We start from the raw sequence: 115,343 nt of genomic DNA on the forward strand, positions 1-115,343 counted from the left end.
GTGCGAGAATATCTATTTTGCCATGGGCGGTGCCTCTTACCTGAAACAGGCCCGGACCGAAGCCAAGCTGACGGTATCGGCCGATTTGAAGAACAGCAAGTTTACCTTGAAGGAAAATTCGTTGAGCCTCAATGCAATTACTTTGAACCTGGACGGTTGGGTGGCCATGCTCGACAACGGGGCCATGGATATGGACCTGAAGATAAACACGCCCGAAATCAACTTTAAAGAGATATTGTCGTTGATACCGGCCATCTACCAAAACAATTTCGACAAGTTGCGCACCACGGGCAACATGTCGCTCACAGCCTTTGCCAAGGGCCGCATGGTGGGTGATACGGTACCGCAATTCGGCCTTACGCTGGGTGTGAAAGATGCCACTTTCAGCTACGAAGGGATGCCTGCCTCGGTCAACGGTATTCAGATAGCCGCTACCGTGAGCAATCCCGGCGGTGTGTTGGACAAGACAATCATCGATTTGTCGGACTTCCGGCTCAATATGGCCGGCAATCCCTTCCAGGCTACGCTCTATGCCGCCACGCCCATCTCCGATTTGAATTTCAAGGCTACGGCTAAAGGTACGGTACATCTGGGTAAAGTCAAGGATATTTATCCGCTGGGCGACTCAATCAGTCTGAGCGGTATCGTTACCGCCGATTTGCGCCTGGCCGGACGCATGTCGGATATTGAAAAAGAGAACTACGAAAAGATACAGGGCGAAGGTACCTTCTCGATTGCCGACATGGACCTGACCATGAAGGGAATGCCTGCCGTAGCGGTGAAGAAGGCTCAAGCCTCGATTTCGGCCAAGGCCATGTCGCTCTCGCAACTTGATGTGAAGGTAGGGCAGAGCGACCTGCAGGCCCAAGGCTCACTCACCAACTATCTGGCTTATGTATTGAAGGACGAGACGATAAAGGGTACCCTAACGGTTACCTCGTCGCTGCTCGATTTGAACGAACTGATGGGCGAGAGCGAAGCGACCGAAGAGCCGACGGCCGAGGCCGATACGACAGCCCTCTCGGCTATCGAGGTGCCCAAGAATATCGACATGACCCTGAACGCCTCGTTCAACAAGATTCTGTTCCAGAAGATGGTGCTCGAGCAGGTGAAGGGCAAACTGGTCGTAGCCGACGGGGCCGTGCGCATGATTCCGCTCAGCTTGAAAGCCTTCGGCGGTACGATGGTGGCCAACGGTACCTATTCGACGGCCCAGAACGCATTGCAGCCGCAAGTCAACTTCGACCTCGATATACAGAAAGCCTCGTTCGAGAAGACGTTCGATCAACTCGATATGGTGAAGCAGATTGTTCCCATATTTGCCAAAACGGGCGGAACCTATTCGGTTCAATTCGATTTGAAGTCGGCCCTCGACAGCCAGATGTCGCCCGACCTGAATACTTTGACGGCTCAAGGTGTTATCCAGTCGAACGATATACAGTTGCAGAATATCGAGGTGTTCAGCCAGTTGGCAACCCTGTTGAAGAACGACAAGTTGCGCAACATCGAGGCCAAGGATTTGAAAATCTCCTTTGCCATAGCCGACGGCAAGGTGAAGACTTCGCCTTTCGACATCAAGATGGGCAACATCACCATGAACCTCTCGGGTGTCACCGGGCTCGACCAGACTATCGACTACACGGCCAAAATCAATATTCCTGGAGCTGGCGCCTTGAGCAACGTATCGGCTACCATCGGGGGAACCTTTACGAAACCTTCGATCAAGCTGAATACCGAGGAGGTGGTGAAGAATGTGGTGACCAGTACGGTTGCTTCGAAAGTGCTGGGTGTCGATGCTGAGGATGTGGAGGCCCAGAAGGCCGCTATTCGCAAACAGGCCGAGGATGCCGGAAACAAACTGATTGCAACCGCCCAGTCCGAGAGTGAGAAACTGGTGGAAAAAGCCTCGAATCCGTTGGCCAAGATAGCTGCTCAGGCAGCCGGCAAGAAGCTGGTCGAGGAGGCCGAGAAGCAGGCCCAGAACTTGAAGGAAGAGGCCGAGAAGCTAATCGAGAAACAGTACGGAAGCGGCAAGTAATCGATGTTGTAGCAGAGAATACAGAGGTACAATGTACCCGTAGATGATATTCAGAGGAGGGGAACCCGTCGGTATAACCGATCGGGTTCCCCTCTTCGCTGTATCTATACCCGGCCAAGGAGGAGTGAAGCGATTATGAATTAACAATGCTATATAAAATATAAATTGTATTTGCTTTATTCCGATGTGGATTTTACCTTTGTAAGGTTAAATATATAATATTATGAGACATATCTGTAAAAGATTAACATTAGCCTCGCTTGTCATAGGAATGACAAGTATGACTTTTTCTGTGAAATCGCAAGATTTTACGAAGCAAAACCTCCCGAATCCCGATAATATTCCGGCTCCTGTTTTTCCGGTACCTACCGAGAGACAATTAAACTGGATGGAGACCGAGTTTTATGGATTCTCGCATTATGGACCCAATACCTTTATGGGTACCGAGTGGGGAAATGATCGCCGGCCCAATCCTAAAGAGTATGCACCGCAGACGATTCCCGATTGCGACCAATGGGTAGAATCGATGCACGCTGCCGGTATGAAAGGGGCCGTGGTTATCTGCAAGCACCACGATGGTTTCTGTCTGTGGCCTACCGAGAGCACCGATTTCTGTGTGACGAACGGTGGCGGGGTAAGTGCGCAGGTCGATATTCCCAAACTCTTCTCCGAAGCCTGTAAAAAATATGGTATGAAATTCGGTGTATATCTGTCGCCGTGGGATGCCAGCAACGAATACTATGCCTCGAGCACCTATGTGACCGACGTGTTCTTGAAACAGATTACCGAGCTTTGTACCAAATACGGTGAATTGTTCGAAATCTGGTTCGACGGTGCCAACGGCGGTAGCGGTTACTATGGCGGATCTTACCCGACAACCCGTACAATCGACAAAAAGACCTATTACGATTGGGATAACCTCACGCAACGTATTCACGAAATGCAGCCCAATTGTGTCGTGTGGGGCCGTGAGTTCCGCTGGTGCGGTAACGAAGACGGTTATTCGGGCAAGACCTGCTGGTCCAATTTCGACGTAAACGCAGTCAATAGCGAAACCACCAATAATGTAGGTGCCGAAGACGGTCTGCTGTTCATGCCCTCTGAGGTCGATGTAAGAACGACGTCAAAGTGGTTCTGGACCTCGTCGGAACAAGCCAAGTCGGCCGAGCAACTCTTCAAAATCTATCTCGAGAGTGTAGGCCGCAATGCTACGCTGATTATGAACTGTGCCCCCAACAGCGACGGGAAAATGCCCGACAACGTACGCACGAGCCTCAGCGGTCTGGGTACATTGCTCACCGAGCGTTTGAGCAACGACATGGCCTTGCACGCCAATGTAACGGCCGAGCAGACCCGTACCCCGGGTAATTTTGCCGCTTCGAACATGACCGATGGCGACAAGACTACCTACTGGGCTACCAACGACGACGAAACTACGGGTACTTTCGTTATAGATTTGGGCGAGCTGAAAACGATTCACTACGTTACCCTGCAAGAGTATATCGCGCTGGGACAACGCGTAAAGGGCTTTACTATTGAAACCAGCCAGGACAACGGTTCGTGGGATTCGTTTGCTACCGGTACCACAATCGGTTACAAACGCATCATGGCCAAGAACGACGACACTACCTCGTATGGCAGTGGTACGCAGGCCCGTTATATCCGTGTGAAGATAACCGACAGCAAAGCCTGTCCGCTCATCAGTACCGTTTCGGTTTTCTAACAAATCAATCCTATCTAAAATTGTAAAAGATGAAAAGAATATATAAGAACCTCATTGGTGCCGTTTCGTTGCTTTGGGCATTTGGTGGATATGCCGAAACTACTTTGTGCCAGTTTGAGGAAGTTGATTACAGCGCAATCTCCACCTATGATTATTGGGACCAGTCTCCGTTCAATACCGGACTGCTGAACGGCCAGATTGCGGTGGTAGACAACCCGGTATCCGACGATATAAACGGGTCGGCCAAGGTTTTGGCTTTCCAGCGTTCGCGATATGGCAGCCACCTGTATGGTGCCCGCATCGATTTGACTGCGCCTATTGCCCTGTCGCCTACACCGCAATATATCCATGTGCTGATGTATAAACCCGTGGCCGGTCGGGTGGCTCTCGTTGGACTCGGTAAACGCAACGACTGGGCCGATCAGCCGGCTACGACCGTACAGTTTGTGACGGCTGCAACCAAGGAGCTCGACGCCAACAAATGGGTCGATGCCGTATTCAGTGTGTATGGCAACGACGCTGCCGAACTGCACAGCATTGTCATTGTGCCCGATGTAGACTCGCACCTGGCTACCGAAACCGATTACGTGGCCTATTTCGACGAGATTCTCATCAACGACGATTCGCAACAGCGCTTTACATTCGATCCCTATCCCTTGAACTTCGAGGCTACGCAAGAGAAAACCCGTAATGACCGTGCTCTCGAGGGCCTTGCATTCTCGGGTGATATGGGCGCTTCGTATGAGTCGGATATCGCAAGCGAAAGAACCGTATATGTCGATAAGACTTCGGCCGATCCCATCGAATTGAAGGTGGGCGAGACCGTCAATGTAGAATTTACCTACACCGGTAGCTGGATGCACCGATATGTATACATCGATAAAGGCAATGACGGACGTTTCGATGTAGATATTCAGAACAATGTTCCTACCGCCAGCAGCGATTTGGTCGCCTATTCTTATTTGTCGGGCTATAACAGTACCGGTGCATCGGCTTCGAACGATACAAGCCTCGATCCTCCTGCATTTACGCTTGCTTCCGACATGGCGCCGGGCTTCTACCGCATCCGTTGCAAGGTCGACTGGGATAGCTCGGTGGCTGCCGGTAACCCGGCTTCCGACAACTCGGTCGTAGCCAATGGTGGTGGTATTGTCGATTACCTGGCCAATGTACACCGCGACAATGTGGCTTTGAATGTAGTAGCCAGAATGTGCGAAGTGACTGCCGCCGACGGTTCGGCTCTGCCTGCTGAGATTCCCTTTGGCGAAGACTTCTCGTTCAACATTGCCATGGACGACAACTACGACATTACCGGTCTCGAAATCAAGCACGGTTACAACCACGAGGGCGAAGAGTATCTGTTCGGTAACCGCCAGTGGAAAGTCGATAATATGGAGCTTAGCGAAGATGGCTTGATTACAATCCCGGCCGAATATATCGACGGCGATGTTGCCATCACAATCTTGTTCGAAAACAAATCGGTAGGTATCCAGGAGTCGGAGAACGACGGCTTGAGAGTGATTGCCGGTGAAAACCAAATCGAGCTGCTCAGCAACGAGGAGGTTGACTATTCGGTAGTTCATGTCAACGGCGCTTGCTATGCTACGGGCAAATTTGCCGGACGTGAAGTAATCGAGTTGCCGGCCGGTGTCTATTTTGTAAATGGTCAAAAGTGTATTGTACGTTAATCGGGTCGATTCGTACGAACATAGATTAAAGAAGAGGCCGCCTCGGGTTACGGGGTGGCCTCTTTCCGTATCGCCCGGCCGGTTTATATATGGGTGCGGTGTAGATGTCTCTCGGAGGTGAAGCCTGGGAATGATTGTTCCAAAATGCGGTATCGTTTTTCGATAACTCGCATAGCCGATTTTCGTATTGGTTTATTCCTTATCTTGGCACTCTGTTAATAAGAAAGAATGAAAGCAGGTAAAAAGATTTTAGGGATATGGGTAGGTGTGAACCTCCCTTTTTTCGTCTCGTACGTTTCGGCTGCAGAGCCCGATTCGATATATAGGAGAGAGATTATGGAAGTCGGCATGGACAGCTGTATCGTGAACAGAGCCATGTCTTCTCAGCATGCCGTTACAATCGATTCGTCGGGTATGGAGGCCCGAGTCGACAGCAGTCGTGTCGATACCGCTTTTCAGGTACCCCAAGAGATAAGTAATCCCGATTGGGATATAGCAGCCCCTCCTCGCAAACGGCTATGGTTGTCGGGGGTAGAGGTGGTGGGAACCAATGCGCTGTTTCACATTATTACCCGTTATATCATTCACGAAGACTATGCACAGATTACCTGGTCGTCGATTAAAAACAATTTTAAGACGGGGTTCTTGTGGGATAACGACAAGTTCAACACCAACCTCTTTTTTCATCCCTATCAGGGAGGATTGTATTTCAACTGTGCACGCTCCAACGGTTTGAACTTCTGGGAATCGGCTCCCTATGCCTTGTTTGGCAGCTCCATCTGGGAGTTGTTTCTGGAGTTGCAGCCACCTTCGACCAACGATATTATTTCTACTACCCTGGGCGGTATGGCGCTGGGCGAGGTGAGCTATCGCTTGTCGTCGCTTGCGCTCAACGGGCAGGCTCGGGGGTGGAATCGCTTTGCACACGAGGCGGTGGGCTTGATACTCAACCCGGTGCGTGGAGTCAATCGATTGATGACCGGCGAGGCCTGGCGCGTGGGCCCTCGTTATGTCGATCGTATGGCCACCGTGCCCTTCTATTTTCAGTTCGATGCCGGCTATCGGGTGTTCAACTGTTTTGACTCACAGCCCAATCGCAGCCGACATATCGGGTTCATTGGATTTAATATGGTTTATAACGATCCGTTCGAGATCGAGGGGAATGAGCCGTTCGAGCATTTTACGGCACGTATGTTGTTGAATCTCTTTTCTCGTCAGCCGGCTATCGGTGAGGCCAGTATCTGTGCCTCGATATGGGGTAGGGCACACGACTATGCCAATGGCAACGAGCTGTTTGCCGGTATCTTCCAGAATTATAACTATTACGACAGTGAGAGCTTTTCGGATGAATCGTCATACACACCGTTCCGCATAGCCGAGACGGTCTCATACGGCCCCGGTTTGTTGTATCGGGCCCGATTTCAAGGCAACAATAGCCTGTCGCTGAATGGCTTTCTGTCGGGCATTGTGTTAGGTGGTTCGTTGAGTGACTACTTTCAGTTTCACGACCGGGACTACAATATGGGCAGCGGGTATAGCGTGCGGGTCAACGGGCTCTTTTCGCTGCGGCAAAAGCTGGGGCTCTATCTGGCTTTTGAGAATTACCACATTTTCACCTGGAAAGGCTATGAACAGAAAGATTATGAGCATATAGACCAGAACTACCTCAATGCGCAGGGCGATGTGGGCAATGCCCGGTTACAGCGTTTGAACTTCAGAGCCTCGTTTGCCATAGCTCCTCAGCTCTCTATTGCAGCCGAGACGGCCTGGTATCGACGTAAAACCCATTATAAATATTTCCCCGACGTGCGTTCCGATACGTTTGAATTTCGACTGATGCTCTCGTATCATATTTGAGCGCATCGTCGCATCGGGAGTGCAGTCGGGGAAAGATGATGAACCGGTTGCCGTCGGTCAGACGGTAATCAGTTCATATTGCATGGTACCTAATCCTATCTTTTCGGCATGTTCGAGACCGGCTTGCCAGTTGGTGTCGGGGTGCATCAGGTGGAACTTGTCGGCACCTTCGAGATGTTCGTGAGGATGCTTCTCGACCAGACGGCTGCCGTCGATGGCCGGAGCGGCAATCACCAGATCGGCACAAGCCTTGTCGAGAGCTACGGGGTCGAACGAGGCCAGGATACCCAGGTCGGGCACGATGGCAGCATCGTTGTGATTCCAGCAGTCGCACTCGGGCGACACGTTCATGATGAAACTGATGTGGAAGTTGGGTTTATCTTTCAAGATGGCTTGCGTGTATTCGGCAATCTTGTAATTGAGCCGTTCCGAGGTATCGCTTTCGCCCATGACGGCTGCATCGTGTTGGCACAAGGCTACGCACTGTCCGCAACCTACGCATTTGTCGTAGTCGATTACGGCCTTGTGGTCGGCATTGAGGTGTATGGCGTCGTGGGCACAGTGTTTCACGCATACGTTGCACCCCTTGCAGTTGTCAATATCGATGCGAGGTTGCGAGTTGCAGTGCAGCTCCAGTTTGCCGCCCACGCTGGCACCACCCATACCCAGGTTTTTCAAGGCTCCGCCAAATCCGGCCTGCTCGTGCCCCTTGAAATGGGTCATCGAGATAACGATGTCGGCATCGGCCAAGGCAGCCCCGATTTTAGGCGCTTTGCAATATTCGCCATTCAGGGGTATTTCGCGGTATTCGGTCCCTTTCAGACCATCGGCAATGATTACCTGGCATTGGGCCGAGATGGGGTTATAGCCGTTTTCCATGGCGCTTTGCAGGTGGTCTACGGCATTGGCACGTCGGCCCGAGTAGAGCGTATTGCAGTCGGTGAGGAAGGGTTTGGCACCCCACGAACGGAGCAGATTGGCCAGTCGGGCGGCATAGTTGGGCCGCAGGTAGGCCAGGTTGCCCGGCTCCCCGAAGTGGATTTTTATAGCTACAAACTGGTCCTTGAAATCGATGGTCTCGATACCGGCCCGTTTGATTAACCGCTCCATCTTGTCGAGCAGGTTGCTCGAGGGGGTGGTGTGCAGATTGGTGAAAAATACCTTTGACTTTTCCATAACAGTTTGTTTTAGTTGAATGTCGTGTACTGTATAGAAGACCCTCTGATTGGTAGTGGGCCTCCCTCTCTTTTCTGAAACAAATGTACGAAAAAAAATATCGGAATACAACTGCTATTGGTAGAGCAAGAATTGAATAAAATTTATTTCTATATAAATAAAATTGAACTTTTATTTTATTTATGGAAAAGTAATACTATATTTGTAGAAGAAATTTAACCGATAAAAGTATAGCGATGAAACGGAAAAACGTAAAACTGATGATGCTGGCAGCCTTGTTCCCGATGCTCTGCTGGGCTGCCGGGGAGCAACCGATTTCGCTCGGTACTCCTACGGGTGAAATCCAGGGAAGGGTGATGCTGCCCGATGTCGAACGTCCGCCGGTAGTTCTGATTATTGCCGGGTCGGGTCCTACCGATATGGATGGCAATTCGCTGCTGGGAGCCGTCACCCTTAAAAACAATTCGTTGAAACTGCTGGCCGAAGGGTTGGCCCGGCGGGGTATCGCCTCGCTGCGTTACGACAAGCGGGGCATTGCCTCGAGTGCCGCGGCCGGTAAGGAGGAGAAGGATTTGCGATTCGACGATTATGTGGCCGATGCCCGGGGGTGGATAGAGCTGTTGAGTGAGGATAGCCGTTTTTCGGGTATCTTTGTCGTGGGGCATAGCGAGGGGTCGTTGATAGGCATGCTGGCCAGTGAAGGGAATGCGAAAGTAAAAGGTTTCGTCTCCATAGCTGGTGCGGGACATCCGGCTTATGAGATTATCGAGACTCAGATGAGCAACCAGCCGGCCGAGGTGCGCCAGTTGGTGAAGAACATTAACGACTCGTTGCGGGCCGGAAAGGCTGTGAACGACGTACCTGTGGGATTGATGGCGCTGTATCGCCCCTCGGTGCAACCCTATCTGATGTCGTGGTATCGGTACGATCCGCGGGAGGTAGTGGCCCGTTTGGAGCAGCCGGTGCTGTTGGTCCAGGGCGATAAGGATATACAGGTATCGGTAGGGGATGCCGAAGCGTTGAAGGCGGCTCAGTCTCAGGCCGAGTTGCATCTCATCGAGAACATGAATCACGTATTGAAGTCGTGCGACACGGTCGATGCCGGAGTGCAGCAGGCTACCTATACCAATCCCGACCTGCCGGTCGTAGAGGAGTTGTTGAACGTAATCGAAAAATTTATAAAGCCATGAATCAAAACGAAACGAAAAAACGATTGCCGCTGCGCTGCCCGGCGTGTGAGGCTCCGTTGAAGGTCGCCAAGATGGTTTGCGACCAGTGTGGCACCGAAGTGTCGGGCGTGTTTGACCTGCCGGTTCTGACCCGGCTGACCGAAGAGGAGCAACGCTTCATACTCGAGTTTGTAAAAGCGAGCGGAAGCCTGAAGGATATGGCCAAGCAGATGGGGGTGAGCTACCCTACGGTGCGCAACTATCTGGACGATTTGATTGAGAAACTGAATAATATGGAGGCATGATGAAAACGGTTTTGGCATTTTTGAAAAATCCCTTTTACAGGGTAGCCGGTTACACCTCGCTCGTGTGGGGTGTGGCAGGTATCGTGGTGGCTACGGCTATCGCATTTGTGGGCGGAGTTCATTTTCATGGCCTGCTGCACTATGGCGGTACTCCCAACGGGGCGTGGTGGTGCTTTGTGGTCGAGCATTTGGCCGTTTGGCTGGTACCCTCGGTGTTGATTTATCTTTTGGCCTTGTTTTGCAGCCGTTCGCATGTGCGGCCCGTCGATGTGTTGGGAACCGTCGCCTTTGCCCAACTGCCCTTTGTGCTGCTCTCGCTCTTCATGGCATTACCCCCGATGCACGAGATCGTGAAAATACAGTCGTTGCAGGCGGCCGACCGGCTGCTCTCCGACACGACTTGGCTGCTGGCAGTTGTGTGGCTCGGTGCCGTGAGCCTGTTGCTTACGATATGGGTATTGTACTGGATGTTTAGGGCCATATCGGTCGCTTGTAATCTGAAGGGGCGAAACCTGTGGCTGGTCTTTATCATCGGTATCTTTGGCGGTGATATACTCTGCCGCTATTTGATAGGGCTCTGCTATTGAGCGGAGAGATATGACTCAAGAAAAAGTGAAGCGGCTATCGGGGATGAATGCCCGGTAGCCGCTTCGTTCGTATGAGAAAATCGTGTGCTGTTCGTTATTGTATGTTTTTGGTCAGACTCTGGAGCTGACTGATGGAGATATCGCCGGTGAGCTGTATGAGCACAAACTCTTCGCTGCCGTCGTCGACCAGCATCACCAGTTCCTTGATTTTTTTCTGAGGCTTGGGATAGATGTAGATGACAACCGACTCTTCGTCGTCCTTTACCTGCATCAACTCCTCATAGGGGGCTTTCTTGAAGTAGGCCGAGCTGGCCTTGCGAATGCGCTTGATCAGGTTGGCATCCTCTTCACAAGTAAGAATCTGGATGCGGTCGAGGTCGTTGATGACGCTTTTCAGGTCGAGGGCATCGACCTCCAGCTGCCCCGCGGGCATCATGTTCAGCAGTGCTTTGGATATGTTGACATAGGTGACGTTTTTCTCGTTGGAGAATTGGTCGAATATGGAGGAGTTTTGAGCCTGGGCCGAGAACAGCCCGAGAGCCATCCATAACAGCGTATAAATAAGTCGTTTCATAGTTTATTCGTATTTGAAATGTTTGTTGATGATTCGGTTGGTCTTGATAATCTCCTGTTGGGCCTGTTGCCACTGCTGGGTACCTTTGTTCAGTTTCTGAGAGACGAGCAGCAAGGCTCGTTGAGCCTCGGCGCAGGCATACATCTCTTGGGCGTTAGGTTGGGGCGAGGCTGGTTGTCGGGTGAAATAGAGTGCGGCAGCCGAGGCCAGAACCACGATAGCGGCAATACCGCTTACCCATCGCCAGACGGGAGCGATGCGCATCGCTTTTTTGCGGGCCGGCAGCCGGTCTATAAATGACGACAGCCGCTCTTCCAGCCCCTCGGGGATTTCGACCGTGTGGGGCACGAGTGCGAGGACGATGCGCTTCTCGGCGAGAAATTCCTGTGGAACCTCGTGAGTGGCCAAATAGTCTCTCAACGCTTGTTCGTCGGCCTCCGACAGATTGCCTTCAAAGAAGGAGTCTATTTGTTTTCGTAACTCTTGTGTGGTCATATCGTTTGTGTAAATAGTTCTTTAATCGTTTTTCGGGCCCGCGAGAGCAACACCCGTATGTTGGCGTTGCTCAGGCCGGTTTCGCGTTCTATTTCTTCTGTGCTCTTCTCTTCGAAATGCCTCAGCAGTACAACCTGCCGTTGCTGTTCGGGCAACTCGGAGATGATGTGCAGCACTATCTTCATCTCTTCTTTCTGCTCGAGTGCCTGGTCGGGTGGAGGCTCCGGCGAACTCTCGCCAACCAGTCCCGATTCGTCGTCGGTCTGGACGAGCGGAGCCTTCAACTTGTCGAGGCACATGTGCTTCAAGGTGGTGACGGCATAGGCTTCGTCGCTTTCGACATGCTCGAGAAAATCCTGCTTCTCCCACAGCTTCAGGTAGGTGCTCTGTACCATATCCTCGGCGTCGCACGCATTGCCCACGTATCGGTAGGCGATGCGGTAGAGCTTTTGGTAGTAGGGCAGGAATCTCGCTTTAAACTCCGCGTGAGTCATATCGGTCGACTATTCTATCGTTTTGTTCAGGAGCTCTGATTTCAGATTCCCTTTGAATCTTACCAGATTGATTTCATCTTTTTCGAGGTCGATGATGACGACTTCGGTAATTTTCTTCTTATTGCGTTTCATAAGGATTTTCACCACTTCGTCATCGTCATGGGTATCGATGAGCATTTCGTAGGGCTTGTAATCCCCCTTCACAATCGTCTTTCGCAGAGTTTGGTAAGTGCTTTCGTCGATGGCAGCTTCGACGGCTTCCAGGTTCTTGATGCCATCGATTACTCCCTTTTTCTCTGTTTTGCTTATCTTTTCGTGGGTATACTCGGCGTTGGGCAGGTCCTTTACCTGGTCGAACAGTTTGTCTATCTTGTTCCCGGCCAAGACTGTCAAGGCCGAGAGCAGCAAGATGGAGAGTGTAAAGATTCTTGTTTTCATGGCTGGAGGTATTATTTGTTGTTTTCGATAATTTCGTTCAGTTGTTTGGGATCTATTGCGCCTTTGATGCGTATGAGGTTTGCCTCGTCCTCTTCGAGAGAGAGAATGACGATTTCTCTGATCTTGTCTTTCTCCATCTTCATCAGTATGCGGGCTATCTCTCCATCTTCATTCGACGAGATAATCGTCTCGTAGCCTTCGCTCTGGCAATCCTCTATCAGCTTTTTCAGCCGGGTATAGTCGGCAGTCGAAATATCTTCGGCACTGACTATGTTCATCGATTTCACCCCTTTCATTTCGGACGAGAAGGGTTTGATCAAGTTCATGACAAACGGGTTTATGTTGACGGTTTGTGCTTCGGGCAGTCGGGCAATCGAGCGTGACAGGTTGTCGATACAGTTCCCGGCTACGATGGCCGACGAGCAGCCCAGCAGGAGCAATGCGGTGAGGAAGATTCGGGTTTTCATCTTATTCATTTTTTTATTAGGTCCTTCATTCTGATTCCGGGTGATAAGCGCTTTATCTTCGGTTTTCATATAGAGGACGAACAATCCGGGAATATGTTACAAAGAAAATAAAAAAAACGAGAGAAAAGTGTGATTCTTTTCTCTCGTTCTCTATGGTATACTTATTTTCAAGAGCTTATTTAAGCCTTTTGAATAATTTCCATGCCTTTCAAGATGGCTTTCTCGTTCAACGGAATGAGGTTGTGGTGGCGTTCGGGAAGCGATTTCTTAAGTCCCTTCAGCACATTCTCCATGCTTACCATCGGTTTCAACTTGAGCAAACCTCCCAATACAATCATGTTCAGGGCCTTGGTGTTGTTCATTTCGATAGCAGCCTCCATGGCGTTGATGCGATAGACGTTGATGTCGGTACGCGTAGGGGGGTGGTGTATTCCGTAACCGTCGTAGATGAGAATGCCACCCGGTTTTACCTTGTTTTCAAACTTCTCGAGCGAGGGTTGGTTCAGGATGACAGCCACGTCGAACGAGTTCAATACCGGCGAGCTGATGCGCTCGTCGCTGAGGATTACCGTCACGTTGGCCGTACCGCCTCGTTGTTCGGGTCCGTACGAAGGCATCCAGGTAACCTCTTTGCCTTCCATCAGTCCGGAGTAGGCGAGTATCTTACCCATCGAGAGCACGCCTTGTCCGCCGAATCCAGCTATGATAATTTCTTCTTTCATGTCGGTCGTGTTTTTTGATTATACGTTTTTGAGGTCTCCCAGCGGGTATTTGGCAAACATGTGTTCCTCCATCCATTGGTTGGATTTGACGGGAGACATTTTCCAACCCGAGTTACAGGTCGATACGATTTCGACCATCGAGGTGCCTTTGCCGGCCATCGAGTTTTCGAAGGCCAGACGGATGGCTTTCTTGGCTTTGCGTATGGCGGCGGGAGTGTGCACGCTCTGGCGGGTTACATAGCAGGTACCGTCGACGCGTTCCACCAGTTCGGCAATGCGCAGGGGGTATCCGTTCAAGGCTACGTTACGGCCATAGGGGCAGGTCGAGGTCTTCATACCCTCGAGGGTAGTAGGTGCCATCTGACCGCCGGTCATACCATATATACCGTTATTGATGAATATGATGGCAATGTTTTCGCCACGGTTGCAGGCGTGGATGGTCTCGGCCGTACCGATGGCAGCCAGGTCGCCGTCGCCTTGGTAGGTGAATACCATCTTCTTGGGGTTGAGTCGTTTTACGGCAGTAGCGATGGCCGGTGCACGACCGTGAGCGGCTTCGATCCAGTCGACGTCGATATAGTTGTAGGCAAATACGGCACACCCTACGGGGGCTACACCTATTGTCTCTTCTTCAATACCCATTTCGTCGATGACTTCGGCAATGAGTTTATGTACTACGCCATGGCTACAACCCGGGCAGTAGTGCATGGGATTATCGTTCATGAGCCGAGGTTTCGTGTAAACCAGGTTCTCGGGCTTTATAATTTCGTTGATATCCATAATGCGTATGAGTTATGAACCACCTTCAGGTTCGGGTATTTACATTAGTTTTTCTTTCAGTGCGGTCAGAACTTCGTCGGGCGTGGGAACGATACCTCCCAGACGGCCGAAGTGTTCTACCCGTACTTTTCCGTTGACGGCCAGACGAACATCTTCTACCATTTGTCCGGCATTGAGCTCGGCCGAAAGGATGCCTTTCACATGATCGGCCTGGCGGGCGATGGCTTCCGTGGGGAAGGGCCACAGCGTGATGGGTCGCAACAGACCTATCTTGATACCCTCTTCGGCAGCCAGTTCGATGGTCTTCTGGCAGATACGCGACATGGAACCGAAGGCAACTATCAGGTAGTCGGCGTTTTCACAGTTGATCTCTTCGTAGCGGACCTCGTTTTCGGCAATGCGTTTGTAGGTGGCCTGGAAGCGGATGTTGTTCTGCTCCATGATGGCGGGGTCGAGTTCGAGCGAGGTAACTACGTTCCGTTTGCGGTCTTTGGGTTTTCCCAGTGTAGCCCACGGATTTTGCTGGCGTATCTCTTCTTCGGTGCGGCGTTTGCGGAAGGGAGGCAAAACCACCTTTTCCATCATCTGCCCGATAACACCGTCGGCCAGCAGAATAGCAGGGTTACGGTATTTGAAGGCCAGGTCGAAACCCAGTGCCACGAAATCGGCCATCTCCTGTACCGATGCGGGAGCCAGCGTAATGAGGTGGTAGTCGCCGTGACCGCCGCCTTTGGTAGCCTGGAAGTAGTCGGCCTGACTCGGCTGGATGGTACCCAGACCCGGGCCTCCTCGCATGACGTTGACAATCAAGCAGGGCAACTCGGCACCTGCCAGGTAGGAGACACCCTCCTGCATCAAACTTACACCGGGACTCGACGAGGTCGTCATCACGGCCTTGCCGCAACTGGCACCGCCATACACCATGTTGATGGCAGCCACTTCGCTCTCGGCTTGCAATACAACCATACCGGTCGTTTCCCACGGTTGCTCTTCCATGAGCGTTTCCATCACCTCCGACTGGGGAGTAATGGGGTATCCGAAATAACCATCGGCTCCATAGCGTATAGCTGCATGGGCTATGGCTTCGTTACCCTTCATCAGTTTTATCTCTTCTTTCATAATTAACGGATTTATCGGAATGAACCGGTTACAATTTTACTTTATATACGGTGATACACCCGTCGGGACATACGAGTCCGCAACTTGCACACCCGATACATGCGTCGGGATTTTGCATGAAAGCATAATGATAACCTCGATCATTAACTTCGGTAGGCTGTAATGCGAGAACCTGACTGGGACAGGCGACCACGCATAGTTCGCAGCCTTTGCAACGTTCTTTGTTAACGACGACAGCGCCTTTGATTTTAGCCATATGTTATTGTTTTTAGTTTCACAAATATAAAAAATATATTTTTAAATTGATAGCAAAATAGGTAGTTTTTTCTCAAAACTACCTATCTGTATAAAAGGTTGACTTTCAAACTAATGGATTGATACGAAAATCAACTAAAATATAATAAATCGTTATAATTTCTTTGAAATATGTTTTATAACATAGAGTAGATTGCTATATGACTTACGATTTGAAAGTTAGCCTATTTTTATGCCCGAAAATCCCATGAAAGCCATGGCCAACAGTCCGGCGGCTACGAGTGCGATGGGAGTACCCTGCATGGCCTTGGGGATGCTCGAAAGACTCATCTGTTCGCGCATGCCGGCAAAGAGCACGAGGGCCAGCGTGAAGCCCAGCGCCGTCGATATGGCATAGACGGTAGACTCGAGCAGGGTCATGTTTTTTTGAATCACAATCAGGGCCACACCCAATATGGTACAGTTGGTTGTGATAAGCGGCAGGAATACGCCCAGTGCCTGGTAGAGTGCAGGGGCAATTTTCTTGATGATGATTTCGAGCAGTTGCACCAGAGCGGCAATGACCAGGATGAAGACGATGGTCTGCATGTAGTCGAGCCCCAGCGGCATGAGCAGATAGGTTTGCAGCAGGTAGGTGACGATGGTCGACAGCGTCATGACGAAGGTGACGGCCGCACCCATACCCAGCGCCGAGTCGATGCGTTTGGATACGCCCAGGAAGGGGCAGATACCCAGGAACTGCGAGAGCACGATATTGTTGACGAATATCGCAGTAATAAATATAGATATATAGGTGAGCATGATTATCGGGTTTTAATGGAGTGGATAATGGCAATTAAGAATCCCAGAACAATGAAGGCACCAGGGGCCAAAATGAAGATGAGCGAGCCATACTCCTCGGGATAGATGGGCAGCCCGAAGATGTGACCCGTGCCCAAAAATTCGCGCACACAACCCAGCAGGGTAAGGGCTACGGTAAATCCCAGCCCGATGCCCAGTCCGTCGAAGAACGATTCGCCCGGTGTATGCTTGGCGGCAAATGCCTCGGCACGACCCAGCAGGATGCAGTTGACCACGATGAGCGGGATGAAGAGTCCCAGCGTGGCATAGAGCTCGGGCAGGTAGGCCTGCATGCAGAGCTGCAGAATGGTCACGAATGTGGCGATGATGACGATGAAGGCGGGGATGCGCACCTTGTCGGGAATAATGCTCTTGACCATCGAGATGACGACGTTGGAGCAGATGAGCACAAACAGGGTAGAGAGTCCCATGCCCAGGCCGCCCATGGCCGAGGTGGTGGTTCCCAGCGTGGGGCACATGCCCAGCAGCAGTACAAAGGTGGGGTTCTCTTTGATGAGCCCGTTCAAAAGGATTTTCGTCTTATTCATGGTTGCCTCCTTTCAGCGATTCGGTGTAGGCAGCGTATGCCGTACGCACGGCAGCCAGGAACGCCCGCGAGGTGATGGTGGCGGCGGTGATGGCGTCGATGTCGCCCGAGTCTTTCGTTACGTGAAAATTGCACTCTTCGGGCGATTTCCCGATGATGCTCTGGTTGTTTTTGTCGGTGTGGAACCAGTCGCCCATCTTGGCTCCCAAGCCGGGGGTCTCCTGATGTTTCAACACCTGATAGTCTTTGATGGTACCGTCGGCTTCGAACCCTACGATAATGCGAATCTCGCCGCCGTAGCCGGTGTTGTTGCTGCACTCGACGGCAGCCCCTGCGAGCTTGCCGCCCAGTTTGGCGGGATATATGGTGGCGGTGGTTTCGCCGTATTCGTTATGTACGGTGTAGGTCATCTGCTCGTCCAGCGGCGAGTTGTCATAGGTCGGTATCACCTGTTGTATGGCTTTCTCCCGACTGGCTTTGGAGGCCCGGGCTATCGGTTCTTCGGTGAGTTGGTAGGTGTAGCCCAGCAGACCACCGGCAATGGCCGTAATGAGAGTGAGCGACCAAAGCATGTTCCACAATGTAGATTCTTTCTTCTTCATGGTTATGCCCTCCCGAATCGTTTAGGTTTCACATAGTTGTTGATGAGCGGAGTAAACGCGTTCATAATGAGGATAGCGAACGACACCCCCTCGGGGTAGCCGCCCCACTGGCGGATAACGACGGTGAGGATGCCGATACCGATGCCGTAGATGATCATGCCCCGCGAGGTCATGGGCGAGGTCACATAGTCGGTAGCCATGTAGATGGCACCCAGCAGAAGTCCGCCCGAAAGCAGTTGGATGAGGGCAAAGTCGAAGGCATGTTGCCAGGCACCCGAGGCTTGTGCGCTCAACTCTTCGCCCAGGCCCAGGGCAAAGCTGAACACGAATACCGTGGCCAGTATCGACACGGGGATGTGCCAGCTGATGATGCGGCGGTAGAGCAAAAAGGCAAATCCGATGAGCAGGGCGATGGCGCCCACTTCGCCCAGACTTCCGCCCTGGTTGCCTATCCACAGGTCCGAGATATTGACCTGGCTTACCCATTGGCTCCCTTCCTCTTTCAGTTTAGAGAGCAGCGTGGCACCGGTCTCGGCATCGGTATAGCTCCAGCGCGAAGTACTCGGCACGGGCCACTGTGTCATGTAGGTGGGGAAGGAGATAAGCAGGAATACCCGACCGACCAGCGCGGGGTTGAAAAGGTTGTTGCCCAGTCCGCCGAAAGCCATCTTGGTGATGCCTATTGCCGCAATCGAGCCGATGATGACAATCCAGACCGGCAGGTTGGAGGGCAGGTTGAAACCCAGCAGCAACCCGGTGAGAATGGCCGAGCCGTCGCCGATGGTGGGTTTCACTTTCAGCAGAAATTTTTGTATGAGGTATTCGACGACGACACACGAAAGTATCGACGTGAGGGTGACGATTAAGGCTCCGACTCCAAAGAAATAGAGCGATACAGCGAATGCCGGCAACAGGGCAATGATGACGCTGTACATACACTGCGAGGCCGACAGGCGACCGTGTATGTGAGGAGCAGGTGATACGGTTAGTTCCATTTCGAAAAGCGTAGATTAGGATTGTTTTCTGGATCGTATAATTCGGTTTACGGCATTTTTGCCGACTCGTATATAGTCGAGAATCGGGCGGTTCGACGGGCAGCTGTATGAGCAGCAACCACACTCGAGGCACGAGGTGATGAGCTCCCGCTCGGCCCGGTCGAACAGATGGTTCTGTGACAGTTTGGCCAGCAGGAAGGGTTCGAGTCCCATGGGGCAGGCCGATACGCATTTGCCACACCGTATGCAGGGCTCTATGGCTCCGCGGTGTGCATGCTTCTCGTCCAGTATCACAATACCCGAACAGCCTTTGGATATGGGCGAGTCGATGTTCGACACCGCTTTGCCCATCATGGGGCCGCCCAGTATCACTTTGGCACAGTCGTCGGGCAGGCCGCCCGCTATGTCAATCAGTTCGTGCATCGACATGCCGAGCCGCACCCGGTAGTTGCCCGGCTTGGCTATGTGGTCGCCCGTGACGGTTACTATGCGGTCGACGAGCGGTTTGTTCTTCTGCACCGCTTCGTAGACGGCGAAGGCCGTACCCACGTTCTGCACGATGGCACCGGTCGACACGGGCAGGGCACCGTTGGCCACCTGCTTGTGCAGGATAGCGTCGATGAGCTGTTTTTCGCCCCCTTGCGGATAGCGGGTACGCAGCGGTACGATGGTGATGCCGGGATAGCGGGTGGCGTGTTGCTGCAGCAGGGCAATGGCATCGGGCTTGTTGTTTTCGATGCCAATATAGGCCTGCTCCACGTTGATGGCCTTCATCAGAATGCGGCAGCCGACGAGAATCTGGTCGGGTGACTCGAGCATGAGGGCGTGGTCGTCGGTCAGGTAGGGTTCGCACTCGGTGGCGTTGACGATAAGCACTGTGGGTTTGAACTCTTTGGGCGGCATCAGCTTGACGTGGGTGGGGAAGGTGGCGCCTCCCAGCCCCACGATACCAGCCTGGGCTATCTTTTGGATAATCTCTTGCGGGGAAAGCGTAATCTCCTCCTTCAGTTCGGGCGAGCGGTCGATGCTCTCCTCCCACTCGTCGCCCTCGGTGTCGATGACGATGGTGGTGCCATATTGGCCGAAGGCATTGGCCGCCTTGTCTACCTTGGAGACCGTGCCCGATACGGGCGAGTGAATATTGGCCGAAACGAATCCGCCGGCTTCGGCAATGAGTGTACCCACCTTTACGGTGTCGCCCTTCTTCACGATGCAGTTGGCCGGTGCGCCTATGTGCTGGTTGAGCATGATGGCAACTTGCCGGGGTACGGCTACCGGTGTCACGGGGCAGTGGGCCGTCAGTTTGTGTTCATTCGGATGTATGCCTCCTATGCGAAATGTCTTTAACATATAGCAGATTCCTTTTCGTTGGTTGATACTTTCTCTTTTTCAGTTTCACAAACCACATGTATGGCGTGGGTGGGGCACCCTTCGACGCAGGCCTGGCACGAGAGGCAGAGCGTGTCGTCGATGTAGGCCAGGTTGTCGGTAATGGCGATGGCTCCGTTGGGGCAGCTCTTGGCGCATTTGCCGCAGCCGATGCAGGCTACCGAGCAGACTTTGCGGGCGATGATGCCCTTGTCGCGGTTGTTGCAGGCTACGTAGACGCGGGGTTCTTGCCGCTTGCGCAACTCGATGATGTTGCGGGGGCAGGCTTTCACGCACGACCCGCAGGCAATACAGATATTGGGGTCGACGATGGGCAGCCGGGTGACGGGGTCCATGGTGATGCCCCCGAAGTCGCAAGCGGCGGCACAGTCGCCTTCGCCCAGACAGCCGTAGTTGCAGTTGCTCTCGCCCGAGTAGAGGGCGGCTTCTACCGCACAGCTGTGGGCTCCCTCGTAGTGGCTGGTTCGGGGCCGGTTTTCACACGAGCCGTTGCAGCGCACTACCGCAATGCGAGGTGCCTGTTCCACGGCTTCCATTCCCACGATGGGGGCAATCTTTTGCATGACTGCATTGCCTCCCACGGGACACAGCAGATTGTCGAGCGAGGTTGCTTTGGCACATTGTTCCGCAAAGTTGCGACAGCCGGCAAAGCCGCAGCCGCCGCAGTTGGCTCCCGGGAGCACCGCCTCGATTTCGTCGATACGCGGGTCTTCCTCGACGTGGAATTTGCGGGAGATGACATAAAGCAGGGTCGCACTGACCAATCCGATAATACTTAATATGATGATCGATGTTACCATAAGTTATGAGACAAATGTTTTTTTCAAAAAGAATGTAAACTGTTTTTTCAGCCGGTCGCGATAGCCATAGAGTATGGTGTAGTAGACTGCCGGTACAGCCAGCGCACAGAGCCCGGTGACGAGTTCGCTCGCGTGAGCCAGAGTCGTAGCTGCCAATGAGAGGATGATGAGCAGAAGCGGCAGTACGGCCGTGAGCCACAGGGCCTTGTGTCCAGCCTTGGCGGCGAGGGTTACCACCACCTTGTCGCCAATCTGTACCGGGGTACGGTCGCGTTTTACCTCGATGATTTTCTCTTTCTGGTCGGCTGTCGAGCACACGCCGGCGGCATGGCAACCGGCACAGGCCGACTGTTGCAGGATGCGCACCAGTATGTGCGAATCGGTCACTCCCGTCACAATGCCTTCGTGTTCTATATCAGGCTCTTTCATGTTCGCTATCCAATCCTCTTTCTTTGTTTTTCACGGGGTCTCTGTCCGGCGGTCAAGCGGGCAGGGCAGCGGCCTCTTTTCCTTGCGGCTACGGTATTTCGTCAGAAATAGGAGTCGTACAGTTTTTTATATCTATCCTCTTGCTGAATATCGGTAATCCATTTATTCAGGCTGTCGAGTAATGTCGAATCGTTTTTCCGGAGCGCCCACGATTGAAATTGGGTGAAACTGATGTCGGTATTACAGTCGAGTTGGGGATAGTCTTTGCTCATTTGCTGGGCAATTGCCTTGTCGCACACGGCAAATTCGATTTCGCCGGTAGCCACCATCATGATGAGCTGTTCGGCTCCGTAGGTCTTCTCTTCCTGAATGTAGATGGTGTCGCCTATCTCGCGGGCCAGGTTGTTGATGCGCAGCCGGGTGGGAGCATCGCTCACGATGTAGAGCGTCTTGCCGGCCAGGTCGAGCTGGTTGCGAATAAGCTTCTTGCCCTCCTCGGCAGGCTTCCGCTGTACAAGTACCTGCTTGTTGAGCTGGAGGGGAACGGTGAAGGCGAGTTCTTCCTTAATCTCCGAGGTAACGGGCAGCTGCCGGGCGATGATGTCGTATTGCCCCGACTCCAGTCCTTCGATACTTTTGCTCAGGTTTACTTCGGGAGTAATCTCTATCGAGAGTCCACTCCGCTCACCTATCATACGGGCCAGTTCATAGTCGAAGCCCGAGAGGCTGTCGCCTTGCAGATAATAGGAGAGGGGGGTATAGTCGGTTACGATGCGCAGCACACCGTCGGTGCGAATCTCCTCGAAACTGCGGGGATGAACTTCCGAACTTTTTGTCCGCAGCCATGCCATGACTCCTACCACAATCACCAGCAGGGCAATGTATATATACAGGTGATGCTTGAGTTTCATAGGCTAATTGGAAAAATCGATGGAGAGTCCCATTTGGAACATTCTCGGGTTTAACGGATAATGTGGCAGCGAGAAGTAGTTGTTCCCGCCAAACAGGCCCTGGTTTACGTGCGACATCATCACGAAGAAGCGGGTCTGCTTCAGCTTCATGTTGATGTAGGCATTCATAAAGGGATAGTTCCCCACCTCGATTTGGTCTTGGGTGTGGAAGGTGAGTGTGGCCGGCTGGAAGGTCTCGCTCTTGTACTTGGTGTAGTAGCGGCAGTCGACGCCCAGTTGCACGTGCAGTACCTTGGCAATGCGGAAGAGCAGATAGAGGTTGCTGTATACACTCAACTCGGGCAAGGGGATAATCGAGGGTTTGCTGGTCTTTTGATAGACTACCTCGTTTTCCCAGTTGAGAATACCGAGCCGGAAGTTCTGGTCGAGACGGGCTTGAAACACCTGTATGATGGAGCCCTCTTGTTGGGGCAGGCAATTGTTGTCGAAATAGATGTAGTTCTGTATGTTCTCGACCCCTACGTTCAGCTTGGTACCCCATCGCTTCACGCTGAGTTCGCCGCCCACGCGCATGCGCCGGGTCTTCCCGAAACTGTTGTTCCACATGAAGTGGTTCGAAGCATATCGTTTATAAAAATAGGAGGGCTCTATGTTCTTGAAGAATCCGTAGGCTTGGAGCTGCACGGTGTCTTTCCACAGGCGGAATCGGCTGCGTACGTCGGCCGTCACATCGATGTCACCGATGACAGACCCCGCCAGACCGAATTTGCCGTTTACGTTGTAGGTGAGCAGTTCGCCCTTTTGTTTCGACAGTTCTCCGCCTACCCACAACAGGTTCTCGCTGTGGTTGCGCGGTATGGAGAAGTCGGGTCGCGGCGTGAGGCCTTCGATGACGGTTCCTGCCGAGAGGGTATCGCGCGGCATGGAGTAGTGACGGTATTCATAGGTAAGGTAAGCGGCCAGCCCCATCTTGGCGTATTTGTTGAAGCCCTCGAGTAACGATATGCCCACCGTGTTTCGCAGCGACTGGTAGGTGGTCTCTTCGTTGGTACCACCCAGTCCCATGTAGGTATTGGCAAAGAACGTGGTATCTTCGGTGGCCGACTGGTTGACAAACCGGTGCTTGTTTTCGTTATATTCGATAGTATGGATAATGCTGGTTACCGGGACAAAGGTGCGTATGACTGTAGTGTCTTGCTGCTCTTCCTGGTAAAATCCGAATTTGTAGCGTTGGGTGGCATAGTATTCTTTGCCTCGTATGCGGTTGTAGGCATCGCTCAGGTTGGTAGGGATAGTACGGGTATCGACGCTCGCTTGTCCGCCCTGCACCTCTTCGGGATTGAGTATGTAGGTATCGTCGGTAATACCGCCATTCTCTTGATTGACAAAGTTGTAGGTATTGAGGAAGAACTGGATGTCGTACCGGTCGCCCAGATAACTGCCGAAGATGCTGTATGCCAAATCTTTGGTAGCCTGATGCTGGTAATTACCTCGCGACAGGATGTAGTTCACGCTACCGCCCAGAGCCAACCGAGAGTTTATGTTTCCCGAAAATACGGCCTTCAAGTCGTCTTGAGCTGTCTGCTTCGAACCGCCGGTGAGGTAGGAGAGCTGGGTGAAGGGGATATGCGTGTTGTAGAATTTCCAGGTTGATGCCGTTTGTATCCAGTGACTGAAGGGGTCCTTGAAGAAAAACTCCGAGGGAATGCCTCGGTCGAAAAATATCTTGGAGAAGGCGGCACCTCCCAGATTGCCCGTCGTACCGTAGGCAGTCGAGTAGCTCGAGGGGATGTCGGTGCTGTAAAAATTGTGCATGAGCGTATCCATGGGAACATCGTAACGCAACCCTAACGGTTGGGTGATGCTCCAGGCATAAGGTGCAGGTATGTTCTGTTTTTTCTTGCCCTCCGATGCGAGTACGCAGAAAAACACGAGTAATATGAATAGGCCGACCTTTCTCATGGGGTTGCAAAGTTAGGAAAAGGAGAGCGCAAAGGCAAATGAAAAACAGAGTTTTTAAATAGTGCCGAGTCTGCCCGTAATTTCTCTTGATGAAAGTGGATAAATATCAAGCATTCCAAATTGAAGTAGTCGTCGATACGGGACGATGCTCTCTTGCAAAACTCTGAAAACCGACAGTTCCAAACGGTTGTTTGCTTACGTTCGGCCTGCCGGCTTTCAGAGATAGTTTATCTATATCGGTCTGTTAGTTGCTCTGGTAGAGGTAGCGCTTGATGCTGCGTTTGGGAGTCTTCTCAAACTCCTCGTAATAGATTTTCAACCGGCTTATCTGGCTGTAAGCGGGCAGCTCCTTGTTGAGTGAGGTGATGTCCTCCTCCATCTGTGCTTCGAGGGCATGTCCCGTCAGGTTGGAGCGTTGGGCATTCTCGATGTCGGGGTAGACGAGAGCCACCAGTTTTCCCTCCTGCTCGACGATGAGCGACTCGCACACATAGGGCATGTTGTTCAGGCGGTCTTCAATCTCTTCGGGGTAGATGTTTTGTCCCGAGGGGCCCAGAATCATATTCTTGTTGCGTCCTCTCAAGTAGACGAATCCATCGGCATCGATGGTGCATAGGTCGCCGGTTTTCATCCAACCATCGGGAGTGAATATGGCTTGGGTGGCCTCTTCGTTTTTGTAATAGCCGAGCATGGTGTTGGCTCCCTTTACCTGCAGTTCGCCCACGGTGTGCTCGGGGTCGGGTGAGTCGACGCGACCCTCCATGCGGTCGACAATTCGTCCGCAGGAGCCTATGCGGGTCTCGTCCCAGGGCGCATACGAGATGAGCGGGCCGCACTCGGTCATGCCATAGCCTACGGTGAAGGGGAAGCCGATACGACGCAAAAAGAGCTCGACCTCTCGGTTGAGGGCGGCCCCGCCGATAATCATCTGCACCAGATTGCCGCCAAAGGTTTCGTAGAGACGGTCGTTGATTTTGGCCAGCAGCTGGCTGTCGAGGAAGGGCACCTTCAGCATCACCTTCATCAAGGGCTTTTCGAGCAAGGGGAATACCTTGGTTTTGATAATCTTCTCGATAATGAGCGGGACGGCAATAATCAGTTTGGGCTTTACGGTGGCAAAGGCATCCATAATGATCTTGGGCGAGGGCACCCGGGTGAGGAAGTGCAGATGGCACCCCTTGGTAAAGGGGTGTATCATCTCGATGACCATGCCATACATGTGGGCCATGGGCAGCATGCACACGATGCCGTCGCCGGCCGTGAGGAAGGGCAGGTGCTCGAGGCAGAACTCGACATTGGACCACAGGCTGCGGTAGGGGAGCATGACCCCTTTGGAGAAGCCGGTAGAGCCCGAGGTGTAGTTGATGACGGCCAGTTCTTCGGGCGAATCTTCGTAGTAGCTCACCGCTTCGGGAGTGAAGCGCGAAGGATACTTACGGCCGAAGTATTCGTTCAGCCGGTTGCGGGTATCGATGAGCCGCTCGCTCTCCGACTTCAGCAGAGAGAAGTCGTTGAGCAGAAGAATGCCCCGCAGATCCTTCATCAGGTTCTCGTTCAGGTTCTCCCACACCCCGTCGCCCACAAAGAGCAGTTTGGCTTCGGAATGGTTGACGATGTGGTGGATGTTGTCGGCCTTGAACTCGTGCAGGATAGGAACGGGCACAGCCCCGTAGGTGATGGTGGCGAAGAAGGCTACGGCCCAGTGTGCCGAGTTCTTGCCGCAGATGGCCACCTTGTCGCCGTGTTCGATACCCGCGCTCTCGAGCAGCAGGTGTATTTTGGCAATTTTGCGGGCAATGTCTTTGTAGTGGTAAGAGACGCCGTCGAAGTCGCTCAAGGCGATGCGTTCCCAGTTCTCTTTAATGGCTCGTTCGATGTATTTATTAAAGCTCTCGTAATTCATAAAATCAAAAAAATTGTGGAACATAAATACGAAGATAGCGGAAGACGAGAGCAGAAAAACCGAATGTTTTTCAGCCTTTTGCCAAGTCTTATTCTATCTTCCACAAACAAAGATACAAAAAAAAGTGAGATATGAAAATATATAGATTTACTCTTGTTCAAGTGGATTCAAAAAGCATCTCAAATAGGTTCAAGCTTTTTTATGTAATTGATACTTTTTAGGGAATGATATCTTAATAATTAAGTTATCACTTCCACTTTGTTATCTTCTTTAAATAGTAAATTAAGAACTATTTTACGCGAAGTAAAAAAAATATTTTTAGTTTTGATTTATTCACATAAAGAGCTTAATTTTGTAAGCTAACATTTAATTCATAAAAAATGGGGAATTGTATCTTAAGAAGAGCTCTGTGGTGTTTGATTTTATTTGTCTGTTATACACAATTGACTTATGCTTTCTCGGTTAAAGACGAAAGTGGTATTGTTTTTTTTATTCACTCGGAAGAGGATGATACATGTAGTATCGTTATTGTTCCTAATCAGGATCATGTAACTATTGCAAGTTCTTATTCATACAAAGGTAAGTCTTATACTCCAGTTGAAATTGAAGATGGAGCTTGTATGAATAATGATTTAATGACGTCAATTATACTTCCTTCTACTATTAAGAGATTGGGCCAATCGGCTTTTAATGGCTGTATCAAGTTGAGAAACATTTCTCTGCCGAATGGAGTAACCACAATCAATCCATATTGTTTTGCAAATTGTACCAGTCTCACGGGTTTTACAGCTCCGGCAGCATTGACCAGGATTGGTCAATCTGCGTTTTCGAATAGTGGTATAGAACATGTAGAATTGGGAGAACAAATAGAAGAAATTGGTTCATCGGCATTCGCACATTGCGAAAAACTTCAAGGGTTTCGTTTATCTTCATTGGTTATACAAACTATCAGTAGATCCCTTTTTAGGGAATGTAATAGTTTAGTAGGAGTAACATTACCTAATACAATAACTAGTATAGAGTCGAATGCGTTTGAAAATTGCTCAAAGTTAGCAGCCATAGACCTTCCTGATAGTTTGCGTATGTTGGGTGGAGATGCTTTCGAAGGTTGTACGAGTTTGACTCATGTCGAGATGCCGAGTGGTGTGATTTTAGGTGTCTGTTTAAGAAGCTATCCGTTTATAAAGTCCATTCATTTCACGAAAGGTTCCAGACCTGTAATAGATGATGCTTTTTACTTCTCTATGCCTAATTTGAAATCGCTCACTTTTGATGAAGGAATTACTGAAATAACGGGTTCGGCATTCTCGGGTTGCGATAGTTTGGAGTCGGTTATATTTCCTACAAGCATGCGTTATATCAGACATAATGCTTTTCAGAGATGTGAATCGTTGGAGCATGTTGTATTACCCCCAAACCTTATAACCATAGGGGATGAAGTGTTTTCTTATTGCTCGAGTTTAAAGAGAATTGTACTCCCTGTAACACTCGATACGATAGGAAGAAGGGCATTTAATGATTGTATAGCATTGGAAGATGTGGAGTTTCCTCGAAATTTGAAGGTAATAGGAGATGATGCGTTTAACCAATGTTCCAGCTTAAAGTCGGTGAAAACTGGCGGAGAACTGGAAACAATTGGATTCGCTGCTTTCGAACGAGCCGGTGTGCAGCAATTAACCCTCGGAGAATCTTTGAAATCGATTGAAGATAATGCATTTGCTTATTGTAATATAACAGAAGTCTATTCTTGGAATCCACAACCTCCTGTAATAGAATTTAATACGTTCAATACAGTCACGACCCAAAATGCCATTTTAACTGTCCCGGCTGAAGCTGTCGATGCTTATAAAGAGGCCACCTATTGGAAGAATTTCAAAAATATTGTAGGCAAAGATCTGAGTGCTGTAAATCAAATTGATAATAAAGATATTTCTGTTGTGATACAGAATGGACAGATTGTTGTTGGTGGTGTAAAAGATGTTAGAATCGAAGTATATAATATGCAGGGGCATTTGGTCTATTGTGGATTTGATACTATGATTGAGATGCCAACTTCCGGTCTCTATTTGGTAAAAGTGGGAACACAAGTATTCAAAGTGAAAATATAGGTAGTTTGAAATAGATTCTGTGTAAGAGGTTTTATTTATAATATAATAATTAGCAGCATAGGTAAAGAGATAGTTTTACCTATGCTGCTAATTTATGCAGGCAACTTAGTTTTTTCTCAGAGAAAAAAGGATATTCAGACCACCCGAGGGTTCGTTTTTAACCCATATTTCACCTTTGTGGAAGAGAACAGCGTTTTTGACGATGGCCAGTCCCAGACCGGTGCCGCCGAGTTTGCGGGAGCGTCCTTTGTCTACCCGATAGAAACGCTCGAAGAGGCGGTTCAGATGCTCTTCGGGTACCCCCACGCCGTTGTCGGAGAAGGAGAAGTAGTAATACTTGTCGTCTTCGAGATAGCAGTCGATGGTGATTCGGGTACCTTGTCCGGCGTACGCGATGGCGTTGTCGGTGAGATTTCGGAATATCGAGTAGAGCAGCGAGTAGTTGCCGTTCAACGTCATCTTGTCGTGGAGGTTTCGCATCTCTACGGTCATATTACGCTCGGTAAGTGCGGCTTGCGATTCGTTGATGACCTCGGTGATAATCTTCTGCAAGTCGGTGTTGTCGGTGTCGTAGAGGTCTTTCGACTCGTCGAGGCGGTTGAGCATAGAGATGTCGCGCAACAGGTCGGTGAGCCGTTTCGATTGGGCATAGCAACGCTCCATGAACATCTTTTTGCGCGCTTCGTCCATCTGGGTAGAGAGGATGGTCTCCATATATCCCCTGATGCTGCTCACCGGGGTCTTCAGCTCGTGGGCGATATTCTGGGTCAATTGCCGTTTCAACCGGCTCTCCTGCTCCTGTTGGGTGATGTCGTTGATGGCGATTTCGAAGGTGTGGTCCTGGAAGATGATGCACTCGACAAGGAAGGTGCGGCTCCCTTTGTCGAGGGTCATCGACTCGGAGATGAACTCTTCGCGCACATTGGGCTCGTAGAGTTTCTGCGATATGAAATCGTTGATTTTTTTCAGATTTTCCTCTTTGAACAGATAGTCGGCCGGAGACACCGTATTGTCGGTAATGAGGCTGAGATACTGGATAAAGAGGTTGTTGGCCATGATTATCCGTTTGTCTTTGGAGAAGAAGGCCAGGCCCTCTTTGGAGAATTGCAGGTGTTTGAACAGCTTTTCCTGTTCGATCGACAATTTCTCTTTGGTACGCAACAGGTTGTCGTAGATATGGGTAAGACTCTGGGTAATATTGCCGATGTCGTCGACGCCCGATTTGATGGTGATGTGTATGGGCTTCTCTTGTTCGGCTTGTTGGGCCAGTTGGCTAAGGGCGGCAATCGATTTGCCCAGGCTACGGCAGAAATAGTATAGCAACAGGATTGCGAAAATCGATATGCCCACCATGAAGTAGATAAACTCTTTGTTGGGATTGAGTATGGAGAGGCTCTCCCGCTCGAAGGGAATCGACGAGCGTACCACCCAGTCGCCGTACCGTCGGGCCGAATAGAAGTAGTTTTTCTTATGCGTCTGCGAGTATCGAATGGCGTAGCCCTCTTTTCCCTTCAGGGCCTGTTGTATTTCGGGCCGGGTCAGGTGATTGTCGGCAACCGTGTCGCTCTCTTTTCCCGACTGGCTCTCGAGTATCACATCGCCGTTTTGGGCCGAGATGACGGTTACCCTCAAGTCGCGGCTGGTCATGTTGCGGATAATCGAGTCGATAGAGATGTGGTCGATGTCCTGGTTTTTGATTTGGGCATACAAGAGTCCGTTATAGTCTTGCAAAAGGGCATTCAACGACTGTTGCCGGTTCTCCTTTTCGAGCTGGTATTCGAAGAGCAGGATGATGGCAATAAAGACGACAAACAGCGACCCGATGGAAAAGAACAGTTTTCGGTCGAAGGTCATAAACTGAGTACGCTTTTCGATAGTCATAGGTCAAAATCAGGCAGTTTCGAAACAATATCCGTATCCAAGCCGGGTGACGATGTGTTTCCCGTACTCTCCGATTTTTTTCCGCAGGCGGGTGATGTTTACGTCGATTGTGCGGTCGAGCACATATACCTCGTCGGTCCAGATTTTCGAAAGAATCTCTTCACGCGAAAAGACCTGACCCGGGTGGGAGAGCAGGAGCGAAAGGATCTCAAACTCTTTTTTGGTGAGCGGCAACTCGTTCTGGTCGATGAAGGCCCGCTTTTTGGTCGGGTCGATATATAGATTTTCGAATTGCAGGATTTCGGGGGTCTCCTTTTCGGAGCTGCGGCGAAGCACGGCCTTGACACGGGCAATGACCTCACGGATGGAGAAGGGTTTGGATATGTAGTCGTCGGCTCCGATATTGAAGCCCATCAGTTTGTCGTCTTCGGTATCCTTGGCTGTGAGGAAGATGATGGGAATGTGTTTGAGCTTTTCGTTCTTACGCAGCAGCGAGGCCATTTTGAAGCCGTTCATTTCGTCCATCATCACATCGAGCAGCAGCAGGTTGTAATCGCTCAGGTTCATTTGCAGAGCCTCTTCGGCCGAGTTGGCCGTGTCGACTTCATACCCTTCTACTTCGAGGTTGAATTTCAGAATTTCGCACAAATCCTCTTCGTCGTCTACAACTAAAATCTTGTAATTGGTCATAGTTCTCGGTTTTTTTTGATGCTGCAAAATTGAGAAATAGATATTTCAACGGTGTGACAATCGAGCCCTATTTTCAATCTGCATCCGAATCGCGCTTCTGGAAATCGAGCAGCAGGACAAAATCCTTCACATCGTTGCCTTTGCGGTCGCTTCGCATGACGGGAGAGAAGTCGTATTGCCGGCCATATTTCTCCTGTATGTACTGGAAATCGCGTTCGCCCACGAGCAGGTAGCCTGCTTCGGGGTTCTCTTTTTCAAACTCGACTACCCGGTCTTGCGTGTAGAAGTTGATGATGAAGAAGTGAAGCATGGGTACCGATACGTAAGAGTATATCTTCCCCTCGGGTACTTCGGCTACGACTTTATCGGCAAAGGGTTTCATCGACTTGGCATTGAGTATGACCGGCAGCGTAGAGGCGTCGAGCATGAGTTGTATACCGAAGAAGAGCGCCACGACCGAGTAGACATACCGGTTGTTGTAGGTCAGGTAGCGCTTACTCTTGTAGATGTCGTAAATGAGGAAGACGATGAATATGCCCGAGATAATCGACACGATGTTCCACGACTCGGCCAGGGCGGTCATGTAGTAACCAAGGTCGTCGGGCAATATTGCCCGATAGTGGTCGCCGACTCCGCTCTTGACAAGGAGCAGAATAATCAGCAGCAAGGTTCCTACCGAAGCGATGAATATCGAAAATACCCGCCACACCTTGGGCTTCTGTTTGAGCAGATAGAGCATGTACTCGGCCAGGAAGTAGGCGATGAAGGGGTAGATGGGCAGGATGTATACCGACCGTTTGCTCTTGGGTATGCAGTAGAATACAAAGATGATGACGATAGCCAGGAGGCTGAAGAGTCGCATGCGGTCCATGTGGGCGATGTACGCTTTGAACCGTTCCCAGTATGTTTTCACCATACCGTGCGGTCGTTTGTATTTCAGCACAAACAGCGACATGATGACCAGCAACGACCACGGCAGCCAGCCGGCCAGGGTGATGTAGAAGTAGTAGATGACGGGCTGTTCGTGCGACTCGTACGACATCTTGCCCAGGAATCGGCCGAAGTTCTCTTCCAATACCAGTTGCAAGAAGGTGTCGCCTCCCTGCTGATAGGCGGCAAAGTACCACAGCAGGGGCAGAATGCAGGCCAGCAGAGCCAGCGGCAGGACTTTATAGATGGTACGCCAGAGCGATACCTTTTGGAGCAACAGGAATACCCCGATGACGGCGCACGGCAGAATGATGCCCACCGGGCCTTTGGTGAGGGTGGCGATGCTCATAAAGAGAACGGCCCAAACGGGGATACCCCGCAAGTGGTGTTCCCACCACCGGTAGAGTTGCAGCAGGGCCAGCACGATAAAGCAGGTGAGCACCATGTCTACCCGCGAGGCCATGGCCGCCCGGTGTACTTCGAAGCCCGAGAGCAGTAGCAGCGAGGCCAGAAAGGCCAGGTCGTTGCGACTGCGCTTGGCAAAGAAGAGGAAGCACATGGCCGACATGACGATTAAGGCCAGAGCCGACGGCAGCCGCGAGGTAAACTCGGTCACCTCGCCTGTGGGCAGGGAGAGTGCGGCAATGCACCAGTGGAAAAAGGGGGGCTTGTAGGCTATGTCGCTCCCGTTGTTGACGGGCAATATCCAGTTGTCGTTTTGCAGCATGCTCACGGCCACGATGGCTTCGCGGGGTTCGCCCTTGGTGTGGAAGTTGGTCAACCCCAGGTAGGGCACGATGGTGAGTGAGCTGATAATCAGCAATAACAAGAACAATGAGAATCGTGAACTCATCTTAGGCATGTTCATAATCGAGCAGTCTTAAAGCGTTTGTGAGTTGGAGGAGTCGAAATTGATTTTTTTGTCGATGATGTATTCGGGGCGGTTCTTGGTCTCGTCGAAGATATTGCCTATGTATTCGCCCAGAATGCCTATCGTGAACAGTTGTACGCCACCCAGGAATACGATGGTGATGATGGTCGAAGACCACCCGGGCACAATCGACTCTTTGCCCGACAGGTACATGACGAATACCCAGATAGCATAGGCCAGAGCGATGAAAATCGACAGCGTACCCAGCGAAATGGCCAGTTTGAGGGGTTTCTTGGAGAAGCCGAAGATACCGGCCGAGGCGAGGGCAAACATCTTACGCACCGAGTATTTGGTCTTTCCGGCCGCCCGTTCGTTGCGGTCGTAATAGAAGGGGGTCTGTTTGAATCCCATCCAACTGAAGAGCCCCCGCAGGTACTTGTGCTTTTCGGGGAATTGCTTGAAGGCCTCGAGCACCTTGCGGTCGACGAGCCTGAAGTCGCCGGTATCGACGGGAAAGGTATAGTCCGACAGCGAATTGAGCATGCGGTAGTAGAGCTTGGCCGTAAACTTTTTCATGAAGGTTTCGCCTTCGCGCTTGTTGCGCACGGCATAGACTACGTTGCTGCCCTCCCGCAGGTGGGTCTCGATCATTTGGGGTATTACCTCGGGCGGGTCTTGCAGGTCGACGTCGATAATGACGGCCACATCGCCCGTGCAGTTGTGCAGACCGGCACTCACGGCATTCTGGTGGCCAAAGTTGCGCGAGAACGACAGCACCTTGGTGTGCGGGTCGTTCTGGGCAAAGCCCATCAACAGCTCCTCGGTGCGGTCCTTGCTGCCGTCGTTGATGAAAATAAGCTCATAGTCGTAGGGTATACTGCCCATGACCTGGGAGAAGCGCCTGTGCGACAAAGGGAGTACCTCCTCTTCGTTATAGCAGGGAATGATGACAGATACTTTCATGGCCTATCTCTCTTATTTTTTAAACGTAATACACTTGTTCAGAGTAAAGTTGCACAGCGTGTATACCACCATGCTCACCAGTTGGGCCCAGGTGTCGGCCAGGTGCAACACCTCTACCAGAACAAGCAGCGCTACGAACTGTATGCCGTAACAGATCCCGAAGCTGACGAGAAACAGCACGGCTTCGCGCATAAAGTTACTATTTAATTTCTTAAATACCCACAGTTTGCTCCAAAAGAAACTGTTGATGACGCCGGCTATATAGCCAGCCAGATTGGCAATCGTATATTTGATGTGCAGCAACTCTTGCAATACATAGATGACAATCAGGGTAATGAGCGTGTTGATGACCCCGACGATGCCGAACCGGATGAGCTGCCACAGGGTATTTTTATCGTATTTCTTCAGAGAATCCAACATGGGAGCAAGGTTATTCTTTTTTAGTCGGGTTGTCGTTTTCGTCTTTCAAGGCGGGCAGAGACCAGTGGAATTTCACCGCCAGCAGTCTGACCGCTACGACCGAAATACCGCAAATCGACTGATTGGTAATACTGTTGAAACCCATCTTCTGCCCCAGATAGAACATAATGCCACCCGCCACACAGGCCAGGGCATAAATATCCTTGCGGAACAGGAGCGGCTCTTCGTTGATGAGTATGTCGCGTATGATGCTGCCCACCGAGCCGGTAATCGTACCCATGACGATGGCGACCCAGAAGGGGAAGCCGAACATGAGGCTCTTCTCTACGCCCACTACCACAAACAGAGCCAACCCGATGGTGTCGAAAATAAAGAAAGTATTCTCGAGTTTCACCAGATACTGTTTGAAAATAATCACGAATATGAGGGCTATGGCGGTGACAGTGAGGTAGCTGCCGTTGATCATCCAGAAGGGGGTGGCATTGAGCAGTACATCGCGGGTGGTACCGCCGCCGATGGCGGTAACCAATCCTACGGCATAGGCGCCGAACCAGTCGAAACGCTTGGCAGCGGCCAGTCTGATGCCGCTGATGGCAAAGGCCAGTGTTCCTACAATCTCCAGTATGGTGGCAAAGGTCGTATTCATAACATTTTCCCTATAAGAATGCAAAGTTACTATTTTTTGTGAGATTCAATGCTTTTTGTCGGCTCTATGTTTTTGTCGCATGAAATAAGTATTGTGAAGAATTTTTATAAGAATAAAAGTGTACCTTTGTCTCCATAAATCGTTTGGAATGAAAAAGCGGCTGCTACTGTTCTTCTCCGTTTGCTTTGCTGGTCTCACACTTCTGGCTTCGTCTCCCAAATACGAGATGCGAGCCGTGTGGCTCACGACAAACTGGGGGCTGGACTGGCCGTCACGCCCGATACACACGCCGGTCAATGCCCGTCGGCAGCAACAGGAGCTTGTCGAGATACTCGACCGTCTGCAGGCATTGGGTATCAATACTGTCTTTTTCCAGGCACGTATCCGTGGCGAGGTTTTTTATCCCTCGCAGTACGAGCCGTGGGCTGCCGTGTTGAGCGGCGGTCGCAATCCCGGCTACGACCCGTTGGCTCTGATTGTCGACGAGTGTCACAAGCGGGCCATGGAGTGCCACGCGTGGTTGGTCACCTTTCCGGTCGGTTCCAACCGGCAGGTGAAGCGGCAGGGCTGCCGGTCGGTTGTAGCCCGTCACCGGTCGTGGTGCAAGCAGCTTGCGGGCGAATGGTATCTCGACCCGGGGAATCCCGAGGTGCGAGACTATCTGGTCGGGGTGGTCGACGAGATTGTGACGAAATACGATGTCGATGGCATTCACCTCGACTATGTGCGCTACCCCGACGATGCCCGTCGGTTTCCCGATGCCGATTCGTATCGGAAATGGGGGCGGGGGGCCTCCTCGCTGATGAACTGGCGCGAGGACAATATCACGGCTACCGTTTCGGTCATCTACGACAAGGTGAAGCAGTTGAAGCCGTGGGTCAAGGTGAGCAGTTCGCCGCTGGGCCGTTACGCCTCGTTACCGGGATTCCCGGCCTGGTGGAGCTGTCGGGAGGCGGTGCATCAAGACCCTAAACGGTGGTTGCAGGAGGGGAAGCACGATTTTATCGCCCCGATGATGTATTTCAAGGAAGAGAACTATTTCCCGTTTCTGCACGATTGGGCCGAGAGCTGTCCGGCCGGAAGCGTGGCCAGTGGTATCGGCGTCTACCGGCTCGACCGGGAGAATGGAAACTGGAGTCTCGACGAGATAAAACGTCAGATTGAAACGACCCGGCAGGTGGGGGTAGGGCAAGCCTATTTCCGTTACGGCAATCTGCACAGGCACACCGCGTTGGAGCAGTGGCTCACGGCGTGGTTCTACCGCTATCCGGCTTTGACCCCTCGCCCGGTAGGGGCTCCCGCGCAGACGGTTGCAGCACCTGAAGGCCTTCGGGGCGAGATGGTGGTGGGGAGTACGCGGTTGTCGTGGCAGCCGGTCGATGCGGCATTCACTTATGTGGTCTATGCCACCGACGATTCGTTGCAGGTCGAGGCGGGCGAGCAGATAGCCGTTGTGTTACCCCGCACGGCGAGCGAGTGGATATTGCCGGGCTCGTATCGTTGCTATGCCGTAGTGGCTCGTGACCGCTATGGCAACGAGAGTATCCCGGCCGTGTGGCACAGCCCGACGGTCGAGCCGGGAAAGTATGAGATAAAACTGTATTCACATAAAAAATAAAGAAGCTATGTATCCTTTGAAATTTGAAGACATCCTCCGTCCGATCATTTGGGGAGGAGAAGAGATTAGCCGATTCAAACAGCTGCCCGAGATTCATCCTGGGGTGGGTGAGAGTTGGGAGATTTCCCAGGTAGGCGACCGCGTGTCGGTTGTAAGCGAAGGTGCCGACAAGGGCAAGAACCTGACCGAACTGATTAAACGCGACGGTGCCGCTCTGCTGGGCAAACATGTGGCCGAGCGCTATGGCGAGAAATTCCCGTTGCTCATCAAGTTTATCGATGCCCACGACAACCTTTCGATTCAGGTACACCCCAACGACGAGGTGGCCATGGCCCGTCACAATTCGTTCGGTAAAACCGAGATGTGGTATGTTATCGATGCCAAACCGGGAGCCGGTCTCTATTCGGGCTTTTCGCAGCAGATTACTCCCGAGGAGTATGTAGAGCGTATCAAAAACAACACCATCACCGACGTGCTGCAGTTCCATAAGGTAAAGAGCGGCGATGTCTTCTTCTTGCCGGCCGGCCGTATCCACGCCATCTGCAAGGGTATCCTGATTGCCGAGATTCAACAGAGCTCCGACATTACCTACCGCATCTACGACTATGACCGTCGCGATGCTCAGGGCAACCCGCGCGAGCTGCACGTAGAGCAGTCGATTGCCGCTGTCGATTTCAAGATGTACGACAACCTGCGTACTCAGTATGAGGCCCGCAACAACGACGCCGTTACGCTGGTCGAGTGCCCCTTCTTCGAGACCAATCTCATCGAGGTGGACAAGAGCGTGAAACGTCCCGTAGCCGCACACGATTCGTTCGTCATCTATATGTGCATGGGCGGCAAAGTGCGCCTGACCGACAACAACGGTTATACCATCACGCTGCATCAGGGTCAAACCTCGTTGGTTCCCGCCTCGCTCGAGAGTGTGACCATCGAGGCCGAGTCGCCCGCCAAACTGCTCGAATGCTATATCCCGGCTCAGAAATAAGCTGTGGAACTTGAGTATAACAGAAAAGCCGAGGTTTGTGCCTCGGCTTTTTCGTTGTATCATATAAGTTTTTGATTATTATCCTTACTCCTCTTTCTTCTTGCCGGCGCGGGTGTAGAACTTACAATACTCGCGTATGCCGCACTCCAGACAGTTGGGCTTGCGGGCCATGCAGACGTAGCGGCCGTGCAGGATGAGCCAGTGGTGGGCAATGGGCAGCAGGTGGCCCGGAATGTTTTTGACCAGTGTCTTCTCGGTCTCGAGCGGAGTCTTGGAGTTGTTGGTGAGCCCGATGCGGTTCGAAACGCGGAAGACGTGGGTGTCGACGGCCATGGCCTCTTTGTGGAAAACCACCGAAGCTACGACGTTGGCTGTCTTGCGACCTACGCCGGGCAGCTTTTGCAGCTCGTCGACCTCCGAGGGGACTACGCCGTCGAACTCCTCGATGAGTGTGCGGGCCATACCCACCAGATGCTTCGACTTGTTGTTGGGGTACGACACACTCTTGATATAGGTGAACACCTCGTCGGGGGTAGCCTGGGCCATGGCCTGCGGAGTGGGGTAAGCCTCGAAGAGAGCCGGGGTGACCATGTTCACCCGCTTGTCGGTGCATTGGGCCGAAAGGATTACGGCCACGAGCAACTGGAACGGGTCGTGGTAGTGCAACTCGGTCTCGGCTACCGGGCGGTTCTTCTGGAACCACCGGATTACCCCTGCGTATCGTTCCTTGGTTGTCATGGCGTTACCGGCAGTCCGTGTTTAGTGAGCCGACTTGAACTCTTCGAGGAACCGTACGTCGTTCTCCGAGAACATGCGCAGGTCTTTTACCTTGTATTTGAGGTTGGTGATTCGCTCGATACCCATACCCAAGGCATAACCGCTGTATACCTTGCTGTCGATGCCGCAGGCGTCAAGTACGTTGGGGTCGACCATGCCGCAGCCCAGAATCTCTACCCAGCCGGTGTGCTTGCAGAAGGCGCACCCTTTACCCCCGCAGATGTTGCACGAGATGTCCATCTCGGCCGAAGGCTCGGTGAAGGGGAAGTAGGAGGGACGCAACCGTATTTGAGTCTCGCTGCCGAACATCTCTTTGGCAAAGTAGAGCAGGGCCTGTTTCAGGTCGGCAAACGATACGTTCTTGTCGATGTATAGAGCCTCTACCTGGTGGAAGAAGCAGTGAGCCCGATACGAGATGGCCTCGTTACGATACACGCGCCCCGGGCAGATGATACGGATAGGGGGTTGTCCGTGCTCCATCGTGCGAGTCTGTACCGACGAGGTGTGGGTACGCAGCAAGATGTCGGGCGAGCGTTGGATGAAGAAGGTGTCCTGCATGTCGCGGGCGGGGTGGTCTTCGGCAAAGTTCAGGGCCGAGAACACGTGCCAGTCGTCCTCGATTTCGGGACCTTCGGCAATCGAGAAACCCAACCGGGCGAAGATGTCGCAAATTTCGTTCTTCACCAGCGAAAGCGGGTGTCTCGTTCCCATTGGAATGGGGTAGGCCGTGCGGGTGAGGTCGATGTTCTGCTCGTCGCTGTGCGTCTCTTCGAATTCGCTTTTCAGTTCGTTGAGTCTTTCGATAGCCCGCTCTTTCAACTCGTTCAACTGTTTGCCCACCTCGCGCTTTTGCTCGGCGGCTACGCTTCTGAAGTCGTTGAAAAGTTGGGAAATTTCACCTTTTTTACTGAGGTATTTTATACGAATAGCCTCTAAATCTTCTGATTTGGAGACCTTTAATGCTTCGATTTCTTCTCTGATACGTTGGATTTTTTCAATCATACCTGTAACTTCTTAGATTCAAAATGCAAATTTAATAATAAAAGGTGGCTCACCGGGTGGATTTGACCGAAATATTTTTGTCAAGCTGTAAAAAAGAGATTGGCTACGGAAGAAAATCTTTCTTTATTATTACTTTTGTCTCGATATTTCAAGAAGAGTTCCCATGCCTGTACCTCCGTTTTTGCAGCAGATCGAGAAGTTTATTGTCGATAACCGCTTGTTGGACAAGTCGGCCCCTGTTGTGGTGGGGATAAGCGGCGGTGCCGATTCGGTGGCGCTGCTGCATGTGCTTACGCGGTTGGGCTATTCGTGTATCGCCTGTCATTGCAATTTCAATTTGCGAGGCGACGAATCTCTGCGAGACCGCAATTTTACCTGTGAGACGGCTCGGGCATTCGGGGTACCTTTCGATGAAATATCGTTCGATACGCAGCACTATGCCCGCGAACACAGCCTCTCTATCGAGATGGCTTGTCGCCAACTGCGCTACGACTGGTTCGAAACGAAGCGCAGGGAATACGGAGCCCAGGCGATAGCCGTGGCGCATCACCGCGACGACAGTGTGGAGACCCTGTTGTTGAATCTGGTGCGGGGCACGGGCATTGCCGGCCTTACCTCGATGCGTCCCCGCAACGGTTTTGTGGTGCGTCCCTTCCTGCCGGTCTCGAGGCAGGAGATAGAGGCTTATCTCGAGGATCAGCATTTGTCGCATGTGGTCGACCACACCAACCTCGAAACTGTTTTTGTTCGAAATAAAATCCGGCTCGAGGTGCTGCCGTTGCTGCGCACCATCAACCCGTCGGCCGACCGTTCCATCTACACCACCATGCAGAATTTGCGCGAGGTGGAACGGGTCTATCGCGATGCCATCGAGCGCCAACGGAGCGAGGTGTTGACGAGTGAGGCGGGCGAGACCCGTATCTCTATCGAGCGGCTGATGTCGCTTCCGTCGCCGCGGGCTTTCCTCTTTGAACTGCTTTCGCCCTGTGGCTTTGTACCCGACCAGATCGACGAGATACTGGCCGCTTGCAACGGAGAGTCTGGTCGTGTATTTCTGGCTCCCGGTCACCGCGTAGTCAAGGATAGAGATACATTGATATGGGTACGGCAGGAGGTCGACGAATCGCAGTCGGATGTTGTGGCAACGATTGCATCGCCTTGCGAGGGCGAGGTGCTGCTCGACGGTTGTTTGTCGTACAGATGTGTCGAGGAAGAGGGATATGAATTGCCGCGCGACAAGACACATGCTTGTTTCGATTTGGATAAACTCGAGTTTCCGCTGACTATTCGCCGGTGGCGCATAGGCGATCGCTTTCGGCCTTTCGGAATGAAGGGGAGTCGCAAGTTGAGCGACTACTTCCGCGATCGAAAGTATTCGTTGGTCGACAAATCCCATGCGTTGCTGCTGTGCTCGGGCGATACGATTCTATGGATTCTGGGCGAGCGTGCAGCCGATGGCTATCGGGTAACCTCTGAAACAAGAAGAGTTATCGAATTTAATTATAAAAAATAGTTAAAATCCAAACTTAATTTTACAATCTTTGTTTTGTTTGGTAAATCAGCCGTATATTTGTTCACTGAATTGCGTAGTGAAATTCTGTACGCAGCGTATTTCAACCAAATCCAATAGTTATATTTGTTTTTTCGGCCGGTATGTATCAGGCATACAGGAGCCTTGATAAATATACAAAGTGTAAATCATATTTATATCTACATGTATAATATTTTAGAATTAAGCGCTAAAACTCTTGACCAGTTAAAAGCGATAGCCACCGAGATGGGCATCGAGAAGATCGACAGCACCGAGAAGGAAGATCTTGTCTATAAAATCTTGGACCAGCAGGCTATCGATATGGCCAGCAAAGCTGCAGCCAGTCCGTCTGCTCCTAAGAAAAGAGGGCCTAAACCTAAAAAGAACAAAGAGAAATCGGCCTCCGAAAACTCGAAGGAGGCAGAAAATAAATCCAATGCAGAGCCGAAAGCTGCCGCTCCGGCCGACTCGGACGATGCAAATGAACCGAAAAAGAGGGGTCGGAAGAAGAAAAACGACACCAAAGGAAACAATGCGGATGATAAGGTAGCCGAACCGGCAGAGATGCCAGAGGTGAAAGAGATATCGGCCATTATCGAAGAGACGGGCCTGGCTTCGCACCCGGCCTTGAAAGAACCGGTTGCCGAGTTGTTCGAGAATTTGAAGGAGAGTACCGCTACTTCCTCGGAACAGAAACCGGATGCGGAATCAACCGAGCTGCAGGCTCAACCCAATCAGCCGATGGGCGGACAGCCCAAGCAACGCAAGCGGATTCAGAAAAAGGCTATCCCCGTATTGGAATCGGCCAACGAATCTCAGCCTCAGCAGCCTGCGCTTCCTTTGACACAACAGCCGGCTCCGCAGACCACAGCCGAAAGCAAACCCGCCGAGACTCAACCGCAACAGCCTGCCCAGCCGCAGCAATTCCAACCGCAACCGGTTCAACAATCGGCACAACCTCACCAGCAACAACAATTACCTCCGTTGCAGCCCTCGACCTTGCAAACCTTCTTCCCGCATAGCGAAAAACAACGCTTCGTTCCCCGCGGACAGCGTACCTTTGTACCGCAAAACCGAAACAACGCCAACAATCAAAATAACAACGGACAGAACCAGTCTCAGCAACCGGTTCCCGAGCCGAAACCGGTAGAGAAGGCCTACGATTTCGACGGTATCCTCACCGGTGTAGGTGTACTCGAGATGATGCCCGATGGCTATGGGTTCCTGCGCTCGTCGGACTACAACTACCTCACGTCGCCCGACGACGTGTATGTTTCGCAGTCGCAAATCAAGCTCTTCGGTCTGAAGACGGGCGACGTGGTCGAGGGTCCCATCCGGCCGCCCAAAGAGGGAGAAAAATATTTCCCGCTGGTAAAGGTCGAGAAAATCAACGGCCGCACCCCCGAATATGTGCGTGACCGGGTTCCGTTCGACCACTTGACGCCGCTCTTCCCCGACGAGAAATTCGACTTGACCAGCGGCAAATATTGCAACCTGTCGACCCGTGTAGTCGATATGTTCTCGCCCATCGGCAAAGGACAGCGCGGTTTGATTGTGGCTCCCCCGAAAACCGGTAAAACCGTATTGCTGAAAGATATAGCCAATGCCATCTCGGAGAATCACCCCGAGGTGTACATGATTATCCTCCTGATTGACGAACGTCCCGAGGAGGTGACCGACATGGCCCGCAGCGTAAAGGCCGAGGTTATTTCGTCGACCTTCGACGAGCCGGCCGAGCGTCACGTGAAGGTGGCCAGCATTGTACTGGAGAAGGCCAAACGCATGGTCGAGTGCGGTCACGACGTAGTGATACTGCTCGACTCCATCACCCGCCTGGCTCGCGCCTACAACACCGTATCGCCGGCGTCGGGCAAGGTGCTCTCGGGTGGTGTCGATGCCAACGCCCTGCACAAACCCAAACGCTTCTTCGGTGCCGCCCGTAACATCGAGAACGGCGGTAGCCTCACCATCATTGCCACGGCGCTGACCGAGACGGGCTCGAAGATGGACGAGGTGATTTTCGAGGAGTTCAAAGGTACCGGCAACATGGAGTTGCAACTCGACCGGAAACTCTCGAACAAACGCATCTTCCCGGCTGTCGATATTACGGCATCGAGTACGCGTCGCGACGACCTGCTGTTGCCTAAAGATACCCTCAACCGCATGTGGATTCTGCGTCGTTACCTCTCCGATATGAATTCGATCGAGGCCATGGAGTTCATGCGCGACCGCATGGAGCGCACCTCGTCGAACGAAGAGCTGCTGCTGTCGATGAACGACTAAATCTGAATTTGAAAGAGGGGAGGAGATGCTCCTCAGAAAACCGATACAAGACCCCGGGAGTCGAAAAAAAACTCCCAGGGTTTATTTTTATTAAAGGTTTGCGCGGTTCAACCCGAGGAATAAAATAGTTACCTTTGCCACCCGTTAGGAGGAAATGACTTATGAAGATAAACAAGACCAATGCGGCCCGGCTGCTCGACCGGGGAAAGATTGCTTACGAACTGGTACCGTATGAGGTTGACGAGAATAATCTGGCGGCTACGCATGTAGCCGAGCAGTTGGGCGAGGATATTGCCCAGGTATTCAAGACGCTGGTATTGCGGGGAGACAAACATGGCATATTCGTCTGTGTGATTCCGGGCGACAAGGAGGTCGATTTGAAAAAGGCGGCCAAGATGTCGGGCAACAAGAGTGCCGAGATGATCGCCATGAAAGAGTTGTTGCCTACCACGGGCTATATTCGGGGTGGCTGTTCACCTATCGGCATGAAGAAGAATTTCCCCGTCTATATCCAGGAGAGCTGCCTCTCGCACGACTATATCTACATCAGTGCCGGGCAGCGAGGCCTGCAAATCAAAATCGCTCCTGCCGACCTGATTGGCTTTGTTTCGGCTCAGGTGGGCGATATGATTGACTAAGCGCCGAACTATCGCTTCTGGATTTCGCCGAGAAACTGGAGTAGTTGCGGTTCGATGCGCCGGAACTCCTGCTCGAAGTTGGGGGTGAAGATACCTTGACCGAGGGTGCGGCGTATCTCGTCGAGCGGCCAGTAGCGACCGTCGTCTATCTCGACGGGGTCGATGGTGATGGGGCCGTCGTAGCAGGTGCAGAAGGCATTCACCATCTCGCGCTCACGAGCCGATTCGAAGATATAGGTAATGAGCGGGTGGGGTGTGAAGCGGGTGATGCCCAGCTCTTCGCGCACCTCGCGGGTCAACGCCTCCTCGATCGATTCGCCATAGTCTACGTGTCCGCCCACGGCCGTATCCCATTTGCCGGGTTGTATGTCCTTGCTCATCGAGCGCTTTTGCAGGTACAGCTCGCCGTCGGGATTGAGTATGTGCAGATGCACCACCGGGTGCAGCAGCTTGGAACCGTTGTGACACTCCCGTCGGGTTGCCTTCCCGATGACTTTTCCCTGCTCGTCGATCAGGGGAAACCACTCTTCGTTACTCATGATTCTCTGTATTGGGGGTAGCTTTGTAATCTTGAATCCGTTGCCGCAAGATAGCTTCGTCGAGCGGTTGGCCGTTCTCACCGAAAGGCAGTCTGAAGCCGCAACCCTCGCGCCATCGGCTGCAACCGTAAGCCGCCTTGCCCTGTATCACTTCGCCCTTGTGGCATAGCGGACATGTCAGGGGCTGCTTGTCGGTCGGGGCCGGGGCTTGTGTCTCGTCGCCTTTTGTCGCTTTCTTCTTGCGGGGTTTGGCCGGTGCGGCCGCTTTTTTTCTGGGCTCTTTCTTCGGTTCTTCGGCCGGAGGTGTGGCTGCCGTGATGCGTCCCGAATTGTCGCTGAGCACATGCAGCACGATTTCGCCGACCATCTTTTTCAGCTCCTCCAGAAAGTCGGCAGCCCGGTATTCGTTGCGTTCGATTTTCCGCAGCTTGTTTTCCCAGATACCTGTCAGTTCGGCCGACTTGAGCAGCTCGTCGCGGATAGTCCCGATAAGCTCTATCCCCGTTTGTGTGGCAATGAGGTTCTTCCGCTCCTTGCGGATATAGTGACGTTTGAACAGTGTCTCGATGATGGCGGCTCGGGTCGAAGGGCGTCCGATGCCGTTCTCCTTGAGGGCATCGCGCAGCTCCTCGTCCTCGACCAGCTTTCCGGCAGTCTCCATGGCCCGCAACAGCGTAGCCTCGGTGTAGAGCTTGGGCGGTTGTGTCCACTTCTCGGCCAGCAAAGGGGTGTGCGGCCCTGTCTCGCCCTTGGTGAAGGCGGGCAGGGTGCTTTCGTTCTCGTCGCTGTTCTCCTCCTCTTTCCCGAATACGATGCGCCAACCCGGTGAAAGAATCTGTTTGCCGGTCGCCTTAAATTCAATCTGATTGACTTCGCCCAGCACGGTGGTATTGGCAATGAGGCAATCGGGGTAGAATGCCGCAATAAAACGGCGGGCCACCAGATCGTAGACCTTACGCTCTTCGGTGGTGAGGTTCACGGCCTTTACGTTGGTGGGAATGATGGCGTGGTGGTCGGTCACCTTGGAGTTGTCGAACACCTTCTTGCTCTTGGGGATCTTCCCGGTCTGGAAAGGAGCTGTCAACGGTTGGTAGTCGACCAGGGCTGCCAGTATGCCCGGTACTTTGGGGTAGATGTCGTCGCTCAGGAAGGTGGTGTCGACACGCGGATAGGTGGTTACCTTCTTCTCGTAGAGCGACTGGATAATCTTCAGCGTATTTTCAGCCGAATAGGAGAATTTCTTGTTGCACTCGACCTGCAGGCTGGTCAGGTCGAAGAGTCTCGGTGGGGCCTCTTTCCCCTGTTTGGTGGTGACATCGGTCACGGTAAAGGGGAAGCCCTCGATTTTCTGCAGGAAATCTTTTCCCTCCTCCTCGCTTTGGAACCGCCCCTTGGTTACCGAGAAGGTGGTGTCGCGGTAGACGGTTTTCAACTCCCAGTAAGGCTGGGGAACGAAATGCTCTATCTCGAGTTGCCGGTTGACAATCAGGGCCAGCGTAGGGGTCTGTACCCGACCGATGGAGAGTACCTGCCGGTTCTGCCCGTATTTGAGGGTATAAAGCCGGGTGGCATTCATGCCCAGCAGCCAGTCGCCGATGGCCCGTGACAAGCCGGCATAGTAGAGCGAGTCGAACTCGGCCTGCGGTTTGAGATTCTGGAATCCCTCCCGGATAGACTCTTCGGTCAACGACGAAATCCAGAGCCGGTATACGGGGCATTTGCAGGCCGCTTTCTGCATGACCCACCGTTGAATGAGCTCTCCCTCCTGGCCGGCATCGCCGCAGTTTATCACGGCATCGGCTTTCGACATGAGCGACTCGATGATGCCGAACTGTTTTTCGATGCCCCGGTCGGGTATCAGCTTGATGCCGAAACGGGCCGGTATCATGGGGAGCGACCGCAGGGTCCACTGCTTCCACTGGTCGGTATATTCGTGGGGTTCTTTCAAGGTGCAGAGGTGTCCGTAGGTCCAGGTCACCTGGTAGCCATTGCCTTCGAAGTAGCCGTCGTGTCGGCTTTTGGCGCCTACAATATCGGCAATCTCTTTGGCAACACTGGGCTTTTCGGCAACGCACACTTTCATAATGGGTCTCGTTTCTTTTTGAAGTTTTACGAGTGCAAAGGTACGTTTTTATTTTCATTCGGCCTCGACTTTTCCACGCCTCCCTTTATCGGTCGGGTCGAGAGGTGATGCGTTTGACGGCAAACCTCAACGGCGGGTCGATGATTGTAATCGTAAACTCCGACTGTTCCCGGATGGTCAATGCCCGATGCAGCGATTGCCAGAGCCTGACGACTCGGCGAGCATCGAGCAGTTGCCGGGTGAAGTCGTCCGGCGAGCCGAAACGGTTCCGATAACTCTCTTCGCTCCATTGCCTCAGTTTCTCTTCCCGCATCGATATTTGTTCCTTTTCACACCTGTTGTTCAGTTGCTGAATTACTGCTTGGGTCTGTGGGGTGATAGCGGTATTTCCATCTAAAGCAAGCCGTAACGCCTCTTTTTCCTCGGGCAAGAGGTCGACGTTCCGGGTCTTGAGGGCTTCGATAAATTCGACGCTCGTCCAGTCGGGGGGCGTGGTACTGTTGGCTTGGTTCTCCAACAGGGTGATGAAAGGAAGATAGTATTCCGAAACCACCGAGAGAGGTTCTTTCAGGGGATAAATAGTAGCGAATGGGATGTCTATTTTTCTGTATTTTGAGTATTCGCTATCTGTATTTAAGTTTTTAATTGTATTATATACAATCAAATGCGAAATAAATAGATAGTAATTGTTGAGAATGGAGAGGAGGTAGGCCTTACTCGAGAGTTTTTGTGCCTGCCAATCACGATTCAATCGTTTAAGTTTTACTTTAAGTTTATTCTCTTCAGACCGGTAGTAGAGCGAGGGCGATAGCGTACGTAGTGCCTGCATCCAATTGCTGTCTGTCTCGGCCTCTTGCAGGCGTATCTGCCGCAACTCGTAGTTGGCTTGTGCATTTCGTCCCTGATAAATCAAGTGGGTACAGTTCTGTTCTATTTCACGGATATTTCGATAAGGGGCCAACAGCTCATCAAGCGGGATTTGCAGAGAAAGCGTGTCGTCTGGCTCGATATAGAAGGGGATGTATCGGTCGCCCAAAATCAACTTTTGCTGCACAGGATGGCAGAGGGGCAGCTGGACGGCGAAAGTGCCATCGTCGGCAACAGGAACCTCGATGGTAGTTTGCTGCCGGGTGAGCAGGTCGGTCAGTACAATCTTTCCGTCGGGCAGATTCAGCCGCCGGTGGTACCCGATGAAGCGACCTTGCAGCCAGGCGGTGTCGGGTTCGAAGGTGATGACCGGCAGTGGTGGGCTGGGGCGTGTGGCCGGTTGCGGCGACAGGGCGACGGGCGATTGCTGCCGATTGAGTGAGAGGCCGATGACTCGTATCTCGCCCGATGGTTTGTTGCCTATCAGGTCGAATTCGCTACACGAAGCCGGCAGGGGTGGAAAATCCATCTCGACAGCGACGGTACTGTCGTCGTCGAACTGGAATATGCGGTTGAAGTCGACCCCGTCCACATCTTTTATCCGGGCCGTGAAGTTGCCCAGACTGTCATGTATCTCCCAGTCGTCGTGCAGGGTAAGCGTGGTGTGAGGGGGTTGTTTCAGGGTGATGTAGAGTCGGCTCAACGTGTCGCGCAGCAAGATACTGTCGACGGTAACTACCGGCGTATTGCGGGCTGTCCACGCCGGGGCTATCCAGGTATGTTCGGCGGCCTGGAGCCAGGCCGAGCCCAGCGAGAGGAGGAGTAATAAAAAAGCTCTCATCGTTTATTCGTACAAGTGTGTATCGAGTAAACAAACGAGAGCCTTTATAGGTTCACCCGTGGGGCCGATTAGAGCCCTTTTTGTTTGGCTTCGTCCCAGATGGCATCCATCTCGGCAAGTGTCATATCCTTGAGGTTTCGTCCCTTTTGCAGTGTTTCGTGCTCGAGGTAGTTGAACCGGCGGATAAATTTCTGGTTGGTGTGCTCCAGGGCATTCTCGGGGTTGATGCCGTAGAGCCGGGCCGCGTTAATCAGGCTGAAGAAGAGGTCGCCGAACTCACTCTCCATATTCTCGGGATTCATGTGGTCGATTTCCTCTTTCAACTCATCGAACTCCTCGTGGACCTTGTCCCAGACCTGCGACCGCTCTTCCCAGTCGAACCCCACGTTGCGGGCCTTGTCTTGTATGCGGTAGGCCTTGATCAGGGCCGGCAGAGCCGAAGGTACCCCTTCGAGCACCGTTTTGTTGCCGCCTTTCTCTTTCAGCTTCAACTGTTCCCAGTTCTGCTCCACCTCGTTCGAACCTTCGACGTGGGTAGTCCCGAACACATGCGGGTGGCGGTAGATGAGTTTGTCGCAAAGAGCATTGCACACGTCGGCAATGTCGAATGTGCCGTTCTCTTCGCCAATCTTGGCATAGAATGCAATGTGCAGCAACACGTCGCCCAGCTCTTTTTTGGTAGCCTCGTTGTCGTGACGAATGAGGGCATCGCACAACTCGTAGGTCTCTTCTATGGTGTTGGGTCGCAGACTCTCGTTGGTCTGCTTGTGGTCCCAGGGGCATTTCTCGCGTAAAATGTCGAGTATGTCGATAAGGCGACCGAATGCTTCTGTCTTTTCTTCTCTGGTGTGTGACATAATCGTTTTTTATTTATTGAATGCTTTCAATCCGCTTTGCAGGAATTTGACGAAGCGAGGCACGCTTTCGTCATATCCGTAAGGAGCAGCCAACGGTTCGCCCTTGTCGTCGATAATCACGTAGTAGGGTTGGGCATTGGCCCCGAACTTGTAGCGTTGCAGGAAGCTCCATTTCTCGCCCACGGTGGTCAGCTTCACCTGCTTGCCGTTTTCGGTCACGGTGATAGGTTTGCTCAGTTTCTCCTTATCGTCGACCATGAGGGTGATGAGTACATACTGCTTTTCGAGAATCTCTTTTACTTTCGGGTCGGTCCAGACCGAAGCCTCCATCTTGCGGCAGTTGACGCAACCATAGCCCGAGAAGTCGATCAGAATCGGTTTCTTCTCTTTGCGGGCATAAGCCAAACCCTCGTTGTAATCGTTGAAGGCGGCGTGCACCTCCTGATCGTAGAGGTTGAAGTCCTGAGTATACAAGGGAGGAGCGAATGCGCTGATGGCTTTCAGCGGAGCACCCCACAGGCCGGGAATCATGTAGATGGAGAACGACAGCGATACGATAGCCAGGAACAACCGGGGTACCGACACATATTTTACCGGTGAGTCGTGCGAGAAACTGATTTTGCCCAGCAGATAGAATCCCAGCAGGGCGAAGATGACAATCCAGAGTACCAGGAAGGTCTCACGGTCGAGGATGTGCCAGCCATAGGCCAGGTCGGCCACCGAGAGGAATTTGAGCGACAGGGCCAGTTCCAGAAAACCCAGCACCACTTTGACCATATTCAACCAGCCGCCCGATTTGGGCATCTGTTTCATCAGTGAGGGGAACATGGCGAAGAGGGCAAACGGTATGGCCAGGGCGATGGCAAAACCACCCATTCCCACAGCCGGGGCCAGCTTGCCACCCCACGAAGCAGCTTCGACCAACAGGGTGCCGATGATGGGACCCGTGCAGGAGAAGGAGACCAGAACCAGCGTAAAGGCCATGAAGAAGATGGCGATAATGCCGGTAGCGGTGTCGGCCTTGCGGTCGAGCTTGTTACTCCACGATGCCGGCAGAGTAATCTCGAAGGCTCCGAAAAAGGAGACGGCAAAGAGTACCAGCAGAGCAAAGAAGAGTATATTGAAGAGGGCGTTGGTGGCCAGGTCGTTCAAGGCGCTGGCTCCGAACAGCAAGGTGATGAGCAACCCTACACCCACGTAGATGACAATGATGGAGAGCCCGTAGAGAATGGCCTCGCCGATGGCTTTACGACGGCTTTGCTGTTTCTTGAGGAAGAAGCTCACCGTGAGCGGAATCATGGGCCATACGCAGGGCGTGAGCAGCGCCAGCAGACCGCCTACGAAACCCGACAGGAAGATGAACCAGAGGGAGTCGGAGTGATGTACGCCGTCGCTGTCCATGGATTGAATCTGCTCGATAACCGGTTGCCAGCCCGGCTGGTCGGTCCGGCTCGACGATGATTTGGTGTTGAAGGCGACCGGCGTCATGACCGGGGCCGGAGCGGCCTCGGCCTGGCTTTCGCCAAACGAAAATTCATATTTGGTCGGTGGCAGACAGGTCACGTCGTTACAGGCCTGGTAGGTGATATAGCCGGTAATCTTGAAGTTGTCGGGGTCGTCGATGGTAAGGGCCTGTTTGAAATCGATTTTGGAGTTGTACCATCCCAGTTTCATGTCGAACAGCGAGCTGTACTCTTCGTGCGGACGTTGAGCCGGTGTCACCTCACCCTTCAGCGATACCTGCGACAGTTCGTCGAACGAAAACGACGTGGGGATAGGTCCGCCCTGGGGAATGTCGGTGGCATAGAGATGCCATCCGTCCTCGATAAAGGCGTGAAAAACGATTTCTTTCTCTTGGCCTTCGCCTTGCAGGGAGACTTTCCATTTGACCGGTTCCAGTATTTGTGCCTGAACGCCTATGCAGAGGAATAGGCTCACAATCGATAGGAGCAATTTTTTTCTCATAACAACTCTGTTTTAGTGGGGCAAAGATAACTTTTATCTGCCAAATGAAAAACCGATTGACCGATATGATTTGGGTAATAATAGATAAAATATGTAGATGAACAAAAATAGTATTCGATATGTGGATAATAATTTTTACCTTTGCCTTGAATGAAAAGATGTAGCTGAACCCGGCAGAATAGCCTGTTTTTTATTGGGTATTGTCGGCGTTTGCGCTATCTTTGTGCAAAATAAAAAGAGTAAGAACCCGTTAAAAACGATAGATGATTAACAAAATAATTGCGGAAGAAAAAATACAGCAAGTACGCAAACTGATAGAGAAGAAAGAAAAGATCGTCATTACTTGCCACGTTTCTCCCGATGGCGATGCCATAGGAGCTTCGTTGGGGTTGTATCATTTTCTCGATGGGCTGGGCAAGGAGGTGAACGTGGTCGTTCCCGATCTGTTGCCGAGGAACCTGCTTTTTCTGAAGGGTTCGAAAGAGATTGTCGTCTATACGCGCTATCCCGAGTTTGCCGAAAAACTGATAACCGAGGCCGAGCTCATTTTCTGTCTCGACTTCAATGCGCTCAACCGCATCGACCGCCTGCAAAAGTCGGTATCGCTCTCCGAAGCCAAGAAGGTGCTCATCGACCATCACCTCAATCCCGAGGAGTTTTGCGACATCATCATCTCGCATCCCGAGGTGGCATCGACCAGCGAGCTGATATTCCGCCTTATCTGTCGCATGGGCATGTTCGACCGCATGAGCCTCTACTCGGCCGAAGCCATCTATACGGGCATGATGACCGATACCGGCAACTTTACCTACAACTCCAATACTCCCGAAATTTACTACATCATTGCCGAACTGGTGAAACTGGGTATCAACAAAGACCGCATCTATGCCTTGGTCTACAATACCAATACGGTCGACAAGATACGGTTGAACGGCTATGCCGTGAGTGAGAAGATGGAGATATTTCCCGAATACAAGGCGGCTCTGATTTCGCTCACTCGTGAGGAGTTGAAAAAATACGACTACCACAAGGGCGACAGCGAGGGGCTGGTCAATGTGCCGCTGGGCATCGAGGGTATCCGCTTCTCGACCTTTCTGCGGGAAGACAAGGAGTATATCAAGGTATCGATGCGCTCCAAGGGATTCTACCCGGTCAACAAGGTAGCAGCCGAACACTTCAACGGCGGCGGTCACCTGAATGCGGCCGGCGGCGAATTTCACGGAACGATGGAAGAGGCTCAGGCTCTGCTGCGCAGCATCTTGCCCCTCTATGACAAATATATGGCAAAAGACAAAGAATAATCGATTGATAAATTATGAATAAGTTAGCACAAGTTTTAATTGTTTTGTTCGCAGGCGTAACCCTTTTGTCGTCGTGTAACGATGGCAAGTCGTATGCCGACTTGTTGAAAGAAGAAGACAAGGCCGTGAAAACGTTTCTGGCCGACAAGATAGTCATCAACGAGATACCGGCCGACTCGGTATTCATCTCCTTGCAGGATGTCCCCAACAACGACACGTTGGCGGTACCATACTACAAACTCGATACCGACGGCAATGTCTACATGCAGGTGCTCGAGCCGGGCGATATGAACGACCGTTTCGAGAAGGGCAACGACGTGAATCTGCGCTTCCTGCGTTACGACCTGAAAGCGCTGGTGGCCGGCAGCAATCCTTCGCCGGTAGGGAATACCAACCCCTCCGACTACATTACGATTCGCTTCGGCGAAACTACCCTGTCGTCGACCACTCAATACGGTACGGGCATACAGTACCCCATGTACTTCCTGGGGAATGAATGCCGGGTCAATCTGCTCATCCGGGCCAAAGCCGGATTTACTGCCGAGACCTCGACCGTGATGCCTTATCTATACTATGTACAATACAATAAATCAAAATAATAAAGCTATATGTCTCTTATTAAATCTATTTCAGGAATACGCGGTACGATCGGAGGGAAAGCCGGCGAAGGGCTCAATCCGCTCGATATCGTCAAGTTTACGGCAGCTTATGCTACCTTTATTCGTAAAAATTCACCGGTAAAGACCAATAAGATTGTAGTAGGACGCGATGCCCGTATTTCCGGCGAAATGGTAAAACACACCGTAATCGGTACCCTCATGGGTATGGGCTTCGATGTGGTAAACATCGGGTTGGCCACCACGCCTACCACCGAAATTGCGGTTACCATGGAGAAGGCTTGCGGCGGTATTATCCTGACGGCCAGCCATAACCCCAAGCAGTGGAATGCCTTGAAGCTGCTTAACGAGAAGGGCGAGTTTCTGAATGCTGCCGAGGGACAGGAGGTGCTGCGCATCGCCGAGGCCGAGGACTTCGAGTTTGCCGAAGTCGACGAGTTGGGCCAACTGTATGTGAACAATACCTACACCCAGAAACATATCGAGAGCGTACTGGCTCTCGATCTGGTCGATGTCGATGCTATCCGCAAGGCCAACTTTACCGTGGCCATCGACTGCGTCAACTCGGTGGGCGGTATCGTTATCCCCGCTTTGCTGAAGGCTCTGGGCGTGAAGAATATCATCGAACTGAACTGCACGCCCGATGGCAAATTCCCCCACAATCCCGAGCCGCTGCCCGAGAACCTCACCCAGATAGCCGGGGTGATGAAAGAGGGTCGTGCCGATGTCGGTTTCGTGGTTGACCCCGATGTAGACCGTCTGGCTATCGTTTGCGAGAATGGCGACATGTTTGTCGAGGAGTATACGCTGGTTGCCGTGGCCGACTATGTACTGAAACACACGCCCGGCAATACGGTGTCGAACCTCAGCTCGTCGAGAGCTCTCCGCGACGTGACCCGTTCGTACGGACAGCAATACAACGCCTCGGCCGTGGGCGAGGTGAATGTAGTTACCCTGATGAAACAGACCGGAGCCGTTATCGGCGGCGAGGGCAACGGTGGAGTCATCTATCCCGCCAGCCACTACGGTCGCGATGCGTTGGTAGGTATCGCCCTGTTCCTTTCGCACCTGGCCAAATCGGGCAAAACCGTCAGCCAGTTGAAAGCTACCTATCCGGCTTACAGCATTGCTAAACAGAAGATACAGCTTACCCCCGACATCGACGTGGACGCCCTGCTGGCTGCCGTGAAGAGCAAGTATGCCCAGTACGACATCACCGACATCGACGGTGTGAAGATAGACTTTCCCGACAGCTGGGTACACCTGCGCAAGTCGAATACCGAGCCGATTATCCGGGTTTATTCCGAGGCCCGCACACCCGAATTGGCCGAAGAGGCTGCTGCCGGCGTGATGGCCGTAATTGCCGAGATGACCAAAAAATAAGCTGCGGGTCGAGAGACCGCAACTCACCGATATAGCCGAGGGGCACTCCTGCAACAGGGGTGCCCCTCGATTGGTATGGTGGGTTTGTGAACGGGTTATTTGCGGGAGAGATAGAGGTAGGTATAGACGCACCCGACGAAGAGGGCGCCACCCACGATATTGCCGAGTGTGGCTGGTACGAGATTGTCGAGCAGGAATTGCCCCCAAGTGACCGAGGCCCCCTGCAACATGCCCAGCGGAATGAAAAACATGTTGGCGATGCTGTGCTCGTAACCGATGGCCACGAAACACATCACGGGGAACCAGAGACCCATCATCTTCCCGGCGGTAGAGTGGGCGCTGAATCCCAGCCAGACAGCCAGACATACCAGCCAGTTGGCCCCGATGCCCTTGACGAATACCACACCCCACGGCAGGCTCGTCTTGGTCTGGGCTATCTGCACGATAGCGCTCTTCCACGGGTCGGCATCGACAATGCCGGCACACCAAATCATTACGTAGACGAAGAAAAGGGCCCCGATGAAATTGCCGACATAGACCAGCACCCAGTTGCGCAACACGGGGGCGATGCCGTATTTCCGGTTCATCAGTCCCGGAATTAACACGGCATTGTTGCCGGTGAAGAGTTCGGCCCCGGCCAATACCACCAGAATGAGGCCCAGGGGGAACATGCAGCCCGAGAGGAGGCGTTGCAGTCCCGGATTGCCGGCGGTCCACTCGGGAAAGCCGTAGCCAATGAGCAGCGACAGCAGGCCGCCCATGGCAATGTAGATGCCGGCCAGCATGGCGGCGACGAGAGTGCGCGGGGTAGAGAGGGTTACTTTACTGAGTGATGCCCGTTCGACTTGGGCAACGATTTCGGAGGGTGTGGAGAATGACATGGAAAAATTTGAATTATACGTTTTACAGAATGTACAAAGCCTAAAAAAAGCTGCATCGTGAAGGGTGCAGCTCGATAGGTTCATAGCCCCTTAGAGGGGAACGACGCCGATACCGGGACGGTCGGGAAGCGAAATCATGCCGTCGACAATCTTCATGCCGTCGAAGAGGTCGTTCGATATGAGCAGGTTCCCGTCGAGGTCGGCCCAGTCGACCATCGGCGACAGCTGCGCGGCGGCCGACACGGCACACGAGGTTTCGGTCATGCAGCCCACCATTACCTTCATGTCGAGGGCTCGGGCCAATATGGCCATCTGGTAGGCTTCGCGCATGCCCGTGCTCTTCATCAGCTTGATGTTGATGCCGTCGTAGAGGCCGTAGGCCCGGCGCACATCGGGCAGCCGTTGCAGGAACTCGTCGGCAATGAGGGGTAGCGAGGCACGCTCGTGCAGCCAGGCCTGCTCGTCGATCATCTCTTTGGGCATGGGTTGCTCCACAAACAGGCAGTTCTGCTCCTTGAGCCACTCGACCATCTCGAGGGCATACTCCTTGGAGCTCCACCCCTGGTTGGCATCGACGCAGATGGGCCGGTCGGTCTCGGAGCGAATGATGCGCACCAACTCCTTGTCGTTGTCGAGCCCCATCTTTATCTTCAGGATGCGGTAGGGGGCGGCCTCTTTCAACTTCTGCCGCACCACCTCTTCGGTATCGATGCCGATGGTAAACGAGGTGGCCGGGGCCTTCTCGGGCGAGAGCCCCCAGATTTTATACCAGGGTTGCCCCATGATTTTTCCCAGCAGGTCGTGCAGGGCAATATCGACCGAGGCTTTGGCCGCCCGGTTGTCGGGGGCTACCGAGTCGACATAGTCGAGAATCTCTTCGATACGGAAGGGGTCGGTAAATTGCGACAGATCGAGCTGTCCGAGAAACCGGCATACCGACTCTTGCGTCTCGCCCAGATAGGGCGGCATGGAGGCCTCGCCGTAACCGATGTAGTTGCCATAGCGCAGTTGCACCTGCACGTCGGGGGTATGCGTGCGCGAGTTCTTGGCCAGGGTGAAGGCGTGTTTCAACTTCAAGTCATAGGGCTTGAACGAAAGTTCCAGCCGGTCGCGTCCGGTCGCTTGGGGTGCGGAGCTGCCGCAACCGCTGAAAAGGGTAGGCGCCAGGCTCAACCCCAGAGTGCCCATGGCACTTTTCAGTAAAAAATTCCGTCGGTCCATCGTCACGATTATTTTTGGTCGAAATACCACGGGTGAGCCTTTACGGCCGTAATTCCGGGTGTTCCTATTTTGGTTTTCATACGACTGATGCTCACGAAATTCGATTCCCGGTAATCGGGCGCCGCCGGGTCGAGGTTGTTGAGCTTTACCTGTCCCGAGCAGTGGATGTACTCGCCGTCGTTCAAATAGAGAGCCACATGGTCTACACGGCCCCGCTCATCGCCGAAAAAGAGCAGGTCGCCCGTCTGGCACGATTGCCATTGGTCGGCCGGGATGATGTCGCCGGTAAGTGCCTGCTGCGAAGCGTCGCGCGAGAGAATCACACCACTGCAGAAGTAGGCGGTCTTGACGAAGCCCGAGCAGTCGGCCCCTTTGACCGAAGTCCCGCCCCAGAGATAGGTCGAGCCCATCATCTGCCGGGCCGTCCGCACCACCACCTTCATGTCGAGGGGACGTGCAGCCCATTGGGCCAGGTCGCAGCACTCGTCGCTCTTCAGGAAACCTTTGCGGCCGTCGGGGAAGCGAACGGGAACGAACCCCTTGCGGGCTTTCCCGTCGGCTTGCAGAATGGCACCGGCCACGATGTCCGACACGATGCCGGCGTTGCGGTCGGGCGCATCATACACAAAGCCCTGGTAGCCGGTGTAGACATACCGGGCAGACTCTCGCCAGGCCTTCCAGCCGGCTTCGTCCTGCAGGGTTACCGAGTTGGCCGGTACCCAACTAATGTAGTGGTCGGGGGTCTGTACCAGAAGCCAGGCCTTGTCGCGTTCCAGGACGAGAAGCGGAGTGCCCATGATGGCCTGGGTCATCATCTCGGCCGCATGCCGGGGGCCACCTCTCAGGCTGGCACAGCACACGGTGACAAGTCCGCGGGTGAGCGAGCCCAGATTCTTATCGGGCAGCATCTTGATACCGTCGACACAGGCGATGCCTGCCGAATCGAGCCGGTGCAGCAGGGCTTCGACAGCCAGCCGGTTGTTGCAACGGCCTTTCAGTACACACAGCGAGTCGTTCAGCAGTTCGCCCTCTACGGCAAAGATTGCGGTACGTGAGTCGGGGGCATATTGCCGTTTCGTCTCGTCGATAGCTGTTTTTACAAAATCGGTTTGAGCTTGCGCCATAGCGGGAAGAATGAGCAGCACACAGCAGATTGTTTTGAATAGAGTTCTGAGCATAAAGTCGAATTTCAAGGTAATTAGCACGATACAAATTGTATGATAAAGATGCAAACGTCGAAAGTAAAAAAACAAGTTCATTTGATTTTTATACCAAACCGCATCTTATCTCCTCCAAAGGTAACAAGAAATCTTAAAAATCCTGTCTTTTTGTCCTGCAAAATGTATAGCCCGTTACCTTTTTGTCGAATTTAGCGGGTCAGATCAATCTGCGGTAATACCCAGAACCGGCTCTCGGGGTGATGTTTCTCCAGATAGTCCCGGAGGTACGCCTCGGTGTCGGCATCGATCAGTTCGTCGGCTTTGGGGTAGGTATTGTATACGAGTCCGTAGAGGGGAATCGCCCGCTTCTCCAGAGCCTCGATAGAGAGCAACGTGTGGTTGATGCTGCCCAGCCGGCCCGACGTGACCAGAATAACCGGCAGATGTTGGTCGGCCACATAGTCGATGGTGAGGTAGTCGCGGGTAATGGGGACCATGAGACCGCCGGCACCCTCGAGCAGAACCACGTCGTAGCGGTCGCGCAGGATGCGGGTCGACTCGCCAATCCGGTCGATGGGGATTGTCTGGTAGTCTATCTCGGCAGCCAGATGCGGTGAGGCCGGGTAGGAGTAGACGATGGGGAAGGTGATGTGCTGCCTATCCTCCTCGGTCATGGGTATGCCCATGATTTCGCGGTGCAGGTCTATGTCTTCGGAGTGGCCCACGTTGCCGGTCTGAATCATCTTTTGGGTTATGGTCTTGATGCCCTGGCGGTTCCATTCGCGGGCCAGCCAGCCGGTGGCATAACTTTTACCGATGTTGGTATCGATGCCGGTAATGAAAAAAGTTCCTTTCATAGTTATCTCTTTTTGTGTGCAATGATATAGACGGGACAATAGGTGAGCGTGCACGAGTGAGCTTCGCCGAATGTCTCGCGGTAGCGTTTGATAAAGTTGAATCCTTTGTGTCGGTTGCCCGGAGTCCCCGTTACACCGGTATTGCGCAGGTGGCGCAGCAGGTCGACCGGAGTATCGAAACGCAGCGTGTAGCTCTCGCGTTCGAAGGTGTCGAGTTGGAAGTAGCGACCGAAGAGCCGTTGCAGGTCGTCGTATTCCCAATAGGGCATCTCGACGGAGGCCAGGGTGCGAATCTCGGGCAAGTTGCCGGCGACAAACGAGCTGAAAGCAATCGTTCCCGAGTCGGAGAGACGGGCCGAAATGCGTTTCAGGAAGCTCTCTAAATCGGTAAACCATTGGATGGTCGAGGCCGATACTATCAGGTCGTATGGTCCTGCGAAGTCGATTCGCTCGGCATCGCCGGCTACGAAATCGAGCTGTTCGAAGGGGAGCCCTTCGACATGGCGTTTCATCTCGGGCGAGAGGTCGTTCAAGGTGAACCGGGCCTGCGGGAAACGCTCGACCAGCAGACGGGTCAGTTTGCCGGTACCGCACCCGATTTCCAGAATGCGACGGCATTCGTCGGCCGGGCGGTCGGGTATCATCTCGTTCAAGCGGCGGGCTATCCGGTCTTGGATAAGTCCCTCTTGCTCGTAGGTAGAGGCGGCGCTTTCGAACCGGCTCCGGATAACCGCCTTGTCGAATCGGTGTTCGAGCACGATAGGGCGGAATGGCAGGTAGTGAGCCGCTTCGACAGTTGTGACCGGGGTGTTTTCCTTCCAGGACTTCAACTGGTTCTCGGGCGGGAATATACGGTCTTTGGTCCCGACGATGGCCCGGTCCCAGTGGAATCGGGGGGCCGGATGCCGGGCTATACCGCTACTGATAGCCATCAGTTCGCTGCGCAGACTGTCGATGCTGCGGTCGGGGAGCACCTCGAGGAAGCGGCTCAGGGAGTCGCGGTCGTTGCACATGCGGCGGTAAAACTTGTTCAGGCTTGCGGCATCGAGGTGGTCGAGGGTAGCCTGGAATATCTCGGGCGATATGCCCCGCTCCGGGTCGATGCCGCAGGGGGTGCCGTTGATGGCCGTCGCATGCCGGATGGGCAGGTCCGTATCGGGCAAGACCACCGAGGCGGCCCATACCCCGAACGACCAGGCATAGAGCTCGATATTTTTGTATCCGGCAAGCAGGCTCGTGTCGAAGTCGAGCGTCGTATAGTCGTAGCAGATGCAGCAGTCGCACCCGATGTGCTCGAGTTCGGCAAAAGGGCGGGTATCCATGCCCCAGCCGGCAAAGAAGAGAATCAGGTCGTCGCTGCCTCGGCGTGAAATGAAATGCTGTATCATAGGCTCGATTGTATCTGTTGTATGGTCGAGACAAGCCGCTCGATGTCGGCTTCGCTACACTCGGCGGTGAGTGAAATGCGCAGGCGCGACGTGCCCGCGGGAACCGTGGGCGGACGCACCGGCAGCAGGTAAAACCCTTCGCGTTGCAGCCGCAGGGCCACGTCGACGGCCCGTTCCGATTCGCCCAGTACATAGGGTATGATGTGGCTGCTGCTGAGGATGCCGCCGTTCAACGGGTTGAGTACTTCGCGCACGCGGCGGCCTATCCGGGCCAAGTGCTCCCGACGTTCCGTCATGTCGCATATCTTGTTGACAATAAAGAGGGTCCACTCGAGGTTGATCGGGGGGAGTGCCGTGGTGAAAATAAGAGTACGCATGGTGTTGACCAGGTACTGCTTCATCTCTTCGGAGCAGATGACAAAGGCTCCTACCGAGGCGGCGGCCTTGCCGAATGTACCTACCAGAAAGTCGATGTCGCCGATAACCCCGTGCTCTTCGGCACAACCCAGTCCGTGCGGGCCGCGCACCCCGAAGGCATGCGCCTCGTCGAGGTAGAGATAGAGGTTGGGGTAGCGGTGTTTCAACGCCACGAGCCGAGGCAGGTCACTCTCGTCGCCATCCATGCTGAAGATACTTTCAGTAACGACAAACAGGCGGTCGTACTCCCCGGCATTCTCGGCCACCAGCCGCTCCAGCTGTTCGTAGTTGTTGTGACGGTAGCGTATGCAGCGGGCCTTGGAGAGACCGATGCCGTCGACGATACTCGCATGGACCAGCTTGTCGGCCAGGATGAGCGACCGGCTGTCGGTCACGGCCGGCAGGATGCCGCTGTTGGCGTGGTAGCCGCTGTTGAAGACGAGGGCGCTCTCGGCCCCGTAAAGTTGGGCCAGCCGCTCCTCGAGCCGGGTGTATACGGGATAGTTGCCCGTGAGCAGGCGCGACGAGGTGGAGGAGAAGCGGCATTCCAGCGGGTCGAGTGTTTGCAGAAATTCGCTCTTCAGCGCCACGTTGTCGGCCAATCCCAGATAGTCGTTCGACGAGAGGTTCAGCATTTCCTGCCCGTCGCGCACCAGATAGAGCCCTTGCGGCTCCATCTCGGGCAGTTTGCGCAAGTTCCCTTTCCGGGCCAGCGCATCGAGTTGAGAAGCGTAGCTATCCATCATGATTCCAGATTTTTAACCACATCGACCAGAGCCGAGGTGAGGAAGGTGAGCTGTTCGCTCGTGATGATAAACGGAGGCATGATGTAGACCAGCTTGCCGAAAGGTCGTACCCACACCCGGTGCTCGACAAACTGCCGTTGGATGGAGGCCATGTCGACCGGCTTCTTCGTCTCGATGACACCGATGGCTCCCAATACGCGCACATCGGCCACCTGGGGCAGGGTGGCGGCAGGGGCCAGTTCGCGTATCAACTGGGCCTCGATGGCAGCCACTTTCTCCTGCCAGCCCGACGAGAGCAGCAGCGAGACCGAAGCCCGGGCAATGGCACAAGCCAGCGGGTTGCCCATGAAGGTAGGACCGTGCATGAATACGCCCGGTGTGCCGCGCGATATGGTGTCGGCCACCTCGTGTGTGGTGAGGGTAGCCGCCATGGTCAGGTAGCCGCCGGTGAGTGCCTTGCCTATACACATGATGTCGGGGGTAACGCCGGCGTGTTCCCAGGCAAAGAGTTTGCCGGTGCGGCCGAATCCGGTGGCAATCTCGTCGAAGATAAGCAGCAGGCCGTAGCGGTCGCACAAGGCACGGGCCTCGCGCAGGTATTGGGGGTGATAGAACCACATGCCGCCGGCCCCTTGTACGATGGGTTCGAGGATAAGGGCGGCCAGTTCGTCGTGATGGGCTTCGATAGCCTCTTTGAGGGGTTCGATGCAGGAGGGGTCCCACTCACCGTCGTATCGGCAGGAGGGGGAGGGCACGAAATAGCGCACCGGCAGTGCGCTGCCGAAGATGGAGTGCATGCCCGTCACCGGGTCGCACACCGACATGGCATTCCACGTGTCGCCGTGGTATCCTGACCGTATGGTGATGAAATTGCACTTTTTCGATTCGCCGCGCGAGTACCAGTATTGTACCGCCATTTTCAGAGCCACTTCGACCGATACCGACCCCGAGTCGCAGTAGAAGATGTGTTGCATGGTCGAGGGTACGATCTGCAGGAGCAGTTTGCCCAACTCGATGGCCGGGCGGTGGGTAAGCCCGCCGAACATCACGTGCGACATGGCCTTGAGTTGCTCTTCGGCCGCCTGGTTCAATACCGGGTTGTTGTATCCGTGGACGGCAGCCCACCACGACGACATACCGTCGATGAGCCGCTCGCCGGTTTCGAGTTCGATATAAACCCCCTCGGCCCGTTTTACCGGATAACAAGGCAGCGGATTGATGGTCGAGGTATAGGGGTGCCACAAATGTTCGGCATCAAAATTGTCCATAAGCATACGATTTTAAGGGGTGACAAAAATAGAAAATCCGGCATAAGGCGGTCGTCGGACCGTTATGTCGGAATCGAGTATATACCATAGAAGCAGATACAGACCGGGCAGGGGCATCGACCGCAAGGGGCGACACCGAACGAAGAGCCAGGGCCTCCATGGCCTGGGGTTGCAGTTCGGACAACTCGGGCGAGGAGTCGTCGGGCAGACCCTCATCGTGTTCGGTCCATACGGTATCTTTCCGGTTGCAAGCATCGAGTGAGACTAGTCCCTTCTTGAGCGACTGGTCGGCTATCTCCTTGCGCACACTCCCGATGTTGATGCAGCGGCCTATGCTGCAAAAGGTCGAATAGCTGTGGCGGTTCCATCGGCGGAATCGCACACGGCGAATCAAAATGGGAGTGACGGTTTTCATACGTGGGCAAAAGTACAAAAAATAATCTTCGTTTATTGGTTGTGAAGAGAGAATTTCATAAATCTTTCTTCTTTACATTGGCAGTTTCTTCGTATCTTTGCTCATGCACAGCTATGAAATCTGATGTATCTCGCCTTGCGATGGAGCAAGGCGAAATAAGAGAAATGAAATATGAGGATAAATCTGATTTATATAACGATATTAAGCCTGCTGTCGATGACTTCGTGCTTTACGGGGGTCGAGAGTACCGGTAAAATCACTTTGCCCGAAGAGAGCAAAGCCGATAAACAGAGCCCCGAAGATGCCTTTATCGAATCGTATTTCGTACCGCAGGGGTGCGACTCGTGGCGTGAGGGCAAGGCGTTTTACTATACCGACGAAAAACTTTCGTTTGTCTTTCAGGCCGAACGCCCTACCTTCCCCGACAGCGTATCGCTGAAAGGTAAGATCTTTACCTACACGGGGAGTGTCGAAGAGAGTCCCTTCGGTGGGGAGAAGAAGGTGGTGCTCCTGTTTGAGTGCGAAGGGTACAGGTTCCGTTACGATACCGACAAGACTCGGGCCGAAATCGCCCAAATGAAATACACGCCGCTGATACCGCCCTTCATCGACCTCGACGACCTGAACATGGCCCGTTCGCTGTTGAAGGGGCGCACCCTCTATATCAAGACGCCCATGTGGTACGACCGTAACGGCGATGCGATTGACGGCCGCAAGCTGGTACCGGTCGAGGTGCTCGACATCCGTCCGGGCAACAACGTGCTGCCGGTCGAGGTGTGGTTCAAGGACGACAAGGGCAACGAGGCCGGGGTGTTCATGTCGCTGTTGACTTCGGCACGCTCGCAATACATTACGTTCGACCGACTCTTCTCCTTCGAGAATCCCCGGTTGCAATACAAGGAGATACAGGACGAGGCTTGGGAACAAATCACCTTGAGCCGGGTAAAGGCCGGCATGACCAAGGCCGAGTGCAAGCTGTCGTTGGGCAATCCCAACGAGGTGAAGAAGATACCCACTTACAGCGGATTGAGAGAACAATGGATATATAACTCGGGAGCCTATCTCTTTTTTGTCGATGGCTTGCTGACCGAATATAGATTATAGTATGATAAGAATCGAAGAAAACTATTTTATACAGGCCCTGCATACTTTCCGTATGCCGGTGTATGCCCGTTGGTTTGTCGAGTACGACCAGGTAGACGACCTGGTTTCGTTGCTGCACTCCGACTTGTTGAAGCATCATCCCTTCCTGCCGATGGGCGGGGGGAGCAATCTGCTGTTTGTTCACGAACACTACAACGGGGTGCTGTTGCACTCGGCCATCCGTACGGTAGACCTGTTGAGCGAGACCGACTCGGAGGTGCTCGTCAAGGTGGGGGCGGGTGTCGTGTGGGACGACTTCGTGGCCCGTTGTGTAGCCCAAGGGTGGGGCGGAGCCGAGAATCTGTCGTATATCCCGGGCGAGGTAGGTGCCAGTGCCGTGCAGAACATCGGCGCCTATGGCGTGGAGGTAAAGGATATTATCGCCGAGGTCGAGACCATCGAAATCGCTACCGGGCAACCTCGGGTTTTCCAGAATGCCGAGTGCGAGTATGGCTATCGTAGCAGCATCTTCAAACATGCCTTGAAGGGGAAATATATCGTTACGGCGGTGACCTACCGGTTGCAGAAGCATCCGCAGCTGCATCTCGATTACGGCAATCTGCGCAGCTCGCTGTCCGGCGACCACATCACTATCGCCGATGTACGCCGGGCGGTAATCGACATTCGCCGCTCCAAGTTGCCCGAGCCCGACGAATACGGCAGTGCCGGCAGTTTCTTTATGAACCCGGTCATTCCGGTCGAGCAGTACGAACAGCTGAAAGTCCGATTCCCCGATATGCCGCACTATGTTGTAGACGAGGCGCATGTGAAGGTCCCCGCGGGCTGGCTCATCGACCGTTGCGGCTGGAAAGGCAAGGAGGAGGGGGGCGCTGCCGTGTATGAAAAGCAGTGTCTGGTGCTCATCAACAAACACAATGCTCGCCCGGACGACGTGGTGAGACTGGCCGAGAAAATAAAACGGTCGGTTCAGGAGACCTATGGCATTACCATCAATCCCGAAGTGAATTATATTGAATAAATAGATATGATGCAGATCACGTTTTTGGGGACGGGCACATCGACCGGGATACCGCAAATCGGTTGTACCTGTCCGGTTTGTACGTCGAAAGACCCACACGACAACCGGCTGAGGACTTCGGCCGTTGTCACGGTGAACGGTAAAAACATACTCATCGACTGCGGCCCCGACTTCAGGCAGCAGATGCTCCGTGCACATCTGGGCCGAATCGATGCGGTACTCATCACGCATATTCACTACGACCATACGGGCGGCATCGACGACCTGCGGCCTTTCGGCAGTTCGCACACGTTGCCCATTTATCTGGAGCACCCGGTAGCCGAGGGCATTCGCACCCGGTTGCCCTACTGTTTCGGCGACCACCTCTATCCCGGGGTGCCCAACATCATGTTGCAGGAGATTGGCGTCGAGCCCTTCTCGGTCGAGGGTATCGAGATTACCCCCATACGGGTGATGCACTACAAGCTGCCTATTTTGGGCTACCGTATAGGCGACCTGGTCTACATTACCGATGCCCTCACGATTCCCGAGGCGGAATACGAGAAGATGAAGCAGGTCGATGTGCTGGTCATCAACGCGCTGCGCAAACATCCGCATCTCTCGCATCAGACCTTGGCCGAGGCGTTGCGGGTAATCGAGCGGGTACAGCCGCGCGAAGCCTATCTGGTGCACATGAGTCACCACATGGGGCTCACGGCCGACGTCGAAAAGGAGCTGCCGCCTCATGTCCACTTTGCCTATGATGGACTGGTGGTCGAGAGCCGGTAAGCCGTGCCGATAAATAGAAACTGATAAAACGAGAGCGGGGTCGAAACTTTTACATTTCAACCCCGCTCTTCGTTTATGGGTTCGAACCTGTTTTAGTTCGTTTTTTTAGCTTTCATACTCATCACCGTGAGGAAGGCAATCAGCAACAGATACATCACCAATCCGGCAATCTGCATCGTGCTTTCGCTCAACGTGTGTTGATATTTGAAGCTGGTCAGGCTCAATCCGGTGCTGACTACACCCATCAGGGCACCACCGGCAATGAATCCCGAGGCAAGCAGGGTACCGCGGTCTACACGAGCCTTGTTGAGAGCGGCATCTTTCGAGCGGCTACCCACATACCAGCTGATGAGACCACCCACAACCAGCGGCGTATTCAGTTCCAGCGGGATGAACATACCCAATGCAAATGCCAGGGCAGGAACACCCAGCCAAGTGAGTATCACGGCCAGAATGGCGCCGATACCGTAGAGCAGCCAGGGAGCTCCTTGTCCCATCATCAGGGGCTCGATAACGGCGGCCATGGCATTGGCCTGAGGAGCTACGAGTGCATTTTCGCCCGAGAAACCGTAAGCCTTGTTCAGCAGCAGGATTACACCGCCTACGGTAGCTGCCGAAACCAGGGTGCCAAGGAATTTCCAAGACTCCTGCTTGCGGGGTGTAGAACCTATCCAGTAACCGATTTTCAAGTCGGTAACGAAGCCTCCGGCCATCGACAGAGCCGTACAAACCACACCGCCAATCACGAGGGCGGCTACCATACCGCTGGTACCTTTCAGACCTACGGCCACGAGGATAACCGAGGCCAGAATCAGGGTCATCAGCGTCATGCCCGAAACCGGGTTGGTACCTACGATAGCGATGGCGTTGGCGGCTACCGTGGTGAAGAGGAAGGCGATGCCGGCTACCACGACAAAGGCAACGACGGCTTGCAGCAGGTTGTTGATGACACCCAGGTAGAAGAAGAGGAAGGTCACAATCAGCGCTATGACGATGGCCCCGACGATGAATTTCATCGAGAGGTCGCGCTGGGTGCGCGGTGCCTTGTTGTCGTCGCTATCCTTCTTGCTCGAAAACTCTTTCGTAGCCAGTCCCAGCGCACCTTTGATGATGCCCCAGGAGCGGATGATACCGATGACGCCGGCCATGGCAATACCGCCGATACCGATATAGCGGCCGTAGTTGGTAAAGATCTGTTCGGGTGCGACGGCAGCCAGTTCACTACCGGGTACGCTGCCCAGCAACGGGATGATGATGAACCACACGAAGAGAGAGCCCGAGCAGATAATGAGGCTGTACTTCAAACCTACGATATAGCCGAGACCCAACACGGCCGCACCGGTATTGACCTTGAACACCATCTTCACGTTGTTGGCCAACTCGGTGCCCCAGGGTATTACACGGGTCGTGAGCACATCGCTCCACCAGCCGAAGGTCGAGAGGCAGAAGTCGTAGATACCGCCCACGAGACCGGCCAGAATCAGGGGTTTGGCCTGACTGCCGCCCTTCTCGCCCGACACGAGTACCTGAGCCGTAGCCGTAGCCTCGGGGAAGGGGTATTTGCCGTGCATGTCGGATACGAAATATTTACGGAAAGGTATCAGGAACAGGATGCCCAGGATACCGCCCAGCAGCGAGCTGAGGAATACCTCCATAAAGTTGACAGTCAGTTCGGGATACTTGGCCTGCAGGATATAGAGGGCGGGCAAGGTGAAGATAGCACCGGCCACGATGACGCCCGAGCAGGCTCCAATCGATTGGATAATCACATTTTCGCCCAGGGCATTCTTGCGCTTGGCGGCTCCCGACAGACCTACGGCGATGATGGCGATAGGTATGGCGGCCTCGAATACTTGTCCTACCCGCAGGCCCAGGTAAGCAGCGGCGGCCGAGAAGATAATCGCCATGACGATACCCCAGGTCACCGACCAGGCATTCGCCTCGGGATAGACTTTGTCGGGCGAGAGAATAGGACGGTATTCTTCACCCGGTTTCAACTCCCGAAACGCGTTTTCGGGCAAGTCGACAGGTTGTTTTTCGTTTGTTTCCATCTTATTTTTATTCTGTTTTTGTGTATTGCTTTTTACAAAATCGTGGCAAGTTAGTAAAAAATGGAAACATAGCGGGTATTCTTGCGCTTGTTTTTTGCCACGGGGGAGCATAAAATGCGTTTTTACGTGACAGAACGAACAAAAAAATCTATATTTGCTTCACAAATAAGAAGTGTAATTACTCGATATAGAACCGATATAATGCTAAAGAATATGAAAGATATATTGACTTATTTGACTCGACTGAGAGAAAACAATAATCGGGAGTGGTTCCAAGCCCACAAAGAGGAGTATGACCGGTTGCGCCCGATCTTTATCGACAAGGTGCAGCAACTGATCGACCGCATCGCACAGTTCGACGACGAGATTGCGGGGCTGGAGGCGAAATCGTGCATGTACCGCATCTATCGCGATATTCGCTTCTCGCCCGACAAGACACCTTATAAAACCTATATGTCGGCCTATATGGCCAAGGGCGGACGCAAGAGTCTGCGGGCCGGTTACTACTTTCATCTCGAGCCGGGCAACTGTATGATTAGCGGCGGGGTATGGTGCCCCGAGCCGAAACTGCTGAAGGCTTTGCGACAGGCGATTTACGACAACTACGACGAGTTTCAGGAACTCATCGGCCGCCCGCAGTTCAAGACGCTTTATCCCGATTGGGAGGGTGAGACCCTCAAGGTAGTACCCCGGCCGTTCCCCCGCGATTGCGAGCAGGCCGAGTGGCTCAAACGGAAAGATTATGTGATGGTCCATCTCGCTCCCGACAGCTTTTTCGATGCCCCCGATTGGGTGGAGCAGACGGCTCACGCTTTCGAGATAATGAAACCGGTAAACGATTTCTTCAACTATACGGTCGACGAGGTATATAACCTGTAACCGTCCGAGGTATTTAGTTCAGCTCAACTACCGTAATGCCGGCGCCGCCCAACTGCACGTGCTCGTCCTGAAAGTGGGCTACGTCCGGCACGGTCTTGAGGTATTGCCGGATGACCTGCCGCAGCACACCAGTGCCCGTACCGTGCAGAATGCGCACGCGGGTACAGCCCACTTGTATGGCATCGTCGATGAAGTAGGTGACCGCCTGCAACGCCTCGTCAGCCCGCATGCCCCGCACGTCGATTTCCTGCTTGAAGTTGAGCTGCTTCTCCCGCATGTCTTCGGTAGTCTGTACCCCGATAAAGGTAGCCTTGGCATTCTCTTTCTTGATCTGGCTTTTGCTTACCCGCTCCAGCCGGTCGGCCTTGACGGTCGACTTGAGCATCCCGAAAGCTACGGTTACGTTGTTGCCATTCACTTCGAGCACTTCGCCCACCGAGGTTTGCCCCTTCAGCCGCACGGCATCGCCTGCGGCGAGAGGAGAGGAGGTTGCGGCCTGCGGTTGGGGCTCTTCGCTCTTCTTGCGCTGTTGCTTGCGTTTCTTCCGCTCGGCAATCTGTTTGAGCTTGCGGCTCACCAGGTCGTCGGCTGCGGGTTCAGGCTCTTCGCTCAGTCCGGCTTTGAACTGCTCGAACTTCTGGCGGGCGGCACGGGTCTTCTCCTTCTCGGCCTGCGCCTCCTTGATTTCGCGTATCGTGTTCTCGATGCGTGCATTGGCCTCGGCCAGAATCTGGGCGGCATCGCCTTTGGCCTGTTTCAGCAGCTCCTTGCGTTGCTTTTCCAGAGCGGTGAGGTCGGCCTCGTAGCGGGCGGTGAGCTCCTCGAGCTTCTTCTCGCGCTGGCGTATGTTCTGGCGCTTGCTCTCCCAGTAGCGTTTGTCGCGCACGATGTCCTGCAGATACTTGTCCATGTCGATATAGGCCGAACCCACCTTCTCGGAGGCCGAGGCGATGACATCTTCGGGCAAACCTATCTTGCGGGCTATCTCGATGGCAAACGAGCTGCCGGGGTTACCGATAGATAGCTTGAAGAGCGGTTGCATGAGGTGACGGTCGTAGAGCATGGCGCCGTTGACGATGCCGTCGGTATCTTCGGCAAAATGCTTCAGGTTCTGGTAGTGGGTCGTGATTACTCCGTAGGCCCGCTTCTGGTTGAAACGGTCGAGCAGGGCCTCGGCAATGGCTCCACCGATTTGGGGCTCGGTGCCGCCACCGAACTCGTCGATGAGCAGGAGGCTGTTCTCGTTGGCATTCCGCACGAAAAATTTCATGTGCGTGAGGTGCGAGCTGTATGTACTCAGGTCGTCCTCGATAGACTGCTCGTCGCCGATGTCGATGAATATGTCCTTGAAGATGCCGGTACGGGAGTTGTCGTACATGGGTACCAGCAGGCCGCACTGCAACATGTATTGCAACAGTCCGGCCGTTTTTAGGCAGACCGATTTTCCGCCGGCGTTGGGGCCCGAGATGAGCAGGATGCGGTTCTTCTCGTCGAGGGTCAGGTCGAGAGGCACGACGGTCTTGCCCTGTCGCTTGAGCGAAAGGTAGAGCAGGGGATGCACGGCGTGGTACCACTCGATTTGCCGTTTGTTCTCAAAGCGAGGCAATGTCCCGCCGGTCTCCAGCGCCAGGAGGGCCTTGGCCCGAATGAAATCTATCTCGGCCAGAAACTCGTAGGAGTAGATGATTTCGTCGATATAGGGGCGCAGGGTATCGGTAAAGGCGGTGAGTATGCGCACGATTTCGCGTCGCTCCTCGTTTTCGAGTTCGCGCACCCGGTTGTTGGCCTCGACTACTTCGGCCGGCTCGATGAATATGGTCTTGCCACTGGCCGACTCGTCGTGTACGATACCCTTGATTTTCCGTTTGTACGAGGGGGCCACCGGTATCACCAGCCGGCCGTCGCGCATGGTGGGGCTCACCTCTTTGTCGACGAACCCTTCGCTCTGTGCCGCCCGCAGGATGGAGTTCAGGTTGCGCGATATGCTCGAGAGGGTCGAGGCGATGCTGCTGCGAATTTGGGCCAGGGCGGGCGAGGCACTATCCTTGATATGGCCGAATTTGTCGAGAATCGTGTCAATCTGTTTGATCAACTGGGGGAATGCCTCTACCTCTTGGGCCAGTTCATACAGGTGGGGATAGCGGATCTCCTCCTCTTCGCCGGGGCGAAGAAAGCGCACGATGGCCTGAATGGTGTCGAGCGACCGCCGCAGGTCGAACAGTTCGCTCTCTTCCAGAAAGGTCCCTTCGATGCGAACCCGTTTCAGCGAAGCTCGTACGTCGAAAAAGAAATCGGCCGGGAAATCGTCGGCCTGCTCGATAATGTGTACAAACTCCCATGTGCAGTTCAGCTGCTTGCGTATGGCGTCGTAGTCGGTAGAGAATTGCATTCTATCGGTATAGTCCGTTCCCAGGCTGCTGAGACACTTCTCTTTAATGAGCGACCGTATCTGGTCGAAACCTATCTTCTGCTCGAAATTCTGCGGATATATCACACTTTATAATTTAGAAAAACGTATGCAAAAGTAATAAAAAGCGTGGGGATAATCGACATTTGTCTCTGAACAAAACACAGCGGTTAGGTGTAATAAAGCGCGTATAACCGTTAATTGAAAAAAGAGATGGATGCCATAAACTCGATTTACAAAGATATTCGGCGGATGTTCCAGTCGGCAGTTCCGCCTTATGTAGCTACAATCAACGACGACTACCACTACGAAGTGTGGGCTATCAAACAACAGGCTGGTCAATCGCAAAGCTCGGAGGAGTTGCTGGGATATGTAGCCAAACACGACGACAGTGTGACCGTAGGCTTCAACAACAAGTTGGGCGAGGAGGCCCGCAAGCACCTGTTTTCGAACCTGTTGCTGACCAAAATGAACGGTAACGGCCGAATCTCCATCCAGCGCATGACTCACCAGCTGCACACCGATCTGCAGGAGGCTGTCGCCAATCTGATGCGCTATTACAGCGAGATGAACTGGATATGATGGGGCATGAACTTTTGTAGACTATTGTCTGCAATCTGCTATTTTTTGCTTAATAAAACAGTTTTTGGATATTTATTGTTATATTTGCGCCCTATAAATAAGCGCATTTATGACACAGATTGAAACCAATAACGAAGGAGAAGACAAGAAAAGTCTCAATTTCATAGAACAGATTGTAGAGGCCGACTTGAAGGCGGGTAAGAATGGAGGTCGTTTGAGTACCCGTTTCCCGCCCGAACCGAACGGCTACCTGCATATAGGTCATGCCAAAGCCATTTGCATCGACTTCGGTATTGCCGAGAAATTCGGTGGTACCTGCAACCTGCGTTTCGACGATACCAACCCTGTCAAGGAGGATGTCGAATATGTCGACTCAATCAAGGAAGACATTCACTGGTTGGGCTTCGACTGGGGCGACCGCTTGTACTATGCGTCGGACTATTTCCCCAAATTGTGGGATTTGGCCATCCGCATGATTAAGGAGGGTAAAGCCTATGTCGACGAACAGTCGTCGGAGGAGATTGCCCGCCAGAAGGGTACCCCCACGCAACCGGGCATCGAGAGTCCCTACCGCAACCGCAGCGTCGAAGAGAACCTCGACCTGTTTGAACGCATGAACAAAGGCGAATTCGAGGAGGGCCGCTTCGTATTGCGGGCCAAAATCGATATGGCTTCGCCCAACATGCACTTCAGAGACCCCATCATGTACCGTATCATCAAGCACCCGCACCACCGCACGGGCACGAAGTGGAACGTATATCCCATGTACGATTTTGCCCACGGACAGTCCGACTACTTCGAGGGTGTGACGCACTCGATCTGTACGCTGGAGTTTGAGGTGCACCGCCCCTTGTACGAGTATTTCGTGAAGGAACTGGCCGACGAGAGCTACTGCCCGCGACAAATCGAGTTCAACCGGTTGAACCTCACCTACACGGTGATGAGCAAGCGCAAATTGCTGCAACTGGTCAAGGAGGGGCTGGTAGCCGGTTGGGACGACCCGCGTATGCCGACTCTCTGTGGTTTGCGCCGTCGCGGATATACGCCCGAGTCTATCAAGAACTTTATCCAGAAAATCGGTTACACCAAGTACGACGGTATCATCAGCGTATCGCTGCTCGAACACAGCATTCGCGAAGACTTGAACAAGACCGCTACTCGCGTATCGGCCGTGCTCAATCCGGTGAAACTGATTATTACCAACTATCCTGAAGGACAGGTCGAATACCTCGACATCGAGAATAACCCCGAGGATCCCGAAGCCGGAACACACAAGATTCCTTTCACGCGCGAGTTGTACATCGAGCGCGACGACTTCATGGAGAATCCGCCGAAGAAATTCTTCCGCCTGGCTCCCGATCAGGAGGTGCGCCTGAAAGCCGCCTACATTATCAAATGTACCGGTGTGAAGAAAGATGCCGACGGAAACATCGAGGAGATTTATTGCGAATACGACCCCGAGACCCGCAGCGGCATGCCGGGCAGCATGCGCAAGGTGAAAGGCACGTTGCACTGGGTATCGGCCCAATACAGCTCTACGGCCGAGGTACGGCTTTACGACCGGCTCTTCAACGTGGAGAACCCTTCGGAAGAGAAGGATGTCGACTTCAGAGAGCTGTTGAACCCCGATTCGCTGAAGGTAATTGACAACTGCCGCATCGAGCCCTATCTGGCTGAGAACGCCAAACCGGGCGACCGCTTCCAGTTCCAACGCACGGGATACTTCTGTGTCGACCCCGATTCGACCGAAGGTCATCTGGTCTTCAACCGCACCGTGTCGTTGAAAGATAGCTGGGAAAAACTGAAATCGAAATAAGATACCATTCCATCACTATACTGTCGGATTCCTTGCTAGGCAAGGAGTCCGGCAGTTTTTATCTGAAAGCCAAGCAAGAATGTCGTCTAAAAAATCCAATGAACTCATAGAACGGTACGAACAGATGGTGTCGGGGGCGGGCAGTTGCTATTTCGATTCCGACGAAATCGACGAGATTGCCGACCATTACGAGTCCAAAGGGCAGATGCCCAAGGCTCTGCATGCCATCGAGTTCGGGTTGAAGCTGCACCCCGACGATGTGGACCTGCGCCTCAAACAGGCCCGCTATCTGCTCTATCTCGACCGGACTGCCGAAGCCAGAAAGATTATGTCGGAGTTGGCCGATTACAGTCCCGATGCCACCCTCATACGGGCCGAGCTCCTCTTCCTTGACGGGCAGGTGAAACAGGCTCACCGGTTGATGCTCACGTTGCTCGACAGTGATGAGTTGCAGGAGGATATTTGTTTCGAAGCCATCGACATCTATGCCGACTATAATTGCTTCGACGGGTTGGTCGAGTTCGTACACAAGGCCGAGAAGGTGTTGCCCGACAGTCGTGAGCTGTTGCGCGAGATGGCTGCCCTTTGCGAAGACCGGTCGGAGTACGACCGGGCCATCGTGATTTACAACAAGCTGATTGACAAAGACCCCTATTCGGTGACCGACTGGTTTTCTTTGGCCAAGGTCGAGGCTCTGCTCAAGCACTACGACAAGGCTATCGAGGCTTGCGATTTTGCCCTGGCCGTGAAGGAGGACGACGAGGCGGTGCTTTCGTTCAAAGGGTATTGTTACTACGACTCGGGCCAATACGACAAGGCCATCGAACAGTTCAAGGAGTATGCCGAGGTGACCAAAGACAAGTCGGTAGCCTATGAACTGATAGGGGAGTGTTACATCAAGCGGGAGGATTACAACAACGCCTTGACCTATTTTCACAAGGCTCTCGAAGCCGATCCCGCAAACTCGAATATCTGTTACCAGCTGGCTACGTGCTATTATGACCTGGGGAAGATTCGGGAAGCCATCATCTATCTGCAGGACACGATTAGTCTCGACGAACGGGACGACGAGGCCCATTCGTTTCTGGGCGAAATATTTTTGCAGGTAGGCGATTACGAGAAGGCCTATCGCCATCTGTCCCGCTCGCTGGCCTTGAATTCCGACGACCGGGAGACCTTGCGGCTGAAGGGGGTGGCCTGTCTGCATCTGGAGAATTACAAAGAGGCCATCGAGGCTTTCGAAGAGGTGCTTCAGGGCGACATGTACGACTTGCAGACCCGTTTCAATCTGGTGTTGGCCTATGCCCGCAACCACAACGAGGCCGCAGCCGAGCATCAGGTCGAACTGATTGACAAGATGGCCCACACCTTCGACTTCAGCGAATTGCCGGCCGAGGAGCAGCAGCAATGGAAAAACGTACAGACGGCCATCCAGTCGCTCAAAGAGTTTTTGCTGGGGAATATCAAACCCGATGAAAACAAAGAACCCCTCTCATAGAAAGGGGTTCTCGTTGCGTTCGATGCCAATTTCGGTCTCGGGTCCGTGCCCGGGATAGACCACCGTTTCGGGGGGTAATGTCAATAGATTTTTATGAATCGACTCGATTAGCTGGCGGTGATTTCCGCCGGGGAAATCGGTGCGTCCGATACTCAACTGAAAGAGGGCGTCGCCCGAAAGGACAAAACCCGATTCGGGGGCATAGAAGGCCAGACTGCCCGGCGAATGTCCCGGCACGGCAATGGCTCGAATCTCTTCCGTCCCGAGCGTGAAGATGTCGCCGTGGTCGATGTAGTGGCCGATGGGCTCGATTTCTCCTTTGAACGGGATACCGAATGCCTGGCACTGCTGGGGCATGTGCTGCAACAGAAACTCGTCGGCTTGCGAGGCACTGAGGGCGACTCCGTACCGCTGGGCCACAAAGGCGTTGCCGAAGCAGTGGTCGAAATGCAGGTGGGTAGCCAGCAGATATTTTACCGTCAACCGGTTGTCTGCAATAAATCGGGCCAGAGTCTCCTCCTCTTTGGGGTAGTAGCACCCAGCATCGACAATGGCACACTGCCGGCTCTTGTCGTCCCACAGCACGTAGCTGTTGACGGGGAGCATATTGAAGTAGAAACGGTTTATCTTCATGGTTTCTATTTTTTTACAATCTGTACATAGATGACCTTCTTCGTCTCGAAATACTCCTCTTTGAAGTAGTCGCTCAGGTTGAAGAGAATCGACGTCTTCTTCACCGGAGCAAGCTCACTCTGCAAGTCGCCCCCCTTGAGGCAGAGCAACCCGTTGGGCAACGCATTCTGCTGCTCGCGCCTGATGTTTTTCCGAATCAGTTTCAGCAGGTCGGGCAGGGTCATGACGGCCCGGCTCACCACGAAATCATACTCGGTCTTGAGCTCCTCTACACTGCCGTGCTGGAAGGTGACGTTTTGCAACCCGATGGCTTCGGCTACACTCTGGGCCACCTTGATTTTCTTGCCCACCCGGTCGATCAGGTGGAAACGACACTGGGGAAAGAGAATGGCCAGAGGAATACCCGGGAATCCGCCGCCGGTACCCACGTCGAGTATCGTGGTGCCGTCGGTAAAGTCGATGGCCTTGGCGATACCCAGCGAGTGGAGTATGTGGTGCAGATAGAGGTTGTCTATATCTTTGCGCGAGATTACGTTAATCTTCGCATTCCAGTCGGTATACAAGGGGCCCAGTGCCTCGAATTGGCTCTCCTGGGTCGGGGTCAGATTGGGGAAATAGGTTTTGATATATTGCATGAGATTTTATTTAATCAGTCGTCTAACAGGGCTCTCGGGGAGCATGTACATCTCGATTTCCTTGAACGGGACCGCTATCTGCACCTGACCGGTAGCATAGCAGGCAATCTCGTAGGGGTTGAATACCCAGCAGATGCTGTCGTCGGTGAGGTAGAAGTTCTCGTTGGCCGCAATGTTTTCGGTATCGAAAAATCCCAACTCCAGCAGGGAATCGGGCGAAGCCAGGTTCAGACTCTTAAGCAACTGGTCCAGCAATACGTGATTTACCTGATCGGTCGATTCGGGCAGGAAAATATCTTCGAGAACGATACGATGCCAGTTCGAGAGGTCTATTGTGTAGAACAGGTCGGAGTACATGCCGTGGGCTCCACCCGTGTACTCCGAGGTGGAGAGGCTGTAGCAGAAAAAGTCGTTGCGGTTATAGACCGTGGAGAGGTTGTAATCGAACTCCCACTCGCACGAGTAGGAGGGACCGTTCTCTTTCATCTCTTTTTCAAACTCGGGTTCGAGCTCCTTGTAGGCGGCTATGTGCGACGCCACGGCTTTCTGAGCCGAACTTTCGAAGAGGGAGTCGCTGGCATAATCGTCGCCGAATACCAGAGGGGTCAGCATCTTTTGCAACCGAATGCCGTCGCCCTCCTGCCGATATTTCGTAGGAACGTCGATAGTTACCGAAACTTTACAGGCCGGCATGGCCGTATCGCCCGCGAGGTGATAGCTCTCTTTGATGACGACCTCTTTCACGGCGACCGTATCGGCCGTTGCGTTGTCGGTCGAGTTGTTGCTCTTGAAATTGCAGGAATATAAACAGCCTACCAAGGCGATTATACTCAGTAACGATACCTTTTTCATAGCTACAAGTTTTTTACAAAAATACGCCTTTTACCGGGCTCGGCAAGGGAAAAGTGCAAAAAAAGCAAATTGATGTGGGTGACGGGGTCGCCGATATGAAAGCAAACTGTACCCAGAACAGGCACGATGTTTTTCTGCAAACAGCTGCGAGCAGAGTCGAAAGAATTGTGTACCTTTGCCCACGAATCCCATAATGAAACGGGTATTGCAAATAGAATCGGTATGTTACAAATCGGAAAATTCAATACACTCAAGGTCGTTAAGACGGTCGATTTTGGGCTCTATCTCGACGGTGGCGAGAAAGGCGAAATCTTGTTACCCCGCAAATTCCTCCCCGAGAAGCCGTATGCCGAGGGCGACGAGCTGTCGGTCTTTGTCTATTACGATTCGGAGGACCGACTGATTGCAACTACCCGTAAGCCGTACGTGCAGGTGGGGCAGTTTGCCCGCTTGCAGGTAAAGTCGGTCACGAAGGTGGGAGCCTTTCTCGATTGGGGCGTAGAGGCCAAAGACCTGTTGGTGCCGTTTCGCGAACAGCATGGCGAAATGCAGCCCGACCGATATTATATCGTGTATGTCTATCTCGACTTTGCTACCGGCCGTATTGTCGCATCGGCCAAGCTCGACAAGTTTCTCGATAATGTCCCGCCCGAGTATACCCCCAACCAGCCGGTCGAGATTCTGGTGGTGCAAGAGACCCAACTCGGCTACAAGGTCATCATCAACAACCTGCATTGGGGTGTAATCTATCACAACGAGATTTTCCGCCCCGTTGCCATCGGCGAACATCTGCAAGCCTACATCAAGCAGGTGCGCGACGACGAGCGAATAGACGTGTCGCTGCAACCGATCGGTTATGAGCAGCGCATCGACCCGTTGAGCGAAACCATTTTGAAACGGTTGGACGAAGCCGGTGGCTGTCTGCCCCTCTCCGACAAATCGCCGGCCGAGGAGATAGCCCGCTACTTCCAGTGCAGCAAGAAGAGTTTCAAGAAGGCGATAGGGGCTCTCTACAAGGCTCGCCGCATCGTTATCGACGAGCGGGAGATACGCAAGGCCTGATTCGTGTCGGTTCCATTATCTTTCGACAAGTTAAAAGAACTTTTTTCTACAACTGTTGTTTAAGAGTTGTAAAGTTTCCCTTGGGGAAATCAAACAACTTTTAATAGGTACTAAACAACAAAAACAGTTATGAAAAGAGTTTTCGTTATGTTGGTCGTCGTGCTGGGAAGCGCGGGACTGCTATTCGCTCAAAAAAGCAACCAAAAGGAGGTAAAACAACTGCAAAGTTTCTTGCAGCAGACCTCGGCCAAAGGCGATGCCAATTATGTGCGCTTGGAAATCACCAATATCAATAATCTGACCTCTTGGAAGGGGGTGACCTGGAGCGGAGGTCGGGTAATCTCGATTGAGTGGTCGGACAAGAATCTGGCCGGAGAGCTCGACCTGGCCGGCTTTACCGCCCTGCAAAAGGTCGATTGCTCGCGCAACCAGCTTACCGGTATCGAGGTGTCGGGCTGTACGGCACTCAATACCTTGAACGTAAGCCGCAACAAACTCTCGACGTTGAATATCGACAACTGTCCGGCCCTGATCAAGCTCGATTGCTATAAGAATCGGCTTACCGACCTGTCGCTCGCGGAGCTGCCGGGATTGAAAAATCTGAACTGCTCGAACAATCTGTTTGTCGAACTTAATGTGAACGGAGCCCAGCAACTGCAAAGTCTGAACGTACAGGGGTGCCACCTCGAATCGCTGATGGTCGACAGTTGCGAGAACTTGAAAAACCTCTATTGCGGATACAACAAACTGACCAGCCTCAACCTCTTCGGTACGGTGAGCCTCTCGAACTTGAATATCGACGACAACGAAATTGCCAATATGGTTATCTCGAAACTGCCTTCGCTCACTTCGTTTGTTTGCAGCGACAACAACATGAAGACACTGGGTCTGCTCGACTGTACCGCCTTGTCCGACCTGGTCTGCTCGTACAACGACCTCACGACGTTGAGTCTCGACGGGAGCAACAACCTCTATTTTGTCGATTGCTCGTACAACGACCTGACCAATCTCGACTTGAGCAACCGCACCATGCTGCAACGGCTCATCTGCAACAACAACCAGCTGAATACGCTCGACGTTTCGTTTTGTCCCAATCTGGTCTATATCAACTGCCGGTACAACCAGATTATCGACCTGCGCACCATGGGCGACAGCAACCTGCGCATGATTGCCTGCCAGTGGAACTACTAACCAACCATATCCCCTTATCTTGACCGAAAGAGCGATTGCTTGCCCGCATGCCGGGCCGTGCAATCGCTCTTGTCGTATAGGGGTGTGGGGCTTTTACTGGTGTTTGCTTTCGTGGACCGGCGATTGGGCCGATTGCTCTTCGGCAGCCTCTTGCTTGCGATACTCCTCGATCATATACCCCTTGACCTCCTTGAAGAGTCGGGTGGCAAATACGAAGTCGTTCAGGGCTTCGTTCGACGAGGTGAATATCTTGTTTTTGTTGCCGACCCACTCCCGATGGCCCTTGTTGATGAAAACGATATTTTCACCGATACCGATAACCGAGTTCATGTCGTGGGTGTTGATGATGGTCGTCATGTTGTATTCGTGGGTGATGTCGCTCAACAGTTCGTCGATAAGAATCGAGGTCTTGGGGTCGAGTCCCGAGTTGGGCTCGTCGCAAAACAGGTATTTGGGGTTCAGGGCAATGGCTCGTGCAATGGCCACCCGTTTCTGCATACCGCCGCTTATCTCCGAGGGGTAGAGGTCATTCACCCCCTTCAGGTTTACACGCTCGAGACAGAACTCGGCCCTCTTCTTGCAGGTGGCATAGTTGTCGCGGGTGAACATGCGCAAGGGGAACATCACATTTCCCAGCACCGTCTCCGAGTCGAACAGGGCCGACCCCTGAAACAGCATGCCTATCTCGGTACGCAGCACTTTGGTCTGGGCCGGTGTCATGGCCATCACGTCGCGGCCGTCGTAGAGAATCTTCCCCTGGTCGGGTCGCAACAGACCTACGAGACATTTCATCAATACGGTTTTTCCCGAGCCGCTCTGTCCGATAATCAGATTGGTTTTCCCGGAGTAGAATTTGGCGGAAACGTCGTGCAGAATCTCTTTCCCGTCGAATTGCTTGTATATGTTATTTACCGTTATCATCAGAACAAGATTTGAGTGAGCACTACATCGAGGAGCAACACGATTACACTGCTGACCACAACCGAATCGGTACTGGCCTGACCCACCTGCAAGGCGCCACCTTTGACCCGATAGCCGTAATACGAGGCTACGCTACTGATGACAAAAGCAAAGAAGAGGGCTTTGAATATGGCTTGCCAAATGTAGTATTCGACAAAGAAACTTTGCAGGCCGTAGATATATTTCGAGACCGAAATGATGTCGGTAAACTGGGCTATGAGGTAGCCGCCCACGATACCGCTGGCCATACTGAAGACAACCAGCACCGGGATGAACGAAACCATGGCGGCAATCTTGGGCAGGATGAGCAGGTTGGCCGAGTTGACACCCATGATTTCGAGGGCATCGATCTGCTCGGTTACCCGCATGGTACCTATCTCCGAAGCAATGTTCGAACCCACCTTGCCGGCCAGAATCAAGCAGAGTATCGACGAGGAGAACTCCAGCAGAATCACGTCGCGGGTAGCCAACCCCACGGCGTATGCCGGTATGAGGGGCGACACCACATTCTTCTGCATCTGAATGGCGATAACCGCACCGATGAAGACCGAGATGGTGATGACGATGGGAATGGAGTCGATGCCCAGTTTGTAGATTTCGGCAATGTATCGTTTGAAAAACTCCCGCCAGCGGTCGGGTCGGGTGAAGACCCGCCTCATCAGCAGGACGTAATCCCCGAATTTTCGTAGTGAATCGTCTATAATCATATCCGTCGTTTTGGAATATCAAGGAACAAAAGTAGTGAAAAAGATTGATGTACAGCAATGCTTTGCCCCTTGAAATGAACTTGACATTATTTTATTTTGTAAAAGTGGCGCATGAATATCTCTATTTCCGTATCTTTGCACGAGATAGAGCAGGACCGTATGCGGTCGATCGAAGGCATACACCTCTCTTGTTGAGTAAAACGCTAATAGATAAAATATGTTCTCCAAACTATTCAAACATCGGGCCGAAGCTGCCGATGCCGCCCCCAAGGCGACGGCCGAAGTACAACAGCCGACCTCGGAACCCACGGGCAACAACATGGTGCTGCGTACCGAGGACTTGGTGAAGAAGTATCGCCAGCGCACGGTGGTCAACCATGTGTCAATCGATGTGACACAGGGCGAAATCGTAGGTCTGCTGGGGCCGAACGGCGCCGGTAAAACGACCACTTTCTACATGACTACGGGTTTGATTACACCCAACCAGGGACATATTTATCTCAACGATCTCGATATTACCGACTATCCCGTCTACAAGCGGGCTCAAATCGGTATCGGCTACCTGGCCCAGGAGGCTTCGGTATTCCGCAAGCTGTCGGTCGAGGACAACATACGCTGTGTACTCGAGATGACCCCTACCACCAAGGAGTACCAGCGCGAGAAGCTGGAGAGCCTCATTGCCGAATTCCGTCTGCAAAAAGTGCGCAAGAACCTGGGCGACCAACTGTCGGGTGGCGAGCGGCGGCGTACCGAGATAGCCCGCTGTCTGGCCATCAGCCCCAAGTTCATCATGCTCGACGAACCCTTTGCCGGTGTCGACCCCATTGCCGTAGAAGATATTCAGTCGATTGTCTACAAACTGAAAGAGAAGAATATCGGTATCCTCATTACCGACCACAACGCGCCCGAAACCTTGAGTATCACCGACCGTGCCTACCTGTTGTTCGAGGGGAAAATCCTCTTCCAGGGTACCTCGGAGGAGTTGGCCGAGAATCCTATCGTGCGCGAAAAATACTTAGGCCGTAACTTTATCTTCCATCGGAAGAAATTCCTTTAACCTCGCGATCGGCTACGAACACTTTCTTATAAAAGAGATAGAGCAGGAGGGCGGTGGCTACGAGACTTACCCAGGCCAGCCACCCCGTGGACGACTGTGTCGTGCCCAGTGCTTCCAGCGTATTGTCCGATGCGTTGCCGGTGACGTAGGCGATGCAGACCACCATGCAGTTGTTAAGGAAATGTCCGAAGATGGGCAGCCACAGGTTGCGGCTCCACACAAGCAGATAGCCGAAAAACGCACCCAGCAGCAACCGGGGGAAGAATCCGTAGAATTGCAGGTGTATGGCACTGAACAAGAAAGCGCAGGTCCAGATGGCCCAGTGTGCCCGGCGACTTTCTCCCTGTACCACTTGCTGGAGTACCCCTCTGAAAACCATCTCTTCGCCCATGCCGGTGAGTAATCCTATACCCAATACCACGGCCAGGAAATGGGCAAACGATTTGATTTGCAGCATCTGTTCGGTCACTGCGGCGGCCGCCTCCTCCTGTTGTCGCATCCACGCCTCGATGCCGCTGAATGCTGCGGGCAGGCTGATAGACTCGTTCCACTCCACCAGCCGGTTGAACATGGGGGTGGCCACGAAATAGAGCACCACGATACACAGCAACTCGACCAGTCGGGGCGCCTTGTTCAAGTGCAGACCCTGGCTGGCATCGCCCCAAAAGAGCATGGCGGCAAACAAGGCCGGCAAGATGAACATGCCTATGTTTTGCAGATACATGCCAATCAACAGGGCATATTCACCCCGCACGAAAAGCATGGGTATGGCAATGACAAACACGCCGCACAAAATCAAAAGCAGCAACACGATGAGCTTTACGCCCACCGACGAATGGCGAATGTATTCGGTAATCTTCATAGTGCTCATTTTTTTCGTGGGTAAAGATAGTACAAAAATAAAAGGCGGCCCAGAGAAAAACGTCGTTTTAGTTGGTGCATAAGATTATTTTTGTGCTTCTTTGTATAAGCCTTTAATCTAAAAAGCGCAAAGTGTCTGTCCGGTTGATTTATTGGAATGTATAAATAAAAGAATATACAATAGGCAAACGGTAAACCGTGAATAAATTACATATAACAAAAAGCAAATAAAATTGCATAAATTTATTATTTTGTCAACTTGTTATTTTGAAGAGTTGGATAAATGTCTATATTTGCACTTTCAAATATGACAAAATAACAGTTTTATGGAGGTTGCCATTGTAAAATACAATGCAGGGAATATTTATTCGGTTGTGTGCGCTTTGCGCCGCCTGGGTATCGACCCGGTGGTGAGCGATTCGCCCGAGGTGCTCTCGCGTGCCGATAAGGTGCTGTTTCCCGGGGTGGGAGAGGCTTCGTCGGCCATGGCGTATTTGCGTGAGCATGGGCTCGACCGGGTGATTGTCGGTCTCACCCAGCCGGTGTTGGCCATCTGCATAGGCATGCAACTGCTCTGCTCGCACTCCGAGGAGGGTGATGTCGATTGTCTCGGCCTCTTCGATACCGAAGTGCGACGCTTTGTTTCGCAGACCAGCGAGCAAAAGGTGCCCCACATGGGGTGGAATACCTTGCGCGGTCTGCGTGGCCCTCTCTTTCACGGCATCGACGAGGGTAGCCATGTCTATTTCGTGCACAGCTACTATGTCCCGGTTTCGACCGATTGCATAGCGGCGTGTGACTATATAAACCCGTTTTGTGCGGCTATGAACAAGAACAATTTCTATGCCACCCAGTTCCACGTCGAGAAGAGTGGGGCGGTAGGGGTACGCATCCTTGAAAACTTCCTGGCCCTATGATTCAACTGATTCCGGCTATCGATATTATTGGAGGGCGCTGCGTGCGGTTGTCGCAGGGCGATTATTCCCGGCAGCAGGTCTACAACGAGAATCCGCTCGAGGTGGCCAAGGCGTTTGAAGACAGCGGGGTGACCCGTCTGCACCTGGTCGACCTGGACGGGGCCAAGGCCAGCCACGTGGTCAACTACAAGGTGCTCGAACAGATTGCCAATCACACGAGTCTGACAATCGACTTCGGGGGCGGTGTGAAAAGCGACGAAGACCTGCATATCGCCTTTGAAAGCGGGGCCCATCTGGTGACGGGCGGCAGCATTGCCGTGCGTGACCGCGACCGGTTTGTCGGGTGGGTTGAGCGGTATGGCAAAGAGCGCATCATCCTGGGAGCCGACGTGCGGGACGGGAAAATCTCGACCGGCGGCTGGCTCGACGACTCGGATGTGGAGCTGATACCCTTTGTGCGCGACTACATGCAGGTGGGCATCGAGCAGGTAATCACGACCGACATTGCCCGCGACGGCATGTTGCAGGGGTGCTCCGTAGAGCTGTATCGCAAGATGCTGGCCGAGTTGCCGGGCATTTACCTGATTGCCAGCGGCGGCGTGGGCTCGTGGGCCGACATCGAGGCACTGCAGTCGCTGGGCGTCCCGGCCGTCATTTTGGGAAAAGCCATTTACGAAGGGCGCATTTCGCTCGACGAAATAGCCCGATTCATCATACATAACAACTGACGTATCATGTTGGCAAAACGAATTATACCTTGCCTCGATGTAAAAGAGGGTATGACTGTGAAGGGAACCCATTTCGTGAACTTCAGAGAGGCCGGCGACCCGGTCGAGTTGGGCGAATATTACAGCCGACAGGGGGCCGACGAGTTGGTCTACCTCGACATTACGGCTTCGTACGAGGGGCGTACCACCTTTACCGATCTGGTGAAGCGCATCGCGGCTCGCATCAACATTCCGTTTACGGTGGGGGGCGGCATCCACTCGCTGGCCGATGTGGACCGGCTGCTGAATGCGGGGGCCGACAAGGTGTCGCTCAACTCTGCGGCCCTGAAAAATCCCCAAATTATCGAAGAGGTTGCAAAAAATTTCGGTTCGCAAGTATGTGTTATCGCAATAGATGCTAACTTTGAGGACGGAAATTGGATATGCTACCTGAACGGCGGTCGTGTGCCGACCCGTCGCACGCTTTTCGAATGGGCCGCCGAGGCGACCGACCGGGGGGCAGGCGAAATACTGTTTACCAGTATCGCTCACGACGGCACACACGGCGGCTATGCCTGCGACGCCTTGCGCGAGTTGCACCGGCAGTTGTCTGTACCGGTAATTGCCTCGGGCGGAGCCGGGACGATGGCCCACTTCAAGGAGGCTTTTGTAGAAGGCGAGGCCGATGCCGCTCTGGCAGCCGGCGTATTCCATTTCGGGGAGATTGCCATCCCGGAGCTGAAACAATATTTATCGGGAGAGGGCATTCCCATAAGATTATGATGATATGAACGAAGAGACGATGCAACTGGATTTCGACAAGATGGGCGGCCTGGTGCCGGCCATCGTTCAAGACGACGTGACACAAAAGGTGCTCATGCTCGGCTTTATGAATCCCGAGGCGGTGCGTAAAACCATCGATACGGGACGGGTAACCTTTTTCAGCCGGACCAAGGGCCGATTGTGGACCAAGGGCGAGGAGAGCGGCCACTTCCTGCTGGTGAAATCGATACAGAAGGATTGCGACAACGACACGCTGCTGATCAAGGCCCACCCTTGTGGACCGGTGTGCCATACGGGGGCCGATACCTGTTTCGGCGAGACCAACCGCGACGATATGGCCTTTATCACCTATCTGCAAGACTTCATCGAACAGCGCAAGGCCGAGATGCCCGAGGGGTCGTACACCACCTCGCTCTTCAATTCGGGAGTCAACCGCATGGCTCAAAAGGTAGGCGAGGAAGCGGTCGAGACGGTCATCGAGGCCACCAACGGGAGCGACGAACGGCTCATCTACGAGGCTTCGGACCTGCTGTATCACCTGATTGTGCTGCTTACCTCGAAGGGGTATCGTATAGAAGATTTAGCTCGTGAATTAAAAAAGAGGCATAAATAAGACACTATGGAAAAGAAATTGCTTGTCAAATATACCGATGTGCAGATTTGCCGGGAGGAGTTGACCATACTCGATCATGTAAACTTCGAGTTGTACAGCGGCGAGTTTGTCTATTTCATCGGGCGCGTGGGCAGCGGTAAGAGTTCGCTGTTAAAGACCATGTATGCCGATTTGCCCATCAGCGAAGGCGAGGCTTCGGTGCTCGACTTCGACGTGCGCCATATCCGCAATAAGGAGATACCCCTGTTGCGTCGGAAACTGGGTATAGTCTTCCAGGATTTCCAACTGCTTACCGACCGCTCGGTCTATGAGAATCTGGCTTTTGTACTGAAGGCCACCGGCTGGAAGGATAAAGAGGAGATTGATACCCGGGTAGCCGAGGTGCTCGACCAGGTGGGCATGCGCAAGAAGTCGTACAAGATGCCGCACGAGCTGTCGGGCGGCGAACAGCAGCGTATCGTCATCGCACGGGCTCTGTTGAACTCGCCCAAGATTATCCTGGCCGACGAGCCTACCGGAAACCTCGACCCCCAGACCGGGCAGCAGATTGTCTCGCTGCTTCACCGCATCTGCGAAACAGGAACGGCTGTAATCATGACAACGCACAACCTGAATCTGGTCGAGGAGTTCCCCGGGCGCATCTTGAAATGCGAAGACAAGAGTCTTGTCGAAGTTTAATTTGGCCCGAATAGTTGATAATCCGGCGAAAAAAAATTATTTTTGCCCAGCGATAAGTATAAATTTACATTTTAAAACAAGTAGAATAGAAATGAAAGTACTCAAATTTGGTGGAACTTCTGTTGGTAGCGCCCAATGTATGAAAGATGTTGCCAAATTAATTTGTGACGGGAATCAAAAAATCGTAGTGTTGTCGGCCATGGCCGGGACAACGAACACCTTGGTGGAAATATCGGACTATCTGTATAAGAAGAATACCGATGGAGCCCGGGAAACGATTGGAAGTCTTGAACGAAAGTACATCAAAGTCATCGATGAACTGTACAGCACCGACGAATATAAGCAAAAGGCCCTCGATGTAGTGAAGGGTTGCTTCGACCATATACGCTCGTTTACCAAAGATCTCTTCACGCTGTTCGAAGAGAAGGTTATTTTGGCACAGGGCGAATTGATGTCGACGGCCATGATGCACAACTACCTGTTGGAACAAGGGGTGAAGTCGGTCCTTATCCCGGCTCTCGACTATATGCGTACCGACAAGAATTCGGAACCCGACAACCAGTTTATCAAAACCAAACTTACGGCATTGTTGCAAGAGAACTCCGATGCCGAAATCTATATCACTCAAGGCTATATCTGCCGCAATGCCTACGGCGAGATTGACAACCTGCAACGCGGTGGCAGTGATTATTCGGCTTCGCTGATAGGTGCTGCTATCAATGCCGAGGAGATACAAATCTGGACCGACATAGACGGCATGCACAACAATGACCCCCGATTCGTGGAGAATACGAAACCGGTTCGTCACCTGCAATTCGAAGAGGCTGCCGAGCTGGCCTACTTCGGTGCCAAGATTCTGCATCCTACCTGTGTGCTCCCGGCCAAGTTGAACAATATACCGGTACGGTTGCTCAACACGATGCAGCCCGATGCTCCCGGTACCCTGATTTGCGATACTCACGAAAATACCAACGGCCAGATCAAGGCTATCGCCGCCAAAGAGAACATCACGGCCATCAAGATAAAATCGGGCCGCATGCTGCTGGCCTACGGTTTCCTGCGCAAGGTATTCGAGATATTCGAGAGCTACCAGACCTCGATCGATATGGTTACCACCTCGGAGGTAGGGGTGTCGCTGACTATCGACAACACGAAACATTTGCAGGAGATTCTCGACGACTTGCGTAAGTTCGGTACGGTTACGGTCGACGAAGACATGGTGATTATCTGTGTTGTAGGCGATTTGGAGTGGAACAATGTAGGGTTTGAATCGGCAGCCGTCCAGGCCATGAAAGATATACCCGTGCGCATGATCTCTTACGGAGGCAGCAACTACAATATATCTTTCCTGGTTCGCCGGCAAGACAAGGTGAAAGCGCTACGATCGCTCAGCCAGTATCTTTTCGAAAACAAATAAATGGATATAACAACGGTGTCATGCAGAAAGCTTTCTGCATGACACTTTATTTTTTAATAATAGCACATGTTTCCTGTTACACATTTCAATCAAGTAAGAACCCCATTTTATTATTACGACAAGACCCTGTTGAATAATACTCTCTCTACGCTTACCCGCCTGGCCGAAGAACGGAATTTTCAGGTACACTATGCCATCAAAGCCAATGCCAATCCCGAGGTATTGCGACTGATTGCCGCTTCGGGAGTAGGGGCCGACTGCGTAAGCGGCGGCGAGATAAAGGCCGCTCTGGAGGCTGGATTCCCGACCCGAAAGATTGTATTCGCCGGCGTAGGAAAGGCCGACTGGGAAATTGAGTACGCGCTCGATAACAAAATATTCTGCTTCAATGTAGAGTCGGCCGAAGAGTTGGCCGTCATCGAAGAGCTGGCCCGCAAAAAAGAGACGGTAGCCTCGATTGCCTTGCGGCTGAACCCCAATATCGACGCACATACCCACGAGTACATCACGACGGGCCTGAGTGAAAACAAATTCGGTATTCCCATCGAGATGCTCGATGGCGTACTTGCCCAATTGCAAGGCTATACGCATGTACAGCTTATCGGCTTCCACTTTCATATCGGATCTCAAATCTTGAACATGGAGGCTTTCCGGGTACTCTGCGAACGCATCAACCGCCTGCAAGACGATCTGGTGAAACGGAATATCCAGGTAAAGCACATCAATGTAGGAGGCGGCCTGGGTGTCGATTACGACAATCCGGATAAAAACCCCATCCCCGATTTTGAAACCTACTTCAATGTATTCCGCGACACACTCGACCTGCGCAGCGGCCAACAGTTGCACTTCGAGCTGGGACGTGCTATCGTATGCCAGTGCGGTTCGCTCATCACGCGAGTACTCTATGTGAAGAAATCGCTCAAAAAGCAATTTGTCATCGTCGATGCCGGTATGACCGACCTTATTCGTCCGGCTCTGTATCAGGCCCATCATCATATCGAGAACATTACCTCCGATATGGCCATGCAGCCCTACGATGTAGTAGGCCCTATCTGCGAATCGTCAGATTGCTTCGGAAAGAATGTCATGCTGAATGCAACCGAGCGAGGCGATTTGATTGCTATTCGGTCGGCCGGAGCCTACGGCGAAATCATGGCTTCGCAATACAACTGCCGCCCATTGCCCGGACATTTGATAGAATAAAATAATTATTAACAATAATTTTTGTATTCGTATTTAGAAATATAGTATTTTTGCGATTACAAAATTGTAATCATTACAAATAAAGAAAGATGAAAGAATCGGCTCAAAACAAACTACGTCGTTACAACATAAAGCCCTCGGTACAGCGCATGGCCGTGTTGGATTATCTGATGACTCATCACACACATCCGACGGCCGATACAATATTCAATGCTTTGTATCCGTCTATTCCCACACTGTCGAAGGCAACCGTTTACAACACGTTGAATTTGCTGACCGAGCAAGGCGTCATTCAAATGATTACAATCGACGAAAAGAATGCCCGTTTCGATGCCCGTGAAACACCTCACTTGCATTTCAGGTGCAATGAATGCGGCGAAATATTCGATTTCGATTTGCCTCCTTTTGCGATGGATGCACTCAAGGAGTTCGAAGTTACCGACATTCAGATGTATTGCAAGGGCGTATGTCCGTCGTGCCAGAAAAAGAAAGAGAACATCAACTAATCAATAACACAGCATTAACAACTAAAAATAACCAATCATGAAAAAGTTTATTTGTACTGTATGCGGTTACGTATACGAAGGTGAAGAAGCTCCTGAATTTTGCCCCCAATGCCACCAACCCCGTTCGAAGTTCAAAGAACTGGTTGAGTCGGACAAACTCGATTTCGTAACCGAACACCATATTGGCGACGGTGTTGTAGAAGACGCCGAGGTTATGGAAGGTCTTAAAGCTCACTTCGCTGGCGAATGCACCGAAGTAGGTATGTACTTGGCTATGAGCCGTCAGGCCGATCGTGAAGGCTATCCCGAAATTGCCGAGGCTTTCAAACGCTACGCTTTCGAAGAGGCTGAACACGCTTCGAAATTTGCCGAATTGCTGGGTGAAGTAGTTTGGAACACCGAGAAGAACGTAAAAGCCCGTATGGAGGCTGAAAGCGGTGCTTGCGCCGACAAGATGCGTATCGCCAAACGTGCCAAAGAACTGGGTTACGATGCAATCCACGACACGGTACACGAAATGGCCAAAGACGAAGCTCGTCACGGCAAAGGCTTCGAAGGTCTGTACAACCGCTATTTCAAGAAATAAAAAATTGCCATTAGTTTACAGAGAGAGGGCGGCCCGAAAGAGTTGCCCTCTCTTTTTTGTCTGCTGTGTCGCAATAAAATACAGACCGACCGGAATGAAAAATATCTGAAACGATGTTTCGATATTTTATTCTCCACTCATCTTTTTGTATCTTTGTCGCAATTATCAGACTGATCTCAATGAAGAATATACGCAACTTTTGTATCATAGCCCATATAGACCATGGTAAAAGTACCTTGGCCGACCGCTTGTTGGAGTACACCAAAACCATTGCCGAGAAAGACCTGCAAGACCAGGTACTCGACAATATGGATTTGGAGCGCGAACGCGGCATCACCATCAAGAGCCATGCCATACAGATGGAGTATCTCTACCAAGGTGAAAAATACATTTTGAACCTGATAGATACTCCGGGGCACGTCGATTTCTCGTACGAGGTTTCTCGCTCCATCGCCGCCTGCGAAGGAGCTCTACTCATTGTAGATGCTTCGCAAGGCATTCAGGCACAAACGATTTCGAACCTCTATATGGCTATCGAGCACGATTTGGAGATTATTCCGGTAATCAATAAAATCGACCTGGAGAGCGCCCGCCCCGACGAGGTGGAAGACCAGATTGTCGAGTTGCTGGGTTGCAAACGCGAAGAGATTATCCGGGCCAGCGGTAAGACGGGGCAGGGTGTCGAGGAGATTCTCGCCGCCATTATCGAGCGGGTAGAGCCGCCCAAGGGTGACGTAGATGCCCCGCTGCAGTGTCTTATTTTCGACTCGGTATTCAACTCGTTCCGCGGAATTATCGCTTACTTCAAGATATGCAACGGCCGTATACGGACCGGCGACAAGGTGAAATTCGTAGCTACGGGCAAAGAGTATGAGGCCGACGAAATCGGGGTGCTCAAACTGGACATGGTGCCGCGCAACGAATTGCTGGCCGGCGATGTAGGCTATATCATTTCGGGTATCAAAACCTCGCGTGAGGTGAAGGTGGGCGACACCATTACCCACATAGACCGCCCGTGTGCGGCAGCAATCGACGGGTTCGAAGAGGTGAAGCCCATGGTCTTTGCCGGTGTTTATCCCATCGAGACCGAGGACTTCGAGAACCTGCGTTCGTCGCTGGAGAAACTGCAGTTGAACGATGCTTCGCTCACCTTCCAGCCTGAGTCGTCGGCTGCGCTGGGCTTCGGATTCCGTTGCGGATTTCTGGGGCTGCTCCACATGGAGATTGTGCAGGAGCGTCTCGACCGCGAGTTCAATATGGACGTGATTACGACCGTGCCCAACGTATCGTATAAAGTCTATGACAAGAAGGGCGGAATGATTGAGGTTCACAACCCGTCGGGATTGCCCGACCCAACCTTGATCGACCACATCGAGGAGCCCTACATCCGGGCTTCGGTCATCACGGCTACCGACTACATAGGCCCCATTATGACCCTCTGCCTGGGCAAGCGGGGCGAGCTGGTGAAGCAGGAGTACATCTCGGGCAACCGGGTAGAAATCATCTACGACATGCCGCTGGGCGAAATCGTTATCGACTTCTACGACAAGCTGAAAAGTATATCGAAGGGGTATGCCTCGTTTGATTACCACATACACGACTTCAGAGAGTCGAAGCTGGTGAAACTCGATATTCTGCTCAACGGAGAGTCGGTCGATGCCCTGTCGACCTTGACCCACGTAGACAATGCCGTCACCTTTGGCCGGCGCATGTGCGAAAAGCTGAAAGAGCTCATTCCGCGTCAGCAGTTCGAGATTGCCATCCAGGCCGCCATCGGTGCCAAGATTATCGCCCGCGAGACCATCAAGCCGGTGCGCAAGGATGTGACGGCCAAATGTTACGGCGGCGATATAAGCCGTAAGCGCAAACTGTTGGAGAAACAGAAAAAAGGAAAGAAACGGATGAAGCAAATCGGTTCGGTCGAGGTGCCTCAAAAGGCTTTTCTGGCGGTGCTAAAACTCGACTAAGCGAGGTACCCCGCACTCTATCTTTTTTTGATTCCGAGGCAGAAAAACTGTAACGAGCTTTTTTTGTTTAAACTACAAAAACAACCCATATGGACAGCTTGTATGCCATAAAGAAATCGATCAAGAACTACGCCAGCGGCGGTAACGTGTTGATCGTAGCTACGCTTTTAGCTTTTATCATAGCCAATTCACCGCTCGCCGATCTCTATTTTTCGTGGTGGGCACAACCCATATCCCTTCAGGTGGGCGGGTTCAACCTCTTCAGTCACGGTGGCGAACCGATGACGGTCATGACATTCATTAACGATGCACTCATGGCCATCTTCTTTTTCTCTATCGGCCTCGAAATCAAACGCGAGGTGCTGGTGGGCGAGTTGACCTCTCTGAAGCAGGCCCTGCTGCCCATTGTCGCAGCTATCGGCGGCATGGTGGTGCCGGTATTGCTCTTCATGTATGTAGGGCGGGGAAGCGATTTTCTGCGGGGCAGTGCCATACCGATGGCTACCGATATAGCCTTTTCGCTGGGTGTACTGGCGATGCTGGGCAAGCGGGTACCCATTGCCCTGAAGATATTCCTCACTACGCTGGCGGTTGTCGACGACATAGGCGGCATTCTGGTGATTGCCTTCTTCTACTCGACACACATCGAGGTGACCTATCTGCTCTATGCCGTAGGGGTATTCCTGGTGCTATGGATAGGCGGACGGGCCGGCGTAAACAGCAAACTCTTCTACTTTGCATTGGGCGGTGTCGTGTGGTTCCTGTTCCTCAATTCGGGCATTCACCCCACCATTGCGGGGGTATTGGTCGCCTTCTGTATTCCGGCCAAGCCGGTGTTGGCAACCTCGCACTTTATCTGCACGATACGCCAGGAGATTGCCAATTTCCCGCAAGAACAATTCGAAGACAGCGACCGCTCGATTATGCTCTCGAAAGAGCAAATCAACTGCCTGAAGAGCATCGAGTCGGCCTCGGATAAGGTCATCAGCCCGCTGCAGGATTTGGAAGATACGCTGCACCCCGTCATCAACTATCTTATCATTCCGCTCTTTGCCTTTGCCAATGCCGGCATTGTGCTCTCGGGTCTCGAGTTCTCCTCGCTCTTCTCGGGTATCAGTCTGGCTGTTTTCGTGGGTCTGTTGGTGGGAAAATTCCTGGGTATCTTCCTCTCGTCGTGGCTGGTCATCAAGCTGAAAATCGTGCCGATGCCCACCCGCACCACCTGGAAGTCACTGGCAGCCGTATCGGTATTGGGTGGTATCGGATTCACCGTGTCGCTCTTCATCGCCAACCTCTCGTTTGGCGACATGGGGCCCGAAGGAGCTGCACTGCTCGAGCGGGCCAAACTGGGTATTGTAGCCGGTTCGTTGGCGGCAGGAATACTGGGATATATTTTCTTGAATATGACATTGCCCCGACAGGTAGAAGAGGAGGATTGACCCGACCGGGAAGCCGGGTTTACTCAAACTTGATGGACTTGGCCGGACGAATAAGCGAAACTAAATACGAGGGGGCAATCAGCATCAGCACCGAGATGGCCATACAGCCGATGTTCAGCCAGAGGATGTACCAGAAATTGAGTTCGATGGGCACATAAGGCACGTAGTAGGCCTCGGGGTTGAGTTTGATAATGTGGAATTGCTGTTGCAGGAAACACAAGGCCAGACCGATGACATTGCCCCAAATCATGCCTTTCCCCACGAGGAAGGTCGAAACATAGAGGAATATCTCGCGTATCGAGGTATTGTTTGCGCCCAGCGCCTTGAGAATACCAATCATGTTGGCCCGCTCCAGAATGATAATCAGCAGGCCTGAAATCATGGTAAAGCCCGATACGGCAGCCATGAGAATGAGAATAATCCACACGTTCATGTCCAGCAGGTCGAGCCACCCGAAAAAGATAGGGTTCAGCGTGCGGATAGATTGCGGGTAGTAGTGGGTGCCGTAATCGTCGGGGCGGTCGATTAACTGCGTATATAGGTCGTAAGCGATATTGTCGGCCTGGTCGAAGTCGTTGACCAGTAACTCGATTTCGCTATACTGGTCGGGGGTCCAGCCGTTGAGCCGTTGCACCTGGCGCACATCGCCAATCATCAACAGTTTATCATAGTCCGAGAAGTCGGTTTGATAGATGCCCGACACCAGGAACCGGCGGGCCCGTACCTGGTCTTGCACGAAGTAGCAATAGATTTTATCGCCCACATGCAGGTTCATTTTGTCGGCGATAGTCTTGGAGACAATCACCTCGTTGGAGGTTGCCGAATCGGTTATGAGGGGTAGATTACCCTCAACCAGATATTTCTTGAAAAACGACCAGTCGTAGTCGGGCATCACCCCTTTCAGGACCACACCCATAAAGTCGCTGTCGGTCTTGATCATTCCCAGTTTCGTACCTACGGGCTCGACTTTGGCTACCCCTTCGTGAGCCATCAAAACCTGACGCAGGCTGTCGGTATATTGTACCGGCTGCTTTTCGTAGGTCGTATTGCTGTCGAACGAGGTTATCTGTATGTGAGAGCCGAAGCCTACCACCTTGTCGCGAATCTCCTGTTTGAAGCCAATGACAATCGCTACCGAGAGTATCATAACGGCCAAACCCAATGCAACCCCGGCCACGGCTACCCGTATGGCCGGAGGTGTTGCCTTCTTCCGATAGCTTTTGTCGAAATGAATGCGATTGGCAATATATAGTTTCCAGTTATTCATGTACGGCTACACGACCGGGATAGGCCTCCAATGCCTTTTTCAATACGATCAGGGCTTTGGCCAACTCTTCTTTTTCCAGTACATAGGCCATACGCACCTCGTTCTTTCCCAACCCGGGGGTAGTGTAGAAGCCCGAGGCCGGAGCCATGAATACCGTCTGGCCTTCATACTCGAATTCGGAGAGGCACCACTCACAGAACTTGTCGGCATCGTCGACCGGCAACTTGGCCACCGTGTAGAAGGCGCCCATGGGGATGGGAGAGTAGCAGCCTGGGATGCGGTTCAGACCGTCGATCAGGAACTTGCGCCGCTCTACATACTCGTTGTACGTAGCAAGCATATAGCTCTCGGGGGCATCGATCGACGCCTCGGCAATGAGTTGGCCGATAAGCGGTGGACTGAGTCGTGCCTGACAGAACTTCATCACATTCTTCTTCAACTCCTTGTGACGGGTAATCAAGGCACCGATGCGGATACCGCACTCGCTGTACCGCTTCGATACCGAGTCGATAAGCACCACTTGCTCTTCGATACCTTCGAGGTGGAATGCCGAAATGTAGGGAGCTCCGGTGTAACAGAACTCACGATAGACCTCGTCGGAGAAGAGGAACAAGTCGTATTTCTTCACCAGGTCGCGTATCTGGTTCATCTCTTTTTGCGTATAGAGATAGCCCGTGGGATTGTTGGGGTTACAAATCAGTATCGCCTTGGTTTTCGGGGTAATGAGGGCTTCGAACTTTTCGACCGAAGGCAGCGCAAACCCTTCGTCGATCGAGGAGGGCAGAGTCTTGATAACCGCTCCGGCCGAGATGGCAAAGGCCATATAGTTGGCATAGGCCGGTTCGGGTACGATGATTTCGTCGCCCGGGTCGAGGCAGGCCATGAACGAGAACAATACCGCCTCGGACCCGCCGGTGGTGATGATAATATCGTCGGGGGTTACGTGTATGTTGAACTTGGCATAGTATTGAACCAGTTTCTCCCGCAAGCTCTTTATCCCTTCGCTGGGGCTATACTCCAGCGTGCGGCGGTCGATGTGCTTGAGCGCATCCAGACCAATTTGAGGGGTAGGGAGGTCGGGTTGACCAATGTTCAGGTGGTAAACTTTTATACCTCTTTCTTTCGCCTTATTGGCCAGAGGGACCAATTTACGTATGGGTGAGGCTGGCATAATTTCACCTCGATGGGAAATAGTTGGCATATCTTCTTCTTTAATGTATAAATAGACTAAACTGAAATTTTTTGAAATGCAAAGATAAAAATTTTACTTTTCTATCCGTCCATAAAAAAGAGAGAATGTGCATGACAAGGGGTTAAATAGAACAAATATGACCATTTACAGAAAGTTATAGAGGGGCTGTCCCGTATCATCAGGATAAGAAAGCGCCCCTTTCGTTTGTCTCTACGCTCATCTTTCACTATCTTTGTAGAAGATAGGGGGTGATTCGGAATAAAAAATACCGAAACAAGTTTCGATATTTTATTCTCTGCTCACCTTTCGCTATCTTTGTTACACGAATCTGAATAAAGCGAGTTCTATGGATGAATTGAAACATCTCTTTTTGCTCCTGGTTTTTCCCGAAAAGACCTGGCAAAAGACAGACAAGGCACCTTGTGCTACACAGCTATTTCTGAATCAGTTTCTTTACCCGCTGATGGGGGTTACGGCTGTGGTCTGTTTTCTGGGATATTTCTTCCACGACATTTCGCTGTCGCGGGCTCTGCAACTGGCCATCATCGAATTTGTAAAATTTTTCGGGGGATTCTATGCGCTGGTGTATGTGATGAAAGTTTTATCGACGCACCTGTTGGAGGTGGTACAGCCCGAGTCGCGAATCAAACGATTCGTAGGGTACAACCTGGGGTTGTACATGTTGTTCGACATCTGCATTCTGGTGGTGCGCTACTTCTGCGAAGTACCGGCCATAGTCGATTTTCTGCCGCTGCTGCTGGCGTATGTCATTTGGAACAGTCAAAAATATATGGAAATACCCGAGCAAAAAAGCATCTTGTATGTGGTGACTACCACAGTGTTGTTTCTGGCTATCCCGATGGCCATACAGAAACTGCTCTACTTTTTCATGCCCGGTGTCATGTAACCATTAAAAGATGAAGATTAAACGATGAAACTACCACAAATAAATATTCGCAACAAACGGGCCTCTTTCGACTACGAGTTGCTCGATACGTTCAATGCCGGCATCGTATTGTCGGGGACCGAAATCAAATCGATCAGGCTGGGCAAAGCGGGGTTGAACGACTCTTTCTGCTACGTCAACAACGGCGAGGTATGGATTAAGAACATGTATATCGCCGAATATTTCTACGGCTCGTACAACAACCATTCGTCGCGCCGCGACCGCAAGTTGCTGCTCAACCGCAAGGAGATTGCGAAAATCGAACGGGCCTCGCGCGAGTCGGGTTTCTCCATCATTCCCACCCGGGTCTTCATCAACGACAAGGGGCTGGCCAAGGTGACCATAGCCATAGCCAAAGGTAAGAAAGAGTACGACAAGCGTGACTCGATTAAAGAGCGGGAAGACAAGCGGCAGATGGACCGCATGTTCAAGCATTGATAGCTTTACGGGTAATAATCAACATCTTTCGATTGTCGGCAAGGGTGGTGGCAAAGAGATAAAATTCGCCGCCGTCTTTGCACTTGAGTCGTTTTTGCAACTCGTTTGCCGTGAGCGGAAAGTTTCGCGTCGAGAGGTTGATGCGGGGATATTGTTTCCCAACCGTTTTCAAACTCTTGGCGTTGAAATCGATGACTTCGACCACCTCGAATTTCCGTCCCGGAAAATCGGGCAGGTAACAATCCGATGTATATAGATGGCTGTTTATTTGCAACTTGTCGACTCCATACGCAGCCGCTACCGATTTATAGGCCCCCGCTTTGAGAATAGACGAGTTGGGCTCGTACAGGTATCGGGCCACCGTATCGCAAGGGGCAGAGTGGGGGAGTTGCCTCTCTTCATCGAGACGGAAAGTGAACGTAGATTCCCGACCCGCAGCATCCATATCGACACAGTGAATCGTCGTGGCCATCTCTTGGGTTGAAGTATCTGAGTTTATGACCAGAAGCAGCTCCTTGCACTCGTTTCGTACCGATACGACATGTACCTCGCCGACCTCGGGCAAAAGCGTCAGAATAGCCGAAATATCAGCCATAGGCGAAACCTTCACGACAATACGTCGGCCATGGCGCAACAGTTGGGGCATCAGTGCCACCACATTAGGCTCGCATTCGTCGAGGGCAAAAATCCGTTTGTTGCCGCTTCCCCTCCGGGCTGGATCGATATAGAGCGTATCGAAACAGCGGTTACAATACTGTATGAAGTGGGTACTGTCATCCTCGACCACCGTGATGTTGTCGGCCCCCAGCCATTTGAAGTTGGAGCGGGCAGCCTGGCAATATTCGGCCATGCGCTCCACGTAAACGACCTGCGTGGCCTTTTGCGCCAGGTAACAGGTATCTATGCCCAAGCCTCCGGTCAGGTCGGCCAAATCGCCCGATTGGATGAGTCGTTGCTTATACCGGGCCGTCTGTTCGGAAGAGCATTGCTCGGTCGAGAGGAGTGAGGGAAATACCAGATTCGGGTTAGCTGCCCAGTCCGGCAATTTGTGGCGAATTTTTTTGCGGGCCTCGATTTGCAGAATGGCCCACGCCACATCGAAGTCGGCCTGTATATTCATCAGCCGCAACCGATTGGTATCGGCATCGGCATATTCGGAGATGAAATCTTGGATGGTTCGCTGGTATTTCATGGAGCAAAGATAGAAAAAACTCCTGCAAGTTTGGCTTTTTTGTTTCCACCTTTCCATATCCATATAGACGCTCGGCAAAGTCAAATGTCTAAAACTGTGCTTTCCATTTGTCTCTGCTCTCGCCTTTCACTATCTTTCCAGAAGAAAGGAGGCGGCTCGGCAGAGTCAAATGTCGAAAACTGTGCTTTCCATTTGTCTCTGCTCTCGCCTTTCACTATCTTTGCAAAGAAATGCAAAACAAGGTTGCGGATGCTTGCCGGCATGGTGTCAGGCAAGAGTCTCACCACCGGATTTTGCCAGTAAAACAGATTTATGAAAAAATACATTCTCGATTTTCGAATAGCCGAAAATGTACAGTTGCATGACAACTATGCACTCTTGAAATTGACACCTGCCAACGGGCAACCGTTGCCCCCCATGCTGCCGGGGCAGTTTGTCGAGGTGCGGGTCGATCGCTCTCCCGCCACCTTTTTGAGGCGTCCTATCTCCATCAATTTTGTCGATTATGACCGCAACGAGTTGTGGTTGCTCATCCGTAAAGCCGGTGAGGGAACCCGTACCCTGTGTGCTCTGCCGGCCGGCGAAACCTTGAACCTGGTTCTGCCGCTGGGTAATACCTTTACACCCCCCGAGAACCCGAACGAGAAGATTCTGCTCGTAGGTGGCGGTGTGGGTATAGCTCCTATGCTCTACTGGGGTAAATACCTGAAGGAAAAGGGTTATACGCCCCGGTTCCTGCTGGGTTTCCGCAGCGACAAAGACCTGCTGCAATACGAGCAGTTCAAGCAGTGGGGCGAGGTTTACATCTCAACCGAAGATGGTTCGTTGGGAGAAAAAGGTTTTGTGACTCAGCACTCGGTGCTCGAGCAGCCGTTCGACCGACTCTATGTGTGTGGCCCCAAGCCCATGATGGTAGCCGTGGCCCGGTATGCCCGTGAGCGGAATATCTTTTGCGAGGTATCGCTCGAGAATACGATGGCATGCGGCGTGGGTGCCTGCCTCTGCTGTGTAGAAGACACAGTCGAAGGCCATGTGTGTGTATGTAAAGAAGGTCCTATCTTTAATATAGAAAAACTCAAATGGCAGATTTAAAAGTTAATATAGGTGCACTGTCCCTGAAAAATCCGGTGATGACCGCTTCGGGGACGTTTGGTTATGGAGAAGAGTTTGCCGATTTCATCGACCTGTCTCGTCTGGGCGGTATCATAGTCAAAGGTACCACGCTGCATCATCGCGAGGGCAATCCGTATCCCCGTATGGCCGAGACGCCTGCGGGTATGCTCAACGCCGTAGGTCTCCAGAACAAGGGCGTAGACTATTTCATCGAGCACATCTATCCCCGTATCCAGGAGATCGATACCCACTTTCTGGTGAATGTGTCGGGAGCCTCGGTCGAGGACTATGTGGCTACCGCCGAGAAGATTGCAGCCTTGGACCGTATCCCGGCCATCGAGTTGAATATCTCGTGCCCCAATGTAAAGGAGGGCGGAATGGCTTTCGGTACCTCGTGCCAGAGTGCGGCTGCCGTTGTGCGGGCCGTGCGGGCTGCCTACCCGAAGACACTGATCGTGAAACTGTCGCCCAACGTGACCGACATTACCGAAATAGCCCGAGCCGTCGAGGCCGAAGGGGCCGATGCCGTGTCGTTAATCAACACCTTGCTGGGTATGGCTATCGATGCGCAGCGGCGTCGCCCGGTACTCTCGACCGTCACTGGCGGACTGTCTGGAGCCTGTGTCAAACCCATTGCCCTGCGTATGGTTTGGCAGACCTATCATGCCGTGAAGATTCCTATCGTGGGGCTGGGGGGTATTATGAATGCCACCGATGCCATTGAATTCCTGTTGGCCGGAGCTTCGGCCATCGAGGTAGGTACCGCCAACTTCATAGACCCTCAGATTTCGGAGAAAATCGTCGACGGAATCGACGAATATCTCGAAAAAAATCATATCTCGTCGGTAAAAGAGTTGATAGGCGGACTTATTCTATAAGCTGTTTATTAACAGATAAATAAAAAATAGCGAATATAGATTGCAGTAATGCAGCAAATCTATATTCGCTATTTGAGTATTGCTTTATATGCTGGGTGAGAGGACGATATAAAGTATTACTTCATATCTGTTCCCCTCACCGGCATCAACAAGTCATTAAAGAATCTCGACAGAGCGTTTGATAAAGTTGCTCAAAGCCTCGCCCTTCAGCATGTTGTTGGAGAGGAGAGCCAAGTCGACCAACTGACGAACCAGCGGGTTCTTGTCGGCATAGCTCTTCAGTACGTCCGACTCTTTGGCACGCAATTCCTTGGCCTTCTCTTCGGCACTTTTCAAAGCCTCTTTGTCGGCTACGGGTACCTCTTCGTCCTTCTTGTCTTTCTTGGCCTCTTGCAGACGGGTGATTTCGGCATTGATCGTGTTCAACTCGTCGAGTATCGGGGTCAACTGCTCTTTGCACGACGACTCGGTGTCGGCGATAATCCGTTGCGTCAAGGGGTGCTCGGTGTTGACAATGAGGTTGTAGCTGTCGGGCAGTTCGCCATAGATGGCCATACCCGGTTGTATGGCAGCCATATCCTTCATACGACGCATGAACTCGTTCTGCGTAATCACGATAGGTTGTGCCGTAGCACCTACGGGCTCGAACATAACCAGGAAGTCGCTCTTCTCGATGACAGGAATCTGCGATTTGAATACCGTAGTCATCACTTCGCGCTGTTGCTCATTGAGGGCAACCGACGACTTGTTGTCGCTCTTCTGAATCAATCGGTCTATCAAGTCGCTGTCGACCCGTACGAAACGACATTTACCCAACTTCTGCTCCAACATACCGATGAAGTGGGGGTCTAACTGACCGTTCATCAGCAACACGTCGTAGCCCTTCGCGGTAGCGGTCTCGATGTAGCTGTATTGGGCCTCCTTGTCGGTGGCATACAGGTAGATGAGCTGTCCGTCCTTGTCGGTCTGGTTGCCTTCGATCAGCGTCTTGTACTCGTCGAGGGTGTAGTATTTCTCTTCGGTATCTTTCAGCAGAACGAATTTCTGAGCCCGTTCGTAGAACTTCTCGTCCGAAAGCATACCGTACTCGATGAAGATCTTCAGGTCGTCCCATTTCTCTTCGAACTGTTTGCGGTCGCTGTTGAAAATCTCTTGCAGACGTTCGGCCACCTTCTTGGTGATGTAACCCGAAATCTTCTTCACGTTCGAGTCGCTTTGCAGGTACGAACGCGATACGTTCAACGGGATGTCGGGCGAGTCGATGACACCTTGCAGCAGCATCAGGAAGTCGGGCACGATGCCTTCGACCGAATCGGTTACGAATACCTGGTTGCAATACAACTGTATCTTATACCGGTTGATGTCGATGTTGTTCTTGATTTTCGGGAAGTAAAGAATACCCGTCAACTTGAAGGGGTAGTCGATATTCAGGTGAATCCAGAAGAGCGGTTCGTCGATGCCGGGATAGAGGTCGGAATAGAATTTCCTGTAATCCTCGTCGGTCAGGTCGGTCGGTTTGCGAGTCCAGGCCGGCTCCATGTCGTTGATGACTTTGTCTTTGTCGGTATCGACATATTTGCCGTCTTTCCACTCTTGCTCTTTACCGAATACAACGGGTACGGGCAAGAAGCGGCAATACTTCTTCAGCAGCGTCTCGATGCGTTGCTCTTCGAGGAACTCCTTGTTCTCATCGTCGATATACAACACAATATCGGTACCGCGTTCGCTCTTGTCGATGTCGGTCATCTCGTAGGCAGGCGAACCGTCGCAGCTCCACATGACACCTTTTGCCCCCTCTTTATAGGACAAGGTGCGAATCTCGACCTTCTTCGAAACCATGAAGGAGGAGTAGAAGCCCAAGCCGAAGTGGCCGATGATGGCGTTGGCATCGTTTTTATATTTCTCCAGAAACTCTTCAGCACCCGAAAAGGCAATTTGGTTGATATATTTGTCTATCTCTTCGGCCGTCATGCCTATACCGTGGTCGGAGATGGTAAGCGTGCCGGCCTTCTTGTCGATCGAAACCGATACGTTCATCGCACCCAGCTCGCCTTTGAAGTCGCCAAAAGATGCCAGAGTCTTCAGTTTCTGCGTAGCATCGACGGCATTGGATACCAGCTCTCTCAAGAATATTTCGTGATCGCTGTACAAAAACTTTTTGATAACGGGGAAGATGTTGTCGGTTGTAACCCCGATAGTACCTTTTTGCATGGTTATATGTTTTTATTGTTACAATTTTCTACTCGAAATTTTTTCAAAAAAAATGCCAGACTCAAAAAGTCTGACATTTTGGCTTATTCTCTTTCTGTCGTGTCACGCCTCTTTCTTCGAGTCGATAATCGACGAAACGATTTTGTGATTTTCCTGGTCGAAGTCGACCCGTATCGTATCACCCTCCTGAACGGTAGCCCGGATAATCATCTCGGCCAACTCATCTTCGAGATATTTCTGGATGGCCCGTTTCAAGGGTCGGGCACCGAACTGCACATCGTACCCCTTCTCGGCAATGAAGTTTTTGGCAGCATCGGTGATTTCGAGGTGATACCCCAACGTCTCTACCCGTTTGTAGAAGCCGCTCAATTCCAAGTCTATAATCTGGAAGATGGCTTTCTTGTCGAGCTGGTCGAACATGACGATGTCGTCGATACGGTTCAGGAACTCGGGCGAAAAGGCACGGTTCAGAGCCTTTTGGATGACACCCCGCGAGTAGTCTTTCTCCGAAACGGTATTGGTCGAGAAACCTACGCCCTGGCCGAAATCCTTCAACTGGCGGGTACCGATGTTCGAAGTCATAATCAGGATGGTGTTCTTGAAGTCGATACGACGGCCCAGACTGTCGGTCAACCGGCCTTCGTCCAAGACCTGCAACAGCAGATTGAATACATCGGGGTGAGCCTTCTCTATCTCGTCGAGCAGTACGACCGAATAGGGTTTGCGGCGTACCTTCTCGGTGAGCTGGCCGCCCTCTTCGTAACCCACGTATCCCGGAGGGGCACCAACGAGCCGCGACACGGTGAACTTCTCCATATATTCACTCATGTCGATGCGGATAAGGGCATCTTTCGAGTCGAACAGATACTCGGCCAACTTCTTGGCCAGATGCGTTTTACCTACGCCCGTCGGACCCAGGAACATAAAGGTACCGATAGGCTTGTCGGGGTCTTTCAATCCCACCCGGTTGCGCTGTATGGCCTTCACCACTTTGTCTACAGCCTCGTCCTGACCGATGATTTCGCGCTTCAGTTCTCCAGCCATGGCCAGCAGTTTGTTGCCTTCGGCCTGAGCAATACGCTGCACGGGCACGCCGGTCATCATGGCTACCACCTCGGCTACTTTCTCTTCGTCGACAATCTCGCGGTGTTGCTGCATCTGTTTCTCCCAGTTGTCTTTGGCCGTCTCCAGAGAGAGCTGCAACTCCTTCTCCTTGTCGCGGAAGCTGGCTGCCAATTCGTAATTCTGCGATTTCACGGCGTTTATCTTGTCCTCGCGGCAAGTCTCGATTTGAGCCTCCAGACTCTCGATCTCCTTAGGTACCGTAATGTTCGACACATGTACCCGGGCTCCCGCTTCGTCCAAGGCATCGATGGCCTTGTCGGGGAAATTCCGGTCGCTGATATAGCGGTCTGTCAATTTGACACAAGCCTCCAGCGCAGCGTCGGTATAGGTTACGTTGTGATGGTCTTCGTAACGGCCCTTGATGTTGTTGAGAATCTGCAGGGTCTCTTCGGGTGTCGTAGGCTCGACCATAATCTTCTGGAACCGACGCTCCAAGGCTCCGTCTTTCTCGATATTCTTGCGATACTCGTCGAGCGTGGTGGCACCGATACACTGTATCTCGCCCCGCGAAAGTGCCGGCTTCAGCATGTTGGCCGCATCGAGCGAACCGGTAGCGCCACCGGCCCCCACGATGGTGTGAATCTCGTCGATAAACAAGATGATATTGGGGTTTTTCGAGAGTTCGTTCAAGATAGCCTTGATGCGCTCTTCGAACTGTCCGCGATACTTGGTGCCGGCTACAATCGAAGCCATGTCGAGCGAAATGAGCCGTTTGTCGAACAACACACGCGATACCTTACGCTGCACGATGCGCAGAGCAAGCCCCTCGACAATAGCCGATTTGCCCACACCCGGCTCACCGATGAGTACCGGGTTGTTCTTCTTCCGGCGGCTCAATACCTGGGCCAGCCGCTCTATCTCGTTGTCACGGCCTACGACGGGGTCGAGACGACCCTCTTCGGCCGCCTTGGTCATATCGGTACCGAAGTTGTCGAGCACGGGTGTATCGTTGTTGCTGCGCTGTGTCGAAGCGCTGCTGCCACTGCCGCCTTGCTGTTGTTCGCGGCGATAGTTGCGCTCATCCTCCAGTTCGTCGTCATCGTCGTCGGTAAAACCGGCTCCCATACCGCGAGGGAAGGGGTGTTGTTCGGCCTCTGCTTCGCCAGTCGCTTCACCTTTTAAAAAGGCCGACACTTCGTCGTAGGTGATGTCGTTCGTATGGAGTATTTTCGCAGCCGGAGAATCCGATTCTTTCAAAATGGCCAGCAACAAGTGCTCCGAGTCGGTCTCTTGGCTCTTCATAAATCGAGCCTCGAGCATACTCATTTTCAACACTCTGTCTGTGCTTTTACTGATAGTCAGCTCGCTCGACTGCTGTTCCATGTGATTGTTGGAAGCGGATAGTTCATTTTCCAGCGAACTCTTTATCGTGCGAAGAGAAGCACCCAGCCCCACTAAGGCATCGACAGCCCGATTGGCCCCATCGCGTATAATCCCCAGCAACAAATGCTCGGGAACGATGTTGGAATTTTGAAGGCGTTCGGCTTCCTCCCGGCTGTAACCGAGAATTTCCTTTACATGTTGTGAAAAGTTTCTTTCCATAAACAAATCTGTCTCCTTATATTGATTTAGCAAATATACCACCTTTACGCCAAATATTGGCAGGTAAATATTATTTCTTGTGTATAACAAATAACATGCCGAATTTTCCCATTTGCCGAAGATTATTTATTGAGGGAGATACCTCGGTTTTTTCAAAAAATTGGTATCTTTGTACGCTAAAGAATCAATGTATAACCAATTTTCACTAATAAATGATTGACCAGGATAGAATTCTAAAGATAGACATCAATCAAGAGATGCAATCGGCCTACATCGATTACTCCATGTCGGTGATTGTAGCTCGAGCCTTGCCCGATGTGCGCGACGGTTTCAAGCCGGTACACCGCCGGGTGTTGTTCGGTATGGACAAACTGGGAAACACATCGGATAAACCTTACAAGAAATCTGCGAGAATCGTCGGTGACGTATTAGGTAAGTATCACCCGCACGGCGATTCGTCGGTATACTATGCACTGGTACGTATGGCCCAACCGTGGTCCTTGCGTTACCCGCTGGTCGACGGCCAGGGTAACTTTGGTTCGGTCGACGGCGACAGCCCTGCCGCCATGCGTTATACCGAGGCGCGACTCTCGCGCATTGCCGAAGAGACGCTTCGCGATATTGAAAAGGATACGGTCGATTTTACCCCCAACTTCGATAACACGCTCGAAGAGCCTACCGTATTGCCCACCCGCATACCGCAACTGCTGGTAAACGGGGCCTCGGGTATTGCCGTAGGTATGGCGACCAACATGCCGCCTCACAACCTGTCGGAGTGTATCGATGCTTCGGTTGCTCTGATCGACAACCGCGACATCACCATCGAGGAGTTGATGCAATATATCAAGGCTCCCGACTTCCCCACAGGGGGCATCATCTACGGCTATGCCGGTGTAAAGGATGCTTTCGAAACCGGCCGCGGTCGTATCGTCATCCGTGCCAAAGCCGAAATCGAGGTAGACAGCTCGACGGGTCGCGAATCGATTATCGTATCGGAAATTCCCTATGCCGTCAACAAGTCGGAATTGATTAAGAAAATCGCCGACCTGGTCGAAGAGAAGCGTCTGGACGGAATCTCGAACATCAACGACGAGTCCGACCGTGCCGGCATGCGCATCGTTATCGAAGTCAAGAAAGATGCCAACGCCAGCGTGGTGCTGAACAAGCTGTTCAAAATGACCGACCTGCAGTCGTCGTTCAGCGTCAACAACATTGCACTGGTACATGGTCGTCCTCAAACCTTGAACCTGAAACAACTGCTCGAATCTTTCGTTGACCACCGTCACGAAGTGGTTTTGCGCCGGACTCGATTCGACCTGGCCAAAGCCGAGGAGCGGGCCCATATACTCGAAGGTCTGATTATTGCATCGGACCACATCGACGAGGTTATCAAGATTGTAAGAGCTTCGCAGACTCGCGAAGAGGCCCGCACGCGCCTGATGGAGCGCTTCTCGCTCAGCGACAAGCAGGCTCAGGCCATTGTCGATATGCGTATCGGTCAGTTGACCGGTCTCGACCAGGACAAACTGAGAAACGAGTATGCCGAAATCGAAAAGATGATTGCCTATTATCACCAGATTTTGGCCGACGAAGCGGTCTGCATGAAGGTGATAAAAGACGAGCTTATCGAAATCAAAGAGAAATATGGCGACGAGCGCAAGACCGAAATCGTCTACTCGTCCGAAGAGTTCAATGCCGAAGACTTCTATGCCGACGACGAGATGATTATCACCATCTCGCACATGGGCTATATCAAACGTACGCCGCTCTCCGAATTCCGTGCACAAAACCGGGGTGGAGTAGGGGCCAAGGGCAGCAACACCCGCGAAGAAGACTTCATCGAATATATCTATCCCGCTTCGATGCACAACTACATGCTCTTCTTCACGCAGAAAGGTAAATGCTACTGGCTCAAGGTATACGAGATACCCGAAGGCTCCAAGAGCTCGAAGGGTAGGGCCATACAGAATATGCTCAATATCGACTCGGACGACAAGGTAAATGCCTTTATCCGCGTGAAACGGTTGCAAGACCCCGAATACAACATGTCGCACAACCTGCTCTTCTGTACGCGCAAGGGTATCATCAAGAAGACCAAACTCGAAGCCTATTCGCGTCCTCGCCAGAACGGTGTGAATGCCATCACCATTCGCGAAGACGACCAGGTGATACAAGTGCGGCTCACCACGGGCGACAGCCAGATTGTCATTGCCAACCGTCACGGCCGGGCCATCCGCTTCCACGAGAGCGCCGTACGTGAAATGGGACGTAATGCTACCGGTGTAAAGGGTATGACCCTCGACAACGACGACGATGCCGTAGTAGGAATGATTTGCGTAAACGACCCCGAGAAAGAGACCATCATGGTGGTTTCGGAGCAGGGATACGGCAAACGCTCGCTCATCGAAGACTACCGCATAACCAACCGCGGTGGTAAGGGTGTGAAAACCTTGAACATCACCGACAAGACCGGTTATCTGGTTGCCATCAAGTGTGTAACCGACGAGAACGACCTGGTCATCATCAACAAGTCGGGTATCACGTTGCGCATGAAGGTAGCCGACGTGCGTGTCATGGGCCGTGCTACGCAAGGTGTTCGGTTAATCAACCTCGAAAAACGGAACGACGAAATTGCTTCGGTCTGCAAAGTCTTGTCGGACAGTGTCGATGAGAACATGCAGGACGACAGCGTCACCGAAATTGCAGAATAAATTGTTAATCCTAAAATAAACACGCAATGAAAAAAACAACATTAACCGCAGTATTACTGCTTTCAGTCATTTGCGCATTTGGCCAAAAGAAAGCGGTGAACCGAGCTTTCAGCGAAGCCAAGATGGAGAATCCCAACTTCCAGGAGGCCCGTACCACCATTCAGGGTGCACTGACCGATCCCGAATCGAAAGACGATGCCAAGACTTGGTATGTAGCCGGTTTCATCGAAAACACCTATTTCGAAAAAGACAATGTTCAGAAAACATTGGGTATGACGTTGAAAGACGGCGACGGTCCCATGTACGACGCTCTGGTAAAAAGCTACGAGTATTTCCTGAAATCTATCGCGCTCGATACGCTGCCTAACGAAAAAGGCAAAGTAAAGCCCAAATATGTAAAAGACATTCGTAAAACACTGAAACAAAACATCGATGGATTTGCCAATGCCGGCGTATACTATTTCACACAGAAAGACTACAAGAAAGCCTACGATGTGTGGGGTATCTACCTGGACATTCCCAAACTCTCGATTATGAAGGGTGAGAAAAGCGGTCTTCCTGCCGACTCGACTATCGCCATTCTGGAGTTCAACCGGGCTTTGGCTGCCTTGCAGACACAAGATCACGCTCTGGCTATCAGCGCACTGAACGACGCTAAAGGCAACGGCTACAACCAGAACGACATCTACAAATACCTCGTTTACGAATATGAGCAAACTCAAGACACGGTCAACCTGATTCAAACCCTCCAGGAAGGCGAGAAGCTGTTCAAAAACGAAATGGTAGAGGTTAAAGACGAAATGGGCAACACGGTGATGGACGAGAACGGCCAGCCCAAAATGCAAAAAGAAAATACCTACACGCTGAAACTGATTAACCTCTATATCTACAGCGGTAAGTACGACGAGGCTATCGCCACGCTCGATGCCATCTTGGCCGAAGAACCTGACAAAGCCGAGTATTGGAATGTAAAAGGTAATCTGTACGAGTCGCAAAAGAAATACGACCAATCGATCGAGTGCTTCGAGAAGGCTATCGAAATCAATCCTACCTATGCCGATGCTCTGGGCAACATGGGTCGTATCTACTTCAACCTCGCCGTACAGAAAAACAACGAAATCAGCTCGATTACCGACAACGTAAAATATACCGAAGCTCGTGAAAAAGAGGTAATTCCTCTGTTCGAAAAATCGCGTCCGTACTACGAAAAAGCATACGAACTGAAACCCGATGAACCGGACTATAAGTATGCGTTGCGCAACATCTATTACAACTTGAACGATGCCGAGAAACTGAAAGCTATCGAAGGCCAATAATAGTCAATCGGTAAAACCATAAAAAAACAGCCACTCTCCGAAAGAATGGCTGTTTTTTTATACCGATGGAGCGACTTGCTACCATTGTAAAAGATCTGTGCCCTCGAAAAATACACGCCCACGAACCTCTATACAATTCCGGCCTTCATTATACCAGATGCGCATAGGGCGACCATTCATACTACCCGAAGCTCGTTGAATATTGACTGTGGATATTTTCCGATCGATAAACTCCTGAATAATGTCCCAATGCTTAACCTGGGCAGTTTCATCGTTGAATAGGTCGCAAAGCTGCTCAGCACTCAGTTTCTTCAAATCGATATTTTCCATCATAATCCTCCTTTTTAGTATACCATAAATCGAGAAAGCGAGAATAAATTACATCCATCCAAAGATATGAAAGGAGAGGATAAAAACAAACCTAATCCGCAATATTTTAGGGCTCGCATGCAACATATAAAAGCTCGCAAAGCAGCACTTGAAACCCACAAAACATAAAACATTTCGTTTTTACAATTCTGCACTTCACGTATAAAGATTATATGCAACCATTGAAAATACGCGTATAACCGCTCGTTATTCCATGCTTGGGAAAGGTATCACCGGCAATAAATAACTACGATAAAAACGGCTTAAAGGAGGCTCAAATGCCACAAATGTAGATTAGATTTGAAGACCTGCAATCACCATTAAGCCGTTTCTGCTATAACAGAGATATCCATTGTTGGTCAGGTATCATCTATTCATCTCTCGGTTTCCAACAAATATTCATCTTCGTATATTTCTCTCGATTGTCTATTTATCATAATATAAATTATAGAACATTTTATTTTTTACAATTCTACTCTCGTTTATAAGAGATATGCACCCACTGAAAATTATCCCAGCTCGTGCCGAGGACTCATTCTTTAAGCCTCACACTGCGACCGTCCTATTCATAAAATAGTCCCCACTGGTCGGCATCTTCCGAATCGACAGGATAGATTGACCGGAAAGGTTGACCGATGGAGGCCGACGTATGTAGTCGATGGTCTTGTAGCTGAGGTTACCAGCAGGATAATGGCGAGCGCCGCAATAAAGAGAGCGGTACCCCAGGAACCTTATCCAGGCATTGAGCCATTGGGTGGCGTAGTAGTCGTAGTATCCGCTCAGGTAGAGGAAGGTGCCTTGGTCACACTCTACATCAGCATATCATGTGTATAGGCATACTACACTCGAACTCGAGGGTTCGGTTTAGCTTAAAATTTGTCCAGACCGGATTTACGGGGTCCAACAGATGTTAGGGAGAACCTGAAAGCAAAAAAAATCGAGCGTAATTGAAACTCTTGAATCTAAGACTCGGGAGAGAAGCTCTCGAAAGTGTTGTCGGAGTAGAAAATCATGATTTTGACGATTCGTCTATTTTTAGCATCGGATTCACGAGTTGGAATATACGGGATATTTTTCGATCTTTCACTCTCATTTTCAGCAGAATTTGCAAAATTTATAGCCCTATTTGAGCTATTTTCCTTCGCATATTCGGGTTTGCTCGTATCCTCGGCCGTATTTTTACCTCTCTCGTCATCGAATAGCGACATGAACGGAGAGCCACCAGCAGGTAAACCCGAATCATCTTCGGTCGGGATGATAGTCGACGATTCGATTGCTGCGGAAAAGGCGCCATTCGACTCTGACAGGAGCATCGGGCCATTACCATACAGCAGCCAATAAATAGAGAGGTCGGGGTACCTCTCATGTATCTTACCGATAGTCGTGATACTGATTTTCTGGTTGCGACCACTTAGCATCTGCGACATCGACGGACGTTGTATCCCGGTGTTGTCGGCAAATTGTGTAATGGTAATTCCCAGGTAGTCGATAAATTGTTTGATACGATCGGCCACGGCAAGTGCCACAGTTTTATCATTTCCCATAAAGCAGATTTTTAAGCCAGAAAATACGTTACAAATGTAATCAATGAAATTTAAAAATCAAAATTTCACAAGTAACTTTTGTAAATAACAGATGTAAACAGTAAAACCCGCAAATTTGCAAATTGAATATGCGAGATAGATGTCACATTTGTAATTCGGGTATCACATATATTAAATTTATACTTTATAAAATATATCTTAAGTTATTGATAATAAGTATATAAAAATATCATATACGCCGATTTGATAAGGATTTTGACCGATGATGATATTTTATTATAAATAAAAACTACACATATAGACATACAATATATTGATATATAAGTATATATAGCATAAAATATTACAGATAACTAATATTTATTGGCTTGTGTATGCTGTATTTACAAAATTATCTCCTACCCCCTACTCTATTTACATTTGAATTAAAAGAATAACTACAACGGTAAATTTTTATCGAGTTGTATTTGTAAATCATTGATTTGCAAATGTAATTTTAATAATAATTGCATCGCTCCTACTTTTTTGGAGGCTTATCTCGCCTACGATTTATTTTTGATGTACCGATGTAAATCGTTTCGTAAATAGCTCAAGGATTTTGCATCAAAACGGCACAATTTCGAATCTACTGTTTTTATATACAATCAATTATACAAATACAAACAGCTATACAAACCAATACGAAATAGAAAAAAAAGAGGCCCAAAGCCTAAGCCTTGAGCCTCTATAACCGTTTTATCGGCGTTTATCGATGTTACTTAATCTTTCAACTCTTCACGCAGGTAACGAGCCGTAAATGTATCGCATTGACTAACCTTCTCGGGGGTTCCCGTAGCTAACACGTAACCGCCGTTGCGTCCACCCTCCGGCCCCATGTCGATAATGTGGTCGGCACACTTGATGATGTCGAGGTTATGCTCAATAACAATCACGGTATTCCCTTTCTCGACCAGTCGGTTCAGCACCGACAGCAATACACGTATATCCTCGAAGTGCAAACCGGTGGTTGGTTCATCGAGTATGTAGAGCGTTTTGCCGGTATCGCGTTTGGAAAGTTCGGCAGCCAGCTTCACCCGCTGGCTCTCTCCACCCGACAGCGTGGTTGAGGGTTGCCCCAGTTTGATGTAGCCCAGCCCCACCTCTTGCAGCACTTTGATTTTGGAGATGATGGCCGGAATATTTCCGAAAAACTCGACAGCCTGGTTGATGGTCATGTCCAGCACATCGGCAATCGATTTTCCTTTGAAGCGTACCTCGAGGGTCTCGCGGTTGTAGCGTTTGCCATGGCATGCTTCGCACGGCACCAGTACATCGGGAAGGAAATTCATCTCGATAGTCTTGTAGCCGTTGCCACCACACACCTCGCAGCGCCCGCCAGCTATGTTGAAAGAGAAGCGTCCCGGCTTGTAGCCGCGGATCTTTGCCTCGGGCAACTCGACAAACACATTTCGGATGTCGGCAAACACCCCGGTATAGGTAGCCGGATTGGAGCGCGGCGTGCGCCCCAGCGGCGACTGGTCTACGGTCACCACCTTGTCGATATTCTCCAGCCCCTCGATTTTTTCGTAGGGCAACGGAGCTTGCAACGAGCGATAGAACTTCTGGCTGAGAATCGGCTGCAGTGTTCCGTTAATCAGGCTCGACTTGCCGCTGCCCGATACGCCGGTCACACAGATAAATTTACCCAGAGGAAACTCGACCGTTACGTTTTTGAGGTTATTGCCCGTAGCCCCCGACAGCACAATCTTCTTACCATTGCCTGGCCGACGCTGGTGCGAATACTCGATTTTCTTCTCGCCGTTCAGATATTGCGCTGTGAGCGTGTTGGTCTTGAGCATCTCTTCGGGGGTACCGGCAAAGACGATGTTGCCACCGAGGCGCCCGGCCCGAGGGCCCAGATCTACCACATAGTCGGCGGCCAGCATCATCTCTTTGTCGTGCTCCACGACGATAACCGAGTTGCCCATATCGCGCAGCTCCTTCAGCGAATTGATGAGCCGGGTATTGTCGCGCTGGTGCAACCCGATACTGGGCTCGTCGAGAATATAGAGCACATTGACCAGTTGCGAGCCTATCTGCGTAGCCAGCCGTATGCGTTGGGTCTCGCCGCCCGACAAGGTGGCCGAGGCCCGGTTGAGACACAGATAGTCCAGCCCCACATCGACCAGGAAGTGCAACCGGCTGCGTATCTCTTTCAATATCTCCACGGCAATTTTGCGTTGCTGCGGTGAGAGTTCGTATTCGACCTGATTGACCCACTCGTACAGTTCCGAAATATCCATCTCAGCCAATTCGGCAATGTTCTTCCCGGCTATCCGGTAATGCAGGGCCTCGCGGTTCAGCCGTCGGCCTTCGCAACTGGGGCATACGGTCGTCGTGACAAACTGTCCCGCCCACTTCTGGGCCTGCGACGAGGCATCGCTCTGCTGTTGTACCTCGATATATTTGATCAAGCCATCGAACGAGAGAAAGTAGTTCGATGTACCCAACGACTCGTTTTTGATTTGCAATCGTTCGTCCGTCCCGTTCAGAATATCGTCGAGCGCCTCCTCGGCCAGGTCTTTGATGGGAGTCTTCAGCGTGTTGCCATACTTCTCGCAGATAGCGGCAATCTGCCAAAATATCAAGGTATTTTTATATTTACCCAATGGGACGATGCCTCCTTCGTAAATCGACTTCTCGTCGTTGGGGATAATCTTTTCACGGTCTATGATATTGACATAGCCCAACCCCTTGCATCGGGGGCAGGCACCTTGCGGCGAGTTGAACGAGAAGTTGTGCGGGGCCGGTTCGCTATACGACAAACCCGTTTGGGGGTCCATAAGCGTGCGGCTGTAATGGCGCAATTCCTGCGTGTCGGCATCGAGAATCATCAACTGGCCGTCGCCCTGTTTCATGGCTGTCTTTACACTCTCTTGCAGCCGGCGTTCGTCGTCCTTGTCGACCACCAGCTTGTCGACCACCAGCTCGATGCTGTGATTCTTGTATCGGTCGAGCTTCATGCCGTGTGTAATCTCGCGCAATTCACCATCGATACGTACGGTCAGGTATCCCTTGCGGCGCACCTGCTCGAACAGCTCCTTGTAGTGCCCCTTCCGGTTACGCACCAGCGGTGCCAGTATGTAGGTGCGGCGACTCTGGTACTTCTCCAGAATAAGTTCGATAATCTTCTCTTCGGTATAGCGCACCATCTTCTCGCCCGACAGGTAGGAGTAAGCCTCGCCGGCCCGGGCAAAGAGCAACCGCAGGAAGTCGAAAATCTCGGTCGTCGTTCCTACCGTCGAACGCGGATTCTTGTTGGTTGTCTTCTGCTCGATGGAGATTACGGGGCTCAACCCGGTAATCTTGTCCACGTCGGGACGCTCCATGTTGCCGAGCATGTTGCGGGCGTAGGCCGAGAATGTCTCGATATAGCGCCGTTGCCCCTCGGCAAAGATGGTATCGAACGCCAACGACGATTTGCCGCTGCCGCTCAATCCGGTAATTACCGTCAGGCTGTTGCGCGGGATGGTGACATCTATGTTTTTGAGGTTATGCACACGAGCGCCATATACCTCGATTTGATCTTCTGCTTTCATTTCTTATCGATTACCCACTCTTTTCTGTAAGCTGTAAACTTACGTTTCGTGTAATACAAATCCTCTTTTTGTGGTATCTTGATGTAATAGACTTTTCTCGACTTGTCGGGCATGGTACGGGCACGCAACCAGGGGTTGGCCTCTTTGAGCTGGGCGTAGGATACGCCATGCTCCTGAGCAAAAAGTGCCAGGTTTTCGATGGTCGTGTCGACCCGTATCTCGGTATAGCGAATAGGTTGGTACAGCTGACGGGTCTTCAGCTTGTACCCGTATTTGGCCGGCGAAGAGAATATCTCTTTCATGGCCAGGATGCGGAACACATAGCGCGAGGTCTCTTCGTTCAGCCACAGGTCGAACGAATGGTCGGCCAACTGTTTTTTGAGTTCCGACGAGATGCGCCCCATGCCGGCATTGTACGATGCCGCTACGGTGGTCCAGCTTCCATACTTGGCATAAGCCTCTTTCAGGTAACGGCATGCGGCCCGGGTCGACTTCTCTACATGGCACCGCTCGTCGATGTCGTCGTTGACCTCCAATCCGTATTCACGCCCCGTGCGTGGCATAATCTGCCAGATGCCCATGGCCTTGGCCGGAGATACGGCCCGCG

At 52.3% G+C, this 115,343-nt stretch carries 100 protein-coding genes and 1 pseudogene (2 of these 101 cut by a window edge); 43 read left to right on the forward strand and 58 right to left on the reverse strand.

Going from position 1 to position 115,343, the window contains the following annotated elements:
• The 4 genes from Q1K76_RS01510 to Q1K76_RS01525 all read left to right on the forward strand — a co-directional run.
• On the forward strand, positions 1 to 2,038 hold the 3' portion of the coding sequence (locus tag Q1K76_RS01510; RefSeq protein ID WP_300130507.1) for an AsmA-like C-terminal region-containing protein. The gene continues 611 nt to the left of window position 1, outside the view; the window shows 2,038 of its 2,649 coding nt (coding positions 612-2,649); the start codon falls outside the window, past its left edge; its stop codon occupies positions 2,036 to 2,038.
• A 388-nt stretch (positions 2,039 to 2,426) separates the two neighbouring features.
• A complete protein-coding gene (locus Q1K76_RS01515; protein WP_300130509.1) occupies positions 2,427 to 3,761 on the forward strand; it encodes an alpha-L-fucosidase in 1,335 nt (444 codons plus the stop codon).
• 29 nt (positions 3,762 to 3,790) lie between these two features.
• On the forward strand, positions 3,791 to 5,449 hold the full coding sequence (locus Q1K76_RS01520) for a hypothetical protein (RefSeq protein WP_300130512.1): 1,659 nt from the start codon (positions 3,791 to 3,793) through the stop codon (positions 5,447 to 5,449).
• 336 nt (positions 5,450 to 5,785) lie between these two features.
• The gene (locus Q1K76_RS01525; RefSeq protein ID WP_300130515.1) at positions 5,786 to 7,306 is read left to right on the forward strand and encodes a DUF3943 domain-containing protein; all 1,521 of its coding nucleotides are present in this window, start codon (positions 5,786 to 5,788) and stop codon (positions 7,304 to 7,306) included.
• A gap of 57 nt (positions 7,307 to 7,363) precedes the next feature.
• Here Q1K76_RS01525 and Q1K76_RS01530 read toward each other — a convergent pair whose 3' ends face one another.
• Positions 7,364 to 8,482 (reverse strand): DUF362 domain-containing protein, encoded by a 1,119-nt coding sequence (locus tag Q1K76_RS01530; protein ID WP_298663458.1) that lies wholly within the window; start codon positions 8,480 to 8,482, stop codon positions 7,364 to 7,366.
• 260 nt (positions 8,483 to 8,742) lie between these two features.
• Here Q1K76_RS01530 and Q1K76_RS01535 point away from each other — a divergent pair, with 260 nt between their 5' ends.
• Genes Q1K76_RS01535 through Q1K76_RS01545 form a run of 3 tightly spaced genes read left to right on the forward strand, consistent with a single transcriptional unit; the run spans position 8,743 to position 10,543 of the window.
• Positions 8,743 to 9,672 (forward strand): alpha/beta fold hydrolase, encoded by a 930-nt coding sequence (locus tag Q1K76_RS01535; protein ID WP_300130706.1) that lies wholly within the window; start codon positions 8,743 to 8,745, stop codon positions 9,670 to 9,672.
• Entirely contained in the window at positions 9,669 to 9,956 is a 288-nt protein-coding gene (locus Q1K76_RS01540) for a DUF2089 family protein (RefSeq protein WP_300130517.1), read from the forward strand. Before Q1K76_RS01535 ends, Q1K76_RS01540 begins: the two co-directional genes overlap by 4 nt.
• Positions 9,953 to 10,543 (forward strand): hypothetical protein, encoded by a 591-nt coding sequence (locus Q1K76_RS01545; protein ID WP_300130520.1) that lies wholly within the window; start codon positions 9,953 to 9,955, stop codon positions 10,541 to 10,543. Before Q1K76_RS01540 ends, Q1K76_RS01545 begins: the two co-directional genes overlap by 4 nt.
• A 94-nt stretch (positions 10,544 to 10,637) precedes the next feature.
• Here the strand turns inward: Q1K76_RS01545 and Q1K76_RS01550 are convergent, their stop codons facing one another.
• From Q1K76_RS01550 to Q1K76_RS01640, 19 genes are all read right to left on the reverse strand, one after another.
• Positions 10,638 to 11,117: a DUF4252 domain-containing protein gene (locus Q1K76_RS01550; protein WP_087407368.1), complete on the reverse strand. Its 480-nt coding sequence runs from the start codon at positions 11,115 to 11,117 to the stop codon at positions 10,638 to 10,640.
• A gap of 3 nt (positions 11,118 to 11,120) precedes the next feature.
• Positions 11,121 to 11,612, reverse strand: a complete 492-nt coding sequence (locus tag Q1K76_RS01555; RefSeq protein WP_300130523.1) for a hypothetical protein — start codon at positions 11,610 to 11,612, stop codon at positions 11,121 to 11,123.
• Positions 11,609 to 12,106, reverse strand: a complete 498-nt coding sequence (locus Q1K76_RS01560) for a sigma-70 family RNA polymerase sigma factor (protein WP_258327434.1) — start codon at positions 12,104 to 12,106, stop codon at positions 11,609 to 11,611. Before Q1K76_RS01560 ends, Q1K76_RS01555 begins: the two co-directional genes overlap by 4 nt.
• A 9-nt stretch (positions 12,107 to 12,115) precedes the next feature.
• Complete coding sequence (locus Q1K76_RS01565; RefSeq protein WP_087407371.1) at positions 12,116 to 12,544, reverse strand: DUF4252 domain-containing protein; 429 nt, start codon at positions 12,542 to 12,544, stop codon at positions 12,116 to 12,118.
• Between the two features lie 11 nt (positions 12,545 to 12,555).
• A complete protein-coding gene (locus Q1K76_RS01570) occupies positions 12,556 to 13,011 on the reverse strand; it encodes a DUF4252 domain-containing protein (protein ID WP_258327433.1) in 456 nt (151 codons plus the stop codon).
• Positions 13,012 to 13,190: 179 nt separating this feature from the next.
• Entirely contained in the window at positions 13,191 to 13,733 is a 543-nt protein-coding gene (locus Q1K76_RS01575) for a 2-oxoacid:acceptor oxidoreductase family protein (protein ID WP_087407373.1), read from the reverse strand.
• Positions 13,734 to 13,751: 18 nt separating this feature from the next.
• Positions 13,752 to 14,513, reverse strand: coding sequence for a thiamine pyrophosphate-dependent enzyme (locus Q1K76_RS01580; protein WP_087407374.1), 762 nt, complete (start codon positions 14,511 to 14,513; stop codon positions 13,752 to 13,754).
• Between the two features lie 39 nt (positions 14,514 to 14,552).
• Positions 14,553 to 15,632, reverse strand: coding sequence for a 3-methyl-2-oxobutanoate dehydrogenase subunit VorB (locus tag Q1K76_RS01585; RefSeq protein ID WP_087407375.1), 1,080 nt, complete (start codon positions 15,630 to 15,632; stop codon positions 14,553 to 14,555).
• 28 nt (positions 15,633 to 15,660) lie between these two features.
• Positions 15,661 to 15,888 (reverse strand): 4Fe-4S binding protein, encoded by a 228-nt coding sequence (locus Q1K76_RS01590; RefSeq protein WP_084546950.1) that lies wholly within the window; start codon positions 15,886 to 15,888, stop codon positions 15,661 to 15,663.
• A gap of 218 nt (positions 15,889 to 16,106) precedes the next feature.
• Complete coding sequence (rsxA, locus tag Q1K76_RS01595; protein ID WP_087407376.1) at positions 16,107 to 16,688, reverse strand: electron transport complex subunit RsxA; 582 nt, start codon at positions 16,686 to 16,688, stop codon at positions 16,107 to 16,109.
• A gap of 2 nt (positions 16,689 to 16,690) precedes the next feature.
• Positions 16,691 to 17,275, reverse strand: coding sequence for an electron transport complex subunit RsxE (locus tag Q1K76_RS01600; protein WP_258327431.1), 585 nt, complete (start codon positions 17,273 to 17,275; stop codon positions 16,691 to 16,693).
• Complete coding sequence (locus Q1K76_RS01605; protein ID WP_300130530.1) at positions 17,268 to 17,876, reverse strand: RnfABCDGE type electron transport complex subunit G; 609 nt, start codon at positions 17,874 to 17,876, stop codon at positions 17,268 to 17,270. The genes Q1K76_RS01600 and Q1K76_RS01605 overlap by 8 nt, the downstream gene beginning before the upstream one ends.
• A gap of 2 nt (positions 17,877 to 17,878) precedes the next feature.
• Entirely contained in the window at positions 17,879 to 18,871 is a 993-nt protein-coding gene (locus tag Q1K76_RS01610; RefSeq protein WP_300130533.1) for an RnfABCDGE type electron transport complex subunit D, read from the reverse strand.
• 15 nt (positions 18,872 to 18,886) lie between these two features.
• On the reverse strand, positions 18,887 to 20,221 hold the full coding sequence (gene rsxC, locus Q1K76_RS01615) for an electron transport complex subunit RsxC (RefSeq protein ID WP_300130536.1): 1,335 nt from the start codon (positions 20,219 to 20,221) through the stop codon (positions 18,887 to 18,889).
• Positions 20,215 to 21,060 carry an RnfABCDGE type electron transport complex subunit B gene (locus Q1K76_RS01620; RefSeq protein WP_087407381.1) on the reverse strand — a complete coding sequence of 282 codons (846 nt, stop codon included), beginning with the start codon at positions 21,058 to 21,060 and terminating at the stop codon, positions 20,215 to 20,217. The genes rsxC and Q1K76_RS01620 overlap by 7 nt, the downstream gene beginning before the upstream one ends.
• 3 nt (positions 21,061 to 21,063) lie before the next feature.
• On the reverse strand, positions 21,064 to 21,489 hold the full coding sequence (locus tag Q1K76_RS01625) for a SoxR reducing system RseC family protein (protein ID WP_298663464.1): 426 nt from the start codon (positions 21,487 to 21,489) through the stop codon (positions 21,064 to 21,066).
• A 101-nt stretch (positions 21,490 to 21,590) separates the two neighbouring features.
• Positions 21,591 to 22,400 carry a transporter substrate-binding domain-containing protein gene (locus Q1K76_RS01630; protein WP_087407383.1) on the reverse strand — a complete coding sequence of 270 codons (810 nt, stop codon included), beginning with the start codon at positions 22,398 to 22,400 and terminating at the stop codon, positions 21,591 to 21,593.
• 3 nt (positions 22,401 to 22,403) lie between these two features.
• Positions 22,404 to 24,362, reverse strand: coding sequence for a putative porin (locus Q1K76_RS01635; RefSeq protein ID WP_300130539.1), 1,959 nt, complete (start codon positions 24,360 to 24,362; stop codon positions 22,404 to 22,406).
• A gap of 244 nt (positions 24,363 to 24,606) precedes the next feature.
• On the reverse strand, positions 24,607 to 26,265 hold the full coding sequence (locus Q1K76_RS01640) for an AMP-binding protein (RefSeq protein WP_300130541.1): 1,659 nt from the start codon (positions 26,263 to 26,265) through the stop codon (positions 24,607 to 24,609).
• Positions 26,266 to 26,681: 416 nt separating this feature from the next.
• On the opposite strand from Q1K76_RS01640, the gene Q1K76_RS01645 reads away from it, so the two are divergent.
• Positions 26,682 to 28,373 carry a leucine-rich repeat domain-containing protein gene (locus Q1K76_RS01645; RefSeq protein ID WP_300130543.1) on the forward strand — a complete coding sequence of 564 codons (1,692 nt, stop codon included), beginning with the start codon at positions 26,682 to 26,684 and terminating at the stop codon, positions 28,371 to 28,373.
• Positions 28,374 to 28,478: 105 nt separating this feature from the next.
• Here the strand turns inward: Q1K76_RS01645 and Q1K76_RS01650 are convergent, their stop codons facing one another.
• The 6 genes from Q1K76_RS01650 to Q1K76_RS01675 form a co-directional block, all read right to left on the reverse strand.
• Positions 28,479 to 30,254, reverse strand: a complete 1,776-nt coding sequence (locus Q1K76_RS01650) for an ATP-binding protein (protein WP_300130545.1) — start codon at positions 30,252 to 30,254, stop codon at positions 28,479 to 28,481.
• 9 nt (positions 30,255 to 30,263) lie between these two features.
• On the reverse strand, positions 30,264 to 30,944 hold the full coding sequence (locus Q1K76_RS01655; RefSeq protein WP_300130547.1) for a response regulator transcription factor: 681 nt from the start codon (positions 30,942 to 30,944) through the stop codon (positions 30,264 to 30,266).
• 73 nt (positions 30,945 to 31,017) lie between these two features.
• On the reverse strand, positions 31,018 to 32,727 hold the full coding sequence (locus Q1K76_RS01660) for a glycosyltransferase family 39 protein (RefSeq protein ID WP_300130550.1): 1,710 nt from the start codon (positions 32,725 to 32,727) through the stop codon (positions 31,018 to 31,020).
• A 27-nt stretch (positions 32,728 to 32,754) separates the two neighbouring features.
• Positions 32,755 to 33,708, reverse strand: coding sequence for a glycosyltransferase family 2 protein (locus Q1K76_RS01665; protein WP_300130552.1), 954 nt, complete (start codon positions 33,706 to 33,708; stop codon positions 32,755 to 32,757).
• A gap of 12 nt (positions 33,709 to 33,720) precedes the next feature.
• A complete protein-coding gene (locus tag Q1K76_RS01670; RefSeq protein WP_087407390.1) occupies positions 33,721 to 34,128 on the reverse strand; it encodes a GtrA family protein in 408 nt (135 codons plus the stop codon).
• Between the two features lie 10 nt (positions 34,129 to 34,138).
• Positions 34,139 to 34,774: a trimeric intracellular cation channel family protein gene (locus tag Q1K76_RS01675; protein WP_258327422.1), complete on the reverse strand. Its 636-nt coding sequence runs from the start codon at positions 34,772 to 34,774 to the stop codon at positions 34,139 to 34,141.
• A 148-nt stretch (positions 34,775 to 34,922) separates the two neighbouring features.
• Between Q1K76_RS01675 and Q1K76_RS01680 the strand changes: the two genes are divergently transcribed.
• The gene (locus tag Q1K76_RS01680; protein ID WP_300130556.1) at positions 34,923 to 36,392 is read left to right on the forward strand and encodes a family 10 glycosylhydrolase; all 1,470 of its coding nucleotides are present in this window, start codon (positions 34,923 to 34,925) and stop codon (positions 36,390 to 36,392) included.
• 7 nt (positions 36,393 to 36,399) lie between these two features.
• Positions 36,400 to 37,380: a type I phosphomannose isomerase catalytic subunit gene (locus tag Q1K76_RS01685; RefSeq protein WP_258327420.1), complete on the forward strand. Its 981-nt coding sequence runs from the start codon at positions 36,400 to 36,402 to the stop codon at positions 37,378 to 37,380.
• Between the two features lie 84 nt (positions 37,381 to 37,464).
• On the opposite strand, the gene nth is transcribed toward Q1K76_RS01685, so the two are convergent.
• Both nth and pheS read right to left on the reverse strand, forming a co-directional pair.
• Positions 37,465 to 38,118 (reverse strand): endonuclease III, encoded by a 654-nt coding sequence (gene nth / locus Q1K76_RS01690; protein ID WP_300130558.1) that lies wholly within the window; start codon positions 38,116 to 38,118, stop codon positions 37,465 to 37,467.
• 21 nt (positions 38,119 to 38,139) lie between these two features.
• The gene (gene pheS, locus Q1K76_RS01695; RefSeq protein ID WP_300130561.1) at positions 38,140 to 39,159 is read right to left on the reverse strand and encodes a phenylalanine--tRNA ligase subunit alpha; all 1,020 of its coding nucleotides are present in this window, start codon (positions 39,157 to 39,159) and stop codon (positions 38,140 to 38,142) included.
• A 163-nt stretch (positions 39,160 to 39,322) separates the two neighbouring features.
• Between pheS and tilS the strand changes: the two genes are divergently transcribed.
• The 3 genes from tilS (at position 39,323) to ybaK (ending at position 43,611) form a co-directional block, all read left to right on the forward strand.
• A complete protein-coding gene (gene tilS / locus Q1K76_RS01700) occupies positions 39,323 to 40,672 on the forward strand; it encodes a tRNA lysidine(34) synthetase TilS (protein WP_300130563.1) in 1,350 nt (449 codons plus the stop codon).
• Positions 40,673 to 40,873: 201 nt separating this feature from the next.
• On the forward strand, positions 40,874 to 42,973 hold the full coding sequence (gene rho, locus Q1K76_RS01705; protein WP_300130566.1) for a transcription termination factor Rho: 2,100 nt from the start codon (positions 40,874 to 40,876) through the stop codon (positions 42,971 to 42,973).
• A gap of 161 nt (positions 42,974 to 43,134) precedes the next feature.
• Positions 43,135 to 43,611 carry a Cys-tRNA(Pro) deacylase gene (gene ybaK / locus Q1K76_RS01710; RefSeq protein WP_087407399.1) on the forward strand — a complete coding sequence of 159 codons (477 nt, stop codon included), beginning with the start codon at positions 43,135 to 43,137 and terminating at the stop codon, positions 43,609 to 43,611.
• An 8-nt stretch (positions 43,612 to 43,619) separates the two neighbouring features.
• Here the strand turns inward: ybaK and Q1K76_RS01715 are convergent, their stop codons facing one another.
• From Q1K76_RS01715 to Q1K76_RS01735, 5 genes are all read right to left on the reverse strand, one after another.
• On the reverse strand, positions 43,620 to 44,150 hold the full coding sequence (locus tag Q1K76_RS01715; RefSeq protein ID WP_300130568.1) for an NUDIX domain-containing protein: 531 nt from the start codon (positions 44,148 to 44,150) through the stop codon (positions 43,620 to 43,622).
• Entirely contained in the window at positions 44,143 to 46,233 is a 2,091-nt protein-coding gene (locus Q1K76_RS01720; protein ID WP_300130569.1) for a DNA topoisomerase 3, read from the reverse strand. The genes Q1K76_RS01715 and Q1K76_RS01720 overlap by 8 nt, the downstream gene beginning before the upstream one ends.
• Before the next feature lie 85 nt (positions 46,234 to 46,318).
• Positions 46,319 to 47,941, reverse strand: coding sequence for a hypothetical protein (locus Q1K76_RS01725; protein WP_300130572.1), 1,623 nt, complete (start codon positions 47,939 to 47,941; stop codon positions 46,319 to 46,321).
• Positions 47,942 to 48,009: 68 nt separating this feature from the next.
• Positions 48,010 to 48,798 carry a nucleoside triphosphate pyrophosphohydrolase gene (mazG, locus tag Q1K76_RS01730; RefSeq protein WP_258327412.1) on the reverse strand — a complete coding sequence of 263 codons (789 nt, stop codon included), beginning with the start codon at positions 48,796 to 48,798 and terminating at the stop codon, positions 48,010 to 48,012.
• Between the two features lie 9 nt (positions 48,799 to 48,807).
• A complete protein-coding gene (locus tag Q1K76_RS01735; RefSeq protein ID WP_300130574.1) occupies positions 48,808 to 50,763 on the reverse strand; it encodes a cytochrome c biogenesis protein CcdA in 1,956 nt (651 codons plus the stop codon).
• Between the two features lie 263 nt (positions 50,764 to 51,026).
• On the opposite strand from Q1K76_RS01735, the gene Q1K76_RS01740 reads away from it, so the two are divergent.
• Genes Q1K76_RS01740 through glmM form a run of 3 tightly spaced genes read left to right on the forward strand, consistent with a single transcriptional unit; the run spans position 51,027 to position 54,064 of the window.
• Positions 51,027 to 52,064 carry a bifunctional oligoribonuclease/PAP phosphatase NrnA gene (locus Q1K76_RS01740; protein ID WP_300130576.1) on the forward strand — a complete coding sequence of 346 codons (1,038 nt, stop codon included), beginning with the start codon at positions 51,027 to 51,029 and terminating at the stop codon, positions 52,062 to 52,064.
• Between the two features lie 14 nt (positions 52,065 to 52,078).
• Positions 52,079 to 52,663 (forward strand): DUF4827 family protein, encoded by a 585-nt coding sequence (locus Q1K76_RS01745; protein ID WP_087407406.1) that lies wholly within the window; start codon positions 52,079 to 52,081, stop codon positions 52,661 to 52,663.
• Positions 52,664 to 52,672: 9 nt separating this feature from the next.
• Positions 52,673 to 54,064 (forward strand): phosphoglucosamine mutase, encoded by a 1,392-nt coding sequence (gene glmM, locus Q1K76_RS01750; RefSeq protein WP_258327410.1) that lies wholly within the window; start codon positions 52,673 to 52,675, stop codon positions 54,062 to 54,064.
• A 95-nt stretch (positions 54,065 to 54,159) separates the two neighbouring features.
• Here the strand turns inward: glmM and Q1K76_RS01755 are convergent, their stop codons facing one another.
• From Q1K76_RS01755 to Q1K76_RS01790, 8 genes and pseudogenes are all read right to left on the reverse strand, one after another.
• Positions 54,160 to 54,945, reverse strand: a complete 786-nt coding sequence (locus Q1K76_RS01755) for a formate/nitrite transporter family protein (protein ID WP_300130581.1) — start codon at positions 54,943 to 54,945, stop codon at positions 54,160 to 54,162.
• A gap of 90 nt (positions 54,946 to 55,035) precedes the next feature.
• On the reverse strand, positions 55,036 to 56,166 hold the full coding sequence (locus Q1K76_RS01760) for a dipeptide epimerase (RefSeq protein WP_300130584.1): 1,131 nt from the start codon (positions 56,164 to 56,166) through the stop codon (positions 55,036 to 55,038).
• An 8-nt stretch (positions 56,167 to 56,174) separates the two neighbouring features.
• The gene (locus tag Q1K76_RS01765) at positions 56,175 to 57,344 is read right to left on the reverse strand and encodes an NlpC/P60 family protein (RefSeq protein ID WP_258327538.1); all 1,170 of its coding nucleotides are present in this window, start codon (positions 57,342 to 57,344) and stop codon (positions 56,175 to 56,177) included.
• A gap of 191 nt (positions 57,345 to 57,535) precedes the next feature.
• Positions 57,536 to 58,183, reverse strand: coding sequence for a dethiobiotin synthase (gene bioD / locus Q1K76_RS01770; protein ID WP_258327539.1), 648 nt, complete (start codon positions 58,181 to 58,183; stop codon positions 57,536 to 57,538).
• A 2-nt stretch (positions 58,184 to 58,185) separates the two neighbouring features.
• Positions 58,186 to 59,571, reverse strand: a complete 1,386-nt coding sequence (bioC, locus tag Q1K76_RS01775; RefSeq protein ID WP_087407412.1) for a malonyl-ACP O-methyltransferase BioC — start codon at positions 59,569 to 59,571, stop codon at positions 58,186 to 58,188.
• Entirely contained in the window at positions 59,568 to 60,731 is a 1,164-nt protein-coding gene (locus Q1K76_RS01780) for an 8-amino-7-oxononanoate synthase (RefSeq protein WP_298663057.1), read from the reverse strand. The genes bioC and Q1K76_RS01780 overlap by 4 nt, the downstream gene beginning before the upstream one ends.
• A pseudogene (gene bioA, locus Q1K76_RS01785) lies at positions 60,731 to 61,993 on the reverse strand (adenosylmethionine--8-amino-7-oxononanoate transaminase); the annotation flags it as partial. The pseudogene bioA and the gene Q1K76_RS01780, both read right to left, overlap by 1 nt.
• Positions 61,989 to 62,417, reverse strand: coding sequence for a hypothetical protein (locus Q1K76_RS01790; RefSeq protein WP_143240878.1), 429 nt, complete (start codon positions 62,415 to 62,417; stop codon positions 61,989 to 61,991). The pseudogene bioA and the gene Q1K76_RS01790, both read right to left, overlap by 5 nt.
• 171 nt (positions 62,418 to 62,588) lie before the next feature.
• On the opposite strand from Q1K76_RS01790, the gene Q1K76_RS01795 reads away from it, so the two are divergent.
• Genes Q1K76_RS01795 through Q1K76_RS01805 form a run of 3 tightly spaced genes read left to right on the forward strand, consistent with a single transcriptional unit; the run spans position 62,589 to position 65,307 of the window.
• Complete coding sequence (locus Q1K76_RS01795; protein ID WP_300130590.1) at positions 62,589 to 63,521, forward strand: hypothetical protein; 933 nt, start codon at positions 62,589 to 62,591, stop codon at positions 63,519 to 63,521.
• A 4-nt stretch (positions 63,522 to 63,525) separates the two neighbouring features.
• On the forward strand, positions 63,526 to 64,539 hold the full coding sequence (gene murB / locus Q1K76_RS01800) for a UDP-N-acetylmuramate dehydrogenase (protein WP_300130709.1): 1,014 nt from the start codon (positions 63,526 to 63,528) through the stop codon (positions 64,537 to 64,539).
• Positions 64,540 to 64,548: 9 nt separating this feature from the next.
• On the forward strand, positions 64,549 to 65,307 hold the full coding sequence (locus Q1K76_RS01805) for an MBL fold metallo-hydrolase (protein ID WP_300130712.1): 759 nt from the start codon (positions 64,549 to 64,551) through the stop codon (positions 65,305 to 65,307).
• 92 nt (positions 65,308 to 65,399) lie between these two features.
• On the opposite strand, the gene Q1K76_RS01810 is transcribed toward Q1K76_RS01805, so the two are convergent.
• Entirely contained in the window at positions 65,400 to 67,358 is a 1,959-nt protein-coding gene (locus tag Q1K76_RS01810; protein ID WP_300130592.1) for an OPT family oligopeptide transporter, read from the reverse strand.
• 213 nt (positions 67,359 to 67,571) lie between these two features.
• Here Q1K76_RS01810 and Q1K76_RS01815 point away from each other — a divergent pair, with 213 nt between their 5' ends.
• Positions 67,572 to 68,237, forward strand: a complete 666-nt coding sequence (locus tag Q1K76_RS01815) for a DUF2461 domain-containing protein (RefSeq protein ID WP_300130595.1) — start codon at positions 67,572 to 67,574, stop codon at positions 68,235 to 68,237.
• A gap of 13 nt (positions 68,238 to 68,250) precedes the next feature.
• Here Q1K76_RS01815 and Q1K76_RS01820 read toward each other — a convergent pair whose 3' ends face one another.
• Positions 68,251 to 70,731 (reverse strand): endonuclease MutS2, encoded by a 2,481-nt coding sequence (locus Q1K76_RS01820; RefSeq protein ID WP_300130598.1) that lies wholly within the window; start codon positions 70,729 to 70,731, stop codon positions 68,251 to 68,253.
• Positions 70,732 to 70,857: 126 nt separating this feature from the next.
• Between Q1K76_RS01820 and Q1K76_RS01825 the strand changes: the two genes are divergently transcribed.
• The 3 genes from Q1K76_RS01825 to Q1K76_RS01835 all read left to right on the forward strand — a co-directional run bounded on the left by Q1K76_RS01825 (position 70,858) and on the right by Q1K76_RS01835 (position 74,540).
• On the forward strand, positions 70,858 to 71,226 hold the full coding sequence (locus Q1K76_RS01825) for a hypothetical protein (RefSeq protein WP_300130601.1): 369 nt from the start codon (positions 70,858 to 70,860) through the stop codon (positions 71,224 to 71,226).
• 109 nt (positions 71,227 to 71,335) lie between these two features.
• Complete coding sequence (locus Q1K76_RS01830; protein WP_300130604.1) at positions 71,336 to 73,042, forward strand: glutamine--tRNA ligase/YqeY domain fusion protein; 1,707 nt, start codon at positions 71,336 to 71,338, stop codon at positions 73,040 to 73,042.
• 79 nt (positions 73,043 to 73,121) lie between these two features.
• Complete coding sequence (locus tag Q1K76_RS01835) at positions 73,122 to 74,540, forward strand: tetratricopeptide repeat protein (RefSeq protein WP_300130606.1); 1,419 nt, start codon at positions 73,122 to 73,124, stop codon at positions 74,538 to 74,540.
• Here the strand turns inward: Q1K76_RS01835 and Q1K76_RS01840 are convergent.
• From Q1K76_RS01840 to Q1K76_RS01850, 3 genes are read right to left on the reverse strand one after another with little or no spacing between them, the layout of a single operon-like run.
• Positions 74,535 to 75,173, reverse strand: a complete 639-nt coding sequence (locus Q1K76_RS01840; protein ID WP_300130609.1) for an MBL fold metallo-hydrolase — start codon at positions 75,171 to 75,173, stop codon at positions 74,535 to 74,537. The genes Q1K76_RS01835 and Q1K76_RS01840 overlap by 6 nt on opposite strands.
• A 5-nt stretch (positions 75,174 to 75,178) precedes the next feature.
• On the reverse strand, positions 75,179 to 75,808 hold the full coding sequence (gene rsmG, locus Q1K76_RS01845) for a 16S rRNA (guanine(527)-N(7))-methyltransferase RsmG (protein WP_300130611.1): 630 nt from the start codon (positions 75,806 to 75,808) through the stop codon (positions 75,179 to 75,181).
• A 6-nt stretch (positions 75,809 to 75,814) separates the two neighbouring features.
• Positions 75,815 to 76,660: a DUF3298 and DUF4163 domain-containing protein gene (locus Q1K76_RS01850; protein ID WP_300130613.1), complete on the reverse strand. Its 846-nt coding sequence runs from the start codon at positions 76,658 to 76,660 to the stop codon at positions 75,815 to 75,817.
• 222 nt (positions 76,661 to 76,882) lie between these two features.
• Between Q1K76_RS01850 and Q1K76_RS01855 the strand changes: the two genes are divergently transcribed.
• A complete protein-coding gene (locus Q1K76_RS01855; protein ID WP_258327549.1) occupies positions 76,883 to 77,722 on the forward strand; it encodes a S1-like domain-containing RNA-binding protein in 840 nt (279 codons plus the stop codon).
• A gap of 129 nt (positions 77,723 to 77,851) precedes the next feature.
• Positions 77,852 to 78,913 (forward strand): hypothetical protein, encoded by a 1,062-nt coding sequence (locus tag Q1K76_RS01860; RefSeq protein WP_300130616.1) that lies wholly within the window; start codon positions 77,852 to 77,854, stop codon positions 78,911 to 78,913.
• Between the two features lie 93 nt (positions 78,914 to 79,006).
• Here the strand turns inward: Q1K76_RS01860 and Q1K76_RS01865 are convergent, their stop codons facing one another.
• Together Q1K76_RS01865 and Q1K76_RS01870 are read right to left on the reverse strand one after the other, a co-directional pair.
• A complete protein-coding gene (locus Q1K76_RS01865; RefSeq protein ID WP_298664202.1) occupies positions 79,007 to 79,834 on the reverse strand; it encodes an ATP-binding cassette domain-containing protein in 828 nt (275 codons plus the stop codon).
• Positions 79,834 to 80,574 carry an ABC transporter permease gene (locus tag Q1K76_RS01870; RefSeq protein ID WP_162611666.1) on the reverse strand — a complete coding sequence of 247 codons (741 nt, stop codon included), beginning with the start codon at positions 80,572 to 80,574 and terminating at the stop codon, positions 79,834 to 79,836. The genes Q1K76_RS01865 and Q1K76_RS01870 overlap by 1 nt, the downstream gene beginning before the upstream one ends.
• Before the next feature lie 325 nt (positions 80,575 to 80,899).
• Between Q1K76_RS01870 and lptB the strand changes: the two genes are divergently transcribed.
• A complete protein-coding gene (gene lptB / locus Q1K76_RS01875) occupies positions 80,900 to 81,637 on the forward strand; it encodes an LPS export ABC transporter ATP-binding protein (RefSeq protein WP_087407755.1) in 738 nt (245 codons plus the stop codon).
• Here lptB and Q1K76_RS01880 read toward each other — a convergent pair.
• Entirely contained in the window at positions 81,609 to 82,499 is an 891-nt protein-coding gene (locus Q1K76_RS01880) for a type II CAAX endopeptidase family protein (protein ID WP_300130619.1), read from the reverse strand. The genes lptB and Q1K76_RS01880 overlap by 29 nt on opposite strands.
• Positions 82,500 to 82,824: 325 nt before the next feature.
• On the opposite strand from Q1K76_RS01880, the gene hisH reads away from it, so the two are divergent.
• The 11 genes from hisH (at position 82,825) to nhaA (ending at position 93,314) form a co-directional block, all read left to right on the forward strand.
• The gene (gene hisH, locus Q1K76_RS01885; protein WP_300130621.1) at positions 82,825 to 83,415 is read left to right on the forward strand and encodes an imidazole glycerol phosphate synthase subunit HisH; all 591 of its coding nucleotides are present in this window, start codon (positions 82,825 to 82,827) and stop codon (positions 83,413 to 83,415) included.
• Positions 83,412 to 84,143, forward strand: coding sequence for a 1-(5-phosphoribosyl)-5-[(5-phosphoribosylamino)methylideneamino]imidazole-4-carboxamide isomerase (hisA, locus tag Q1K76_RS01890; protein ID WP_300130624.1), 732 nt, complete (start codon positions 83,412 to 83,414; stop codon positions 84,141 to 84,143). The genes hisH and hisA overlap by 4 nt, the downstream gene beginning before the upstream one ends.
• 6 nt (positions 84,144 to 84,149) lie before the next feature.
• On the forward strand, positions 84,150 to 84,905 hold the full coding sequence (gene hisF / locus Q1K76_RS01895) for an imidazole glycerol phosphate synthase subunit HisF (RefSeq protein WP_300130626.1): 756 nt from the start codon (positions 84,150 to 84,152) through the stop codon (positions 84,903 to 84,905).
• Between the two features lie 19 nt (positions 84,906 to 84,924).
• Positions 84,925 to 85,518 carry a bifunctional phosphoribosyl-AMP cyclohydrolase/phosphoribosyl-ATP diphosphatase HisIE gene (hisIE, locus tag Q1K76_RS01900; protein ID WP_087407756.1) on the forward strand — a complete coding sequence of 198 codons (594 nt, stop codon included), beginning with the start codon at positions 84,925 to 84,927 and terminating at the stop codon, positions 85,516 to 85,518.
• Positions 85,519 to 85,524: 6 nt separating this feature from the next.
• Positions 85,525 to 86,196 (forward strand): ATP-binding cassette domain-containing protein, encoded by a 672-nt coding sequence (locus tag Q1K76_RS01905; protein WP_087407434.1) that lies wholly within the window; start codon positions 85,525 to 85,527, stop codon positions 86,194 to 86,196.
• A gap of 91 nt (positions 86,197 to 86,287) precedes the next feature.
• Positions 86,288 to 87,613 carry an aspartate kinase gene (locus Q1K76_RS01910; protein WP_087407435.1) on the forward strand — a complete coding sequence of 442 codons (1,326 nt, stop codon included), beginning with the start codon at positions 86,288 to 86,290 and terminating at the stop codon, positions 87,611 to 87,613.
• Between the two features lie 66 nt (positions 87,614 to 87,679).
• Positions 87,680 to 88,816, forward strand: a complete 1,137-nt coding sequence (lysA, locus tag Q1K76_RS01915; protein WP_300130630.1) for a diaminopimelate decarboxylase — start codon at positions 87,680 to 87,682, stop codon at positions 88,814 to 88,816.
• Positions 88,817 to 88,905: 89 nt separating this feature from the next.
• Complete coding sequence (locus Q1K76_RS01920) at positions 88,906 to 89,322, forward strand: Fur family transcriptional regulator (protein ID WP_087407437.1); 417 nt, start codon at positions 88,906 to 88,908, stop codon at positions 89,320 to 89,322.
• 37 nt (positions 89,323 to 89,359) lie between these two features.
• Positions 89,360 to 89,908 (forward strand): NADH peroxidase, encoded by a 549-nt coding sequence (locus Q1K76_RS01925; RefSeq protein ID WP_087407438.1) that lies wholly within the window; start codon positions 89,360 to 89,362, stop codon positions 89,906 to 89,908.
• Positions 89,909 to 90,087: 179 nt separating this feature from the next.
• The gene (gene lepA / locus Q1K76_RS01930; RefSeq protein WP_087407439.1) at positions 90,088 to 91,875 is read left to right on the forward strand and encodes a translation elongation factor 4; all 1,788 of its coding nucleotides are present in this window, start codon (positions 90,088 to 90,090) and stop codon (positions 91,873 to 91,875) included.
• A gap of 89 nt (positions 91,876 to 91,964) precedes the next feature.
• Positions 91,965 to 93,314, forward strand: a complete 1,350-nt coding sequence (nhaA, locus tag Q1K76_RS01935; RefSeq protein WP_258327557.1) for a Na+/H+ antiporter NhaA — start codon at positions 91,965 to 91,967, stop codon at positions 93,312 to 93,314.
• Positions 93,315 to 93,333: 19 nt separating this feature from the next.
• Here nhaA and Q1K76_RS01940 read toward each other — a convergent pair whose 3' ends face one another.
• On the reverse strand, positions 93,334 to 94,581 hold the full coding sequence (locus tag Q1K76_RS01940) for an ABC transporter permease (protein WP_258327558.1): 1,248 nt from the start codon (positions 94,579 to 94,581) through the stop codon (positions 93,334 to 93,336).
• Positions 94,574 to 95,782, reverse strand: coding sequence for a pyridoxal phosphate-dependent aminotransferase (locus Q1K76_RS01945; protein WP_087407442.1), 1,209 nt, complete (start codon positions 95,780 to 95,782; stop codon positions 94,574 to 94,576). Before Q1K76_RS01945 ends, Q1K76_RS01940 begins: the two co-directional genes overlap by 8 nt.
• Positions 95,783 to 96,119: 337 nt before the next feature.
• Between Q1K76_RS01945 and Q1K76_RS01950 the strand changes: the two genes are divergently transcribed.
• Positions 96,120 to 96,680, forward strand: coding sequence for a hypothetical protein (locus Q1K76_RS01950; protein WP_087407443.1), 561 nt, complete (start codon positions 96,120 to 96,122; stop codon positions 96,678 to 96,680).
• Between the two features lie 24 nt (positions 96,681 to 96,704).
• Positions 96,705 to 97,157, forward strand: a complete 453-nt coding sequence (smpB, locus tag Q1K76_RS01955; RefSeq protein ID WP_087407444.1) for an SsrA-binding protein SmpB — start codon at positions 96,705 to 96,707, stop codon at positions 97,155 to 97,157.
• Here the strand turns inward: smpB and Q1K76_RS01960 are convergent.
• Positions 97,147 to 98,349 carry an SAM-dependent methyltransferase gene (locus tag Q1K76_RS01960; RefSeq protein WP_300130635.1) on the reverse strand — a complete coding sequence of 401 codons (1,203 nt, stop codon included), beginning with the start codon at positions 98,347 to 98,349 and terminating at the stop codon, positions 97,147 to 97,149. The two genes, smpB and Q1K76_RS01960, sit on opposite strands and share 11 nt — an antisense overlap.
• A gap of 312 nt (positions 98,350 to 98,661) precedes the next feature.
• Here Q1K76_RS01960 and Q1K76_RS01965 point away from each other — a divergent pair, with 312 nt between their 5' ends.
• Both Q1K76_RS01965 and Q1K76_RS01970 read left to right on the forward strand, forming a co-directional pair.
• Complete coding sequence (locus Q1K76_RS01965; RefSeq protein WP_258327560.1) at positions 98,662 to 99,441, forward strand: dihydroorotate dehydrogenase electron transfer subunit; 780 nt, start codon at positions 98,662 to 98,664, stop codon at positions 99,439 to 99,441.
• Complete coding sequence (locus Q1K76_RS01970) at positions 99,429 to 100,340, forward strand: dihydroorotate dehydrogenase (RefSeq protein ID WP_087407448.1); 912 nt, start codon at positions 99,429 to 99,431, stop codon at positions 100,338 to 100,340. The genes Q1K76_RS01965 and Q1K76_RS01970 overlap by 13 nt, the downstream gene beginning before the upstream one ends.
• A gap of 156 nt (positions 100,341 to 100,496) precedes the next feature.
• Here the strand turns inward: Q1K76_RS01970 and htpG are convergent, their stop codons facing one another.
• Both htpG and Q1K76_RS01980 read right to left on the reverse strand, forming a co-directional pair.
• Complete coding sequence (gene htpG / locus Q1K76_RS01975; protein ID WP_258327561.1) at positions 100,497 to 102,551, reverse strand: molecular chaperone HtpG; 2,055 nt, start codon at positions 102,549 to 102,551, stop codon at positions 100,497 to 100,499.
• A gap of 102 nt (positions 102,552 to 102,653) precedes the next feature.
• Positions 102,654 to 105,218: an ATP-dependent Clp protease ATP-binding subunit gene (locus tag Q1K76_RS01980; protein WP_300130637.1), complete on the reverse strand. Its 2,565-nt coding sequence runs from the start codon at positions 105,216 to 105,218 to the stop codon at positions 102,654 to 102,656.
• 212 nt (positions 105,219 to 105,430) lie between these two features.
• On the opposite strand from Q1K76_RS01980, the gene gyrA reads away from it, so the two are divergent.
• Together gyrA and Q1K76_RS01990 are read left to right on the forward strand one after the other, a co-directional pair.
• Positions 105,431 to 107,929 (forward strand): DNA gyrase subunit A, encoded by a 2,499-nt coding sequence (gene gyrA / locus Q1K76_RS01985; RefSeq protein WP_298664176.1) that lies wholly within the window; start codon positions 105,431 to 105,433, stop codon positions 107,927 to 107,929.
• A gap of 95 nt (positions 107,930 to 108,024) precedes the next feature.
• Positions 108,025 to 109,245, forward strand: coding sequence for a tetratricopeptide repeat protein (locus tag Q1K76_RS01990; RefSeq protein ID WP_158096819.1), 1,221 nt, complete (start codon positions 108,025 to 108,027; stop codon positions 109,243 to 109,245).
• Between the two features lie 78 nt (positions 109,246 to 109,323).
• Here the strand turns inward: Q1K76_RS01990 and Q1K76_RS01995 are convergent, their stop codons facing one another.
• From Q1K76_RS01995 to Q1K76_RS02010, 4 genes are all read right to left on the reverse strand, one after another.
• Positions 109,324 to 109,578, reverse strand: a complete 255-nt coding sequence (locus Q1K76_RS01995) for a hypothetical protein (RefSeq protein WP_258327564.1) — start codon at positions 109,576 to 109,578, stop codon at positions 109,324 to 109,326.
• Between the two features lie 998 nt (positions 109,579 to 110,576).
• On the reverse strand, positions 110,577 to 111,158 hold the full coding sequence (locus tag Q1K76_RS02000) for a helix-turn-helix transcriptional regulator (RefSeq protein ID WP_300130640.1): 582 nt from the start codon (positions 111,156 to 111,158) through the stop codon (positions 110,577 to 110,579).
• A 758-nt stretch (positions 111,159 to 111,916) separates the two neighbouring features.
• The gene (gene uvrA / locus Q1K76_RS02005; protein ID WP_300130642.1) at positions 111,917 to 114,736 is read right to left on the reverse strand and encodes an excinuclease ABC subunit UvrA; all 2,820 of its coding nucleotides are present in this window, start codon (positions 114,734 to 114,736) and stop codon (positions 111,917 to 111,919) included.
• Positions 114,733 to 115,343, reverse strand: the 3' portion of a protein-coding gene (locus Q1K76_RS02010; protein WP_300130644.1) for a lytic transglycosylase domain-containing protein. The gene runs 343 nt beyond the window's last position; 611 of the gene's 954 nt are visible here — the last part of the coding sequence; its start codon lies beyond the right edge, outside the window; it ends in the stop codon at positions 114,733 to 114,735. Before Q1K76_RS02010 ends, uvrA begins: the two co-directional genes overlap by 4 nt.

Origin of the sequence: uncultured Barnesiella sp. (assembly GCF_946496565.1) — a bacterium.
Lineage (GTDB): Bacteria > Bacteroidota > Bacteroidia > Bacteroidales > Barnesiellaceae > Barnesiella > Barnesiella merdigallinarum.

Excerpts from the sequence above, each read along its gene's own strand:
- Q1K76_RS01765 (WP_258327538.1), bottom strand. The coding sequence starts at position 57,344 with ATGCTCAGAACTCTATTCAAAACAATCTGCTGTGTGCTGCTCATTCTT.
- Q1K76_RS01625 (WP_298663464.1), bottom strand. The coding sequence starts at position 21,489 with ATGAAAGAGCCTGATATAGAACACGAAGGCATTGTGACGGGAGTGACC.
- hisA (WP_300130624.1), top strand. The coding sequence starts at position 83,412 with ATGATTCAACTGATTCCGGCTATCGATATTATTGGAGGGCGCTGCGTG.
- nth (WP_300130558.1), bottom strand. The coding sequence starts at position 38,118 with ATGACAACCAAGGAACGATACGCAGGGGTAATCCGGTGGTTCCAGAAG.
- mazG (WP_258327412.1), bottom strand. The coding sequence starts at position 48,798 with ATGTCACACACCAGAGAAGAAAAGACAGAAGCATTCGGTCGCCTTATC.
- Q1K76_RS01585 (WP_087407375.1), bottom strand. The coding sequence starts at position 15,632 with ATGAAAGAAGAGATAAAACTGATGAAGGGTAACGAAGCCATAGCCCAT.
- Q1K76_RS01735 (WP_300130574.1), bottom strand. The coding sequence starts at position 50,763 with ATGAGAAAAAAATTGCTCCTATCGATTGTGAGCCTATTCCTCTGCATA.
- Q1K76_RS01560 (WP_258327434.1), bottom strand. The coding sequence starts at position 12,106 with ATGACTCACGCGGAGTTTAAAGCGAGATTCCTGCCCTACTACCAAAAG.
- Q1K76_RS01970 (WP_087407448.1), top strand. The coding sequence starts at position 99,429 with ATGGCAGATTTAAAAGTTAATATAGGTGCACTGTCCCTGAAAAATCCG.
- rsxA (WP_087407376.1), bottom strand. The coding sequence starts at position 16,688 with ATGCTCACCTATATATCTATATTTATTACTGCGATATTCGTCAACAAT.
- Q1K76_RS01575 (WP_087407373.1), bottom strand. The coding sequence starts at position 13,733 with ATGAAAGAAGAAATTATCATAGCTGGATTCGGCGGACAAGGCGTGCTC.
- Q1K76_RS01715 (WP_300130568.1), bottom strand. The coding sequence starts at position 44,150 with ATGAGTAACGAAGAGTGGTTTCCCCTGATCGACGAGCAGGGAAAAGTC.
- htpG (WP_258327561.1), bottom strand. The coding sequence starts at position 102,551 with ATGCAAAAAGGTACTATCGGGGTTACAACCGACAACATCTTCCCCGTT.
- Q1K76_RS01605 (WP_300130530.1), bottom strand. The coding sequence starts at position 17,876 with ATGAAGAAGAAAGAATCTACATTGTGGAACATGCTTTGGTCGCTCACT.
- Q1K76_RS01910 (WP_087407435.1), top strand. The coding sequence starts at position 86,288 with ATGAAAGTACTCAAATTTGGTGGAACTTCTGTTGGTAGCGCCCAATGT.
- Q1K76_RS01830 (WP_300130604.1), top strand. The coding sequence starts at position 71,336 with ATGACACAGATTGAAACCAATAACGAAGGAGAAGACAAGAAAAGTCTC.
- Q1K76_RS01995 (WP_258327564.1), bottom strand. The coding sequence starts at position 109,578 with ATGATGGAAAATATCGATTTGAAGAAACTGAGTGCTGAGCAGCTTTGC.
- Q1K76_RS01570 (WP_258327433.1), bottom strand. The coding sequence starts at position 13,011 with ATGAAAACCCGAATCTTCCTCACCGCATTGCTCCTGCTGGGCTGCTCG.
- Q1K76_RS01790 (WP_143240878.1), bottom strand. The coding sequence starts at position 62,417 with ATGAAAACCGTCACTCCCATTTTGATTCGCCGTGTGCGATTCCGCCGA.
- lepA (WP_087407439.1), top strand. The coding sequence starts at position 90,088 with ATGAAGAATATACGCAACTTTTGTATCATAGCCCATATAGACCATGGT.
- lysA (WP_300130630.1), top strand. The coding sequence starts at position 87,680 with ATGTTTCCTGTTACACATTTCAATCAAGTAAGAACCCCATTTTATTAT.
- Q1K76_RS01670 (WP_087407390.1), bottom strand. The coding sequence starts at position 34,128 with ATGTTGGATTCTCTGAAGAAATACGATAAAAATACCCTGTGGCAGCTC.
- lptB (WP_087407755.1), top strand. The coding sequence starts at position 80,900 with ATGGTGCTGCGTACCGAGGACTTGGTGAAGAAGTATCGCCAGCGCACG.
- Q1K76_RS01835 (WP_300130606.1), top strand. The coding sequence starts at position 73,122 with ATGTCGTCTAAAAAATCCAATGAACTCATAGAACGGTACGAACAGATG.
- Q1K76_RS01535 (WP_300130706.1), top strand. The coding sequence starts at position 8,743 with ATGATGCTGGCAGCCTTGTTCCCGATGCTCTGCTGGGCTGCCGGGGAG.
- Q1K76_RS02000 (WP_300130640.1), bottom strand. The coding sequence starts at position 111,158 with ATGGGAAATGATAAAACTGTGGCACTTGCCGTGGCCGATCGTATCAAA.
- Q1K76_RS01720 (WP_300130569.1), bottom strand. The coding sequence starts at position 46,233 with ATGAAAGTGTGCGTTGCCGAAAAGCCCAGTGTTGCCAAAGAGATTGCC.
- ybaK (WP_087407399.1), top strand. The coding sequence starts at position 43,135 with ATGAAGATAAACAAGACCAATGCGGCCCGGCTGCTCGACCGGGGAAAG.
- Q1K76_RS01650 (WP_300130545.1), bottom strand. The coding sequence starts at position 30,254 with ATGACTATCGAAAAGCGTACTCAGTTTATGACCTTCGACCGAAAACTG.
- glmM (WP_258327410.1), top strand. The coding sequence starts at position 52,673 with ATGTCTCTTATTAAATCTATTTCAGGAATACGCGGTACGATCGGAGGG.
- Q1K76_RS01960 (WP_300130635.1), bottom strand. The coding sequence starts at position 98,349 with ATGAAATACCAGCGAACCATCCAAGATTTCATCTCCGAATATGCCGAT.
- Q1K76_RS01780 (WP_298663057.1), bottom strand. The coding sequence starts at position 60,731 with ATGGATAGCTACGCTTCTCAACTCGATGCGCTGGCCCGGAAAGGGAAC.
- Q1K76_RS01550 (WP_087407368.1), bottom strand. The coding sequence starts at position 11,117 with ATGAAACGACTTATTTATACGCTGTTATGGATGGCTCTCGGGCTGTTC.
- rho (WP_300130566.1), top strand. The coding sequence starts at position 40,874 with ATGTATAATATTTTAGAATTAAGCGCTAAAACTCTTGACCAGTTAAAA.
- Q1K76_RS01840 (WP_300130609.1), bottom strand. The coding sequence starts at position 75,173 with ATGAAGATAAACCGTTTCTACTTCAATATGCTCCCCGTCAACAGCTAC.
- uvrA (WP_300130642.1), bottom strand. The coding sequence starts at position 114,736 with ATGAAAGCAGAAGATCAAATCGAGGTATATGGCGCTCGTGTGCATAAC.
- Q1K76_RS01795 (WP_300130590.1), top strand. The coding sequence starts at position 62,589 with ATGAGGATAAATCTGATTTATATAACGATATTAAGCCTGCTGTCGATG.
- rsmG (WP_300130611.1), bottom strand. The coding sequence starts at position 75,808 with ATGCAATATATCAAAACCTATTTCCCCAATCTGACCCCGACCCAGGAG.
- Q1K76_RS01980 (WP_300130637.1), bottom strand. The coding sequence starts at position 105,218 with ATGGAAAGAAACTTTTCACAACATGTAAAGGAAATTCTCGGTTACAGC.
- Q1K76_RS01640 (WP_300130541.1), bottom strand. The coding sequence starts at position 26,265 with ATGAATTACGAGAGCTTTAATAAATACATCGAACGAGCCATTAAAGAG.
- Q1K76_RS01630 (WP_087407383.1), bottom strand. The coding sequence starts at position 22,400 with ATGAAACTCAAGCATCACCTGTATATATACATTGCCCTGCTGGTGATT.
- Q1K76_RS01680 (WP_300130556.1), top strand. The coding sequence starts at position 34,923 with ATGAAAAAGCGGCTGCTACTGTTCTTCTCCGTTTGCTTTGCTGGTCTC.
- bioD (WP_258327539.1), bottom strand. The coding sequence starts at position 58,183 with ATGAAAGGAACTTTTTTCATTACCGGCATCGATACCAACATCGGTAAA.
- hisIE (WP_087407756.1), top strand. The coding sequence starts at position 84,925 with ATGCAACTGGATTTCGACAAGATGGGCGGCCTGGTGCCGGCCATCGTT.
- Q1K76_RS01945 (WP_087407442.1), bottom strand. The coding sequence starts at position 95,782 with ATGCCAACTATTTCCCATCGAGGTGAAATTATGCCAGCCTCACCCATA.
- Q1K76_RS01610 (WP_300130533.1), bottom strand. The coding sequence starts at position 18,871 with ATGGAACTAACCGTATCACCTGCTCCTCACATACACGGTCGCCTGTCG.
- Q1K76_RS01525 (WP_300130515.1), top strand. The coding sequence starts at position 5,786 with ATGGAAGTCGGCATGGACAGCTGTATCGTGAACAGAGCCATGTCTTCT.
- Q1K76_RS01920 (WP_087407437.1), top strand. The coding sequence starts at position 88,906 with ATGAAAGAATCGGCTCAAAACAAACTACGTCGTTACAACATAAAGCCC.
- Q1K76_RS01665 (WP_300130552.1), bottom strand. The coding sequence starts at position 33,708 with ATGAAAGTATCTGTCATCATTCCCTGCTATAACGAAGAGGAGGTACTC.
- Q1K76_RS01520 (WP_300130512.1), top strand. The coding sequence starts at position 3,791 with ATGAAAAGAATATATAAGAACCTCATTGGTGCCGTTTCGTTGCTTTGG.
- Q1K76_RS01815 (WP_300130595.1), top strand. The coding sequence starts at position 67,572 with ATGAAAGATATATTGACTTATTTGACTCGACTGAGAGAAAACAATAAT.
- Q1K76_RS01515 (WP_300130509.1), top strand. The coding sequence starts at position 2,427 with ATGGAGACCGAGTTTTATGGATTCTCGCATTATGGACCCAATACCTTT.
- Q1K76_RS01825 (WP_300130601.1), top strand. The coding sequence starts at position 70,858 with ATGGATGCCATAAACTCGATTTACAAAGATATTCGGCGGATGTTCCAG.
- Q1K76_RS01755 (WP_300130581.1), bottom strand. The coding sequence starts at position 54,945 with ATGTCATTCTCCACACCCTCCGAAATCGTTGCCCAAGTCGAACGGGCA.
- Q1K76_RS01635 (WP_300130539.1), bottom strand. The coding sequence starts at position 24,362 with ATGAGAAAGGTCGGCCTATTCATATTACTCGTGTTTTTCTGCGTACTC.
- Q1K76_RS01565 (WP_087407371.1), bottom strand. The coding sequence starts at position 12,544 with ATGAAAACAAGAATCTTTACACTCTCCATCTTGCTGCTCTCGGCCTTG.
- Q1K76_RS01905 (WP_087407434.1), top strand. The coding sequence starts at position 85,525 with ATGGAAAAGAAATTGCTTGTCAAATATACCGATGTGCAGATTTGCCGG.
- Q1K76_RS01725 (WP_300130572.1), bottom strand. The coding sequence starts at position 47,941 with ATGAGAGCTTTTTTATTACTCCTCCTCTCGCTGGGCTCGGCCTGGCTC.
- Q1K76_RS01805 (WP_300130712.1), top strand. The coding sequence starts at position 64,549 with ATGCAGATCACGTTTTTGGGGACGGGCACATCGACCGGGATACCGCAA.
- Q1K76_RS01925 (WP_087407438.1), top strand. The coding sequence starts at position 89,360 with ATGAAAAAGTTTATTTGTACTGTATGCGGTTACGTATACGAAGGTGAA.
- hisH (WP_300130621.1), top strand. The coding sequence starts at position 82,825 with ATGGAGGTTGCCATTGTAAAATACAATGCAGGGAATATTTATTCGGTT.
- Q1K76_RS01620 (WP_087407381.1), bottom strand. The coding sequence starts at position 21,060 with ATGGTAACATCGATCATCATATTAAGTATTATCGGATTGGTCAGTGCG.
- Q1K76_RS01740 (WP_300130576.1), top strand. The coding sequence starts at position 51,027 with ATGATTAACAAAATAATTGCGGAAGAAAAAATACAGCAAGTACGCAAA.
- Q1K76_RS01760 (WP_300130584.1), bottom strand. The coding sequence starts at position 56,166 with ATGGACCGACGGAATTTTTTACTGAAAAGTGCCATGGGCACTCTGGGG.
- Q1K76_RS01850 (WP_300130613.1), bottom strand. The coding sequence starts at position 76,660 with ATGAAAAAGGTATCGTTACTGAGTATAATCGCCTTGGTAGGCTGTTTA.
- nhaA (WP_258327557.1), top strand. The coding sequence starts at position 91,965 with ATGGACAGCTTGTATGCCATAAAGAAATCGATCAAGAACTACGCCAGC.
- Q1K76_RS01865 (WP_298664202.1), bottom strand. The coding sequence starts at position 79,834 with ATGATAACGGTAAATAACATATACAAGCAATTCGACGGGAAAGAGATT.
- Q1K76_RS01685 (WP_258327420.1), top strand. The coding sequence starts at position 36,400 with ATGTATCCTTTGAAATTTGAAGACATCCTCCGTCCGATCATTTGGGGA.
- rsxC (WP_300130536.1), bottom strand. The coding sequence starts at position 20,221 with ATGTTAAAGACATTTCGCATAGGAGGCATACATCCGAATGAACACAAA.
- tilS (WP_300130563.1), top strand. The coding sequence starts at position 39,323 with ATGCCTGTACCTCCGTTTTTGCAGCAGATCGAGAAGTTTATTGTCGAT.
- Q1K76_RS01580 (WP_087407374.1), bottom strand. The coding sequence starts at position 14,513 with ATGGATATCAACGAAATTATAAAGCCCGAGAACCTGGTTTACACGAAA.
- Q1K76_RS01660 (WP_300130550.1), bottom strand. The coding sequence starts at position 32,727 with ATGAGTTCACGATTCTCATTGTTCTTGTTATTGCTGATTATCAGCTCA.
- Q1K76_RS01810 (WP_300130592.1), bottom strand. The coding sequence starts at position 67,358 with ATGGAAACAAACGAAAAACAACCTGTCGACTTGCCCGAAAACGCGTTT.
- Q1K76_RS01600 (WP_258327431.1), bottom strand. The coding sequence starts at position 17,275 with ATGAATAAGACGAAAATCCTTTTGAACGGGCTCATCAAAGAGAACCCC.
- Q1K76_RS01530 (WP_298663458.1), bottom strand. The coding sequence starts at position 8,482 with ATGGAAAAGTCAAAGGTATTTTTCACCAATCTGCACACCACCCCCTCG.
- Q1K76_RS01655 (WP_300130547.1), bottom strand. The coding sequence starts at position 30,944 with ATGACCAATTACAAGATTTTAGTTGTAGACGACGAAGAGGATTTGTGC.
- Q1K76_RS01940 (WP_258327558.1), bottom strand. The coding sequence starts at position 94,581 with ATGAATAACTGGAAACTATATATTGCCAATCGCATTCATTTCGACAAA.
- Q1K76_RS01965 (WP_258327560.1), top strand. The coding sequence starts at position 98,662 with ATGAAAAAATACATTCTCGATTTTCGAATAGCCGAAAATGTACAGTTG.
- bioC (WP_087407412.1), bottom strand. The coding sequence starts at position 59,571 with ATGATACAGCATTTCATTTCACGCCGAGGCAGCGACGACCTGATTCTC.
- smpB (WP_087407444.1), top strand. The coding sequence starts at position 96,705 with ATGAAACTACCACAAATAAATATTCGCAACAAACGGGCCTCTTTCGAC.
- Q1K76_RS01590 (WP_084546950.1), bottom strand. The coding sequence starts at position 15,888 with ATGGCTAAAATCAAAGGCGCTGTCGTCGTTAACAAAGAACGTTGCAAA.
- Q1K76_RS01860 (WP_300130616.1), top strand. The coding sequence starts at position 77,852 with ATGAAAAGAGTTTTCGTTATGTTGGTCGTCGTGCTGGGAAGCGCGGGA.
- Q1K76_RS01540 (WP_300130517.1), top strand. The coding sequence starts at position 9,669 with ATGAATCAAAACGAAACGAAAAAACGATTGCCGCTGCGCTGCCCGGCG.
- Q1K76_RS01675 (WP_258327422.1), bottom strand. The coding sequence starts at position 34,774 with ATGAATACGACCTTTGCCACCATACTGGAGATTGTAGGAACACTGGCC.
- Q1K76_RS01855 (WP_258327549.1), top strand. The coding sequence starts at position 76,883 with ATGTTACAAATCGGAAAATTCAATACACTCAAGGTCGTTAAGACGGTC.
- Q1K76_RS01545 (WP_300130520.1), top strand. The coding sequence starts at position 9,953 with ATGATGAAAACGGTTTTGGCATTTTTGAAAAATCCCTTTTACAGGGTA.
- Q1K76_RS01555 (WP_300130523.1), bottom strand. The coding sequence starts at position 11,612 with ATGACCACACAAGAGTTACGAAAACAAATAGACTCCTTCTTTGAAGGC.
- Q1K76_RS01880 (WP_300130619.1), bottom strand. The coding sequence starts at position 82,499 with ATGAAGATTACCGAATACATTCGCCATTCGTCGGTGGGCGTAAAGCTC.
- hisF (WP_300130626.1), top strand. The coding sequence starts at position 84,150 with ATGTTGGCAAAACGAATTATACCTTGCCTCGATGTAAAAGAGGGTATG.
- pheS (WP_300130561.1), bottom strand. The coding sequence starts at position 39,159 with ATGATTGAAAAAATCCAACGTATCAGAGAAGAAATCGAAGCATTAAAG.
- gyrA (WP_298664176.1), top strand. The coding sequence starts at position 105,431 with ATGATTGACCAGGATAGAATTCTAAAGATAGACATCAATCAAGAGATG.
- Q1K76_RS01745 (WP_087407406.1), top strand. The coding sequence starts at position 52,079 with ATGAATAAGTTAGCACAAGTTTTAATTGTTTTGTTCGCAGGCGTAACC.
- Q1K76_RS01950 (WP_087407443.1), top strand. The coding sequence starts at position 96,120 with ATGGATGAATTGAAACATCTCTTTTTGCTCCTGGTTTTTCCCGAAAAG.